The sequence below is a fragment of the Bacillus sp. FSL W8-0183 genome, from assembly GCF_038006825.1.
GTDB lineage: Bacteria > Bacillota > Bacilli > Bacillales > Bacillaceae > Bacillus > Bacillus altitudinis.
The window spans coordinates 2,415,152-2,528,202 of the sequence record NZ_JBBOVY010000001.1 but is presented as its reverse complement, the minus strand read 5'-3'; the positions used below and the strand labels follow the sequence as shown (position 1 = coordinate 2,528,202).

Below are 113,051 nucleotides of genomic sequence, written 5' to 3'. Positions count from 1 at the left end.
AATACGAGACGACGTGAGTGCCATTAATCCTTTCCTAAGCAAACCCATTGCCCATAAAAAAATGAAAATAAGTGCACAAAAATAAATGATCGCCATCATAGAAAAGTCCTCCTCTTACCAATGAATATATGGACTTGTCTACCTGCTCATGACGAAAATATATTTCCAAATCACTTAGTTGACCTCAACCTAGGCTTATATTATAATGTCTAGGTACATGTTTTGCATATGTATATCTTTTTTTAATGCAGTCGATTGGTGTATTCGGAGGGAGGGAAAGAGAATGTCAAAAACGGTCGTTAGAAAAAACGAATCGCTTGAAGATGCTCTTCGTCGCTTTAAACGCAGTGTATCCAAAACTGGAACATTGCAAGAAGCAAGAAAGCGTGAATTTTATGAAAAGCCTAGCGTAAAGCGTAAGAAAAAGTCTGAAGCTGCTAGAAAACGTAAATTCTAAAGAGGGTGGATTTTATGAGTCTTCTTGAGCAATTAAATTCTGATATGAAGCTTTTTATGAAAAACCGAGAGAAAGACAAGCTTATTGTCATTCGTATGGTAAAGGCTTCACTGCAAAATGAAGCAATAAAGCTTAAGAAAGACAGTTTGACCGGAGATGAGGAACTAACCGTCCTTTCCCGCGAGATTAAGCAACGTAAAGACTCCCTCCATGAATTTTCGAAAGCTAATCGCTTAGATTTAGTAGATAAAGTTCAAAAAGAGATTGACATTTTAGACGTTTATTTACCTGAACAGCTTTCTGAAGAAGAACTGCAGGCGGTTGTGAAAGAAACAATCGCCGAAACCGGTGCTTCATCGAAAGCTGATATGGGTAAAGTGATGAGCGCTATTATGCCAAAAGTAAAAGGTAAAGCTGATGGTGCTGTGATTAACAGACTTGTCAGCGAGCAACTGTCTCAATAAAAAAGTATCCTTCTCATGTTAGAAGGGTACTTTTTTTATGCCTCCATAAACCTGTCATATAAAAATGAAACCTATGATACATTTGTAACGTATGTAAAGGAACGGTAAAATGAAAGAAAGAGAGGGGGGATCACCAAATAGATGAAAAAAATCAAAATTTCTATTGCTCTCTTCAGTTGTTTTATAATATGCTTGTTATTAGGGGTTCAATTGACCGCGAAATCAGCAGATCAGAAAGTTCATGTTATCCCAATTGAAGATACTGTAGAAAAAGGACTTTCTAAATTCATTGAACGATCATTTGAGCAGGCAAAGTCGGAACGGGCGAAGCACATCATTCTCGACATCAATACACCAGGTGGTGCAGTCGATGCGGCGCTTGAAATAGCCGATACCATTCGTGCATCCGACATCCCAGTGACAGCGTTTGTGAATCATAGAGCGCTTTCAGCCGGGGCATTCATTGCCCTAAATGCCGATCAAATTTATATGACCCCAAACGGAAAGATGGGGGCTGCTGCGATCATTGACGGTGAAGGCAACGCTGCCGATCAAAAATCTGAATCTCTATGGCTTGCTGAAATGAGTGACGCTGCTGAAAAGCAGGGGCGTGATCCAAAATATGCTCTTGCGATGGCAGATGTAGATATAGACGCAAAAGAAGCTGGTGCACCAAAAGGAGAACTGCTGACCTTTAACACAGATCGGGCGCTTCAGTTCGGTTATGCAGAAGGAGAAGCGAAAAATATGGATGACTTGCTTCAGAAGCTGAACTTAGCAGATGCCTCTGTTCAATACGATGAAGTGAGCTTTGCTGAAAAGGTTGCGCGTTTTCTCACGCATCCGATCGTCATTCCTATCCTTTTATCCATTGCGAGCTTAGGATTAATTGTTGAATTATATTCTCCCGGCTTTGGGGTTCCAGGCACCATGGGAGTCACAGCGCTTCTTCTATTCTTTTATGGTCATCTCGTGGCAGGTTTTGCAGGATATGAGACATTGTTCCTGTTTTTGGCAGGGATTGTGTTGATCATTCTGGAATTATTTTTGCCGGGGGGAATCGTGGGTGTCATTGGACTAATCTGTGTCGTTGTCAGCTTATTTTTAGCAGCTGGAAGCTTTACAGAAATGGCGATTTCCATCTTGATTGCCACTGCTGTTTCAATCATAGCAGTTATTTTATTGACAAAGGTGTTGGGGAAACGTATGAAATTTTTTAAAAAGTTCATTTTAACCGATTCAACCAATAAAGAAAGTGGTTATGTCTCAAATGAAACAAGAGATGATCTTGTAGGACAAATCGCAGTGACAGCAACAGCACTTCGTCCATCTGGTACGATTGTATTCGGAGACGAGCGCATTGATGTTGTGTCAGAAGGTGCTTTTATCGATAAGGATGAACAAGTAAAAATTGTGAAAGCGGAAGGCTCACGCATTGTCGTGAGGAAAGTATAGATATACTGATTTTATAGGAGGAATAAAATGGATCCATCTACTTTACTATTATTTGTGATTATCGCAGCAGGTTTGATCGTTCTATCGATCTTCTTCACCTTTGTACCGGTGATGCTGTGGATTTCTGCCCTAGCGGCTGGCGTAAGAGTGAGCATTTTTACACTTGTAGGAATGAGGCTTCGCCGAGTGATTCCAAACCGAGTGGTCAACCCGCTCATCAAAGCGCATAAAGCAGGTCTTGATGCGACGATTAACCAATTAGAAAGCCACTATCTTGCAGGTGGTAACGTAGACCGCGTGATCAACGCACTGATCGCAGCTCAGCGTGCGAATATCGAATTGAACTTTGCTCGCTGTGCGGCAATCGACCTAGCAGGCCGTGACGTACTTGAAGCTGTCCAAATGAGTGTAAACCCTAAAGTCATTGAAACACCATTTATCTCAGGTGTTGCGATGGACGGGATTGAAGTAAAAGCAAAAGCACGTATTACAGTTCGTGCAAACATTGACAGACTTGTCGGTGGTGCAGGGGAAGAAACGATCATTGCTCGTGTAGGTGAAGGGATTGTTTCGACAATCGGTTCATCAGATAATCATAAAAAGGTTCTTGAAAATCCTGATATGATTTCTCAAACGGTTCTTGGTAAAGGATTAGATTCAGGTACAGCATTTGAAATTCTCTCGATTGATATCGCAGATGTTGATATCGGTAAGAACATCGGGGCAATCCTGCAGACAGACCAAGCAGAAGCCGACAAAAACATTGCACAGGCGAAAGCAGAAGAACGCCGGGCAATGGCTGTTGCACAAGAACAAGAAATGCGTGCGAGAGTTGAAGAAATGCGCGCGAAAGTAGTAGAAGCAGAGGCTGAAGTACCACTTGCAATGGCCGAAGCACTACGTGAAGGTAATATTGGAGTTATGGACTACATGAACATTAAGAATATCGATGCTGATACGGATATGAGAGATTCATTTGGCAAAATGACAAAAGGTCCATCTGATAATGAAAACAAATAAGCATCCTCTCACGCTTTAAGGAGGGAGCCCATTGGACATTCTATTTGAAAATCCGTTACTAATAGCGATTATCATCGGTATTATCTCTGCAATCTTTGGGAAAATCGGTAAACAAGAGGAGAACGAACAAAAGAACCAGCAAAACAAACCGGCTCCTCAGCGTAAACCAGTGCCGCAAAAGCAAACAAAACAAACAAGTCCAGATCCGGTCGTAACGGACCAGCTTGACGATTTTGGCGATGTACATGATCATGGCGGGATGAAAAAACAAGGTTCACAATCCTTACAGGATCGTTATACCGCTACACTTGCCGAAATGGAAGAAAGAAAAAGCGAGCTGAATAAAGAGTTTCAATCGCTTGAAAGAGAACTTACAAGGCCAAAAGCAGCATCTGCTGGAATGAAGCCGAAAATGATTGAGAAACTCAACCAAGATACGGTCGTTCAAGGGATGATCCTTGGTGAAGTATTTGGAGAGCCTCGTGCGAAAAAGCCGCATCGAACGATGAAACGACCATATAAAAGATAAAGAAGTAAGCCCCCTCATCCTTAAGGGGGCTTTTTTGTTGTGTAATGGAGACTTTTCTTAGTCAAAATGATGAAACGGCTGTTTTACGGGATTCATTAGCATGATATGAACCGCTGAGGAATAGGATGATATAGAGGCTTTCTCATCAGTCTCACCATCTTTCAGTTTGATCTCATACACATGAGGTGGGAAGGGGTTCTTATTGAATGGGAAAAAGAAAAAATCGACTTAAAGCATGGCTGACAAGAACACTTGAAATCCCTCCGGACGTGATGATGGATCTTCCCCGTATTACGATGGTTGGCAGACTCCATATTTACATAGAGAACCATAAAGGGCTTTTACTTTTCAGTGATCAAGAGGTAAGGCTGATGCTCAAGCAAGGACAGTGCATTATTTCAGGAAAAGACTTTGTGATTAAAACGATTTTGCCAGAAGAGATCTTATTAGAGGGGAAAATCGATGAGGTCCGTTATATTGATTCCTAACTGACGGAGGGGAGAAACGTGAAGAACAAATGGTTTGCCTATTTTATTGGCAGAGTGGAAGTGGAGATAAGAGGAAGCGGTATTGAGCGGCTAATCAATGAGTGCACGAGACAGGGGATCACAATTTTTCAAGTGAGCCGCCGTCAAGACAGCGTGCGCTTATTTATTCGCCTCTCAGATGTACATGCCTTTAGAAAAGTGCGCAGACATCATGAGGTGAAATGTTCATTTCATCAAAAGAAAGGGTTCCCGTTTCTTCTTCTATGGTCGAGAAGAAATATTGGATTCACCCTCGGGATGGCTTTTTTCCTAGTGACGATATTGGCTCTTTCAAATATGGTGTGGAAAATTGAGATTAAAGGTGCGAATCCAGAAACAGAACACCAAATGAGAAAGCATTTGGACGAAATAGGGGTACAAAAAGGGCGTTTTCAGTTTCTTATGGGGACACCTGAAAAAATACAAAAGTCATTGACGACCAATATTCAGAGCATTACATGGGTCGGAGTTGAACTGAACGGAACGACGTTTCAAATGAAAGTGGTCGAAAAAAATGAACCTGAAAAGGAGAAATATACGAGTCCTCAGCACATCGTTGCCAAGAAAAAGGCGGTCATCACGAGAATGTATGTAGAAAAGGGGGAACCGCTTGCCCAGGTCGATGAACATGTGAAAAAAGGGCAGATGCTCGTCTCAGGTTTAATTGGGAGTGAAGATCAGAAAAAAACGGTCGGAGCCAAAGCGAAAATTTATGGTGAAACATGGTACCGATCTGAAGTTTCTGTCCCTCTCCGAACATCTTTTGATGTCTTTACGGGTAAAATGAAGACAAAGCACAAGCTATCCTTGTTTGGAGGCTCCATCCCATTTTGGGGATTTTCCTTTAAAAAAGATGATTTTCAGCAGCCGAAAACAGAAAAAGAAGTTCACCCGCTTCATTTTTTGAATATGCAGCTACCGTTCTCCTATGAAAAGGAAATCACACGAGAAAGTGAAAAAATAAATCGAGAATACACAAATAAAGAAGCGGTTCAAGCAGGGATTAAAATGGGTAAAAAAGAATTAGAAGAAAAGCTAGGTCAAACAGGTGAGGTGAAAAGTGAAAAAGTTTTGCACGAGACAACAGGGAATGGTAAAGTTAAGTTAATCATCCTTTACCAAGTAATAGAAGATATTGTTCAACCAACACCTATTGTTCAGGGAGACTAGAGAATGACAGAACATTTACTTGAGATTCAACAAAAATTGGATAGCCCAAACGAAGCCATTGCTTTATTTGGCAATCAAGATGCTTATCTGAAACTGATGGAAAACGAGCTGAATGTCTCCATTATCACACGTGGAGAGAAAGTGTATGTTTCTGGTCAGGAAGCATCAAGAGATACTGTGAGCCGTTTGATTACATCTCTCTTACATCTCATTCGTAAAGGAATTGAGATTTCTGAACGGGATGTCGTCTATGCCATTAAAATGGCGCAAAAAGACAAGCTCAATTATTTTGAAAATATGTATGAAGATGAAATTACGAAAAATGCCAAAGGAAAGTCGATCAGAGTCAAAACGATCGGCCAGCGTGAATATGCTGCGGCAATGAAAAAAGATGATCTGGTCTTTGGGATTGGACCTGCTGGTACAGGTAAAACGTATTTGGCAGTGGTCAACGCCGTACATGCCCTCAAAAATGGACATGTCAAACGGATTATCCTGACAAGGCCAGCTGTTGAAGCAGGGGAAAGTCTTGGCTTTTTGCCAGGAGATTTAAAAGAAAAAGTCGATCCTTATTTAAGACCGCTATATGATGCTCTGCACGATGTGCTTGGCAGTGATCATACGGAACGTTTAATTGAGCGCGGAGTGATTGAAATTGCCCCTCTTGCCTATATGAGAGGGCGGACGCTTGATGATGCATTTGTGATTTTAGATGAAGCGCAGAATACAACGCCAGCTCAAATGAAAATGTTTTTGACGAGACTAGGCTTTGGTTCTAAAATGGTCATTACAGGAGATATTACACAAATTGACCTGCCTAAAGGTATGCAGTCAGGTCTTGCGGCTGCAAAGGACATGCTTGCTGAGATCAAGGGTATCTCATTCATTGAATTAGATCAGACAGATGTGGTCAGACACCCGCTTGTGGCGAAGATCATTGGAGCATACGAAAAGCAAAAATGAACTGAGTGACCCGATCGCCTTAATCGGGTCATTTTGTTTCGATCGTGGTTTAAAGTAAAAAAGGAGGTACTTTCCTTGAGAAAGAATCAGAAAGGCAGTAAGCGAAAAAGACTGCTGTCTAAAAAAGAACCTCAAAAAATGGAGCGCTCACGCTATTTAAACGTACTGCTATACGCTGGTTTAGCGGCCATCATGTTTGTGGTGCTCTTCTTCCATGTAAAGCCTGAATCGCTCGACCTAGATTTGTTTTCAGTGAGCGAACAGACCATCTATTCTCCGTCTACCGTTGATGACCAAGAAGCAACAGAAGAAAAGAAACAAGAAGCAACGGATCAAGTGGAAGACCAATATACACTCAAAAAAGCGTATTCTGATAATCGTGTTGACCTCATTTCATCCCTCTTTGAAGCCATTAAAGAAGAGAAGAAAGCAGCAGCTGATGACAAAGAGAACCCGCCAACAGATCAAGAGATGGTGAAGCGTGTAAAAGAGAAACTCACAACTGATATGCAGGAAGCTGTTTCGGATCAATCGATTAAAGCACTGCTCCAAGCAAGTGACGAAAACCTTTCTTTTACAAAGGATTCCATCATCACAGTGGTCAATTCTCTCATGGGTAAAGAAATCACAGCTTCTAAGCTGCAAGATGAAAAGAAACAAGTGAAAGCAGAGCTTGAAAACAATTCGATTCCGTCAAAATATTTAAATGCAGCGAAAGAAATTGGTGAATTTGCGATTATTCCAAACTATGTATTTGACCCGGTCGCAACAGAGAAGAAAAGACAAGAAGCAGCTGATAATATCCAGCCGGTTCAAATCAAGCAAGGGCAAATTTTAGTAGAAGAAGGCGAGCTCATTGACCGTGAAGTGTATCGTAAATTAGAACTGACGGGTCTTTTAAACAGTTCCAATTTGTTTAAGCCTGTAAGCGGTCTTATCATCTTAATCGGTCTCTTCTTAGCGGCGATTGTCCACTCACTGGAATCGAGGAAAAAGTCGCTCGTCCATAAGAATAAATCGTTACTGCTGTACTCGCTCATTTTCACCATTATTTTAATCATCATGGAAGTATTCAGTCTCTTCCAGGAAACGAAGTATACGACCATAGGCTATGTCGTGCCTGTTGCACTTGGTACGATGCTGATTAAGCTGCTGATCAATGAGCGGCTGGCAATCTTCTCCGGCCTTGTATTTGCCCTTTGCGGCAGTATGATGTTTAATCAAGGAGTAACAGGTGTCTTTAACTATGTCATCTGTGCTTATTATCTAATAAGCGGGATGGCAGGAATTTTATTTTTGAGAAAACACAATGCAAGATCGAAAATTTTGCAGGCGGGGCTTTGGGTAGCTTTGGTGAATGTACTTGTCGTGCTGTCCATTACGCTGATTCAAAATTCTTCTCCATCAGGGCTTGAAATAGGTGTGAACCTCATCATGGCGATTGTGTCAGGGTTTGCATCGGCTATTCTGGTTATTGGGTTAATGCCAGTCTTTGAGAGCATGTTTGGCATTCTTTCGACCATGAAGCTTATTGAATTATCGAACCCGAATCATCCGCTGCTGAAAAAGATCTTAACAGAGACGCCAGGTACATATCATCATAGTGTCATGGTGGCGAATTTAGCGGATGCTGCATGTGAAGCAGTCGGTGCAAATGGATTGTTAGCAAGGGTTGGGGCTTATTATCATGACATTGGGAAAACGAAAAGGCCACAATACTTTATTGAAAACCAAATGAACATTGATAATCCGCACGACAAGCTTTCTCCTCAGCTGAGCAAGAATATTATTATTGCCCATACGACAGATGGTGCTGAAATGCTGAGAGAAAAGAAGTTTCCAGAGGAACTTGTGGACATTGCAGAACAGCATCACGGAAAGTCCCTGCTGAAGTTCTTTTACTATAAGGCAAAAGAACGGGATGATCAGGTGACAGAAGAAGAATTTCGTTATCCTGGTCCAAAACCGCAATCGAAAGAAGCGGCCATTATTTCTGTAGCTGACAGCGTGGAAGCGGCGGTTCGTTCGATGCATAATCCAAACCCTGAGCGGATTGAAAAGCTTGTCAAAGGCATTATTTCAGATAAGATGCAGGATGGACAATTTAGTGAATGTGATCTGACATTTAAAGAATTAAATATTATTAGCCAAACAATTTGTACAACATTAAAGGGGATTTTCCATTCTCGGATTGAATATCCAGATGCCCCGAAGCAGAAGGTGAAGTAAATGACATTGTTAATCGATTTAATAGATGAAACAGGACAAGTATCGAAAGAGCAGCTTGAAGAAGTGGAAAAACTTCTTCAATTTGCTGCGGATGCTCTTGAAGTAAAAGATCAAGCAGAAGTATCAGTATCGATCGTTTCAAATGAAGAAATTCATCAAATTAATAAAGAATACCGAGGAAAAGATGCACCAACAGATGTAATTTCATTTGCCCTTGAGGAAGAAGGCGAAGGGGAAATTGAAATCATTGGAGCTGATGACATTCCGCCTGTACTTGGTGACATTATCATTAGTGTTGATCGTACGAAAGAGCAAGCAGAGGAATATGGACATTCCTTTATGAGAGAGCTAGGATTTTTAACGATTCATGGTTTTCTTCATTTGCTTGGTTATGATCATATGACAGAAGAAGATGAAAAAGAAATGTTCGCCAAACAGACAAAAATCTTGGATGATTATGGCCTTTCGAGATCATCGTAAGAAGCGAACGCCGCTTGTCCGTTTTTTTCGGAGTTTTTATTATGCATTTAGAGGAATATGGCGAACTTTCTTGAATGAACGGAATTTTCGGTTTCACACAGTCGCAGCCATCATCGTGGTGATTTGCGGCTTTTGGTTTCACATTCATCCGGTTGAATGGATGATCATTCTGCTTTTATGCGGCGGGATGTTTGCGTTAGAACTTGTGAATACAGCGATTGAACATACAGTAGATCTTTTCACAGAAGAGAAGCATCCTCTTGCTGAGAGAGCGAAGGACGCGGCAGCAGGCGCTGTTTGCGTTTACGCCGCCATTTCGGTTATGATTGGGTTGATGATCTTCTTACCGAAGATCATGCAATAGAACAATATTACTATTTATTAACATTTTTAGAAATGGGCGTGAAAATGTCACGTGAATTATGTAAAATATAAATGTGACAGTGGTACCATTTCTTCTGAAAGTGGGAACTAGAATGAACAAACAAGAGTTGATTTCAGAAGCAGTCAAAGCAAGAGATTTTGCATATGTACCCTATTCTAAATTCAAAGTCGGTGCAGCATTATTATCGCATGACGGAAAAGTGTATGGCGGCTGCAATATTGAAAATGCAGCATATGGTATGTGTAATTGTGCGGAAAGAACAGCACTTTTTAAAGCTTACTCAGAGGGCATCACATCTTTTCAAATGCTTGCAGTAGTGGCTGATACAGATCGACCTGTTTCACCATGCGGCGCATGCAGACAGGTCATTTCAGAGCTATGTGCACCTGATATGCCAGTGATTCTAACGAACTTAAAAGGACATATATACGAAACGACAGTAAACGAACTATTGCCAGGCGCATTTTCACCGGAGGATTTAAATGACTAACGAAAGCTTCAAATCAGGATTTGTATCAATTATTGGAAGACCAAATGTAGGGAAATCGACCTTTCTTAATCGTGTGATTGGACAAAAGATTGCGATTATGAGTGATAAGCCCCAAACGACTCGAAACAAAGTGCAAGGTGTTCTGACAACGAACACGTCACAAACGATTTTTATCGATACACCAGGAATTCATAAACCGAAGCACAAACTTGGCGATTTTATGATGAGGGTGGCTCAAAATACACTCAAGGAAGTCGACCTGATCTTGTTTATGATCAACGCACAGGAAGGCTATGGAAAAGGTGATGAATTCATCATTGAACGACTAAAGCAAACATCGACACCGGTGTTCCTTGTCGTCAATAAAATTGACCAAATTCATCCGGATGAATTGTTCCTTTTAATTGATGAATACCGCACACGTTACCCATTTAAGGAAATTGTGCCAATTTCAGCACTTGAAGGCAACAACATTGATACGCTTCTTCAGCAAATTGAAGGTTATCTTCCAGAAGGCCCTCAATTTTATCCGGCAGATCAAGTAACAGATCACCCAGAGCGATTTATTATTTCTGAATTAATTCGTGAAAAAGTGCTGCATTTAACGAGAGAAGAGATCCCTCACAGTATTGCGGTTGCGATTGAATCGATCAAGCCAGATGAAAACGGCAAGATTCATGTTGCAGCGACCATCGTCGTAGAACGTGATTCACAAAAAGGGATTGTGATTGGTAAGCGCGGCAGCTTATTAAAAGAAGTGGGACAAAAAGCGCGCAGAGACATTGAAGCACTTTTAGGCTCAAAGGTGTATTTAGAGCTTTGGGTAAAAGTGCAGAAGGACTGGCGTAATAAATCCACACATCTTCGTGATTTCGGATTTAGAGAAGACGAATATTAAAAACCGATACAGTTGTTAGTAGATCTGACAATGGTGCGGTTCGATTAGTAAAAATTGTTTATCATGAAATGGAGGTAGCCTGGTCAAGATAAAGTTAATATGTTGGATGTAGCGTTGCTGCTTCTAATAAAGAAAGGTGGGGTTTTTATGTTGAATTTTACATGGAACGTATTTTCACAAACAGGAAGCGTTGACACGTATCTGCTTTTCAAAGAGTTAGAAAAGGAGAACCTGGAAAGACCCGATGTACTTGAAGAAGAAATAGCACGACTTGATTTTCCAATCTTATAATTCTTGACCCCCTCCAACGCTCGGAGTGTAGACAAATGCTCATTAAAAGTGAAGGAATCGTCCTTAGAACAACAGATTATGGCGAAACAAACAAAATTGTCACGCTGCTCACTAGAGAACATGGGAAAATTGGTGTGATGGCAAGGGGCGCTAAGAAATCGAACAGCCGCCTGTCAGCCATAAGCCAGCCGTTTTTATACGGAACCTTCCTGATCCAATCATCAACAGGACTTGGAACGCTCCAGCAAGGTGAAATGATGGAAAGCATGCGAACCATTCGGGAAGATTTATTTCTGACCGCATATGCCGCATATATGACAGAATTACTTGATAAAGGAACAGAAGAAAAGAAGCCAAACCCTTACTTGTTTGAACTTCTTCTTCAATCTTTACGCCATCTCAATGAAGGCACAGATGCTGATATTATTTTATTTATCGTAGAGGTTAAAATGCTGTCAGTGATGGGGTTGAAGCCTGAACTGGACCAATGTGTACACTGCGGTCAAAAAGAAGGGCAGTTCCACTTCTCAATTAGAGATAACGGATTCATCTGTAAGCAATGCTTTTCTAAAGATCCATATAAACTGCCCTTATCCCCAGCAGCAGCAAGACTGCTCCGTTTGTTTCATTATTTTGATTTATCAAGGCTTGGTCAGGTTGACGTGAAACCACAAACGAAACAAGAAATTCGTCAAGTGCTCGATCATTATTATGAAGAGTATTCAGGTCTTTATTTAAAATCAAAAAAATTCATGAATCAAATGGAACCCATGAAAAAGCTAATGGACGGTGAAAACAAAAGTTGACATCTCTCGTGACTTTTTGTAAGATCATCTAAGATCAAATATGTTGCATTGACAGAAAGAAGTACTTACGTATCAGCCATAAAAGCGACCTTAGGGCGGTGTGAGCTAAGGATGGACACGTAACGAAAGGCATTCTTGAGCAACGTAAAACAAAGCGGCTGGGTGCTACGACACCAGCAAATAGGGTGGAACCGCGGGAAAAACTCTCGTCCCTATGTTTGCAAGGAACCTTGTGAGCATAGAGACGGGAGTTTTTGTGTTTTGCAAAAAGGTTCTAGGCCCCACCGCCATACATAGCGGATGGTGTAAAAAAGATGGAGGTGCGATCATTGAATATTCAAGACATGATTTTGACACTGCAAAAGCATTGGTCAAATGAAGGCTGCGTATTAATGCAGGCATATGACACAGAAAAAGGTGCTGGAACGATGAGTCCATACACGTTCCTCAGAAGCATTGGGCCAGAGCCATGGAAGGTAGCCTATGTAGAACCTTCAAGACGCCCGGCTGACGGCAGATATGGAGAAAACCCAAACAGATTGTATCAACATCATCAATTTCAAGTGATCATTAAGCCATCACCTGACAATATTCAAGAACTGTATCTAGAATCATTGAAGGCGCTTGGCATTGACCCGCTGAAACATGATATTCGTTTTGTTGAAGACAACTGGGAAAACCCATCTCTTGGCTGCGCAGGACTTGGCTGGGAAGTTTGGCTTGATGGAATGGAAATTACGCAATTTACGTATTTCCAGCAAGTCGGCGGTTTAGAATGTAAGCCAGTTTCTGTTGAAATCACATACGGAATTGAGCGTCTTGCTTCTTACATCCAGGACAAAGAAAATGTATTTGACCTTGAATGGACAGATGGCTTTACTGTAAGAGATTTATTCTTAATGGCTGAATACGAGCATTCTGTGTATACGTTTGAAACATCTAATACGGATATGCTGTTCGATTTATTTACAACATATGAAAAAGAAGCACATAGCCAAATGGACAAAGGGCTTGTTCACCCGGCATATGATTATGTACTCAAATGTTCTCACACATTTAACCTGCTTGATGCCAAAGGCGCGATTTCTGTGACTGAGCGAACAGGTTATATCGGAAGAGTACGTCAGTTAGCGAGAAAAGTAGCCAAAACATATTACGAAGAACGAGAAAAACTAGGATTCCCTATGCTAAAAGAGGAGGCGGCCTCTCATGAATAAACAAGATGTATTACTTGAAATCGGCTTAGAAGAGATGCCGGCTCGTTTCATGCCAGAAAGCACAAAGCAGCTAGGTGACAAAGTAAAAGCTTGGTTCGTAGCGCAAAATATTTCATTCGAAGACGTTGCTTTATTTAATTCACCAAGACGTCTAGCTGTACTCGTCAAAGGTGTTGCAGAAAAACAAGAGGACATCAAAGAAGAAGCAAAAGGACCGGCTAAAAAGATTGCTCAAGATGCTGAAGGCAATTGGACAAAAGCTGCCGAAGGTTTTGCCCGCGGACAAGGCGCTTCAACTGATGATCTGTATTTCAAAGACATCAAAGGTGTGGATTATGTCCATGTCCAAAAGTTTCAAGAAGGAAAACAAGTCAAAGACCTTCTTCCAGCATTGGGGGACATTGCCGCTTCATTGAGTTTTCCAAAGAACATGAGATGGGGAAGCGAGGATTTACGCTATATCCGTCCAATTAAATGGATTGTTTGTTTATTTGGTCAAGAGATCATTCCTGTCGAAATTGCAGGAGTGAAAAGCGGACGGGAGACTAGAGGACATCGTTTCCTAGGGACGACAGCCAGCATTAACACACCAGCTTCTTATGAGCAAACATTAAGAGATCAATTTGTCATTGTAGATTCAGATAAAAGAAAACAATTAATTACTGAGCAATTACATGCCCTTTCTTCCGAAAAAGGCTGGGTCATTCCAGTTGATCCTGAGCTTCTAGAAGAAGTGAACGATCTCGTTGAATATCCAACCGTTCTATTTGGTTCTTTTGAAGAAGAATTTCTTGCGCTGCCAGAAGAAGTGCTTGTCACGACAATGAAAGAGCATCAGCGTTATTTCCCAGTGAAAAATGAACAAGGGGAATTACTGCCGCACTTTATTACGGTCAGAAACGGGAACAGTGAGGCACTTGAAAATGTGGCAAGAGGGAACGAAAAGGTCCTTCGTGCACGTTTATCAGATGCGGCATTTTTCTATAAAGAAGACGAAAAACTCGTCATTGAAGACAACATTCAAAAGCTTGATAAAGTCGTATTCCATGAGAAACTTGGCACGATTGGCGACAAGCTGAAAAGAGTAACAGACATTGCCGTCCGCCTTGCTAGTCATGTGGGTGCAGATGAAGAAACGTCTAAACGCGCTGCAAGAGCAGCCAGTATTTCTAAATTTGACCTTGTGACTCAGATGGTCTATGAATTCCCAGAACTGCAAGGAATCATGGGTGAAAAATATGCTAGAGCACTTGGCGAACATGAAGAAGTGGCAAAGAGTATCAACGAGCACTATATGCCGCGTTTTGCCGGTGACGATGCGCCGTCAACACTTATTGGGGCGATTGTTGCAGTGGCGGATAAGTTAGATTCTATTTGTTCATTCTTCTCAATTGATGTCATTCCAACGGGCTCTCAAGATCCTTATGGATTAAGAAGACAAGCGAGCGGTATCGTTCAAATCCTGCTCGACCGCCAATGGAATCTTTCATTTAAAGAGCTTTTAGCACTAGCTCAAGTAGATGAAAAACATGAAGCTGCTCTCATTGAATTTTTAACACACCGTTTGAAATATGTCCTCCAAGCAGAACATATCCGTCATGACGTGGTGGAAGCAGTCCTTGATGTTGAAAATATTGAACCATATGCGGTTGTGAAAAAAGCGGCTGTTCTTGAAGAGAGCGTGAAACAGGAGAGTTTCAAAGAAACGGCTGAGGCACTAGGCCGCGTCATTTCAATCAGTAAAAAAGGGGAAGACGCACAGATTCAGCCTGAACTGTTTGAAAATGAACACGAACAAAAGCTATTTGAAGCGTATCAGCAAGCGGAAAAAGCCGTCAAAGAGTATATGGCAAAAGGTCAGTACCAATCAGCACTTGAAGCGCTAGATACATTAAAAGCACCAATTGTTCATTATTTCGACCATACCATGGTTCATGCCGATGATGAAAAACTGAAACAAAATCGTTTGGCACAAATGGTCAAACTTGCAAAAGTCATTCAATCATTTGCGAATATGAACAATTTAATTGTAAAATAAATACCTAAGAACGGTTGCCTTTTTCGAAGGGCAATCGTTTTTTACTCATTTAATTCACGGTTTTTGAGTGGATTTTTGTTTCATTCGGACGAAGATGCGCTATAATATGATGAGTTATGAAATTGATATACATAAAGTAAGGATTCGCTCTCTCTATTTAAAGGTGGTGAGTACAATCGAGTTAAATAAACGGCAAGAGCAGATTTTACAGATTGTCAAAGAGAATGGTCCGATCACTGGAGAGCATATCGCCGATCGGCTGAACTTAACAAGGGCTACCCTCAGACCGGATTTAGCCATTTTAACGATGTCTGGCTTTTTAGAAGCAAGACCAAGGGTCGGCTACTTTTTTACAGGCAAAACAGGCACGCAGCTTCTGGCAGATAAGCTGAAAAAACTTCAAGTGAAAGATTTTCAGTCCATTCCGGTCGTGATACACGAGAATGTTTCGGTTTATGATGCGATTTGTACGATGTTTTTAGAGGATGTGGGCACATTATTCGTTGTGGACGATCACTCTATTTTAACAGGCGTGTTATCAAGAAAAGACCTCCTTCGAGCAAGTATTGGGAAACAAGAGCTTCCATCTATACCTGTCCATATTATTATGACAAGAATGCCGAACATTACCGTTTGCCGCAAAGAAGATTTTATTATGGATGTGGCCAAGCACTTGATTGAAAAGCAAATAGATGCACTTCCTGTTATAAAAGATACGGATAAAGGCTTTGAAGTGGTCGGCAGAATTACGAAAACAAACATGACGAAAATACTTGTTAGCTTATCAGAGAACGAAATTATCTAATTACAGAAGACTGCGAGGGGATGTTATGAGTAATCGCGTAATTTTTGTTGTATCAGATTCAGTAGGAGAAACGGCAGAGCTCGTGGTCAAAGCGGCACTTAGCCAATTTGATGGCGGCTCATCCGACCATTCAAATATTAGAAGAATCCCATATGTAGAGGATGTCGGTACGATTAAAGAAGTGATTTCATTGGCGAAAGCAGATAATGGGATCGTTTGCTTTACTCTTGTTGTGCCAGAAATGCGCCAATTCTTAATAGAAGAAGCAGAAGCGAATGGCGTCGTGTACTATGACATTATCGGTCCACTTATTGATAAAATGGAGACGGCATATGGAAATGAAGCGAAACATGAGCCAGGTCGTGTACGTCAATTAGATGAGGACTATTTTAAAAAGGTAGAAGCCATTGAGTTCGCTGTGAAATATGATGATGGCCGGGACCCAAGAGGTATTCTAAAGGCTGATATTGTGCTGATTGGTGTATCGCGTACGTCTAAGACACCACTTTCTCAATACTTAGCACATAAACGCTTGAAGGTAGCAAACGTTCCGATTGTTCCTGAAGTTGATCCGCCAGAGGAGTTATTCTCAGTTGATCCAAAAAAATGCATCGGCCTGAAAATTAGTCCAGATAAACTAAATCATATCCGTAAAGAACGTTTAAAATCACTCGGTTTAAATGACCGTGCCATTTATGCGAATATCGAGCGGATTAAAGAGGAACTAGAATATTTTGAAAAAGTGGTTGACCGCATTAACTGTCAAGTTGTTGATGTATCGAATAAAGCAGTTGAGGAGACAGCAAATGTCATTCATCAAATGCTGACCAAAAGAGGTTCCGAATAAACTCAGGATGCTCCTCCTGGGTTTTTCCTATGGTGGGAAACGGGTAAACAAAAACAATGGCATATTTGCTGCATTTGTATTATAATAAAAAATTGTGATAAAATGATTGATTTTAGGTTTAAGTTAAGTCAAGAACGAATAAACTAATATTGGCAGAAGTCAAGTGATTCTGAACATAACTTTTCGACAAAATGAGTTTTACTGTTGATTGCTTTATGGGGGAAAAGTATGGTCTTTTTGCTTCTCTAAAGCAGGAATAAGGTGGAGGGATGGAGAATTAGTCACCTGAATGAACGTAAAAAAGAAAGGACGATTTATGTCGATGCAGATGCTTGTCCTGTAAAAGACGAAATCCTTTCTGTCGCATCTCAATTTCAAGTACCTGTGACTTTCATTGCTTCATATGAGCATTTTCAAACCAAACGGTCACCACTTGAAGATTGGCGGTTTGTTGATACACATAAGGAAGCAGCAGATTTAGTCATTGCGAACTTAGCTGTCAAGCACGATATTGTTGTCACCCAGGATATTGGTCTGGCCTCCTTACTGCTTCCAAGACAAGTCATTGTTCTGTCTGAAAGAGGACGAATGTACACAAACGAAACAATTGATTTTGATTTGGAACGCAGGCATGTTTCCAGTAAACAGCGAAGAAAAGGTGTATACGGAAAAGGTCCCAAAAAGCTTTTAGAAGAGGATAAAAAGCGATTTATTGCCCAACTACAAAAAATCCTGTCGAATCATGAAGGATTTTTGAATTAAAAGGCGAATAATGTACGACGGAGTGTTATTAGGATGAGCAAACGTATACCAGATGAACTTTTGGAGCAAATCCAAAAAAACGCAGACATTGTCGAAGTGATTGGAGAATACGTACAGCTTAGAAAACAAGGTCGGAATTACTTCGGTCTTTGTCCATTCCATGGTGAAAATACTCCTTCATTCTCTGTTTCAGCAGATAAGCAAATCTTCCATTGTTTTGGCTGTGGTGCAGGAGGCAATGTATTTTCGTTCCTCAGACAAATGGAAGGCTACTCATTTATTGAAGCCGTTTCACATGTTGCTGATAAGTACCATATTGATTTGCCGGATCATGTAGCGAATGCGCAGATCAGTTCCTCACAGCAAGAGGATACAGCAGATCATAAAATGATTGAGGCGCATGAGCTTCTTAAGAAATTTTACCACCATTTGCTGGTAAATACAAAGGAAGGTCAAAACGCACTCGATTATTTAAGGTCTAGGGGCTTTACGGATGAAACAATTGCCAAGTTTGAGATCGGGTATGCTCTCGACTCGTGGGATTTCGTGACCAAGTTTTTAGAAAAACGAGGGTTTGATCCTGCGATGATGGAGAAGGCTGGTCTTTTGATTCAACGAGAAAACGGCACAGGTTTTTTTGACCGCTTTAGAGATCGTGTCATGTTTCCAATTCATGATCATCACGGGACGGTCGTCGCTTTTTCTGGAAGATCACTTGGTGATCAGCAGCCAAAGTATATGAATAGTCCTGAAACGCCACTTTTTCATAAAAGTAAGCTGCTTTATCACTTTCATGACGCGCGTATGCATATTAGAAAACGCGAACGTGCAGTCCTTTTCGAAGGATTTGCTGACGTCATCTCGGCTGTCACAAGTGGTGTTGGCGAAAGTGTTGCAACAATGGGTACGTCTTTAACAGAAGAGCACGTAAAGCTTCTTAGGCGGAACGTTGAAGAGATCATTTTATGTTATGACTCTGACACGGCCGGGTATGAAGCGACCATGAAAGCATCAGATTTGCTTGGAAAAAGAGGATGTAAAGTTCGCGTTGCCATGATACCAGATGGACTTGATCCAGATGATTACATTCGTAAATATGGCGGCGAGAAATTTAGGAATGACATCATAGATGCAAGTGTGACATTAATGACATTTAAGATGAACTTTTTCCGAAGAGGAAAGAATTTGTCTGACGAAGGAGACCGCCTGACTTACATGAAGCAGGTTCTCCGAGAAATTAGCCGATTAAACGGTTCCTTGGAACAAGAGATTTACATGAAGCAGCTGGCTGGGGAGTTCTCCATTTCACTTGACTCATTAAAGGAGCAATTGGAGCTTTTTGAAAAGCAACAGCGACAAGAGGCAAAGAGCTCGCAAGAAGAAAATGGACTTGAAAAGCGGCGTGCACATCTGTCAACACAGGTAAGACGAAAACGTCTAAGGCCGGCATATGAAAACGCAGAGCGAATGCTCCTTGCACATATGTTGAAAAATGATGACGTGATCCGAAAAGTGCTTGATAGGATAGGGTTTGAATTTAATATAGATTCGCACAGAGCGCTGGCAACATACATTTATGCATTGTATGAAGAAGGCAAGGAGCCGACCCCGCAGCATCTGATGAACCGTATAGAAGATGATGTGATTAATCAGCTCCTGACGGATATATTCATGATTCAAGTTGGAGACGAACTAAGTGAAGCTGAATTAAGTGATTATGTAAAAAAAGTGTTGAATCATCGGAATTTGTCAATGATAAAGGAAAAAGAACTAGAACGTGCAGAGGCGGAGAGGCAAAAAGATTTCTTCAAAGCGGCAACACTTGCAAAAGAAATTATTCAGTTGAACCGTTCGCTGAAGTAATACGTCTACTATTTATGACAAGACTTACGGCTGGCAATGAATCCTTTAATGGGAGGAGCATAAGACCGCAAGCATCTTGCCTTCATCATTATTTATTTTATTCCTATTTGCTCATTCTGTTTGATAGAGAGAGAAAGGCAGAGCAGAAGCAAATCGCAAGTTACTTTAGAATTCGTTGCAAGCTTTGGAAGGAGGGATCCATAATGGCTGATAAACAAGCCCACGAAACTGAAACTGAATTAACCTTTGAACAGGTGAGAGATAAGCTCACTGAAACGGGTAAAAAACGGGGCGTTTTAACATACGAAGAAATTGCAGAGCGTATGTCTAGCTTTGAAATTGAATCAGACCAGATGGATGAATACTATGAATACTTAGGCGAACAGGGTGTAGAACTCATCAGTGAAAATGAAGAGACTGAAGACCCAAATGTTCAGCAGCTGGCTAAGGCAGAAGAGGAATTTGACCTGAATGATTTAAGCGTACCACCAGGTGTCAAAATTAATGATCCTGTTCGTATGTACTTAAAAGAGATCGGGCGCGTCAATTTGCTATCTGCTAAAGAAGAGATTACGTATGCTCAAAAGATTGAAGAAGGCGATGAGGAATCAAAAAGAAGATTAGCGGAAGCGAACCTTCGTCTCGTTGTCAGCATTGCGAAACGTTATGTTGGTCGTGGTATGCTGTTCCTTGACTTGATTCAAGAAGGAAACATGGGGCTCATGAAGGCGGTTGAGAAGTTTGATTACCGCAAAGGATACAAATTCTCAACATATGCGACTTGGTGGATTAGACAGGCGATCACACGTGCGATTGCCGATCAGGCGAGAACAATCCGGATCCCGGTTCATATGGTGGAAACCATTAATAAATTAATCCGTGTTCAAAGACAGCTTCTACAAGATCTAGGTAGAGAACCAACGCCAGAAGAAATTGCGGAAGACATGGATTTAACACCAGAGAAAGTAAGAGAAATTCTTAAAATTGCGCAAGAGCCAGTATCTTTAGAAACACCTATTGGTGAGGAAGATGACTCGCATCTTGGTGATTTTATCGAAGACCAAGAGGCGACTTCTCCATCAGACCATGCTGCCTATGAGCTCCTAAAAGAGCAGCTTGAAGATGTATTAGATACGCTAACGGACCGTGAAGAAAATGTGCTAAGACTGCGTTTCGGACTAGATGACGGAAGAACACGCACATTAGAAGAGGTAGGAAAGGTGTTTGGCGTAACAAGAGAGCGTATTCGCCAAATTGAAGCGAAAGCTCTTCGTAAATTAAGACACCCGAGCAGAAGTAAACGATTAAAAGACTTCTTAGAATAGAAACCGGACGGATCTTGAGAGAGATCCGTTCTTTCTTCATCAAAAATGAAAACGCTTTTTTGATCTGATTATATTTTACTGAATAACAAATGAATTTGCAACGTTCTTAGAGAAAAGATGTATAAAAAATACATCTAAATGTGCTGAAGGCTTCTTTTCTCATTTTGAATCATTTTTGTCTAATCTGTGAACTTGACCAAAGTTTTGTATCATAATTCGTTTACTTTTTGTAAAATTAAAGTAGAATTAGAATTGTTTGCATAGTCTCAAAGGGGTTTTTCACAAAGGGGAGGATGAAAGAAATGAAACGGAATCCACTTATACCATTCTTATTGATTGCCATTTTAGGTATTGGACTCACTTTTTTCTTATCAATGAAGGGGCTGAAAGATGAAGACAAAATTGCCTCTGGGGGCAAAGAGCAAAAGCAAGAAGAGACCGCAAATGCGACGCCGGAAGAATTGTATAAGCAGAACTGTATTAGCTGTCATGGGGAAAACTACGAAGGTGGCGCTGGTCCTGCATTAAAAGGTGTTGGCGACAAGCTTGAAGTAGCAGACATCAAGAAGAAAATTCAAGAAGGCGGAAATGGGATGCCGGGCGGGCTAATTCCGAATGAAAAGCTCGATGAAATGTCAGAATGGGTATCCAAAATTAAATAATAAAGCGCAAAAAGCTCTTTTTCATCAGAAGAGCTTTTTTCATTTGAAAACGACTTTTAAAAAGTCCATAATTTATATAAGATAGACAAGTATGAACATTAAAGAAAAGTAGTGATATGGATGAATGAAATGAATTTGTCAAAACGATTAAAAAGAGTCGCAGACTTTTTACCAAAAGAGGCGGTCTTTGCTGATATCGGCTCAGATCATGCCTATTTGCCATGTTATGCGATATTATATCATAAAGCATTGAAAGCCATTGCTGGTGAAATTACTGATGGACCGCTTCAATCTGCGAAGCAGCAAGTACATAGGCTTGAATTAGATGAGCAGATTTCAGTCAGAAAAGGCAATGGCCTTGAAGTGATTGAAAAAGGCGAGGTGAATGCTGTCACAATTGCAGGAATGGGCGGAGCACTCATTGCAAGCATTCTAAATGAAGGTAAACACAAGCTCACAGGGCAGGAGCGGCTTATTCTTCAGCCTAATATTCATGCCCACCATATTCGTTTATGGCTCTATCAAGAGGGGTATGAACTGTTGGATGAAGTGATTTTAGAAGAAGATGGAAAAATATACGAAATCATCATTGCCGAAACTGGCGACAAAGATAAAGCCTATGAAGGCATGTCGATTGAAACAGGCATGCTCGTTGGTCCGTTTCTTGCCAAAGAGCAAAATGATGTCTTCCGGCGCAAATGGATGAATGAGCTTCAGCACATGGAGCATATAGAAGGCCAGATTCAACAAGCAGCGCCGACGGAAGAGAACAAAGAACGTCTGAAAGAGCTGAATGCGAAAATAAAAATTCTAAAGGAGGTTTTGACTGTTGGCTAAAACAGTGAACGGGCATGAAATCATCCAATTATTTGAGCAATTTTCACCAAAGGCATATGCGGTGGAAGGTGATAAAATCGGGCTCCAGATTGGAACGCTGAATAAAAAAGTGACCAATGTCATGATCACCTTAGATGTATTAGAAAATGTGGTAGATGAGGCAATTGAGCGGAAGGTGGATCTCATTATTGCCCACCATCCGCCAATTTTCCGTCCATTAAAACATGTGGCGACAGATCAGCCGGCAGGACGGATCATTGAGAAATGCATCAAACATGATATTGCGGTGTATGTAGCACATACAAACCTGGATGTGGCTGATGGAGGAGTCAATGACTTGCTTGCAGACGCTTTAGAGCTCGGGGAAACAAAAGTGCTAGTTCCAACATACGAAGATCCAATTAAGCAGCTAGCCTTGTATGTTCCAGTGGAATTTGAAGAGGCCATCAGGACGGCTTTAGGAAATGCGGGAGCTGGCCATATTGGCAACTACAGTCATTGCGCTTTTTCAAATGAAGGGACAGGCAGTTTTCTGCCATCAGAAGAAGCTGTGCCATTTATTGGTGAGACGGGTAAATTGGAATTTGTGAAAGAAGTACGAATCGAAACCATTTTCCCAGCAAGTATTGAAAAACAAGTGATTCGTGAAATGATCAAAGCACACCCTTATGAAGAAGTGGCTTACAGTGTACACACGACAGATCTTCCTCCTATTCAAAAAGGCCTTGGTCGTATTGGTGAATTAAAAGAACCTATGACACTTAAAGACTTCACTCAATTTGTGAAAACGAAGTTAGATGTGAATGGAGCGCGTTTTGTAGGAGATCAGGAAGCGGTCGTGAAAAAAGTAGCTGTGCTTGGAGGAGACGGAAATAAATATATCCATCAAGCGAAAAGAATGGGTGCAGATGTGTACGTGACTGGTGACCTTTATTTCCATGTCGCTCACGATGCCATGATGCTCGGACTGAATGTAGTGGACCCAGGTCATTACGCAGAAAAGATCATGAAAGAGGGCGTGAAGACAAAGCTAGAATCGCTATGTACAGATAAAAAATATGATGTGCAATTCTTTGTATCAGAATCAAACACAAACCCGTTTCAATTTGTGTAAGCAAAAACGTCAGAGCATAGCAGCTCTGACGTTTTTTTATTTCTTTGTTTTCACACGAGGTAATATCTTAGAAAGAGGAACCGTCCGTTCAATTTTCCATGTCGATTCATCATCAGGTTCGTAGTTTTCTAAGAAACGAATGACTTCTTTTGTAATAGGTGTTGGTGTGGAAGCACCTGCAGTAACGGCAACGGTTTTTACCCCTTGGAGCCATTCAAGCTTTAACTCACTGAGATCACCAATTCGGTAAGCCTGCGTTCCTGCAATCTCCATTGACACTTGCGCCAGACGATTTGAGTTATTGCTTTTTGGATCGCCGACCACAATGGTCAGATCGGCTTGGCCTGCTTGCTGTGACACAGCTTCCTGACGTACCTGTGTCGCAAGGCAGATTTCTTGATGGTACTCGACGTGAGGATATTTTTCTTTAATGAGCTCCATCAGATCATGAACATCCCACTGAGACATTGTCGTCTGATTGGTGATGAGCAGTTTATCTGACGTTAAATCGAGCGCTTTAATATCAGCTTCTGTTTCGACAAGGTGGACTTTGTCAGGTGCAACACCGACGGCTCCTTCTGGCTCAGGGTGACCCTTTTTCCCGATATAAATAATGTCATATCCATCAGCTGTTTTTTCTGAAATGAGTTCATGTGTTTTCGTGACATCTGGACAGGTCGCATCAATGGCGACAAGGCCTTTTTCTTCTGCAATTTGACGGACTTCAGGAGATACGCCGTGAGCGGTGAAAATCACTGTGCCACTTTCAACCTGTTTTAAAATATCCAGACGGTTTGGTCCGTCCAGTGTGTAAATTCCATCTTCTTCGAAGGCATCTGTGACATGTTTGTTGTGCACAATCATACCTAATATATAAATTGGGCGTGGCAAGTTTTTATCAAGTGCGGCATTTTTAGCAATGACCATTGCATCTACAACGCCATAGCAATAGCCACGCGGCGAAATTTTAATTACATTCATTTATTCGTCCTCCTGTAGGGAAGTGCTGCTAGAGAAGAACAATATAAAAAGCCGTGAAAAACGGCTTTTGATCATTCTCTTCCTTCATTATAGCCAAAGTAAGCGCATATATCAAAGATTGTTATACATGGGAAACACTTTGCCTTTAAAAGATCACTAGACATATAGTTTCGGAATGGAACTACCCGATCTTTTTTTCGATTTTGCTTCAGGAGCAGCTGATGTGTGTACAGTGGTTTTTTTGACAAGGATGTCCTCTGGTTCTTCTTCTTTTCCTTCTTCTATTTCATCATCAACTGATTCGTGCGGAACGTCTGTTTCTGCAGTGATTTCTTTTGGTTCTTCGTCTGCATCATTCGTATTTGTTTCATCGTCATCCGCACTGCCAAGCTGGCTATAGAGTTTAATCATGGCAGGCAAATTTCTGACTAAAGGACCGTATTGCTGAATCATAGGCGTGAATTGCTGCGCCATTCCGAGTACTTTTTGAACATTTCCTAACATGCTTGAAAGGTTCGCAGGGTTTGCGAAGCTCTGGATTCCTTGTAATCCCGCACCACCTCCAGCTCCAGATATCCCTGCTCCTCCAGCTCCAGGAAGAAATTTTGCCAGCATGCCCTTAATTCCGGCTCCGCCGCCTAGTGCACGGCTTTCGCCTCCAGGAATGCCACCACCCATCCCGCGTAGACCGCCGCCTTGTACAGACGGAGAGCGAGGCATCATTTGTTGAAATTGGTTGCCTTGCCCTTGAAAAGGCTGTTCGATCGGAGCCTGCTGTCTCCGTTGAAAAATTCCGGGCTGTCCGCCATTTCCAAGGTGCCGGCGTGAGGGGCGATGCGGCTGAAAATCGCCCATAGGCCTTTGCCCTAACATACTTGTACCTCCCTTACTGCATTCTCTTTCTCTTCATAGGTTATGCAGGGAAGTATCATTTGGTTTCCTGTGAGAAAAGCGGACATGGTTTTTTTGCGGAAAATCAGCTATAATGAGGAGATGAGCAAAAAGGCATTGCCTTAAGGAGTGAAAACATGAAAGAAACGAAATTTACGACATATGAATTAAAGTCTTTTATTATAGATGCTATTCATGAACTGGGCTTTTATGAGCCGACTGATATTCAAAAAAGAATCATACCTGCGGTTTTAAAAGGTGAAAGCGTGATTGGACAGTCTCAAACAGGGACAGGGAAAACCCATGCGTATTTATTGCCGCTTATTCATTCAATTGATCCAAGCAAAGAGCAAGTACAAGTGGTCATTACTGCACCAACACGAGAATTAGCGAATCAAATTTTTAAAGAAGCACAAACGATCTTAAAAAATACGCCTCCAGAAGAAGAAATCAAGGCAAAGCTTTACATTGGCGGAACGGACAAGCAGAAATCCATTCAAAAGCTAAAGAATCAGCCGCACTTAGTGGTCGGCACTCCTGGACGTATTGCTGATCTTATTCATGAGCAAGCGCTGAATGTGTACAAAGCAACATCTCTTGTCATTGATGAAGCCGACCTGATGCTGGATATGGGCTTTTTAGAAGATGTGGATCGTATTGGTTCACAAATGCCAGAACAGTTGCAAATGCTCGTGTTCTCAGCAACTATTCCAGAAAAATTAAAACCTTTCCTCAAAAAATATATGGATAATCCGAAATATGCACATGTTGAACCGAAACGCATTACGGCTGAAAACATTCAGCATATTTTAGTTCCATCTAAACAGCGTGATAAATTAAAATTACTTCATGAAATGGTGACGAATGTACAGCCTTATTTAGGGATCATCTTTGCCAATACGAAATCAACTGTTGATGAAATTGCCTCATTCCTACAGGAAAAAGGAATGAAAATTGGGGTACTTCATGGTGGTTTAACGCCTCGTGAACGTAAAAAAGTGATGAAACAAATTGAAGATTTGGAGTTCACCTATATTGTGGCATCTGATCTTGCTGCCCGCGGGATTGATATTAAGGGCGTCAGCCACGTGATTAACTATGAGCTCCCATCCGATCTTGATTTTTATGTTCACCGTGTGGGAAGAACGGCTCGCGCTGGTTCATCTGGCATTGCGATGACCATTTATGATCTTGCTGATGAGGATGCACTCGTTCAAATTGAAAAAATGGGTGTTGTGTTTGAAAACAAAACGATTGTTCATGGCGAATGGCGAGATGCAGATGATCGTTTGAAGCGTCAAAGACGTAAAAAAGCACCAAATGAAATTGAAGAAAAAGCAAAACGTCTTGTCAGAAAACCGAAAGCCGTCAAACCTGGATATAAAAAGAAAATGACACGTGAGATGGATAAGATCAAAAGACAAGAACGTAGAAAGTCAAAGCGTAACGGAAAGTAGGGGGACACATTGTTGAAGATTGGATCACATGTATCCATGAGCGGAAAACATATGCTACTTGCAGCGAGTGAGGAAGCTGCCTCTTATGGTTCAAATACTTTTATGATTTATACAGGTGCACCGCAAAATACGCGCCGTAAAAAAATTGAAGATCTCAATATTGAAGCTGGACAAGCGCATATGAAAGAGCATGGTATGACAGATATCGTCGTTCATGCACCGTATATTATCAATATTGGGAACACAGTGAATCCAGCGACATTTGAGCTTGGAGTGGACTTCCTTCGCTCTGAGATAGAGCGTACAGAAGCGCTAGGTGCAAGACAAATTGTTCTTCATCCAGGTGCGCATGTCGGAGCAGGTGCAGATGCTGGAATTCAAAAAATCATTGAAGGTCTCAATGAAGTCATTGTGAAGGGGCAGGAGGTTCAAATTGCGCTGGAAACAATGGCAGGAAAAGGATCAGAGTGCGGAAGAAGCTTTGAAGAGCTTGCCCAAATTATTGACGGTGTGACACATAACGAAGCACTTTCTGTTTGCTTTGATACGTGTCACACGCACGATGCAGGTTATCCCATTGTGAGTGATTTTGATGGAGTTTTAGAAGAATTTGATCGAATTGTCGGGATCGACCGAATCAAAGTTCTTCATATTAATGATAGTAAAAATGTACAAGGCGCAAGAAAAGACCGACATGAAAATATCGGTTTTGGAGAAATTGGTTTTGATGCCCTGAGCTATATCGTTCATCATCCACAGCTTCAAGATGTGCCGAAGATTCTAGAAACGCCTTATGTAGGTGAAGATAAAAAGAACAAGAAACCACCTTATAAATTCGAAATTGCGATGCTGAAAGAAAAGCAATTTGATGAAGGTTTACTAGATAAGATTACGGGTCAATAAAAAGTGCATGCAATGTGATGAGGTGCCGCTAAATGCGGCCCTTTTTTGCCTAATTTGTGAATTGATTAAACAGATCATTGACGGTCTGTGCTGTCTGTTTAGACGTAATCGCTTCCACTTGCTTAAGCAGCCGGTTGCGCTCTGCATCGTTAAAAATATTGACGTTTTTCCCATTCATAAGTTTGGCGACCTCTGCAGCCTGATTGGATGTTAAGCTGACCCCATACTGTTTTGCATACCTTAACAAGTCATTTGCTGTGATCTGATTCAGACGCTGCAACACAATTTTTTGAATTAAAATCAATTCCATTCCTCCCCTCTGTATCAATGTATGGGCGAAAACGGAAAATGTGCAAAAAATTTTATTTTACTCTGTGAAATGATAAAATAGTAAAGTGAATAAAATGTTCATTGAAAACTAAACATGTGTAGAAGGGAGAACGTATGGCAAATAGTAAACAGCATAAAAAGGAATCAGTGCCTCATTTTATTTTGAGAATTTTTCTGATTCTAGTAGGAGCTGCATGTGCAGCAGTCAGCATTGAATTATTTTTAGTGCCAAACAATATTATTGATGGAGGCATCATCGGTATTTCGCTTATTTTGGATTATCTTTTTACGGATAACCCATTCATTAATTTTGCGACGATTGTTGTCATTTTAAATATTCCATTTATGATATCAGGATACAAACATATTGGGAAAACCTTCTTGATTTCCACTGTGATTGGGATTGTCAGCTTGGCCGTGATTGAATCTTCACTCCATCATGTAGAAGCATTTACGACGCAGCCGATTTTAGCTACTGTATTTGGAGGGCTGTTACTCGGGTTTGGCGTTGGGCTTGTGATACGGAATGGAGGCTCAATGGACGGAACGGAAATCTTAGGAATTCTTCTCACGAAAAAAATTCCTTTCTCCGTCGGTGAGTTTGTCATGATCGTCAATGTGTTCATTTTTATTTGGGCGGGCTTTGTCTTCGGACCGGAGCAAGCTATGTATTCTGTCATGACATATTATTTGGCAATGAAAACAATTGATGCTGTTATTCAAGGGCTTGATGAAACAAAAGCGGTCATTATCGTTTCGGATTATTATGATGAAATTTCAGATGCGATCCTTCATCGTCTCGGCAGGGGAACCACCAAGCTTAGAGGAAAAGGCGGTTATACCGATGAAGAAAAAGATGTCATTTACGCCGTCGTGACAAGACTTGAAATTACGAAGCTGAAATCTATCGTGTTTGAAATTGATGGTCAAGCCTTTATTACGATTATGGATACGCATGAAACAAAAGGCGGTAAATTCAAAACAGCCATTCATTAGCTTTTATTTTACTTTTTTATCTTTCTTTTATATAATGAAATGTATGTATGGACAAAGAAAATGGCTTTTGCCATTTTCTTTTTGTTGTATAAATCGTAATCATTCTTTTTATATTGGATTAAAGGTGGAAGATTTATGGCAAAGCCAATTATTGAAATGAAGGACATTTCGTATTCATATGGACAGCGAAATGTCATTGATCACATTCATTTAACAGTAGAGGAAGGAAACTTTCTAGCACTTGTTGGACCGAATGGATCTGGTAAAACAACCTTATTAAAATGCCTGCTTGGCTTGATTAAACCCCAGCAGGGAGAATTAAAGCTGTTTGGCACACCTGCTCAAAAATTTAAAGACTGGGATCAAATTGGATTTGTTTCTCAAAAGGCGAATAGCTTTAATACAGGGTTTCCTGCTTCTGTATACGAGGTCGTGGCAAGTGGTTTAACGGCGAAGATTGGTTTATTCAAACGCATGAGTAAGCAGGATAAGCTTCAAGTAGATGAGGCGATCCGCTCAGTTGGTATACAAGACTTAAAACATCAAAACATTGGTGAGCTTTCAGGCGGTCAGCAGCAGCGTACATTTATTGCCCGTGCACTCGTCAGTCAGCCGAAGCTGCTTATTTTAGATGAACCGACTGTGGGTGTAGACCAAAGAACAGTAGAGGGCTTTTATCAGCTGTTAGAAACATTGAACAAAGAAAAAGGAATGTCTTTAATTCTCGTTACACATGATGTAGGAACCGTTTCTGACAAAGTCACGCATGTGGCTTGTTTAAATCAGACACTTCATTTTCATGGAGATGCGGAAACGTTTGATTCGATGGATGATCAGGCGCTTTCTCAGTTTTACGGGCATGACATTCAAGTGATTCATCACGATCATCACCATCATGGGGGACATGAATAATGCTATTTCCATTTTTTCATTATGAATTTTTACAAAATGCGTTTATCGCAGGTATGCTGATCGGCTTTATTGCGCCCTTACTTGGTGTATTTATTGTCGTGAGAAGGCTCTCTCTCATCGCAGATGCACTTAGTCATGTGTCACTTGCTGGGATAGCGGCGAGTTTATTCCTTGATAAAAAGTTTGGACTTTTGACAGGGGTTAGCCCGCTTTACTTAGGAATGGCTTTTTCTGTGGCTGGCTCATTGTTTATCGAACGTCTGCGCTCTGTGTATAAACATTATCAGGAGCTGGCGATTCCCATTATTTTATCAGGTGGTATTGGGATCTCTGTTATTTTCATTTCACTTGCAAATGGTTTTAATACAGATTTGTTCAGTTATTTGTTCGGAAGTGTCAGTGCGGTTTCAAGGCTTGATCTTTGGATTATTGTTGGGATCTCACTTGTCGTTGTATTAGTGGTTGTGCTCTTATATAAAGAATTGTTTTTGCTTTCTTTTGATGAAGAACATGCAAAGGCTTCTGGTATTTCAGCTAAGTGGATTCATTTTATTTTTATTTTAGTCGTTGCACTTGTCATCGCAGCATCGATGCGTATTGTCGGTACACTCCTAGTGTCCGCACTCATGACACTGCCTGTTGCGGCAAGTATTCGGATTGCCAAAGGGTTTAAACAGGCGATTTTCCTTTCCATCTTATTTGGGGAATTGTCTGTCATGGTCGGCTTGATTTTAAGTTATTATCTTGATTTAGCGCCGGGTGGAACCATTGTGATGCTGTCTATCTTGATTTTAATCGGATGTATTAGTATTGGGAAATTCAGAAGGGGGAATCATCATGAACGTACAAGAAGCGCTTGATTTATTAAAGGAAAAAGGCTATAAATATACAAGCAAACGTGAAGATATGCTTCAATTGTTTTCTGATTCTGATAAATACTTGACCGCTAAAAATGTATTAACAGCATTAAGTGAAGATTACCCAGGGCTTAGTTTTGATACGATTTATCGAAACCTGTCTTTATATGAAGATCTTGGGATATTAGAGACAACGGAATTATCAGGGGAGAAACTGTTCCGTTTTAAATGTTCGTTTTCCCACCATCATCATCACTTTATTTGTTTGACGTGTGGTAAAACAAAGGAAATCGACGCTTGCCCTATGGACAAGCTTGATGCTGATCTAGAGGATTATCACATTAGCGGACATAAATTTGAAATTTACGGAACGTGTCCTTCTTGCGAACCGAAAGAAGTTCATTCATGAAAGAAGCCAGCCGATGGGCTGGCTTTTTGTTTTGTCATATTGAAAACGTTTTACAAAGGGTAGCTGTTTCATTAAAATGAGAACAACAGATCATCTATTGAAACATATTTGAGTCTTTTGAAATAGGGGAGTGGTCAAAGGTGGCACATTATGTTGTTTTCGATGTAGGCGGAACAAAAACAAAGCATGGGGTCATGGATCGAAATGGTGAGCTGATCACGAGCGGCGACTACGAAACAAACTGCCGACAGCTTGAGCCGTTTTTAGAGGACATGGAGAACGTGGTGAAAGAGTATCAAAGGACTTGGGATATCAAAGGGATTGCGATGAGTCTTCCGGGTTTTGTTGACAGTCAAACGGGTTATACGGAATTTGCAGGAGCGATTATTGCTTTAAATGGCCAAAATGTCAAAACGCTTTTGGAAGAAAAAACATCACTTCGTGTAGAAGTAGAAAATGATGCGAACTGTGCAGCTCTGGCTGAAAAATTTAGTGGTCATGCGAAAGAGTGTGACAGCTTTATATGTATGACGCTTGGGACTGGTGTCGGCGGCGGTATTTTTGCTGGTGGCGAGCTTGTTCGCGGTGCCTCTTTTCGCGGCGGTGAATTTGGTATGATGCTGACAGAAACAGAAAATGGTCAGTTTACCACACTCAACAGCAGTGCTTCGACAGCTGGATTGATACGAAGCTACAAAGAGCAGCAGGGCATTCCACAAAGTCAGCAAATCGACGGTCAAGAAATCTTTGAAAAAGCCAAGCAAGATCCGGCCATTGAGAAGATGATCGATCAGTGGTACAAACGAATCGCAATTGGTATTTACAATGTGGCAACAGTTCTCAATCCAGAGAAAATCCTCATTGGCGGGGGCGTGAGTGCAAGGCCCGATTTGATTCCAAACATTGAGAAACATTTACATACTTTGCATGCATGGAAAAACATACAGGTGACACTGGAAACGTGCTATTACTTCAATCAGGCAGGCATGATGGGTGCACTTTATCATTTTTTAATAAAAGAAGGACATCATCGTACAATCAAAAAGTCGATACATTAAACGGATCGGCTTCAGCGTGTAGACAAACCGTCGCATTCTTTATCAGACCTGCGTGCTGGTGCTCACGAATGTCAAATTCGCTCCGCGCCAGTACTCGTCCTTCCTAGGGCTGCAAAGGTTTTCTATCACGCTGAAACGAAGACAAAGGGCTAAAATAAATTTCATTTTAGCCCTTTGTCAACAATCTGAAGCCGATACATTAAAAACGTATCGGCTTTTGATCTGTTTTAGTAAGCAGTTTGCAGACGCTTTTCATACTGTTTGATCCATTGGGATGCTTCTTGCCAGTTATTAACGCGAATGATCCGTTCATCAATTGGCATTTGATTATACGGTGAGTTAAACAGAATCACTGGAATGTCAGCTTCTTTTGCAATCATTGTGGCATTGCCATGGTGATCTTCAAAAAACACATCGATCTTATGTTTTTGAACAGCTTCCACCTTATGATGTCCGCCAACAAGCTCGATATCGTCATAATGGACATGATTCTCCTCAAACCATTTGTAGGTGATGTCTGAGTGATGCTGCCTTCTGGCTGTGATATAAATCAATTGATGATGATGTTTCATTTGATTGAGGATTTCTTTTGCACCCTCGGCAGGCTTTGCCTGTTTATAAATAAGAGGCTCATACTCATTCATCCAGCCCCAAAATTCTTCATTTGAAATCTTTAAAAGCTTCGTCAAATCATATTCCGTCATATCATCTAGTGTGATGTCACATTGAAACGACTCATTTAAGTAGGGGACAAAGGTGTCCTGCGCCGTGACTGTGCCATCGATATCAATTCCTAAACGTAACATGCCCACACTCCTCATATTTATCCTCTTAAAGTGTAACATAATCAATTCACAATTCCAGCAAGTTTTAGCAAACATGAAACAGACATTTTTGCTCATACTAAAAAAGCTCCTTTCTATTAACCAAAAGGGGGAATTGATCATGGAAAGAGACGAAGATTTCAGAAGAAATGATCGTGAAATCGACACACACTTTAGTAATGATGATGGCTATTTAGAGGAAACAGCTGCTGAAATAGCAGAGCCATATCAAGCATCAAGAGATCGTGAAGACAGAAGAGAACGTGACCATGTAGGTGACGATTCAGGCAGTAAGGGGATAGGCTATACAGCACTCGCGATTGCGATTATCTCATTATTTGTCTTGCCGGTGCTATTAGGCGTAGCGGCAATCGTCGTTGGTTATATTGCAAGAAGAAAAGGAGCACATGCGCTTGGCGCGTGGTCAATCGGGATCGGAATCGTTTCCGTCATCCTCGGCATCTTTATCACCCCGTTCTTTTAACAGGACAGGAACAGAAAAACGCCTGACAGTGATGTCAGGCGTTCTTTGTTATGCGTTGGCTTGTTTTGCTTTTTCAGCTTCCATTTTTGCATAATGTTCTTCAGCGATTTTATCGATTTCTTTTTTCAGTTCTTCGACCATTGTTTCTTCTGGCACTTTCCGAACGATTTCACCTTTGCGGAATAAGAGGCCTTCACCTCTAGCGCCAGCGATGCCGATATCAGCTTCACGCGCTTCACCCGGACCGTTTACAGCACATCCGAGAACAGCTACTTTGATCGGTGCTTTAATTTTAGAAATATATTCTTCGACTTCATTTGCAATGCTAATGAGGTCAATTTCAATTCGTCCACAAGTTGGACATGAGATGAGTGTTGCTGCATTAGATGCAAGGCCAAATGATTTTAATAATTCACGTGCCACTTTGACCTCTTCGACCGGGTCAGCACTTAATGAAATACGGAGTGTGTTACCAATCCCCATATTCAAGATTGCGCCAAGACCAGCTGCACTTTTGACCGTACCAGCAAATAACGTACCTGATTCTGTAATCCCAAGATGAAGAGGATAATCAAAGGCTTTTGCTGCTTTTTCGTATGCCTCAATCGCAAGGTTTACATCAGATGCTTTCATACTCACAATGATGTCATGAAAGTCTAGGTCTTCTAAAATTTTAATGTGATGCAGTGCACTTTCAACCATACCATCTGCGGTTGGATAGCCGTATTTATCAAGAATCTTTTTCTCGAGCGAACCGGCGTTTACCCCAATACGAATTGGAATGCCTTTTTCTTTTGCCGCTTTCACAACAGCTTCGACTTTTTCTCTTCTTCCGATGTTTCCTGGGTTGATACGAATTTTGTCTGCACCTGCTTCAATCGCTTTCAGTGCAAGCTTGTAGTCAAAATGAATGTCGACAACAAGGGGAATGTTGATTTGTTTTTTAATGTCCGCAATCGCATTTGCTGCACGCTCATCTGGGCATGCGACACGCACGATTTGACAGCCAGCTTCTTCTAAACGTTTAATTTCGGCTACTGTCGCTTCGACATCATGTGTTTTGGTTGTCGCCATACTTTGAATGACGACTTCATTGTTTCCACCTATAGTTAAAGGTCCCACTTTGACGGGACGCGTTTTTGTACGATGTGTGACTTCACTCACTTGTCAATCGCTCCTTAGTGTACATGCAATTCGTTTGCAGTGTACGACGTGTTTTACATCTCATATTGTAACAGTCTCTTCGTATGAATGACAAGGAATTAACGTTTTATCTCTTATAGACTGGAAACTTGTATGTGCTGCCTGCCCGAATTTCGTTCGCTTTGACGCCTTGATTCAGTGCTTCAAAGTCTTCGATCACTTCATCTAATGGCTTACTTGTATGTACGATAGAGACGACGGTTTGACCTTGTTTAACAGTGACAGTTTTATATGCCTGTTTTTCAGCTGTTTGAAAGGCGCTGGCGGGAACAGCAGGGCCATCCTGAACGGGGATCGTTCCATTTTTTAAATCAAAAAAGATAATAAAGAGGACAAACAAACTGACTAGTAAAAAAATAATTCGCCGCATTTTACTCACCGCTTTTAAGAGTTTACTTCAGATTATGCATGTCCCTGAGTTGATAGAACAAAAAAGAGTGAAAAAGCTAGGAAGGGTGGTTCTAGTGAGTTCTAGTATGACTTGTAAGTGAAAAAAGTTTGGAAAAAGCAATCCTAAGCCCTTTCTTTATTATGATAAAATCAAAACAGGGGGAGAGTATATGAAGAAAATCAGTCAGCATATATATGTGAGAACACTAACAGAAAGTGATGCAGAAGCACTATTAACACTTGAACGAGGAAACCGCACTTATTTTCAGCAATTTACTCCTTTGGTTCAGGATGATTTTTTTACTGTACCTCGTCAAAAGGAACGGATTAACCGCAGTATGCAAAGGCGTGCAAAAGATGAAGCCTATATGCACGGTATTTTCTTAAATGAAACAGATGCATTAATTGGAACGATCTCACTCAATTCTGTTGAAAGAGGACCGATTCAAGGGGCTTTGCTTGGATATGTACTTGATGAAAAGCAAGGCGGGAAGGGGTATATGACAGAGGCAATTCGTTTGATTATCGATTATGCCTTTTATGAACTGTACCTTCACCGTATTGAGGCTGGCGTAAAACCATCTAACATTGATTCCATTCGTGTGCTTGAGAAGACAGGGTTTGAAAAAGAGGGACTTCATCGTAAAAAAGTAAAGATCAATGATAAGTGGGAGGATCACTATTTGTTTGCGATCATCCATCCAGATGAGTCATAGGGTCAAAACAAATAAAAAAGCTCCCCAAAATGAGGGAGCTTATTTTTTTGCAGGTATTTCTTTAACGACAAGATATAAGAAAATAAAGTTAATCACCCAATTTAATAAAAATGAGTTCGCAACCGGCGTGTTTAATGCACTCATGATGGCGAAAAAGACGGTTGTTAATGTGAGTGAATAGGCAGAGAGCTTCCAAAGCATTTGAAAGGACAGCTCTTTTTGCTGCATTCGTTTAATAAATGTGCCAAGCATGGCTAGGAATGTTGCGCTGATGAACATGAGAGCAGCAGTAGATAGGTACAGCAGGACACAAATGACAGGGATAATGATCGCTTGATTCTGGTTTGTGACGCTGGCAAGTTCATCTTTTGTGAGTGTTCCGCCAAGCAGCTGGTATGGAATATCTGTCATTTGTCCGTCAATGGCAATCACTGCTTTTTCTTTTAATAACGCAATGGCTGTTTGTTTTGATTCAAGCTCACTTGATTTTATTTTTTCATTGGGATCAAAGATAATCGTGATGCCGTTTTCTTCTTTTTCGATCGGCGTGCTTTGATCCGCTTGAAGCGTTCCTTTTTCAATGGAAAAGTCGGGTAAATCTTTTTTAATCACATGTTGAAATCCTGACATCGCATTTGAAATCTCTTGGCTCATATGATAGCCCTGGGGGACAGCTGCGATGATCGAAAGGATAAAGATGAATAAAATGGCCTTTCCAATCCCAGTAAAACGAGCTCTGGCAATATCTTTTGGTGAATAAATTCCTTTTAACAATAAACTAAATACGTTCAACCGATTCACTTCCTACATTCTTTTCTATTTCTCACATTGTATCAATGTCTATCCATCCAGTACAAGTACGGCCTTCATTACTGGTTAAGATAGAAGGAATGAGGCATAATGTATACAGCATATAAAAAGGAGGCGGCAGCGGATTGGACGTGCTGTATTGGATTTTGATCGGCTGTGCATTTATCATTGCGTTTGTGGGACTTGTCTATCCAATCATTCCTAGTGTGGTTTTCATGGTTCTTGGGTTTATTTTATATGGGCTCTTTTTTAGCTTTGAGAAATTGACGCTCACCTTTTGGCTCATTCAAGCCATGTTTACAGCTGTGTTATTTGCTGCGGATTATGTCTCCAATCTGATTGGGGTGAAACGCTTTGGCGGCAGCCGGGCGGCCATTTGGGGAAGTACCATTGGGCTTTTAGCCGGTCCTTTTGTGATTCCGATTGCTGGAATTATCATTGGTCCATTTATCGGCAGTGTCATCGCAGAGCTGCTCGTTCATCAAAAAGATCTGAAGACAAGTGTGAAAGTTGGGCTTGGCTCATTAATTGGTTTTGTGTCAGGTGTATTTGCAAAAGGGTTGATTCAAGCACTGATGCTGGGAATCTTTTTATTTTATGTGCTTCGCTAAATGGAAAATCGGTGTTTAACACTCTTTCTGAAGGGTTAAATACAAAATAAACACTGAAATGTTTCAGATCATGAGCAATAACGTTGAAACAAGCCGTTTCTTTTGATACTCTTTGATTAGGGTGAATTGCTTGCTTACTAAGGAAGCATTTCAGTACATACATTTCTAAGGAGGAATTTAACCATGGCTTTTAAACTTCCAGAATTACCATATGCTTACGATGCATTAGAACCACATATCGACAAGGAAACAATGACGATTCACCACACAAAACACCACAACACTTATGTAACAAACTTAAACAAAGCAATCGAAGGTGTATCAGCTCTTGAAGATCAATCAATTGAAGAGCTAGTGGCTAACTTGAACTCTGTGCCTGAAAACATTCGTACAGCTGTACGTAACAATGGCGGAGGACATGCAAACCACTCATTATTCTGGACGCTTCTTTCACCAAACGGTGGCGGCGCACCAACTGGTGAACTTGCAGATGCGATCGAAAAAGAATTAGGCGGATTTGAAAAATTCAAATCTGATTTCGCTGCAGCAGCTGCAGGACGCTTTGGTTCTGGTTGGGCATGGCTTGTTGTGAACAATGGCAAACTTGAAATCACAAGCACACCAAACCAAGATTCTCCTTTAACTGAAGGAAAAACACCAATCCTAGGACTAGACGTTTGGGAGCATGCTTACTACCTAAACTACCAAAACCGTCGTCCTGATTACATTTCAGCATTCTGGAATGTTGTGAACTGGGATGAAGTGGCTCGCCTTTACAGCGAAGCTAAATAAATGATTTGATTTGAAAAGACCTGCTTCTCTCTGAGAGCGGGTCTTTTTATATTTTCCCTCCTTTTTTTACATATCTGCCTTTTGATGAGACAGACTATTGTGTAGAAAAGGAGAATGAATGATATGAGCAGATTAAAGAAAATGTTCGGGGACATGGATGTCACAAGAGATTTATTGCTCCTCCTCACGATTGGCGGATTATACGCACTTGCGATTGCGCTTTCGAATACGTTTGTGAACGTGTATTTATGGAAACAGTCTGGGCGATTTACAGACCTTGCGATTTATAACTTGGCGATAGTTGTCCTTCAGCCCATTACCTTTTTATTTGCTGGTCGGCTCGCTAAAAAAATAGATCGTGCATTTGTCCTTCGTTTCGGTGTCATCTTCTTAGCCGCTTTTTACTTAATTGTTCTCATGGCAGGAGAGCAAGCGGCAGCTCGGCTCGTGTTATTAGGCAGTGTGCTTGGAATCGGCTATGGTTTTTACTGGCTTGCCTTTAACGTGCTCACTTTTGAGATCACTGAACCTGAAACAAGGGATTTCTTTAATGGATTTTTAGGAGTGCTTACCTCTACAGCCGGTATGATTGGGCCGCTCATTGCAGGAATTGTGATTTCTCAATTAACGGATGATACAGGCTATACAGTGATTTTTACTTTATCGCTTTTTTTGTTTTCACTAGCGGTGGTGATGAGTTTTTTCCTCAAGAGGAGACAATCAAAAGGAAAATTTATCATTAAGCAAATTTGGAAAGAGCGCCATGCGGACGAGAATTGGCGTAAGATCACAACTGCTCACTTTTTTCAGGGGCTCCGTGAAGGCGTGTTTGTCTTTTTAATCAGTGTCTTTGTGTTTATTGCAACAAACAGTGAGCTTGCTTTAGGCACATTTGGTCTAGTCAATTCAGGTGTTGCCTTTTTTGCCTATTTCTTTGCTACCCGTTTGATTAAGAAAAAATGGCGCAAAAAAGCGATTATGTTTGGCGGGCTTATTTTATACGGCGCTTTATTTTTAATCGTCTTTCACTTGTCCTATGTATCACTGCTTATGTACGCTGTAGCCATTGCGATCGGCTACCCGCTTCTGCTTGTTCCGTATGTCTCTTTAACTTACGATGTCATCGGTCATGCCAGATATGCAAGAAAAGCCCGAATTGAATATATTGTCGTTAGAGAACTATTTTTAAATGCAGGGCGTATTTGTTCGATTGTCTTTTTTCTTTTATCTGTCACCTTACTGGGCGATCGGCTTGGGATTCCTGCTTCACTTGTCGTACTTGGAGCGGGGCACACCCTTATTTATTATTTTGTAAAGGACATTCATTTAAAAGAGAAAACAGCTGATATAGAAGAGGCTGACGGTCAAAAGCCTGTTTCTCAAACGAACCTTATGAAGGGAGAAAGGTAAAATTTCTTACCAATGGAACATCAAATTTCTAGATAAATGATAGAAAAACCGCTAAAATGATGATGGCACCTTTTATACACAAAAAGGGGTGCCATTTCTTTCTTGATAGAAAAGGTGATGTGATGAGAAACAAGAAAAACAAAAAAGACGCGAAGGAAGGGCGCAAAACACTTCCGATCCGGCTGAATTTATTATTTTTAGCTGCGTTCATTATTTTTACCGGTGTTGTGGTCAGACTCGGTTTTGTGCAGATTGTGAATGGAGAAGATTATAAAAAGCAGGCAGAGAAACAAGAAGACGTGAATGTCAGCTCATCTGCTCCGCGCGGAAAAATTTATGATCGAAACTATAACACGATTGTCAGCAATAAAGCGCTAAATGCCATTACATATACGAGAACCTCGACGACTTCACAAGAAGAGCGGCTCAAAGTGGCAACAAAATTAGCGGATATGATTCACGTAAGTACGAAGAAAATCACAGATCGTGATAAAAAAGATTTCTGGATCTTAACCCATCCGAATGAAGCGAAAAAGCTTGTTCAAAAAGAAGCCGATTTAAAGGGTGACGATAAGGTCTCTGATGATAAACTATACGAGCTCCAGCTGAAACGCATCACAGACAAGGAATTAAATCAACTGACGAAAAAAGATTTGCAAGTGCTTGCGATTAAAAGACAAATGGATGCAGGCTATGCACTTACGCCTCAATTCATTAAAAATGAAGATGTAAAACCAAGTGAAATTGCTTACGTCTCTGAGCATTTGGACGAGCTGCCAGGTGTAGATGTCACAACAGACTGGTCACGCAGCTATCCTTATAAAGGACTGCTCCGCAGTATGCTCGGCAGTGTGTCTTCAAGTGATGAAGGTCTTCCGTCGTCACTGCTTGAACATTATCTATCACTCGGCTACAGCCGAAATGATCGTGTAGGAAAAAGCTATCTTGAATATCAATATGAAGATGTCCTGCAAGGTCAAAAAGAAAAAGAACAAAGTACAACGGATAAAGAAGGCAATGTCACAAGCTCTAAAGTGTTAACAGAAGGAAAGAGCGGGAAAGACCTTGTGCTGACGATTGATATTCAGCTGCAAAAAGCGGTAGAAAAAATCATCGAAAAGAACTTGAAAAGTGCGAAGCAAAGAGGCGGCACAGAACTTCTTGATCGTGCGTTTGTTGTCATGATGGACCCGAGAAATGGGGAAGTGCTCTCGATTGCGGGTAAACAGATTACCAATAAGAATGGGACATACAAATTTGATGACTATGCACTAGGAACGATGACATCATCATATGCGATGGGATCAGCAGTAAAAGGGGCAACTGTGCTGACAGGTTATAAAACAGGCGTCCTTCACATTGGAAGCACCCAATACGATGAACCGCTCTATATCGCTCAGTCACCGCCGAAAAAATCCTATCAAAATATGGGACTCATTAATGATTTAACCGCACTAGAACGTTCATCAAACGTGTATATGTTTAAAACAGCGATTGCAATTGGGAAAGGGGAATATCGTAAGAATCAGCCGCTCCCAATTGATACAAAGGCGTTTGATACGTTCCGTTACAATTTTAGTAAATTTGGTCTTGGAGTGGAGACAGGTATTGACCTGCCAAACGAAGCAACTGGCTATCGTGGAACGTCTACACAATCCGGTCTTTTACTTGACTATGCGATTGGACAATATGATACGTTTACACCGCTGCAAATGGCGCAATACGTTTCAACGATTGCCAATGGCGGCTATCGTTTACGTCCTCAGCTCGTAAAAGAAGTGAGAGAGCCAGATCCGCAAAGAGGCATTGGGGCTGTAACGGAGTCCGTCAAGCCGGATGTACTGAATAAGCTCGATATGACAAGTGATGAGATCAAACGCGTACAGCAAGGATTCAAGCTTGTGATGCAGAACCCAAGAGGGACAGCATATTCGAATTTTGGCAACAAAAAATACAATCCAGCTGGCAAAACAGGGACCGCTCAATCATTCTATGACGGCCCGATTAAAAGTAAACGCGGCACACCAACGTATAACACAACACTTGTTGCGTATGCGCCTGCTGATAATCCAGAAGTAGCGATTTCAGTTGTCGTGCCTTGGGTGTATCAAGATTACAACCAGCGCTATCCGATTACAAATGATATTGGTGAACAAGTATTAGACAAGTACTTTGAACTGAAATCAAAACAGGAAAGCAATGATACACAAGCGAAGAACAAAAACAAAATTGAAAATGAAGCAGAAACAAATAACTAGACCTTTTCTAGGTAAAAACGCTCACTTTTTGTGGGCGTTTTTTTATATTTTCTTCAAACTTTTCGATATAAATTGACAAAAATCATAAAAAACCCCGCAATTTCTCTACAAATCTTCGACATTTACAAAACCTTAACATTCCATTTAAACGAAATTAATAAAGAACCTTTAATGTATTACTCGTAGGACAAATTATTCAGGGGGTATTCTTGAAATGAAAAAGAACAAATTATGGCTGCTTACTTTCCTTACTATCGCATTGTTAGCATTCGTCACAGCATGCGGAAACAGCAGCTCAAGCGGAGATTCAAAAGACAGTAAAGGAAATGCTTCAAACAAAGATGAGGCATCAGGTTCCATTACCATCTCAGGATCATCTGCGATGCAGCCTTTAGTTCTTGCGGCAGCAGAAAAATTCATGGATAAACATCCAAAAGCCGATATTCAAGTACAAGCCGGCGGTTCAGGAACAGGACTTTCTCAAGTATCAGAAGGATCTGTACAAATTGGGAACTCAGATGTATTCGCAGAAGAGAAAGACGGAATCGACGCAAAAGCTTTAAAAGACCACAAAGTAGCAGTTGTTGGAATGGCGGCAGCTGTTAACCCTGAAGTTGGTGTCAAAGACATCACAAAGGACGAATTGAAAAAAATCTTCACTGGTAAAATCAAAAACTGGAAAGAGCTTGGCGGGAAAGACCAAAAAATCACACTTGTGAACAGACCAGACTCATCAGGAACTCGTGCAACATTTGTGAAATATGCACTTGACGGCGCGACACCTGCAGAAGGAATCACAGAGGATTCTTCAAACACAGTGAAAAAGTTGATTGCAGAAACACCAGGTGCGATTGGGTACCTAGCATTCTCTTATTTAACAGATGACAAAATTACACCGCTTAGCATTGATGGTGTGAAACCAGAAGAAAGCAATGTAGAAAGCGGTAAATATACAATTTGGGCATACGAGCACTCTTATACAAAAGGTGAGCCAGAAGGTTTAGCAAAACAATTTTTAGATTACTTGATGAGTGACGAAGTACAAAAAGAAATCGTTAAAGACCAAGGCTACATCTCAGTCTCTAATATGAAAGTAGAAAGAGACGCAACAGGCAAACAAACAGAGAAGTAAAGGGTCTTGAATTGATGATGAAGGAAAAGTGGAGCTTTTCACTTTTCCTTTTATGACATTCATAGGAGTGTAGAAAAAGATGAAACAGATAGAACATACAGAAGCGAGCGATCGACTGATCAGCTCGAAAAAAAATAGGCAAATGGATGAAGTAAGAGGAAGTATTTTGGTGAAATTTTGCGCATTCTTAATGATTGCTGTATCAATTGCCATCACAATCTTCCTTGGCATTAAGGGTTTACAATCTTTCATCGTAAATGGTGTAAGCCCAATTGAGTTCTTAACCAGTATCAATTGGAACCCTACAGCGGAAAATCCGCAATACGGCGCATTTCCATTTATCTTTGGATCAATCGCTGTCACGCTTCTATCAGCACTCATAGCAGCACCGCTAGGCATCGCAGGAGCGATCTTCATGACAGAAATTGCACCTGCATGGGGACGGAAAATTCTCCAGCCAGTGATTGAACTGCTTGTAGGGATTCCATCCGTTGTTTACGGATTCATAGGTCTTACAGTATTGGTGCCGTTTATTGGACACTTTAAGTCAAGCGGTTCAGGGCACAGTGTTTTAGCAGGAACGATTGTCCTTTCTATTATGATTCTGCCAACTGTTACATCCATTGCAACTGACGCAATGGCTTCACTTCCAAAAAGTTTACGTGAGGGATCGTATGCATTAGGCGCAACAAGATGGCAAACGATCAGACGTGTTCTTGTACCTGCAGCGCTTCCGACATTAATGACAGCAGTCGTGCTTGGAATGGCAAGAGCATTTGGAGAAGCCCTTGCCGTTCAGATGGTTATTGGAAACACGCGTAATCTACCAGAAAGTATTATGGACACAGCTGGTACATTAACAACCATTATTACGTTAAACATGGGACATACAACGTATGGAAGTGTTGAAAACAATACACTTTGGTCAATGGGACTTGTCCTTCTAGTTGTATCATTTATGTTCATACTCATTATCAGATACTTGTCATCTAGGAGGAAGATTTAATGAATAGCAAAATGACCGATCGTTTTGCCACAATCGTTTTTGGATTATGTGCCGCCATTATTACGGCGATACTTGTTGGCTTGTTTTCTTATATCATCTTCAACGGTGCCAAAGAATTAAATTTTGACTTTTTGACTACACGCTCAAGTGCGATTGGTTCTGGCGGCGGTATTAGGGATCAGCTGTTTAACTCGTTTTACATTCTATTTATTACGATGCTGTTTACCGTGCCTCTTGGCGTGGGTGGCGGGGTCTACATGGCAGAATATGCACCTCAAAACAAAGTGACTGATTTTATTCGTACATGTATTGAAGTGTTATCCTCTCTGCCATCGATCGTCATCGGTATGTTTGGTTTGCTGATGTTTGTTAATTTAACAGGATGGGGCTATACGATTATCGGAGGAGCCCTTGCGCTGACTGTCTTTAATCTGCCAGTGATGGTCAGGGTGACAGAAGATGCCCTTCGATCTGTACCGAAGGATCAAAAGGAAGCATCGCTTGCGCTCGGTGTGACAAAGTGGCATACAGTGAAGACGGTTCTGATCCCAGGAGCGATTCCATCCATTATTACCGGAGCGATTTTAGCATCGGGAAGAGTTTTCGGTGAGGCGGCTGCTCTTCTTTTCACAGCAGGTCTTTCAACACCGCGTCTTGATTTTACAAACTGGAGTCCTTTCTCCGATACGTCACCACTCAATATTTTTAGACCGGCAGAAACATTAGCCGTTCATATATGGAACGTCAATACACAGGGAATTATTCCAGATGCAGAGGCCATTGCAAATGGTGCATCAGCCGTACTTGTGCTCTCTGTATTAGTATTCAACTTAGCAGCTAGATGGCTTGGTTCATTTATTCATAAGAAGCTTACGTCAAAATAAATAGTGAGAGGTGTGAAGGGGAAATGGTTCAAATGCTAGCAGAAAAAAAAGAGATTGCAGCAAAAAAGGCTCCACTTCAAGCGGAACAGATTCTACAGGTGCAGGATTTAAGTATTTATTATGGTGAAAAAAGAGCAGTCAATCAAATTTCATTTGAAATTGAAAAAAATGCAATTACGGCATTAATCGGCCCATCAGGGTGCGGAAAATCGACTTTTTTACGCAGCATTAACCGCATGAACGACCTAATTCCAGGTGCACGAAGTGAAGGGGCGATCATGTACGAAGGGTTAAATATTTTGGATGACCGTATTAATGTGGTGAATTTAAGAAGAGAAATTGGGATGGTCTTCCAAAAGCCAAATCCATTTCCTAAATCCATCTACAACAACATTACACATGCGCTAAAATATGCGGGTGAAAAAAGGAAATCAGTGCTTGATGATGCGGTAGAAGAAAGTTTAACAAAGGCAGCGCTATGGGATGAGGTCAAAGATCGCTTGCACCGCTCTGCCTTATCATTATCAGGAGGCCAGCAGCAGCGCCTCTGTATTGCACGTACCCTTGCGATGAAACCTAGCGTGCTTTTATTAGATGAACCGGCTTCTGCCTTAGACCCGATCTCAAATGCAAAAATTGAAGAACTATTATCGGAATTAAAACATGATTATTCGATTGTCATTGTCACACACAATATGCAGCAAGCGTTACGTGTATCTGATCATACAGCCTTTTTCCTGAACGGTGATCTAGTGGAATACGATGCGACTGAACGTATCTTTACACGTCCTGCGCAGCAAAAAACAGAAGACTATATTAATGGTCGATTCGGATAAGGCGGGTGGATTTTGATGAATGCAGTAGCAACTGAAACAGCCAAAAAAGAAGTGTTTCGTGTGAATGATATGAACCTTTGGTACGGACAGCATCACGCACTGAAGCATATTGATTTAGACATTAAAGAGCATGAGGTCACAGCGATTATCGGTCCGTCCGGCTGCGGAAAGTCAACATTTATAAAGACCTTAAATCTCATGGTCAAAACAGTGCCAGGTGTGAAAATCACCGGGGATATGATGTATAACGGTGACAATATTTTAAAAGGTCGTGTCGATCTAGTGGAACTGCGTAAAAACGTCGGGATGGTCTTTCAAAAAGGAAACCCATTCCCTCAATCTATCTTTGATAATGTCGTCTACGGGCCAAGAATTCACGGGGTGAAGAGCAAGCAGCAATTGAAAGAAATCGCTGAAAAAGCGCTTCGTGATGTTGCCCTTTGGGATGAAGTGAAAGATCGATTAAGTGCGCCTGCATTAGGTCTTTCCGGCGGTCAGCAGCAGCGTCTTTGTATCGCAAGAGCCATTGCCACAAGCCCGGATATTCTATTAATGGATGAACCAACATCTGCGCTTGATCCTGTTTCAACATTAAAGATTGAAGAATTAATCATGAAACTGAAAGAGAAATATACGATTGCCATTGTGACGCATAATATGCAGCAAGCGGCAAGGGTATCAGACCGAACAGCGTTCTTTTTGATGGGCGAGCTTGTTGAGGTCAATGATACGAATGTGATGTTCTCAGAGCCAAATGATCAAAGAACAAATGATTATATATCAGGACGATTTGGATAATCAAAAACCCCCTGGAGGTCAATGCCGCCAGGGGGTTTTTTGATGTTATTTTGTTAAGGCTTTGACAATTTGTTTAAATGTCATACCTGTTTTTAAATTGAATTTGCCGGCACGAATTTCTTTATGGTAGCCTGCGTCTATCACATAATCATTAAAATCTTTAGACGAGTTGATGATTCCGTCCTTTTCAAGCATGTCTGAAACATCACTTGTGCTCATACCGTTTTTAATCACGAATTTAACCGTTTTGCCTTTTGGCTTGTCCGTTGTTTGTTTATCGTTCTGAGAATCGCCGTCTTCATTTGCTTTCAACGCTTTTTCTTTATAATCAAGAAGTTGTTGATATGTTTCACGGCTGACGGAGACTTCTTTTTTAGAGTCTAAGTAATTTTTCACGTCAGTGTCTGTCACTTTCGCTGCGAGGGTTTCTTTTGTTGTAGAATCAGCCGCCGCTTCATCTTTTCCAGTAAGGAAAAAAACGATCGCCAGAACACCAGTTGCAAGGATCATACCTGCTGCAAACGTTTGGATGCTTTTTTTCGTCATACAAGCACCCTCTCGTTGTCTTTAATGATCATGTTCACATCTTCTACAGATACATGCTCAGCGCGCGCAATCGCCTCAGGAGACATGCCATTTTGATGCTTTGAAATGATTTGTCTTGCAATAGATGGATCAATTTCTGAATGCTTGCGGACAACGATGTTTGTTTCAAGCAATTCTTCTTCAAGAACCTTCATTTTCTTTTTCAGTTTATAGATTTCTTGCATTGCAGATAGTTGAAGTGTTTCAAGTTCCTGTTCGACTTCTTTAATCGGCTCTCTTTGAAAATATGAGAATGCGATCAGTACAATACTGACAACAAGCAATCCGATAATTGCAATTTCCATGTTTCATCACCTTTTATTCATATTTTAATGCTGAAAGCCAAAAAAGGCTCTCATGATTGTTTCAGACAGTTTTCGACCCTTCTTTTTTATACCATAAAAAAGCTAGTTTCAAAAGGAATTGCTGAAAAAATCACCTTTTTTTCATCATTTTTCTTTTTATAGGGAAACCAAGTATGAAAACCTTGCCCGCTGTTAAAATAAAAGAAGACGGATCAGATGAAAAAAAGCTGTGGAACAAAGAGGGGGTTCTCATGTATACAGTACGACAAAGAACGTGTTTTTATAGGGGAGAAGGCGATTTTTCATCACATGACCAGACAATATGGATCAGGATGCAGGTGGAATGCATTGAAAAATGAAATTGGTGAAAAAACATTCTAGCATTCCTTAGCTAGAAGTGGTATTATAGTTAGGTCTGAATGTGAATTGATTTTAGTTTGGAGGGAAAAACATGCGCGTAAATATTACTCTAGCTTGCACTGAATGCGGTGAGCGTAACTATATTACTAAAAAGAATAAGCGAAACAATCCAGATCGCGTTGAATTCAAAAAGTATTGCTCACGTGATAAAAAACAAACTTTACATCGTGAAACAAAGTAAGCAGCAGGGAATTTTCCTGCTGTTTTTTTATGATGGGAGATGAACCTGTATGAAAAAGGAGCTCCGCCTTCAAACATTGGCCATGCTTGATCAGATAAGCGCTGGAGAGTTCAATCGCCACGCTTCTCTACTTCATGAACACGTGCTGCAGCTGTCAGAATGGAAACAGGCGAAAACGATTGCTTTGACTATGTCTAGGGGAAAAGAAATACCGACAATGCCTCTGATTGAAAAAGCGTGGGAAGAAGGAAAAACAGTTTGTATTCCCACCTGTTTTCCGAAAACAAAAGAGATGGTGTTTTATGAATATACACCTGAAACAAAGATGACATCCAGCTACTTTGGACTATTGGAGCCAGACCCTCTTGAGTCTACAGCTGTTCATAAAGAAGCCATTGATTTGATCATTGTCCCTGGGGTGTGCTTCGATCAACGTGGTTACCGGATTGGGTTTGGTGGGGGCTATTATGATCGCTACTTAGCGGACTACCACGGCGTAACCATTGCCCTTTGTTTGTCTTTACAGCAGACGAGGCATATTCCGGCTGAAGCGCACGACATACCGGTATCTATGATTGTCAGTGAAAAAGGTACGTTATATCAAAAGTGAAAGCCCGCTCATTGTCCAAAAACGGGCTTTTTGTGTTGAGCTCGTTTCATTAGCTCAGGGCATTTTAGCTAGTAGGAGTCATATATTGAAAAAATTTCGAGGAAAGAAAAGATACTTCCGTAATTTGTGGGAGGAAGTGAATACTTTTGACTTACAACTTGATCATGATTCATGGGTTTATTTTTGGCATACGCACCTTGATTTTTTTGTAGTCGGAAAAATAAGAAGAGAGCATATCAAAGCGTTCAAAGATTTAATCGCCCTTCATCAATTTGACGTTTCTTATGATTAATCTGAGTGTGAAGAGGTCTATTATATTCAACAAAGAACAAGGGATTAGAGTGTGAAAGTAGATCGCATGGTAAGAGATAAAAATGTTGGTTTATGCATAAACAAATCCTATTTAAGCCACGATACGAACATAGGAGGGAATATGATGAATAAAATGATTTGGAGCATTGTGTTCACACTGTTTGCATTCGTTCTTGTGCAAAATCGTTATCGGCTCATGAATTTGATCTTAGGTCAAAACCAAGTGCGTCACTTTTTTATTAAATGGCTGATGAAAATCCCATATTTTCGGACGAAATTTATTCGCCAAGCATTCTAATCCCGCAAAAGCCGGGATTTTTTTGTTGAGAAATGCGTATAAGAGTAATTCTTGCTATAATAATGTAAAAAATGGAGCGCGAATGAATGAATGTCATAGATAGTCTATTTTGGCGAGTGATTGATGAACTCAGACAAAAAGGATACGAGATGATTCAAAGTCCGTACCCAGAAGATGAAATCTTTTTTGAAGCACCACGAAACTCAGGATATGATCTCATCCGTCTCTATAGAAGAGATGTGAATTTTAGACAGGAGATCGTTCGAGATATGGAAGAGCAGGCCTTTCGGATGAATCAGTTGAGAGAAGCCATGCGTAAACGTTCTCTTCATCTCCTGCAGCTACAATTTACAGCTGATCATCCAGTAGATGATTGGGAAGACATAAACGGTCAACCGCAAAAACAGCAAAAGGTGACGGTGACACCTGTTTTACTGAATGAAGAAACCCTTCAAAACGATGGACACGAGCTGCAAAAATGGCTGAATACATCACTTTCGATTGATGTAGAAGAGGCGAAGGCAGATACAGCCGAAGATGTGATGCAGCTTAAAATGAACGTGCTTCAGGCATTTCAAGATCAGGAAAAGCAGCGTGAACGAGAACGGGCTGTTTTTCAAAATGGCAGACCGATTTTTACCTACTTGTTAATCGCAGTTCAAGTGGTGATGTTTCTTTTACTCGAATTATCTGGTGGAAGTACCAATACAGCCACTTTAACAGCATTTGGTGCGAAGAATAATGTGCTGATACTAGAGGGTGAATGGTGGCGTTTTGTGACACCTATGTTTTTACACATTGGTTTGACGCATTTACTCTTTAATACATTTGCTCTTTGGTCCGTTGGAGCGGCTGTTGAGAGAATTTATGGTTCAGGAAGATTTTTGCTGATTTATTTAATTTCCGGCATCTTTGGCTCCATAGCGAGCTTTGTGTTTAATACAGCCATCGCAGCAGGAGCATCAGGTGCGATCTTTGGCTGTTTAGGCGCATTGCTATATTTAGCGATCTCTAACCGGAAGCTCTTCTTTCGTACGATGGGGACAAATATTATCGTGATTATCCTCATCAATTTAGGGATAGGTTTCACTGTATCAGGGATTGATAATGCAGGGCATCTTGGGGGGCTCGCTGGGGGATTTTTAGCCGCTTTAGCGGTCCGTCTTCCTAAACAGTTTCAGCCTGTCAAAATGCTTCTTGCTAGTTTTCTTCTCCTCCTTATTGGCGGCTTTGGATTGTATACAGGGTTTCATTCAGACGATCAAAAAGAAGCGGCGGCAACTAGCGAGGCAGCGAGTTTATTTGATGAAAAGAACTATAGCGAAGCAAGTCAGCGTCTAGAGGAATATGTAAAGCAAAAGGATGCCTCAGCTGAAGCACTTCATATATATGCGCTTTCCGAAGCGCAGCTTGGACATCTTGACGAGGCCATTGAGTATTTGCAAAAGTCGCTTGAAAAAGATCCAAATGAGCCGAATAAATTGTATCACTTATCGTTGTTGTATGTAGAAAAAGGCGAGACAGCGGAAGCAGACGACTTCATCGAAAAAGCATTAAAACAAGATCCGCAAAATGACCAATTTTTAAAGTTGAAACAATATATTGAAAACACTCAAACACGTTGAATGACTTGACTGAAAGCGTATTTATGAATACGCTTATCCTATCTGTTGATTTAGAGAAATGGTGAAAATAATGAAAACGTTATATGATGTACAGCAGCTGCTCATGAGATTTGGAAATTACGTGTATTTCGGAGATCGTGAAGTGGAATTAGAATTTATGGCAGATGAATTGAAGGAAATGTACACATCGGGCATCATCGATCGAACTGAATGGTCAAACGCAATGACCATCCTTCAAATGGAACTAGCCAAATTAAATCGAAAAACAATGTGAAGGTGGAGGACATATGACAGGGGATTGGTTTGTAGGAGTTGATCTTGGCGGTACGACAATTAAGCTTGCGTTTATTAATCTTTATGGTGAAATTCAGCATAAGTGGGAGATTCCTACGGATAAATCTGGGCAGACAATTACAGTCGACATTGCCAAGTCAATTGACCATAAACTAGTTGAGATCAGCATGCCGAAATCAGCCCTAATTGGGATCGGTATGGGGGCACCTGGACCAGTGGATAAAGTATCCGGAATTGTCTATAAAACAACGAATCTGGGCTGGACAAACTATCCCTTGAAAGACCATTTAGAGGCAGAGACAGGACTTCCATCTGTCATCGAAAATGATGCGAACATTGCTGCACTCGGTGAAATGTGGAAGGGTGCAGGTGATGGCGCCAAAAACATCCTGATGGTTACACTGGGCACAGGGGTTGGCGGCGGTATTATTGTCAATGGAGAAGTGGTTCAAGGCGAAACAGGTGCTGGTGGAGAAATTGGCCATATTTGTGCCGTTCCATTTCAAGGAGCACCATGTAACTGCGGGAGAACAGGCTGTATTGAAACCATTGCGTCTGCCACAGGTATCGTCCGAATCGCAAAGGATACATTACAAACAAAGAGCCATACATCATCACTTGGCTCACTTACTTCGCTGTCTGCAAAGGATGTATTTGAGGCAGCGGAAAACGGAGACGAACTTGGGATGCATGTCGTAGATGAAGTAACAACCCATCTTGGTCTTGTCCTTGCGAATCTAGCCAGTGCCTTAAACCCAACAAAAATCGTCATTGGCGGCGGTGTATCTAAAGCGGGCGAGCTTCTTCGCAGTAAAGTAGAGCGTGTCGTCAAACATCATGCCTTCCCGCCATGTGCTGAGGATGTTGAAGTGGTGATTGCCTCACTAGGAAACGATGCAGGCGTGATCGGCGGTGCATGGATGGCAAAAAACAAGTGGCTGTCTTGAACAAAAATGTCATAATGATGTCATTTTTATTAAAATCAGCGATAGATAGGCATGAAATTGAATGTTTAGCATATTCATAAGTTTGTCATGGGGAAAAAGACATTGATTTTCCATCATAGACAGGATAAGATATACTTTAGTTATTTTTGAAGAAGCACCAATAATTGGGGATGTCCCTAACCTGAGTGCATTTTTAGCATAAGGAGGTTACAATGCGAAAGAAAAGATTAAAGGCGATTTCATTTTTACTGATTGCGACTTTGTTAATGTGGGTGAAAACCTATGTTATCTATAAATCTAGTTTTAATATCAAAATTGAAAATTTCATGCAGGAATTTATCCTGTTTATTAATCCGCTTAGCTTTCTCTTGTTTATCTTCGGTATCGGTTTATTCTTTAAAGAAAAAAATCGCAATCGATATATCATCGTGACGAGTTTTGTTCTGACATTTATTTTATTAGCTAACATTGTATTTTATCGATTCTACAGTGATTTTCTAACCATCCCCGTCCTATTTCAAACAAACAATATGGGTGACCTCGGGTCAAGTATTACCTCTTTAATTGAACCAGTTGATTTTCTGATGTTTGTTGATATCATCATTTTAATTTGGCTCTATAAAAAACAGCCTTCCTTTAGAACAGATGTAACGATTTCACGTAAGGGACGTGCAGCTTATTATTTATTTGTGGCAGCCACTTTCTTTTTTAACCTTGGTTTGGCTGAAACAGAAAGACCAGAGCTGTTAACTCGTTCATTTGACCGTGAGATGCTAGTGAAAAACATCAGCTTATATAACTTCCATATTTATGATGGGGTTCTGCAATCGAAGCAATCCGCTCAGCGAGCACTTGCCGACAGCAATAGCTTAACTGAAATTGAAAACTATGTAAGCGCAAATCAAACAGACCGTAATGAAAAGACGTTTGGTCAAGCAAAAGGACGAAATGTCATTTTAGTATCGCTTGAGTCTACTCAGAGCTTTGTGATCAATGAAAAATTGAATGGGAAAGAGATCACGCCGTTCTTAAACAAATTGATCAAGAAAAGCTACAATTTCAGTAATTTCTATCATCAAACGGGTCAAGGGAAAACATCGGACTCCGAGTTTATTGTTGATAATTCACTCTATCCGCTTGGAAGAGGAGCTGTATTTTTCACAAATCCAAGCAACGAGTTCAAAGCCGCACCTGAGTTGTTAAAAGAGGAAGGCTATCATTCTTCTGTTATTCATGCGAATAACAAAAGTTTCTGGAACCGTGACCTGATCTATGACAGCTTTGGCTACGACAAATTTTTTGATATTAAATCATTCGATGTAAATGAAGAAAATTCAGTTGGCTGGGGGCTGAAAGATGGTCCATTTTTTGAGCAGTCAGTAGATTTAATGAAAACGATCCCGCAGCCGTTCTATACGAGATTGATTACATTAACGAACCATTTTCCATTTGACTTAGATGAAGAAGATAAGCTCATTGATGAATATGACTCAAAGAGCAAAACGTTGAACAAATACTTCCCTACAGTGCGTTATCAAGATGAGGCACTAAAGCTTTTCTTTAAAAAAATGAAGGAAGCAGGGTTATACGATAATTCCATTTTTGTGTTATATGGGGATCACTACGGGATTTCTGAAAACCATAACGAAGCAATGGGACAATTCTTAAACAAAGACATTACACCTTTTGAAGAAGTTCAGCTTCAAAAAGTACCATTTGTTGTACACATTCCTGGTATCACGGATAAACATCCAAAAGAGATTGATACAGTTGGCGGGCAAGTAGATATCCGTCCAACAGTCATGAACCTTCTAGGAATCGATACAAGCAAGCAAATTCAATTTGGTCATGACCTATTATCAAAAGATACAAATGACTTCACAGTGCTTCGAGATGGAAGTTTTATTACGAAGGACAGTGTTTTTACAGCTGGTGTGTGCTACAACAAAAAAACGGGTGAGCCGAGAGAAGATGAGTCTGTTTGTCAGTCTTATGAAGAAAAGGCAAAACAAGAGCTTCAATTCTCTGATCAAATTATCTATGGAGATCTCCTTAGATTTTATGACCGAAACAACTCGGACCATTCACCATCTAAAAAAGAAGATGACACTGAGCTAAAAAAGGCGTCTTAATTTAAAAGAAAACCTCTGCTATTTACATGCAGAGGTTTTCTTTTTTTACTTACTGGTTCATATAGTGTAAGAGGAGGGATGTAAATGAAAAAGTCGTTTGGCACAATTGAATGGCATCTGGATGAGGCAAGGAAGGAGGATGTGGCAAAGCAGCTTGGTATAGGGAAAGAAGCTTTCCGTTTGTCCAATCAGTCAAATACGGAGCACCTCCTTTTACCGGGGTATAGACTTCCAGAAGGGACCCATTCATTTCAATCGGTAGGTGAGGTGCAAAGCTTCATTGCGCCTTACCGGCTCCAGCAATCAGATGATTGGATCAGCGGCACATTTGAATATGATAGCGCTCACTTAGAACGAGAGCTTCAATATTTGAAAGCTGTTTTTCCTTTTCTTCAGATGAGTGTGATTGGTCAATCAGTGCTTGATACGCCCATTTATGAAATCCGTACGGAGCCTGTACAACATTTACATTCCATACATGTTAATGCCTCTTTTCATGCAAATGAATGGATCACGACCTCTGTTTTATTAAAATGGCTTAAATCACTTTGTTTAGCGGCCTCGGACCCAGTGCAAGCAAGACATCATGAAGCGGTTCGTATATTGCAGACCACTGCTTTGTCTATTGTCCCGATGGTAAATCCAGACGGTGTTGATTTGGTTCGCAATGGTCCAGAATCTTTAGGGTTGTGCCGTGAGGAGTTCGCACCGCTAAATGGTGGATTTTCCGATTATCGAGAATGGAAGGCGAATATTCGAGGAATTGATTTAAACAATCAATTTCCTGCTTATTGGGAAATCGAATATTATCGTAATAAGCCGAAGGCACCGTCTTATAGGGATTTCCCAGGGCATCAGCCGTTAACAGAACCAGAAGCGAAAGCAATGGCACATCTCGCCTTACGAAAACGCTTTGACCGGTTAATTGCCCTTCATACACAAGGAGAAGAGATATACTGGGGTTTTCTTGGCCACGAACCGGCCATTTCAAAAGAGACGGTCGAACGGTTAGAACGGGTGAGCGGTTACAAAGCGATTCAATATCTTGATAGCTATGCAGGTTATCGAGATTGGTTTATTTATCAATGTAAAAGTGAGGGCTATACGGTGGAACTTGGGCGAGGAAAGAACCCACTTTCTATGAGTCAATTTGATTCGATCTATGAAAAAACAAAGCGGTTATTGTGGGAAGCATGTAAGTATTAAAAGCACCTAATCGGTGCTTTCAGCGTGTAGACAAACCCTCGCATTCTTTGTCAGTCCTGCGTGCCGGTGCTCACGAATGTGAAATTCACTCCGCGCCACCTAGGGTTGCAAAGGTTTTCTATCACGCTGAAAAGAAGACAAAGGGCTAAAATCAAGTTCATTTTCGCCCTTTGTCAACAATCTTTTAATACGTTCAAACCAATCAATTTCTTATGGTCAATAAAAACCGTGCTGATGTGATTGACGAGAGCATTCCTGTAAGCTATTGTGAAAGAGTGGATGTAAAAAAAAGGATATGAATTAGGGAGATGTCGATGATTGAATGCTCAAAGCCTGTGGAAACGGAATTTTACTTATCTATTTGTTTCTAAAATGTGTAAAATTACTGCTGATAGTTTATCTTTTAACACCATTTTGTGGCTTTTAGTGCTAGGGGGAAAAGGAGCAATTGGAACAGCATTTTTTATTGCCGTTAGTTTTGTCCCTCAAGCCATTATTGGGCCGTTTATTACCCCAATGATGAAGCCGCATCAATTGAAATTTTGGATGTGCTTTGCTGATTTAACTCGGGCGGCGATTATACTTGTGATTGTGGTGAGTTACTTTTATGATTTTTCTCCTTTGGCACTCATCATTGGCGGTATGCTGCTGCATTCAGCGACTGGTGGTTCCTATGAACCAGCTTCGGTGTCCATTATTCCAAAGCTTGTGCATGAAGATGTGATACAAAAGGCGAATGCAACCATTCAATCAGCCAGTCATGTGGTCAGGCTTGTGACTGTGACGATTTGTGGTGTCATGATTGCATTTGTAGGGGTAGGATATACAATGCTTGTCATTATTCCTCTTTACCTCATGTCCGCTTTGCTGGTTTTGCTGATTACATATAAAACGGAAGCGATCATGGATAAAGGAAAAAAAGGATTGTCATACGGAAAACGATTAATAAGAGGATTTTCACTTGTGAAAAGTCATCATATTTTGTTTCCATTAGCCATTTTTTGTGTCTGCTCCAATTTTGCTGCGGCACCGTGGGAGGCATTGTCGGTTATTTATTTAACAGAAGATTTACATAGTGGACCAGTAGTATATTCATTCATCAAAGTGACCACGGCATTGGGTGCATTTTTGATGGGATTCGTTTTAACAAAGGTGAAAGTGAATCGATACGGTCTGTTGTTTATCGGGGCAGGGATCGTTGATGGAATTGCATTTTTCATTACAGGGATGAATGCCTTATTACCACTTGTGTTTATATCTGCATTTGCCTTAGGTGCAGCCATCAGTGCAGTCAATGTACCTGAACATACAATGATTCAATTGTCAGTAAAAGCGGAGGATCAGCCACAAGTGTATGCGATTATTAACATGATCTCTTATTTAATGATACCGTTAGGCGCTCTCATTGGTGGTTATATGGCGACGTTATTCGGTTCAGGTTATGTCATTGCAGCAGGAGGACTGATAGAGGCTATTTCAGGTATATGCTTGCTCCTTTTCACAAATATTGGGAAGGTAGAGAGAGCAGATTTGACGATAGAACGGGACAAACCAAGCTTACACGCCACATGATGATGGCATTTTTGAATCGCGATGGGTTACAATGAGAACGAGAAAGAAATAGGATGTCATTGAAAGGAGCAAGAACCATGGCGATAGCAGATGTCACCATCATTCCAATAGGCACTGAGACACCAAGCGTGAGTGCATATGTAGCAGACGTACAAAGATTGTTAGAGGGCTTTCAACAAGAAGGGAAAATCAAATATCAGCTCACACCAATGAATACATTAATTGAAGGGGAGCTATCCGTTTTATTTGAGGTCATTCAGCGTATTCATGAAGCTCCATTTGAAAAGGGTTTACACCGAGTAGCAACCAATATCCGCATAGATGACAGAAGAGATCAAACGACCACCCTTTCAAGCAAATTAGAAAGCGTGAATAAACATTTGAATCAATAGAAAAAGCCTGCTTATTGCAGGCTTTTAATGTGCAGTTGGATAACCGCTATAGATGATGGTCATGACGGTAAACCATCCAAAAACCAAAAACGTGGCGCCAGCGAAAGCAATGGCCAGTACGTTCACTTTTTTGAGTGAGCGATAGATGCCGAGAGCGGCTAAAATCGTGACTAGACCAAAAATAATGACGAGCATCATATGAAAGTCCCCCTTTGTCATCAATCCCCTTGATTTCCTTTCTTTTCATTTTAACCGTTTTCATAAAGCTTGTCGAGTACATTCAAGTTGACGATTGTTTGAATTTTTATTGAATAGCCTTCATAATAAAAAAGAATGAAAAAAGTAGTAGGTGATGAAAATGAATTGGAGAAGAATGCCGCTAGGCTATGTGCAAGCGAACGCATATATTTGGAAAAATGAACAGGGAGAATGTTTAATTTTTGATCCAGGCGGCGAAGCGCAAAAGCTAATTTCTTATGTGAAAGAAAAACAGCTGAAACCACTTGCTGTCTTATTGACACATGCCCATTTTGATCATATTGGTGCAGCAGATGAGGTGCGTCAAGAATGGGGAATTCCGCTTTATGTCCATGAAAAGGAAAAAGAATGGCTGACAAATGCTCAGCTAAACGGTTCAGCTCGACTAATTGGTAACGGAATTACGGTCAAAGAAGCTGAACAATTGATTACGTCAGAAGGACCTCTTCAAATTGGATCGTTTACATTAGAAATGTTCCACACACCAGGTCATTCACCTGGCAGTGTGTCTTACTATTCAGCGGAAGAGGGATTTGTGATTTCTGGTGATACTTTATTCCAAGGCGGTATCGGGAGAACTGATTTAACGGGCGGTAATCAAGACGTGCTGCTTCAATCGATACATGACAAATTGTTGTCATTGCCAGAATCAACTCTTGTGTTAAGTGGACATGGCGAGGAAACAACTGTGCTTACAGAACAGGAGCAAAATCCGTTTATCAATGGGTTTTCTTTATAATAGCACGCACGAAAAAAGCATCTCTTTCAAAGGAGATGCTTTTTTCTATTAATGTCCGGTACCGGGAACCATGATGAAAATCGAATAATATGTAAATCCGGCAAAGAAAATCGTCAAGTACGCTCCGAAAATGTAAATATACATTCTTTCGGATAAATTCAAGTAGGATAAAAATACAAAAAGAACGGTTTGACCGAAGAACAGCAAGGATGCATCTTTCATATGTCCTAAATAGAACATGACAGCAAAAATACCCGTCCAAAACCCAAGAACGCGGAACATGCGATTCATTTCTTTCCCTCCCCTTAAAAAACCCCTTTGATTCATATTATAGCTGATGATCACTTGTTATGTAAACATTTACATTTTTGACAACGTGTGAACATTCATTATTTCGTTAGAAAAAATTTTTTTGAAAAAGTGATGAAAAAGTGTTTATGCCTAAATGCATGAGGGTACTTAGTCCATAAGAGAAAAGGTTAACGACCTAAGGAGGAAGACTAATGAGTGACATTACTTTTTATTCATACCCAAGCTGCACGTCTTGCCGCAAAACAAAGCATTGGTTAAAGGCGAATCAAATTGATTTTAAAGAGCGTCACCTTTTCAGAGAAACGCCAACACTAGACGAATTGAAAAAAATCCTTTCCTTAACAACAGAAGGAATGGATGAAATTTTAGCTACTCGAAGCCAAGCTTTTAAAAGCTTAAATTTAAATATTAATGATCTAAAAGTAAATGAGGTACTTCAGCTTCTCATTGAAAAACCAAAGCTGCTCCGGAGACCTATTATCATTGATGGAAATAAATTAGTGGTCGGCTATAATCCAGGGGAACTCATGAAAATTTCAAAAAAGAAAGCGATTCATCAATCGGTTTCCTAATCAAAAACGAAGATCAGCTGAATGATGTTTCAGCCGTCTTCGTTTTTGTGCTGAACTGGGCTAGCTGGGTTCGAACCAACGATCACGGAGTCAAAGTCCATTGCCTTACCACTTGGCTATAGCCCAATATGAAACGTGTAATGCTATTGTTCACCATCTGCGGTCATTTATACATAAAAAGTTGGTTGTCACTAGTTGTAAGTGAAAAAGGAGCGAACGACAGAAATGAAAAATGAAAAATCTGAGCAATTATATGAATTTATTCTTAAAGAAGCCCCTGTCATGACCGAAGAATGGCTGAAAACAAGAACAGAAGAAGGCTCATTATATTCCAAACATGCTTCAGAGGAGACAGAAAAGAAGCTGAAAGAACAAAACACAGCATTTATCCAAACGATTGCAGCAACGTTAGTCACGCTATCAGATAAAGTAGAAGACCATCTAAAAAAGTGGTCAGTTGATATTGCCCGCGATCGAGCTGTTCATGAAGTACCTTTATATGAAATCATCGGACAATTTAAGGTGTTCCGCCACATTTTTTGTTCCAGAATTGAGACCTTTACACAACATACGGAGCTTGAAGTGACACTCAAAGATGTGTGCGATTGGAATCAGCATTTTCACGCCACATTTGATGACATGATTGCACGTTTATCAGAAGAGTATGACCGCGTGACAATCAATCAGCTTAATGCACAAAGAGAAATGATTCAAGAGCTTAGTGCGCCTGTTATTCCAGTTTCAAAAGAGATCGGTATTTTGCCGCTGATTGGTGAAATTGATACGTACAGGGCGAAAATCATTTTGGAATCAGTACTAGAACAGGCATCTAGACTGCGTCTAACCCATTTATTTATTGATATATCTGGCGTTCCCGTTGTTGATACGATGGTTGCTTATCAGCTGTTTAAAGTGGTTGATAGTGCGAAGTTGCTAGGAATTGAGACGATTATATCAGGCATTCGCCCAGAAATCGCTCAAACTGTAGTGAAACTCGGTATTGATTTCTCAAAAGTAAATACTGAACACAGCCTTGCAAAAGCTTTAGAAAAAAGAGGATTTCGTATCTTTGAAGAGCAGCAGCAAGAAGCAACGTGAACCAAAAAATGTTACTAGTAAAAGTAAAAATCCGTTGACAAGGAGAAACAATATAATGAGCATATGAATGAGATGACCAATTCGCATACAGATTTGGTCTCTTTTTTTATCCATAAATCAGACACGAAAGGATATTCTTTATCTTCAAATCAGTAATCTATTAAGGAGGATTAAATTTGGAGACACCTCCTTGTAACAGATCATCCATAATGAAAGAACCAAATGAAATGATCATAAAAAGAGGTGCCAATAGCACTTCTTTTTTATTTTCTCCTCTGAACGGAACCCGTTGTTGTAAAAGTCAAATTTTTTGATATGTCCTTCTGTTATTTATAGATGAAATACACCTCAAATTGAACATTTTCACACCTTTTCAGTCATGAAAACCATGAAATACGCTTTTGTCAGGCACGTTACGCCATCATACAATATGGTCACTGAAAGGAGTGAACCACTTGTATGGTATTGAATATTTGGGGCAAGAGCTGCTAGAAGAGGCGTGCCGCATGAGAGCATCTGATGTGCATATTGTTCCGAGAGAAAAGGAAGCTTCAGTCTCTTTTCGTGTAGACGCTGACCTCATTCAGCAGCGCATCATTGACAAAAAGAGCGGAGAGCGGCTCATTGCTCATTTCAAATTTTTATCTTCTATGGATATTGGTGAAAGAAGGAGACCACAAAATGGATCATTGGCTGTGATGCTAAGACGCGGTCAAGTGTTTGTTCGGCTCTCTACACTACCAACTGTCAATGATGAAAGTCTAGTGATTCGGATTTTACCGCAGGATCATGTGCCGAAAACAAAGTATTTGTCACTGTTCCCGAAAGCTTCAACGAGATTATTATCGTTTCTGAATCATTCGCATGGGCTCATTTTATTTACAGGACCAACAAATTCAGGGAAAACGACAACACTTTATTCATTGATTCAGTTTGCCAAAAAACATTTTAATCGGAATATTATTACCCTTGAAGATCCTGTGGAAACAAGAAATGAAGAAGTGCTGCAGGTTCAAGTAAATGAAAAAGCTGGTATCACGTATGCGGCAGGTTTACGCGCTATTTTAAGACATGATCCAGATATGATTGTGCTTGGAGAAATAAGAGATGCGGAAACAGCCAGAACAGCTATTAGAGCAGCTTTGACAGGTCATTTAGTCATGAGCACATTGCACGCAAAGAATGCAAAGGGAGCTCTTTATCGAATGCTCGAATTTGGTGTGACGATGAATGAACTCGAACAAACAATGGTTGCCATTGCTGCTCAGCGGTTAATCGAACTCGCATGTCCATTTTGCGGCGAAACGTGTGAGCTTTATTGCAAACTAAATCGGCCAGTCAGACGAACAAATGTATTTGAATTGCTTTACGGAAAGGAGCTTGGTGAGTGTATCAAAGAGGCAAAAGGAGAATACGCTCATTCGTCATACGAAACACTGCAAAGATTAATTCGGAAAGGAGTGGCACTCGGCTATTTATCAAAAAGCACATATCATCGCTGGGTTTATGAAGAAGCGAACCTCTAAACCCTGGTCTAAAAAAGAACAAGCTGAATTCTTATCGAAACTGGCTCAATTGATTCAAGCTGGATATACATTGGTTGAGGCATTAACGATGGTGAATATTCAGTTATCAAAAAAACAGCAACAGCGATTAACGCCAGGCATTCAGTGGCTGCTTGAAGGGGAGCCTTTTTACGTTGTACTTGAGCGACTTCATTTTCAGCGGGAAGCCGTCGCTATTCTTTGTTTTTCAGAGAAACATGGCAGCCTAGCGCGAGCTCTTGAACAAAGCGCCCGTTTTCTAGAGAAAAAAATCATGCAGGTTGACACATTCAAGCGTATGTTACGATATCCGATTTTTCTTATGTTTACGGTTTTTGTTGTGCTCATCATTGTTCAGCAAATGATCGTCCCTCAATTTTCTTTATTATATTCATCTATGAATACAAGCATGACATGGCTGATTCAAGGGATGTTTGGCCTCTTCCAATTCCTACACGCTTTGTTGCTTATGATCGGTTGTATATGTATCTGTCTTTTTGGATATTATGAGCTCTTTTTTAAGAAAAAATCGACCCTTGAGAAACTGAAAGTCATCAGCAGGCTGCCGGTGGTATTTAAAGGGGTGCAGCTGATGCATACGTATCTTTTTTCCCTTCAGCTAAGCGGACTTCTTCAAGCTGGGTTATCGATTTACGAAAGTTTGCAAGCTTTTAAACAGCAGACCTATTTACCCTTCCTTCAAGAAATGTCTGAACAAATGATAGGGGAGTTAAGAAAAGGTGAGAGTATGGAACATCAAATAAGCCGGTCTCCTTTTTTCGAAAGGCATTTTGCGGCTGTCATTAAGCATGGGGAAGCAAGTGGGATGCTAGCAAGAGAGATGTACACATATAGTCAATTTCTTTTAGAGAATGCAGAATTGAAAATTGAAAAATGGGTTTCATGGCTGCAGCCTGTCATCTATGGCTTAACAGCATTTCTTATACTCATTGTGTATTTATCTATTCTTTTACCAATGTATCAACTAATGGAACAAGTGTGAAAAGGAGGACTAAGGCATGAATGATAAAGGATTTACACTGTTAGAAATGTTAATTGTCATGCTTGTGATCTCCATTCTTTTATTGATCACCATTCCAAATATCACTCGGCATCATCAAAGCATTCAAGCAAAGGGCTGTGAAGGGCTGAAATCAATGGTGAGTACACAGGTAATGGCATATGAATTAGAGCATGACGGCAAGACGCCATCTTTAGCTGAATTAGAAAAAGAAGGCTATGTCAAAAAAGGATTAACTTGTCCAAATGGAAAGGCAATTTTCATTCAAAACGGGGATGTGAAAAATGAATAAATCGCTTTTCCAGGAGAAAGGATTTACACTCATTGAGCAGCTCTTGATCGTCATGATTTTCTCTATCTTATTATCGATAATAGGTGGAAAAGTGCCCAATATATTAGAAAGTGCTGAAGCAAAAAAGCAAGTGAACTTGCTAAAACAAGATCTTACATTGGCATCTTATACTGCATTTATTAAAAAAACACGAGTAACTGTTGAGTTTCACCCGCCCAATGTATCTTATCAAGTCATCGAACAGAATAGTGAGCAGATCATTGCTTCTAATCCACACAAAAAAGGCACCATCAAGCAATCCACATTTCAAAAAGGCCTTCACTTTAATAAAAACGGACATCCAAATAGCGGCGGTTCTCTCATTGTTCAATTTGGCAGTCAAATATATAAACTCACGATTTACTTAGGGAGCGGGCGGATTCATGTTCAGCAACAATAAAGGATTTAGTACGTTTGAGATGCTCTTTTCTTGCCACCTCTTTCTATTTGCTGCTCTTGTGCTCGTGCCATCCTTTGAAAAACTGACAATTGGGAAAGAAGAATTAAGGGCTAAACTGGAAGCTTATCAAATCTTACATGAGTATATGAATACAGCTTTTATAGAAGGTCAAAATGAATCAAGTACAAAGAAACGAGGCGAGATCACATATGAATTCATTTGGGGTCAGGAGAAGGGATGTGTTTCATACAAAGTACAAAAAAAGAAGACGATTTGCTTTCGACATTTGGAGCGATGAACAAGGCTTTACACTCGCTCAAGCAATATGGCAATTGCAGCTATTTTTGCTGCTTTCTTTTGGCTGCATGCTGCTTTTATCAATTGCTGAAAAAGCTCATCCGTTTGCAGAAATCAACAAATTTTCGCAAATGGAGTGGAAACAAACGGTCCTGCAATTAGAGGAGGATCTAAATTGTGCTGTCGCTGTAAGAGCGGTGAAAAATGGAACAGCACTGGAGTATATTTCAAATCAAGGGCGAGTGGTGACGATTGAGCCTTATCAAGAGATGCTTCGTAAACGAACGGATCAGGCAGGTCATCTCCCTTTATTACAAAAGGTGAAACAATTCCATGTAAGAACAAAAGAGCAAACCATCACTCTCCAAGTCACAGATGTATTTGGTCAAGTATATGAAGCTGTTTTTTTCACTTACAAAGGAGTGATTCCTAAAACGTGAAAAGAGAAGATGGGTTTATTTATCCACACGTATTTGCTGTCATTCTTTTATTTTTATTGATTCTAGGATCGATGACCATTGGGTTTCAAAAAGAGTTGAAAAGTGCAGAGCTCGCGATTTCTTTTTATCAAAAACAGCAGTTATTTCGTTTAGGTCTAAGTGAAGCTGCAAACAAATTAAATCGTATTTGTGATCAGCCATTGAGCCCAATTGTCACAGAAGAAGGTCGAGTGACGTTGAAGCGAATTGGGTGCGATGACAGAAAAAAGCTAGTCCGCCTCTTGGTTAACATCGAGACAAAGGGTGGTGTAACTGACGAGCGGGAACTAGAGATGAATAAGGAGACAGGAGAAATCAATCAATGGATCAGCACTTATTAGCGAGTGTATAAAACGATACTCTTCTTGGTAACACTTTAAGGAAGAAGAGGTGAGTGTTCGATGAAGACAAATGATTATGTAAAATATATGACGCAGGAAATCATTAAATATATGAATACACCACGTGACGAACGGAAAGAACATAAACAGGAAAAAATGGAGACAAAACCACCATTTTCTCAGCGTTTATTCGGTGTTCTGCCTTTTGGCTTCTCAATGATGCTAAAAAAACGTCAACGTCATCGACGAAAGTAAAAAGCCGCCAGCAGGCGGTTTTTTTCATGCCATTTTAGCTGTATTCTTCCACAACAATGACTTTATTGACCTTGTTCGAGTAAGGGTTATAGGAAATGGTGACATATACCCCAAATTCTTTGGCCTGATCTTTCAACGTAATATGATATTGCTTCACGGATTCTTTCTCCCGGTGCCGATCCCACACTTTTTGTTTGAATAAAACATGTGCTAACGGATACCGTTTTTTTGCTTCTTTGACTGCCCTTGTTTCCCATTGATCTGCGGCAGCAATGATTCCTTTTGCCTCCGCTAGATGGGCGCTTTGGATCAAAGGGCTTAACAGTAAACTGAGCATGATCATGATTCTTCCATATTTCAACTAACATCACCTCACCAATTATTATCCTGACCAAATCCTGCACTTTTATGTAAATTTTTAAGAAGTACAAATGTCACAGAAAAAAATATTGAATATGGCGAAAGAATGAGAAAATGGAAGAATTTTCTCGGTAATGTTCTTGTTTAAGAACAAAATGGACTAATTTGACGTTTTGGATTTTATAGGTAATTCCTTATACTGAGTGTAATCGTTCTTTTTAAAGAACAATTGTTCAAGGAGTTGAAAGATTCAATGAAACAGCCGCTCTTTGTACTATTTTGTGCTATTTGTTTGATTTTCACTTCTTTTTTTATTACGTCTACTAACGCTTCTTTTAACGATGTCGAGCATTCGAATTTTGTCATGAAAACATGTGAAAATTTCGAAGAGACAGATCAGCATTGCCAGCCAAAGAAATGGGATAGAAGTCATTTGAAACTGATCGATCAAACGATCATTGAGGGGACAGTCTGTGCGCCTCAAAAGCTGAGCATGTCACTAAAAAATATTGGACAACCCATCGCGCACTCTGAATGGAAGTGGGAACTACATAAAGTAGAGAGTGTTCAGATGCCATTACAAGATGGCCATGTTATTGAAAAAGGTGCTATACAGTCCCTCTCATCAGAAGAAATGACGACTGTCACGGCAGTTAAAGCAAAAACAAATGGAATCTATGTGTTTAAAATCTATTATCCTAAAGGGTTTGGTGGTTCTGAAAAGCCATTCTTTACGTCTCAACATATGCAGCTCTCGAATTGTCAAGAAAAGGCGTCCTAAATAGGGTTTGCCTGCTGAATGAAACATGATATGTAAAGGGGAGAAAGGTATGAAAAAGTGGATGAAAATGTCTGGGAGTATTCTTTACGCGCTGGTCTTCACGATGATGATTGTGTGTATTATTGTCGTGTTGTCATCAAGGACAACAGGCGGAGATCCTCAGATTTTTGGTTATGAGTTCAAGCAAGTATTATCTGGATCAATGGAACCGGAATTTTCGACTGGTTCATTGATTGTTGTGAAACATGTCACCTCACCTGAAACACTCAAAAAAGGGGATATTATTACGTTTCAAACGAAGCAAGACCAATCCTTTGTGACTCACCGCATTGTTGGGGTGAAAGGAAAAGGAGTAAATAAAGCCTTTGAGACAAAAGGAGACCACAATATGTATCAAGACGGCACGCTCGTCAAAGCGAATCAAGTGACTGCGCAGTATACGGGCGTGAACATTCCTTATGCAGGAAAGCTTCTTTCGTATGCAGGAACTTCTGCTGGGACCGCTCTTTTGCTCATTATTCCAGGGGTGATGCTGCTTGTTTATTCAACCATTCATTTTGTTGGTGCTGCCAAACATCGAAGACATACGGCTGAGTTACACATGTCAGAGGAACAAGCATAAATTTTCGTTTGTAACCTAAATCAGGTTTCAATAAAACAATTTATTAGGGGGTTCAATCATGGCAATGAAAAAATCAATTCGTTTAGGTGTTTTATCGGGAGCGTTAGGTCTTGCTTTAATTGGCGGGGGAACGTGGGCTGCATTTAATGATGTTGAGACGGCAAACGCGGTCTACTCTACAGGAGAGCTGAATCTATCTGCAAAAGAGAATTCCGGCGCCATCAACCTTGCGAACATAAAACCCGGTGACCGTATAAAGAAGGAATTTAATTTTGAAAATAAAGGGTCTCTTGCAATTAATCAAGTGCTGATGAGTCTTGATTATAGCCAGTTTCAAGATGGAACATCAGCGAAAAATGGCGGGAAGAATACAGCTGAAGAATTCCTCAGCCAATTTCAGGTGAGTGTTCTAACGGTTGGAGCCGAAGGTGGGAATGGATACCCGAAAAATATTATTTTAGACCATGCAAACCTGCTTGACCTGCATCTATTAACGTCAAAGCAGGATCAGACCGCATTTGAAAAGCTTCGTCATGCCGTCGATGAGAAGTTTTTACATGAAAGTGGTAAAATTAATGTTGCCACCGTTGATGGATCAACAGCTCCAGAGTATGACGGCATTCCAAAGAATCCGTTTGATTACGATAAAATGGAAATGATCATTGAATTTGTCAATGACCAGACGAAGGATAAAGCGGGTAACTATATCCAAAATAAATACCAAGGCGATGCGATTCAAGTTGATCTTTCCTTCGAAGCGACTCAGTGGAATGGTTTAACGATCAATCCAAAAAAGCATACGGATGAAAAAGGCTACGTGAAAGAAAACGAAAAAGCACACAGCGAAGATAAAAAATAAAGTCAGTCTTTAGACTGATAACAAGATCTGCATAGCAATTGGAGGAGTATGCGCTAAAATATGCGCATTACTCCTCTTCTTGCTTTTTTTTCCAGATTTGATAATCTAAAAATTCACGAAATTGCTTTTTCGAAACCCCTGATGTCATTGCATCTCGAACTAGTTTTTCCCATTCACTATCTAATTGACCATCGTATTCGGTTTCATCATTTTCGTTTAACAGTGTATGAACCGAGACGTCCAGAACAGCGGAGACTTTTTCAAGAAATTGAATGGAGGGGTTTGTTTGCAAGTTTCTTTCTATTGAACTTAAATAAGACTTCGCTACCCCAGCCTTTTCGGCCAGTTCTGATAGTGAGTAGCCTTTTTCATTGCGGTATTGTTTAATACGCTGGCCAATCAATGTCATCACCTTCCTTTCGATATTATAGCACATTCAGAAAGGTTTGATAGAATGACTTCTTGCCATAGGGGGAGACTCAGAGGACTTTTCGCGTGATTTGAGAAAATGACGGACTTCTTCTACTGTTAGTCCTGCTTTGCGCGCTTCGCGTAATAATTGAACCCATTCACTGTCTAATAACTTCGTTTTCTTTTCCATACAAATACCCTCCTAAAATACTGAATCGTGTATTTCAGGCACTTAACGCATGAAATGGAAAAACACAGGTGATAAGACCTCATAGATTGCTTGCGTCATGTTTCCGCCCAATACAAACAGACAAACGTTGCTTTTGATTGATCGAAAATTTGATATCACATGAAAGGGAGGGAGACTCGCTAAGTCAGCCTCCTCTTTTTTGCTGTAAGTAAAAAAGTCCGCCATTTTCAATCGTAAGACTGATTTTTGGTTCGTATAAAGTTTTAAGTGCTTGTCTTTCTATTTCATATTCTACAGATGTGTCTGAAGTCCCTTCATAAAATTGGTTTAAAAGTTCCGAGTCTTCTTTCCACTTTTGAACAGCTCTTACCGCCCAATCATCCGGCTCTTCATTGGCATAACGTTCCATCAGGCTGTAAAGCCGTTTGACGCCGCTCTCTGGCTTAATCATCGTACTCATTGTGAAGCAATAATCAGGAATTTGAGACGATAGCTCACGCGCTTCCAGCTTCTCTTGAAATTGTTCGATGACTTCTCCGCGTATTAGATGAAGTCCAAGAGACAGCAGTTTGTCTTTTTTGCGGTCTGCCAGATAGGATATTTTGACATTGAGACCAAGCCACGGCTCCAGTGCGATCTGGCTGTTTGTGAGCGGTCTGACTTTTTCGTACAGCCGAATAAAACGGCCTTGCTGTTTCACAACCTCGAATATTTGGAATAAACGAGGGGAGCCGAAGTGGACAAATTCTCCTTCGACCGAGTCATCAGCTTTTTTTTGATCGGTGATTAAAGTCAATTGCCGCGGCTCAGGTACGCCTCCCGTTTTTTCGAGCCAATGCCAATAAAAAGGACGGTTCATGATCAATTTATCCATTTCGATTGTCAGCTGTACGGTCATGTGTCCTGCACTTTCTTCAAGTATGTCGCATTGATTTGCCTGAAAGAAACGGAGAAGAAATGTGTGAATCTCGCGCTGCTCCATTGGTCAACTCTCCTTTATGAACCTTGCTGTCTTTCTTCTAAAAGCGGTGTTTGTGCTTCTGTTAAATAGGAAGCAAATTGGGTTAATTTCTTTTTCATGTCTACGTCAGACTCGTGCTGGAAGAGAATTTGATGCAATTCTGTTTCAGCATCTTGGATATCAATTCGGGTTAAAATATCATCTAGATCGCCAATGACGTTTTCAAACAGCTGAATTTTTTCATATAAAAGTTTTAAAATATGTTCTTCAACTGTCCCGCTAGTTGCCATATTGTAAATGTGGACATCCCGCTCTTGACCGAGCCTGTGAATACGTCCAATTCTTTGTTCCAAGCGCATTGGGTTCCACGGAAGGTCGTAGTTGATGATTTGGTTGCAAAACTGAAGGTTGATCCCTTCGCCGCCTGCTTCTGTCGCAATGAGCACTTGCGCCCGCTCTCTAAATAAATCTTTCATCCAGTCTTTTTTACTCCGTTTAAACCCGCCTCGAAAAGGAACCGAACTGATGCCGTTTTGCTGGAGAAACCATTGTAAATAAATTTGTGTCGCACGGTATTCAGTGAAGATAATGACTTTTTCATTTAATTGTTGAATGAGTTTAACGACTTCAAGTGCTTTAGAATTTTGTTCTACCTGGTTGATTTTCTCCATGATGTGCATCATCGCAGAAGCACCTAGAATGTGTTTTTCCTCTTCTTGCATTTTTTTAATGGTCATATAGACGGCCTCACGACTCGAACAGCATTCTCGTTCTAAGGTCATAATTGAAAACATGTGCTTCGTATAGGAAGGGTTTTCTTTTAACTTACAAATTTCATCATATAGTGCTTGTTCTGTCGGGGAGAAATCAATAGAAATCGTCTTTACATGCCGCTTTGACCATTCGATGCCAGTGTCTTGTCTTCTGTTCCGAATCATGACTTTATTGACTAACTGTTTTAGCCGGTCATGGTCCTCAAGTTGAAGGTCTTTTTTGGCAAAGAGGTCTTTAAACTGTGTTTCATTACCTAAATGGCCTGGCTTCAACAGAGAAACGAGATTAAAAATTTCTCCTATTCGATTTTGGATAGGTGTGGCTGTGAGCAGTAAGCAGAACTTTTTATTCAAATTTCTCACAAACTCATAGTTTTTCGTTTTATTGTTTTTCAGTTTGTGTGCTTCATCAATAACGACCATATCGTAGGAGATGGATAAGATCGTATCTCGATGTGGCTGTCTTTTGGCTGTATCAATTGAGGAAACCACAACATCGCACTGCTCCCACACATAGCTCTTCTTTTGTTCGACAGCATCTATGTAAAATTTCGACCGCAGTTCTTGTACCCATTGGGACACAAGGGAGGCGGGTACGAGAATGAGAATCTTTTTGGCAAGTCCGCGAATCATGTATTCTTTGATAATCAGTCCTGCTTCAACGGTTTTTCCAAGACCCACTTCATCTGCTAAAATGGCTTTCCCATTCATCTCTTCTACGACTCTTCTAGCGACTTCGAGCTGGTGTTTTAAAGGAGTAAATGCAGGCAGGTGCGCAGGTGCTTGCAGTCCTTCAAATGAATCAATGGCTGTCACTTTTTGTACTTGTGCTGCTAAACGGTACATATCCCAATTCGCCCAGGGACCGTCTGCTGTAAGCCGCTTTTGAAATTCACTTGCCCATTTTTGATCAAATATCGTTTGAATATTCAATGTGACCGCCTGCCTTTCTGGTAGAGTGATGATAAAATCGTTCTGTTTTTAAACGCTTCATTTTTTCATAGCGATTTAAAAGATGTTATATATCAATAAAAGCGAACGATAATGAATGATTATTTTAAAAATGTTAATGATTTTTCTGTTGCTCTTCATCCATTTCTAATGGTAGGATGTTGGTAAGTGATCTAGAGAATAAGTCACCCATTTTGATAGTATGTCCAATAAAGGTGAAGAATATGAGCGGATGATGGTATGGGGAGAGACCTAGCGGTTATTTTGCACTGACAGGCGCCGAAGGAGCAAGCTGAATTGGTTCAGTGAATCTCTCAGGCAAAAGTACTCTTACCGGACGCAACTCTGGAGAGTGTTTGCGCAGCGATTTTTAGCAAACCACCAAAGGGGAAAACGCACAATGATGTTGTGCTGTAAACTTTCAGGTGCAAGGACAGAGACTTCTTTTTGATAAAAGGGAGCGCTCTGTCCTTTTTTGCTGTGATTTTTTTCTGAAAATTCAGCTTGTGATGCACTGTAAGAAAAAAGGGGGAAACGATTGATGTTGAAACGAACACCGCTTTTTCATGCGTATGAAACGTTTGGCGCAAAAACCATTGACTTCGGGGGCTGGGAATTACCTGTCCAATTTTCTTCCATTAAAGAAGAACATGAAGCTGTTCGAACAAAAGCAGGGCTGTTTGACGTGTCTCACATGGGTGAGGTGGAAGTCACAGGTCAGGGAGCCCTTCCTTTTTTACAAAGGTTATTAACCAATGATCTGTCAAAGCTGACAGACGGTAAGGCACTATATACAGCCATGTGTTATGAAGATGGCGGAACGGTGGATGATCTGCTTGTCTACCAAAAAGAAAAGAACAACTATTTGCTTGTGATCAATGCTTCAAATATTGAAAAAGATGTGGATTGGCTGCTGAAACATCAAGGTGAGGAAGACGTTTTCATTAAAAATGTCTCTGATCAAACCGCCTTGTTAGCCCTTCAAGGACCTCTTGCTGCTGACATCATCAAAGATGTTGCGGATGAAGAGGTAACATCACTGAAGCCATTTACGTTTTTATCAAAAGCAATAATTGCGCAAAAAGAGGTGCTTGTATCAAGAACTGGCTATACAGGAGAAGATGGCTTTGAAATCTACTGCCAGTCAGAAGATGCTGTTCACCTTTGGACCGCTTTATTAGAAGCCGGACAGCCGAAAGGACTGATCCCATGTGGACTCGGTGCACGTGACACCTTAAGATTTGAAGCAAGACTCCCGCTTTATGGCCAAGAGCTCACGAAGGATATTTCTCCTTTAGAAGGCGGCATTGGTTTTGCTGTAAAAACGGATAAAGAAGCAGATTTTATCGGAAAAGATGCACTTAAAAAACAAAAAGAAGAAGGACCGAAGCGAAAGCTTGTCGGGATTGAAATGATAGATAAGGGGATTCCGCGGACAGACTATCCGGTCTTCTCAGGAGATAAGCAGATTGGTGTAGTCACAACCGGTACACAATCTCCAACATTAAAGAAAAATATTGGGCTTGCCTTGATTGAAACATCAGAGGCGCAGCTTGGGACAGAAGTGGAAGTGCAAGTTCGTAAAAAACGTCTAAAAGCCAAAATCGTCGCCACACCATTTTATAAAAGAGCCAAATAACGAGGAGGAATAGAGGATGAAGCACAGGTATTTGCCGCAAACAGAGCAAGATCAAAAAGAAATGCTGGATGTCATCGGTGTTCAGTCAATTGATGAGCTTTTCTCAGATATCCCAGAGAAAGTCAGATTCAAAGGTGCGTACAACATCAAAGAAGCCGCATCTGAAACAGAGCTAGTGCGGGAATTGTCTCGTCTTGCTGCAAAAAATAAAGATACAGTGGCTTATGCCTCGTTTTTAGGTGCTGGTGTGTATGATCATTACCAGCCTGTGATTGTCGACCATGTGATTTCACGTTCTGAATTTTATACAGCGTACACACCTTATCAGCCTGAAATTTCTCAAGGTGAATTGCAAGCAATCTTTGAATTTCAAACAATGATTGCTGAGCTGACTGGCATGGATATTGCCAACTCCTCGATGTATGATGGCGGAACGGCATTAGCTGAAGCGGCGATGCTGGCAGCAGGACATACAAAAAAGAAAAAGATTGTGGTCTCTGAAACGGTTCATCCTGAATCAAGAGCGGTGCTGAAAACATATGCGAAAGGACAGCATATTGAAGTCGTCGAGGTACCTGCGCGAAAAGGTCAGACCGATCTAGCCGCATTAGAAGAAGCCGTCTGTGACGAAACAGCAGCGGTCCTTGTACAATACCCAAACTTCTTCGGTGTTGTTGAACCATTAAAGGACATTGAACCGATTGCGCATAAAGGGAAAAGTTTATTCATCGTCTCAAGTAACCCGCTTGCACTTGGTTTACTGACACCACCAGGAAAGCTTGGGGCAGATATTGTCGTTGGTGATGCGCAGCCATTTGGCATTCCAGCTGCATTTGGCGGCCCTCATTGTGGATATTTCGCTGTGACGAAAAAATTAATGCGGAAAGTGCCGGGGCGTTTAGTCGGGCAAACAGAAGACGAGAACGGGGTGCGAGGATTTGTGCTGACCCTTCAAGCGCGCGAGCAGCATATCCGAAGAGACAAAGCGACTTCAAATATTTGTTCAAACCAAGCATTAAATGCGTTAGCCGCTTCTGTTGCGATGACGGCGCTTGGGAAAACAGGTATCAAAGACATTGCCTATCAAAACGTACAAAAGGCCCATTATGCCAAGACGCAGGCAGAAAAACATGGGTTACAGGCTGAAATAGAGGGTGCTCATTTTAATGAATTTGTGTTGAAACTGAATGAACCTGTGAAAGAAGCGAATGAGCGATTGCTTGAAAAAGGAATCATCGGTGGATATGACTTGGGACGGGATTATCCAGAGCTTCAGCAGCATATGCTCGTCGCTGTGACAGAACTAAGAACAAAAGAAGAAATTGATACGTTCATCAAGGAATTGGGGGATCGTCATGAATAAACAAGATCAGCCGCTTATTTTTGAATTATCCAAAGAAGGAAGAATTGGTTACAGCCTGCCTGATTTAGACGTACCTGAGGAGAAGCTCCCAGATTTATTTGATGAAGCGTATATCCGCCATGAAGATGCGGAGCTGCCAGAGGTTTCTGAACTGGATATTATGCGTCACTACACAGCATTATCTAGGCGTAATCACGGGGTCGATTCTGGCTTTTATCCTCTAGGCTCTTGTACGATGAAATATAATCCAAAGATTAACGAAAAGGTGGCACGTCTTGCAGGCTTCTCGCATGTGCATCCACTTCAAGAGGCAGACACTGTGCAAGGTGCATTAGAGTTACTTTATGATTTAGGTGACCATTTAGAAGAAATTACAGGAATGGACGCCGTGACATTACAGCCTGCGGCAGGAGCACATGGCGAATGGACGGGGCTCATGATGATTCGTGCATACCATGAAGCAAGAGGAGATCTTAAACGAACAAAAGTCATCGTACCTGATTCTGCTCATGGAACAAATCCCGCATCTGCAACAGTAGCAGGATTTGAAACGATTACGGTGGCATCTAATGAACATGGGCTTGTCGATTTAGACGACCTGCGCCGTGTTGTCAATGAAGAAACAGCGGCTCTCATGCTCACAAATCCAAATACACTCGGCCTTTTTGAAGAAAATATTTTAGAAATGGCTGAAATCGTCCACGGAGCAGGCGGGAAGCTTTATTATGATGGAGCGAACTTAAATGCTGTATTAAGCAGAGCAAGACCGGGGGATATGGGATTTGATGTGGTTCACTTAAATCTTCATAAAACCTTTACAGGTCCACACGGAGGAGGAGGCCCTGGTTCAGGTCCAGTTGGCGTGAAAAAGGATTTGATTCCATATTTGCCAAAGCCAGTGCTTGTGAAGAAAGAAGGTCGTTATTTCTTTGATTACGATCGTCCAGAATCCATCGGCCGTGTGAAACCGTTCTATGGGAACTTTGGTATCAATGTCAGAGCGTATGCGTATATCCGCTCTATGGGACCAGACGGCTTAAAGGCTGTAACGGATCATGCGGTGTTGAATGCAAACTATATGATGCGCCGCTTATGTGCTCATTATGATTTGCCATTTGACCGCCACTGTAAGCATGAATTTGTCCTTTCAGGTAAACGTCAAAAGAAACTAGGTGTGCGGACACTGGATATTGCCAAACGATTACTTGATTTTGGCTATCATCCGCCAACGATTTACTTCCCGCTAAATGTAGAGGAATGTATCATGATTGAACCAACTGAAACAGAATCAAAAGAAACCCTTGATGCATTTATTGAAGCGATGATTCAAATTGCAAAAGAAGCGGAAGAGAACCCAGAAATCGTACAGGAAGCACCACATACAACCGTTGTGAAACGAATGGATGAAACAAAGGCTGCACGGAATCCAGTGCTGGTTTTTGAAAGAAAATAAAAAGACTCATGGGGGCAATAGCTCCCAGAGTCTTTTTTGTTAGTTCTTTGTTTTAATGCGGCCGCCCCATTTTTTAAAGCCGCCCTTTAAATTATAAATCTCACGACAGCCATTTTTACGTAACGTTTGAGCAGCTTTTCCGCTTCTCAAATTATTTTGGCAATAGAGATAAACAGGCTTGTCAGGGCGTATTTCATTTTTGCGCTGCTTTAATTGTGAAAGGGGAATGTTTCTTGCGCCTAAAATATGTCCACCTTCAAACTCATTTGGTTCTCTCACATCAATGAGTTGGGCTTTGCGGTAACCTTTGATAAATTCTGCTTCCGTCAGCGTTTTCATTATGCGCTGCTGATAAATGTAACTGCCGATGGAATAAAGAACGAAAAGTCCACAAAGTGAGAGGACGATATAGTTGAATATTGGCAATACGACTCGACTCCTTCTTGAGCATCAGCACAGTCACCTGTCTGATGGTACGTTTTAGACAAATACTATTATAGTAAAGCAAAAGAAACTTGTCATCATAAATGGTAAGAATTATTTTCAATTCCTTCCCTATTTGATAGACTGATGAAGAGAGAAAATCGGTGGTCACCACCATTATCTAACATTGACTACGTAAAAGAGAAGGGATTTTATATGCAAAAAGAGAAATGGTGTTTCATTGATACAGGAAACCAAGACCCTGCCTTTAACATGGCCATGGACGAAGCCTTGCTTTATTGGCATAGCGAGAAGCTGATCCCGCCTGTGATCCGTTTTTATGGTTGGAATCCAGCGACATTATCTGTTGGATATTTTCAACATGTTGAAAAAGAAATCAACATGGAAGCGGTTGAGCGCTATGGTCTTGGATTTGTTCGCAGGCCTACAGGAGGTCGCGGTGTTCTTCATGATCAGGAATTGACCTACAGTGTGATCGTGTCAGAAGAGCACCCAGAGATGCCAGCGACGGTGACAGAGGCATACCGCGTCATTTCAGAAGGGATTTTAGAGGGCTTTAAAGAACTGGGACTCGATGCGTATTTTGCCATTCCTCGTACAGAAAAAGAAAAAGAAAGCTTAAAAAATCCAAGATCGTCTGTATGTTTTGATGCGCCTTCATGGTACGAGCTTGTTGTAGAAGGCAGAAAAGTAGCAGGCAGTGCGCAAACAAGACAAAAAGGTGTGATCCTCCAGCATGGCTCGATCTTAATTGATCTTGATGAGGACAAATTGTTTGATTTATTTCTGTATCCAAACGACCGGGTGAGAGAGCGGATGCAGCGCAGCTTTAAAAACAAAGCGGTGGCGATCAATGAAATTTCAGATCGAACATGTACGATAGACGATGCGCGTGTTGCATTTAAACGAGGGTTTGAAAAAGGATTAAATATCGAGCTTGTGCCTTATGAGCTGACAGATGAAGAGTTGGCATTTGTTCATCACCTCGCCAAAACGAAATACGCCACAGATGATTGGAATTACAAGCGTTAAGACGAAGGACTCTTCTTGTTTTTTAATGGGCGATGGTGTAGAATTGTTATGATTATTAAGTAAAGGTGCATTTTGGAGGGGTTTTATGACTACACCTAGTATGGAAGATTATATTGAACAAATTTATATGCTGATAGAAGAAAAAGGATATGCAAGAGTATCTGATATTGCAGAAGCCCTCGCTGTCCATCCCTCCTCTGTAACAAAAATGGTTCAGAAGCTAGATAAAGATGAATACCTCATTTATGAGAAATATCGTGGTCTAATTTTAACCCCGAAAGGCAAAAAAATTGGAAAACGTCTCGTATACAGACATGAACTGCTAGAGCAATTTTTAAGAATCATTGGTGTAGATGAAGAGAAAATTTATGATGATGTAGAAGGTATTGAGCATCATCTCAGCTGGAACAGCATTGACCGCATCGGCGACCTCGTCCAATTCTTTGAAGAAAACGATGAGCGATCCGTTCAGCTGAAAGCGATTCAAAAGAAAAACGAACAAACAAATCAAGAATCTTAAGAAAAAGGACACCTGGCGAAGGGTGTCCTTTTAAATTGTTGACAAAGGGGTAAAATGTACTTTATTTTAGCTCTTTGTCTTCTTTTCAGCGTGAAAGAAAACCTTTGCAGTCTAGGAAGGACGAGTACTGGCGCGGAGCGAATTTGACATTCGTGAGCACCGGAGCGCAAGACTGACACCGAATGCGAGGGTTTGTCTACACGCTGAAAGGACACCTGGCGAAGGGTGTCCTTTTTGAATATAGTTCTAATGAAAGGCAAATGCTCCTACACTATTAATAGTGTGACAGAAAAGGGGGCTCCTTGATGAAGATAGATGGTGTGTTCTCAGGTGGAGGCATTAAGGGTGCAGCACTTGCAGGCGCCTATGAAGCGCTTGAAGCAAGAGGATTTCAATTTGTCCGTCTCGCTGGAACAAGTGCGGGAGCAATCATTGCTTCACTCATCGCAGCGGGTTTTTCGAGTCAGGAGATTCGGGAGCTGTTAGACGAAATGGATGAGCATCAATTGCTTGACCGAAGGTGTCAATTCATCCCGTTTAAAATGCTCAGGTGGGTGTCTATTTATTGGCGTCTTGGCCTTTACAAAGGTGACCGTCTAGAAAAATGGCTGACAGACGTGTTAAAACGAAAAGGCGTCACCGTATTCGGTGATCTGAAAAAAGATACGCTCAAAATCGTCGCTTCTGATTTAACAAATGGCAAAATCCTTGTCCTTCCAGATGACCTTCCTTCCTATGGGTTAAATCCAGAACGGTTTTCTGTCGCCAGAGCCATTCGGATGAGCTGCAGTTTGCCTTATTTTTTCGAACCTGTGAAACTAAGGTCTTCAAAAGGAATTTGTACCATCGTGGATGGCGGCGTGCTCAGCAACTTTCCGATTTGGCTTTTTGCTGAAGAGAAAAAAAGGCCGTTTGTCGGTGTCACATTAACGCCAAACGAAAAAGAACGCCCTCAACATTCCATCCGCAATGCGTTTGAACTGTTTGGCGCTCTATTTGAAACGATGCGTGGTGCTCATGACGAAAGACATATTGCCACAAAACACGAACGTCATATTATTTTTATCCCTGTAGAACACGTCATTGCCACTGATTTTCATCTCATGACAGAAAAGAAAAAGGCGCTCGTCGATCTAGGCAGACAGAAGGCCGAGCAATTTTTAAAGAGCTGGACATTTTAAAATAAGGCGCGATTTTTCTTTTTGTTTTTCTTGCCTTCAATGACTGTCAAATGTGTTTGGCTTTTCTTTTTGAGAAGGACGGGCTTAGACTTGTGGTCAGTCGGCACGCTTCGCAAATGAGTGACCCGGTTTTTCATCTGGCTTTTCGTTTTTGGTTTAGGCTGCTGGTAGCGACGTTTTGATTGTTTGACTGCTTTACGATAAAGATTTCCTTCTGTTCCAGTTCTTCGATTCATCAGCCATCTAAATAAGAAAAATAGAACCGCTCCAATGATCACAACTGATAGCAGCATCGTAAAGAGTCTGCCTGGATTCGTTGTGAGTAAATACACAAATCCCAAAACACCTAAAGCGAAAATAATGGTAAAAGCAGGATGTACTCGGCGATTCATAACTGTCCACCTCCGAAAGAATTTACCGGATTTATAAACTAGATCACTTGATGAGCAGAATCTGATGCTTGTTTCGCAGATGCTTCCTCTAAACGAAGAAGTTCATTAAAACTTGCAATGGCTACCTCGACTTGATCATCAGAGGGTTCTTTTGTTGTGAGCAATTGCAGCCAAAGGCCAGGATAGCCAAGCACTTTAAGCACTGGCACGTCACGGAGTTTGTTTGTGAGCTGAAGCACTTCAAATGAAATGCCCAGAACAACCGGAATAAGCGCCAAGCGATTCAGAACTCTCACCCATAAAGGATCTGTCGGTACGAGTAAATAGACGAACATGCCGACAATGACAGTGAATAAAATAAAGCTGCTGCCGCATCGATAATGCAGGCGAGATTGGCTTTGGACATTTTCCACTGTGATGTCAAGATTCTGTTCATAGCAGTTTATGACTTTATGTTCTGCCCCATGATATTGAAATACCCTTTTAATTAAAGGGGTCATGGAAATAAAGTAAATATAGCCTAATAACAGGATCAATTTAAAGAATGTTTCCACTGCAATTTGTGCGAAGTTTCCAGAAAACACCGGACGCACAAGTTCGGCTAAAAAGACAGGCACTAAAGTAAAGACAAATTTACTAAAAAGAAGAGAGAGAACTCCGATCACAGCAATGCCAAAGATCATTGATAATTTCGAGCTTTTTTGTTCCTTTTCAAGAGAATGATCTTCAGAAGGATCTAAGTCATAGCGCTCGCTGGAGAAGTTTAAGTGCTTACTGCCGTTTGCGCTTGCTTCAACAAGTGCAGCAACACCCCTGACAAAAGGGATTTTCTTAAGAAAGGCGGTTCGTTTATTGGAGGTCCGGGGAAGCTTTAAAAACTCAATCGACTCATCCTTACGCCGAATCGCTGTCACATAGTTCTTTTTACCTCCGAACATGACACCTTCCACAACTGCCTGCCCTCCATATGCTGGAGGTTTTGTTTGATTGGACATATTTCATCAACCTGCCTGTTTCCTGTAATTTACATGCATTTCCTTATACCTTTATTGTACAGGAAAAGAGGGGAAATCACTAGCTCACAGGTCGATTATCTACTAGAATTCTATCTACCTCTTTTTAGCCAGTATACCCTGTTATAAAAATTTTACACTCTCGCACGGAAATCCTTTTTTTTCATGACATTTTGGACATACTACTTGCTGGAGGTGTTCATATGAAACGTGATGAAAAGAAAAACCAAGAAGAAAAAAATCAATCAGTACAAACGTCTTCAATGGTGGCAAGGGCAGCAGCCACAGGTTTTGTCGGCGGAGTTTTTTGGGGCTTTATCGGATTTCTGACCCATATGTTTCATTTTTCAGAGGTGAGTCCAAATATGCTGTTGCAGCCATTTGTGCTTGGTGAATGGAAAAAAGGCGGACTTGGTACATTTATGAGTATTGTACTTTTAGGGATTTTATCTATTGGAGCAGCCTTTATTTATTATGGACTGCTCAAACGGATCAAAGGTTTTTGGATGGGACTGATTTATGGAGGGATTTTGTGGCTGCTTGTTTTTTATGTATTTAATCCTATATTCCCCGATGTGAAGCAAGTGCAAGATTTGCAGCAAAGCACCATTGTGACGACATTTTGCCTATATATTTTATATGGCATGTTTGTCGGATACAGTATTTCATTTGAATACAATGAATTAACGAGTCAGAAGCTTGCAAGGGCACTCGGGAAAAAGACAGAATAAAGTGTAAATCCACCTTTCATATGATAAAATTATTTTTGGAAACGAAAGGTTTCTAAGGAAAAAGAAACAGACATCGATATAGAGTGAATTAGGGTGAAGGAGTGGTCATATGCCTCATTTTCTAGTGCTGAATGGGCCCAACTTAAATAGGCTCGGCAAGAGAGAGCCAGGAGTTTATGGAAGTAAAACATTAACAGATTTAGAAACGGATTTGTTTCAGTTTGCAGAAAGAGCAAATATTCAATTGACGTTCTTTCAATCGAATCACGAAGGAGATTTGGTTGATGCGCTTCATGAAGCAGAAGATCAGTACGATGGCGTCGTGTTTAACCCGGGTGCTTTTACCCACTATAGCTATGCACTGAGAGATGCCATTGCAAGTATTACGTTACCTGTCATCGAAGTACATATCACAAATGTTCATAAGAGAGAGGAATTCCGCCATCATTCGGTTCTTGCTCCAGTATGCCAAGGTCAAATCGTTGGACTTGGTTTAGAAGGATATAAATTGGCGATTCGTTATTTAGTCAGTGAAGGGGGAGCAGTATCATGAAACTTGAAAAACTAAGAAAACTTTTAGCCGAATTAGACATAGATGGTTTAGTGATTACAAGCAGCTTTAATTTGCATTATATGACGAGTTTTACTGGATCAGCCGGTCTTGCCATCGTTTCAAAGGATCGAGCCGCCTTTATTACGGATTTCCGTTACACGGAGCAAGCCAAGGATCAAGTAAAGGGCTATGACATCATTGAACATAAAGGAAACATTGTGGAAACTGCTGTCCAAACGGCAAACGAATTTGGGGTGAAACGTCTTGGTTTTGAACAAAACCATATGACATTTGCCACCTACCAGCAGTACTCGGGGAAAGCAAGCGGTATCGAGCTTGTTCCAGTCTCGGAATCAGTTGAAAAGTTGCGCTTGATTAAGTCTAATGAAGAGATTAAGATATTAGAGGAAGCTGCGAAGATTGCAGATCATGCCTTTGATCATATTCTCACGTACATCAAGCCGGGCCTGACAGAAATTGCGGTCATGAACGAGCTTGAATTTTTCATGAGAAAAGAAGGGGCAGAAGGATCTTCATTCGATATGATTGTTGCCTCTGGCGTTCGTTCAAGCCTGCCACACGGGAGAGCGAGCGAAAAGGTGATTGAATCTGGCGACTTGGTGACACTGGATTTCGGTGCCTATTATAAAGGCTATTGTTCAGACATGACAAGAACCATTGCTGTAGGAACACCAAGCGACAAATTAAAGGAAATTTATCATATCGTATTAGAAGCAGAAAACGCTGGTGTGGATAAAATCAAGCCAGGCTTAACAGGAAAAGAAGCTGATCGCATCACACGAGACATCATTGAAAAGTATGGCTACGGTCAATACTTCGGGCATTCGACTGGACATGGGCTTGGTATGGAAGTACATGAAGCACCTGGCCTTTCCTCACGCTCAGATGTCGTGTTAGAAGAGGGAATGGTTGTGACAGTTGAACCAGGCATTTACTTGCCGGATGTCGGCGGCGTGAGAATTGAGGATGATATCGTCCTGACAGCTGACGGCAATAAACGATTGACCCACTCACCGAAAGAACTTATCATATTATGATGGTGAAATGTAGGAGGATGACAAAATGATTTCAGTAAACGATTTTCGTACAGGCCTGACAATTGAAGTGGACGGCGGTATTTGGCGTGTAGTGGATTTCCAACACGTAAAACCAGGAAAAGGCGCAGCGTTTGTCCGTTCGAAACTGCGTAACCTGCGTACAGGTGCGATTCAAGAGAAAACATTCCGTGCAGGTGAAAAAGTAGCGAAAGCTCAAATTGAAACAAAAACAATGCAGTATTTATATGCAAATGGCGATCAGCATGTATTCATGGATACAAGCTCATACGAACAACTTGAACTAAGCGAAGCGCAAATCAAAGATGAGCTGAAATATTTGCTTGAAAATATGTCTGTTCAAATCGTCATGTACGGTGATGAAACACTTGGAGTAGAACTTCCAAACACTGTAGAACTAGAAGTAGTAGAAACAGAGCCTGGTATTAAAGGTGATACGACATCAGGTGGATCAAAACCTGCAAAAACAGAAACTGGTTTAATCGTGAACGTTCCTTTCTTTGTGAACCAAGGTGATAAACTAGTGATCAATACATCTGACGGTTCATACGTTTCAAGAGCGTAATGAACGGAGAGAGACTGTAAACCTCGTGTTTACAGTCTCAGCGTGTAGGCAAACCCTCGCATTCTTTGTCAGTCCTGCGTGCTGGTGCTCACGAATGTCAAATTCGCTCCGCGCCAGTACTCGTTCTTCCTAGACTGCAAAGGTTTTCTATCACGCTGAAAAGAAGACAAAGGGATAAAATCAAGTTCATTTTATCCCTTTGTCAACTATCTGAGACTGTAAACTTCGTGTTTACAGTCTTTTTTTATTTGAAAAATAGGACGCCTCGTTATGACACCCCTTACTCTATTCTCTCATCCATCTCTCTTCCTTTTGAAAAACAAGACTACTTCTAGCTAGTGAAGCATATAGTGTAAAAAAAGCTGGAGGTTCTATATGAAACAATTTCTCCCGGGTATACACCCATCAGTCGCTGCCATGGCAGGGATGAGGTTTTTATCTGCCGCGATTGAACTGACGGCCGCCATCCTCATTTTAGTGACAAATGATGTGCGTAAAGCGGTTGTCATCAATAGTATATTAGCGATCATCGGGCCGCTCATTTTTATTATTACGATGACGATTGGAATCTACCAAATTGCAGGGCAGTTATCCTATGCGAAGCTTGTGTTTATTTTCATTGGTGTCGTATTTATTCTTGTTGGAATTTATAAGTGAAATGGCTTGGCATAATTAACGGCATGCATCATACATTTTAGAGAAGAAAAAAAGGAGGGGAATTCGTTGCGGAGTTTGTTGGATATTCTCCCGCACTCAATTGGACAAGAACTCAGCATGTTAAAAGAAGCAGAGTGGGCGCAAATAGAAGAAATCCGCATTCGCACCGATCGCCCAATTGAGCTGATGCAAGGAGGAAAACCCCGCTTTCTTTCCTATTATACAACAGGTGAAGATGCGGCTCAGCTATTAGGCAGGCTCAGTAATTACAGTATGTACACACTGGAGGAAGAGTTAAAACAGGGCTATATCACCATATCTGGCGGACATCGGGTTGGGCTTGCTGGAAAGGTCATCGTCGAAAATGGATTCGTCAAAGGCTTAAGAGATATTTCTTCATTTAATATTCGTATCGCAAAAGAGAAGATCGGAATTGCTCTGCCGTTTCTCCCTTATTTATATGAAAAACATTGGTGTAACACACTGATTATAGGTCCGCCGCAAACCGGGAAAACGACATTGCTGCGTGATCTAGCCCGTCTTGTCAGTACAGGAACAACAGCCATTTCTCCTAGAAAAACAGGGATTGTAGATGAACGCTCTGAAATCGCAGGTTGTATAAGAGGAGTGCCGCAGCATTCTTTTGGGCACCGGATTGATGTACTTGATGCGTGCCCAAAGGCTGAAGGGTTAATGATGATGATCAGATCCATGAGCCCAGAAGTCATCATTGTCGATGAAATCGGAAAAAGTGAAGATGTACAGGCACTGTTAGAAGCAATCCATGCTGGAGTCACCATTATCGTCTCAGCTCATGGGTATTCTCTTGAAGACTTATCTAAACGGCCATCATTTGAACCGTTATGGCAGCTTCGTGTGTTTGATCGATATGTGGAATTAAATAGAGAAAAAGGGCCTGGCACGATCGGACGGATATTTGACCAAGAGGGACAAGAGCTGAAGCGGAGGCGGGGAGTGGACGTATGTTAAAGCTTATTGGTGCTATTTTCATTGTTGCGGCTACGACATGGGGGGGATTCGAGTTTGCGAAGCGGTACAGTGATCGGCCAAAGCAAATCCGCCAGCTCCGGTTTGCACTCCAATCTCTTGAAGCTGAAATTATATATGGTCAAACACCTTTAGCTAGAGCTGCTGACCAAATTGCGTCCCAAGTAGGACCGCCTGTGAATCGGCTATTTGAACAATTTGCAGAAAAACTCAACGTCGGAACCTTTTCTGCGAGGCATGCATGGAATGAAAGTCTAGAGGATGTATGGAAAAAAACCGTATTAAAAAAAGGCGAATATGAGGCGCTGAAGCACTTTGGAGAAACCCTTGGTCAGCATGATGTGACGGCTCAGCAAAAATATATCAAGCTAGCTTTAGGTCATTTGGAATCAGAGGAAAAAGAAGCTGAAGTTGCCCAAGCGAAAAATGAAAAAATGGTGAGAAGTCTTGGTTTTCTAAGTGGGTTACTACTGATTCTGTTATTGATGTGAGAGGAAGGGAGTCGAGAGCATGGGCGTTGATGTAAACGTCATTTTCCAAATTGCGGGAGTGGGTATCGTCGTGGCTTTTCTTCATACGATTTTAGATCAAATGGGGAAAAAAGAGTACGCACAGTGGGTGACACTGCTTGGATTTATCTACATTTTATTTATGGTTGCTACCATTGTGGATGATTTGTTTAAGAAGATTAAAGCCGTATTTCTATTTCAAGGATAGGGGAGGGCTTACAAATCGAAATTATTCAAATTGTTGGACTTGGTTTAATCGCTACTTTTCTAGCATTAATCGTCAAAGAACAAAAGCCAACCTTCGCCTTTATGCTTGTTGTGTTTACTGGGTGTGTCATTTTCCTTTATTTAATCGATCAAATCTATGCCATTATCTCCATGATTGAAAAAATTGCAGCAAGTGCAGGCGTCAATATGAAATACGTGGAAACCATTTTGAAAATCATTGGCATTGCCTATATTGCAGAATTTGGTGCCCAGCTCACAAAGGATGCTGGACAAGGCGCCATCGCTTCAAAAATAGAGCTTGGCGGCAAGATTCTTATTTTGGTCATGGCGGTACCGATTTTAACGGTCATCATTGAGACGATCCTAGGTATGATCCCGTCCATGACTTGATGGAAAAGAGGTGATGATGATGAAACGGGTGACAGCTGTGCTGGGGTTTATGATGTTCTTTTGGATGATCGTTCCGTATGCAGGTGCAGAAGAAAGTGTGCCTTTATCAAGTGAAGAACCGGTCGCAGAAGAAGTTGCGGGTGGACAGGCTGATGCCTTGGAGCTTCATTCTATCAGTGACTTTTGGGAAACGATATTGGACGAGTATGGCGGCTTTCTGCCTGAAAGCCAAAAAGGTACAGTGAAGGAAATGATCGATGGCGATAAAGAGCTGTCTCCCCAAACGTGGCTGAAGGCTTTTGTTCATTATCTGTTTCATGAGCTGATTGCCAATGGAAAGCTCTTAGGCACACTTATATTACTCACCATCTTTTGTTCGCTTTTGCAGCTTTTGCAAAATGCGTTTGAGCAAAGCACTGTTAGTAAAGTTGCATACGCTCTTGTTTATATGGTGCTTATCATTATTGCATTAAACAGTTTTCATGTTGCGATCTCTTATGCAACAGAAGCCATTCAAACGATGACTAGTTTTATTCTTGCTCTTATTCCTCTTTTATTAGCACTTATTGCCTCATCAGGCGGGCTTGTCTCAGCCGGATTCTTTCATCCTGTGATTTTGTTTTTAATGAACACGAGCGGTGTTTTTATTCAATATGTCGTTCTTCCGCTCATCTTTTTATCAGCGATCTTGAGCATAGTCAGTACATTGACCGAACAATACAAAGTGACCCAGCTTGCCCAGCTGTTAAGAAATGTCGCCATTGGCGGGCTCGCTGTTTTTTTAACTGTATTCCTCGGCGTCATTTCTGTACAGGGGGCATCTGCTGCTATCACTGATGGAATCGCTCTTCGCACAGCCAAGTTTATTACCGGAAATTTCATCCCTGTCCTTGGCAGAATGTTTACTGATGCGACAGATACCGTTATCAGCGCCTCTGTGCTGCTGAAAAATACGGTTGGCCTTGTAGGCGTCGCCATTTTGATTTCAATTGCGGCTTTCCCAGCGATTAAAGTGCTGTCGCTCGCTCTCATTTATAAACTGGCCGCTGCGATTCTTCAGCCTTTAGGGGGCGGGCCGATTATTAGCTGCCTTGATGTCATTTCGAAAAGTGTTCTTTATATATTTGCTGCATTAGCTGTTGTATCGCTTATGTTCTTTTTAAGCATTACCGTTATCATCACAGCTGGCAACCTCACCATGATGATGAAGTAAGGAGGGGACACCATTTGAGTTTTCTCACAGAATGGATCACAAGTATTATCCTATTTATTTTATTTGCGATTGTGATTGATCTTTTGCTTCCCAATTCAAGCATGCAGAAGTATGCAAAAATGGTCGTCAGCTTATTGTTAATTGTCGTGATGCTCAATCCGATCTTTGCGTTATTCCGGGCAGATCCGGACCAAATTTTCTCAGAAATCATGAAAGGGAAGGACCAAGCGCAATCAGAAGAAATAAAAAATCAGATGAATTTAGAAAAAAAAGAAATACAAGCTTCACAGCGTGCATATATTTTAAAGCAAATGGCTGTCCAACTAGAAAAAAGCGCAAAGGAGCCACTGGAGAAGGAGAGCTATGAAATGAAACACGTAGAAGTGTTGGCAGATGAGGAGCACCTTGATCAGAATATGGAGGCAAATCAATTTCGCATCAAAGCAGTCCTTGTCCCGCTCACAGGTGATGCTGTAGAAACGGTGGCAAAGGTCGACATTGATCTCTCCAGGCAAAAGGAGGAAAGCGCCGAGACGTCAGCAAAAGAGATGGCGAGGGTGAAAGAGACGCTTGCAGATGTTTGGAATACACGGCCTGAACACATTGCGCTCAACATTGAGGGAGGTGACGCAGCAGATCATGAATAACAAGGACTGGAGACAAAAACTGAAATCAATGTTCCAAGCACCTGAAAAAGGTGAAGGGAAACCAAAATTAACGAAGCACCATTACTTACTGCTTGTCTTCATCATCGGCGTGTCATTCATGTTAGTCAGTCAAATTTTGTCACCGCCATCAAGCAAACAAGAGGCCGCTGTTCCTGCGTCTAAAAAAACATCCTCAGAAGAGCAGGCGGTGTTCAAACCATCCTCTTCAGGTAAGTCAAACAACTCGATAGAGGATGTTGAACAAGAATACGAAAATCAGCTGAAAGAGATTTTAGAAACGATCATTGGTGTTGAGGATGTATCCATCGTGGTAAATGTAGACGCAACTTCTTTAAAAGTGTTTGAAAAAAACAAATCCAATAAAAGCACTACGACCGAGGAAACAGACAAAGAAGGCGGCGTGCGAAGTGTCACGGATCAAACAAAAGAAGAAGAGGTTGTCATTATTAAAAATGGCAATGAAGAAACACCTGTTGTTGTCCAAACGAAAAAGCCAGACATTCGAGGTGTCCTCGTTGTTGCTCAAGGAGTAGACAACGTTCAAATAAAGAAAACCATCATTGAAGCGGTTACACGAGTGCTTGATGTACCGAGCCATAGAGTGGCTGTTGCCCCTAAAAAAATCAAGGAGGATTCGGAATGATGTTAAAAAAACAAACGGTTTGGCTATTAACGATGCTAAGTTTAGTTGTCGTATTAAGTGTGTACTATATCATGTCCCCACAAGGTGAGAATGCTGTGACAGTAGAAGATACAAAATCAAAAGGAATGGAAGAGAAAAAGGCTGAGCCAGAAAAAGGGACTGATAAAGGAACCGAAAAGAATGCAGAAGAGAAATCAACTGACAAAGAAACCAATGCGAAACAAGAAGATGTTGAAACAAGTGGAGAAGAAGGAAAGGCTGTTTCAGAGCAGACCGACGATGAACTTTTCACAACCTACAGACTTGAACTGGAAGATAAGCGCAGCAAGCAGCGTGAAGAGTATAACGAAATCGTGTCTAGCGATGATGCAACAGCGCAAGAAAAAAGTGAAGCTTATGATCAAATGACAGCGCTTAGTGAGGCCGAAGGAACAGAGCGTCAGCTGGAGACATTAATCAAAACAAAAGGGTATAAAGATGCGCTCGTCAGTGCAGAAGGAGATAAAGTGAACATCACGGTTCGTTCTGATAAAAAATCAAAGTCCCAAGCAGCAGATATTATTGATTTGGTCACAAAAGAAATGAGAGGGCTTGATAACGTAGCCGTCACTTTTGAGCCATCGAATCAATAAAAATGCACAAGCGCCCTTTTCTGAAAAGGGCGTTTTTTCATGCGGGTTGACGCCCTTTTTCAGGTGCTTGCGCGAGGTGTCTCATCACATTAATAGTTGAATTCAACGAAATCCTCCTGTAAGATGGTTATAGTATGTACTTTTAGTACTAGCCTATAAAAAAAGATAAATCCATACATAGGGGTGCAAATCCATGTTAAAAATTGAAGAGATTCATGAACTGATTAAATTAATTGACGAATCAACAATTGATGAATTTACGTACGAAAATGAAGGCGCAAAAATCAAGTTAAAGAAAAATAAAGAAGTCGTTCAGCAAGTTGCGGCACAAGCACCAGTGGCTCCTGTCCAAGCAGCTCCAGCTCAACAAGCTCCTAAAGCACAAGCTCCAGCTCAGACCGAAGCCCCTGCACAAGAGGAAACTGCGTCTGAAAACCTGCATAAAATCACATCCCCAATGGTTGGCACATTTTACGCTTCTTCTTCACCAGAAGCAGATCCATATGTGACAACAGGTTCTAAAGTGAAGGAAAACTCAGTTGTATGTATCGTTGAAGCGATGAAACTGTTTAATGAAATCGAAGCAGAAGTAAAAGGCGAAATCGTCGAAGTATTAGCTGAAAACGGTCAGCTTGTAGAATTCGGACAACCCCTCTTTCTAGTGAAAGCAGAGTAAGGAGTACGATCATGATTAAAAAGCTATTAATTGCAAACAGAGGAGAAATCGCAGTTAGAATCATCCGTGCTTGTAAAGAGCTTGGAATTGAAACAGTTGCGGTATTTTCTGAAGCGGATCGTGATGCGCTGCATGTTCAAATGGCTGATGAAGCATATTGCATCGGACCGACTGCTTCAAAAGATAGTTATTTAAATGTGACAAATATTGTCAGTGTGGCAAAACTAACAGGTACAGATGCCATCCATCCAGGATATGGTTTCCTTGCTGAAAATGCAGACTTTGCAGAGCTTTGCGAGGAATGTAATGTCATCTTTGTTGGACCAACTGCGTCAGCAATTTCCAAAATGGGAACGAAAGATGTGGCAAGAGAAACAATGAAGCAAGCTGGAGTTCCAATTGTCCCTGGTTCTCAAGGAATTGTAAAAGATCTTGATGATGCTGTTTCAACAGCAGCTAGTATTGGGTATCCTGTCATTATTAAAGCAACTGCAGGCGGCGGTGGTAAAGGTATCCGTGTGGCTCGCACAGAAGAAGAGCTCATTAACGGTGTCACCATCACGCAGCAGGAAGCAGCACAAAACTTCGGGAACCCAGGTGTCTATTTGGAGAAATTCATTGAAGACTTTAGACACGTTGAAATTCAAGTCCTTGCTGATCAGCATGGGAATACCATTCACTTAGGTGAACGTGATTGTTCTATCCAAAGAAGAATGCAAAAGCTTCTGGAAGAAACGCCATCACCTGCACTAAATGCAGATATTCGTGAGCAAATGGGTGAAGCTGCCGTAAAAGCAGCCGAAGCTGTTGAATACACAGGTGCCGGAACGGTTGAATTCATTTACGATTATAATGAAGAGAAGTTTTACTTCATGGAAATGAATACACGTATCCAAGTAGAGCATCCTGTAACGGAAATGGTCACTGGTGTTGATTTGATCAAAGAACAGATCAAAGTAGCTTCAGGTGAAAAGCTTTCCCTTACGCAAGAGGATGTCGTATACGAAGGCTGGGCGATTGAATGTCGTATTAACGCAGAGAACCCTGAGAAAAATTTCATGCCTTCTGCTGGTGAAATTAAAATGTACCTTCCGCCAGGCGGTTTAGGAGTACGTATTGATTCTGCCGCTTACCCTGGTTATGTGATTCCGCCATATTACGATAGTATGATTGCGAAAGTGATCACATATGGTAAAACGAGAGAAGAAGCAATTGCAAGAATGAAACGTGCGCTTCAAGAATTCGTCATTGAAGGAGTCTACACAACGATTCCATTCCACCTCAGATTACTAGAGCACGAAACATTTGTGAGCGGTAATTTTAATACGAAGTTTTTAGAAACGTATCAAATTATGAAATAATAACAGCTTTCGGAGGTGAATGATCGTGTCAGAAAACAATTTGCTTGAAATGAACCTTGATGAAGATCAATTGGGAAAAGTGCAAATTGCGCCAGAAGTGATTGAAGTCATTGCTGGGATCGCTGCATCAGAGGTCGAAGGAATTGCGGAAATGCGCGGCAACTTCGCTGCTGATGTGGCAGAACGCTTTGGGAAGAAAAATCACCGTAAAGGTGTGAAAGTAGATGTCTCTGATGAAGGCATCACAATTGATGTGTATTGTGTGGTTGAATTTGGCCTATCCATTCCAAAGGTATCCACTGCTGTTCAAGAAAATATCCGTCAAACCCTTTTAAACATGACGGCCTTAACGATTAATGAAATCAACATTCATGTCGTTGGCATTCAATTTGATACAAAAACAGCTGAAGCTGAAGTTGATCAAGAAATGTAAAAAGGGTTGAAGTGAAACCAAGGAGGCATTGCCTCTTTGGTTTTTTAAAGCCCATTTTTGGGAAAATTCCGCATGATGATTACGTCACGCATGGAGTGATTCGTTTTTCGTCACAGCTCGCATGGATCTTGGTGCGACTACGGTCAAAATATGTTATGATCTCTGTATGGCTTAACGACAAGCGGATAAAGTGGTTAAAGGAGTAAATAATGAAAAGAAGAACTGCAAGAGAAAAGGCGCTACAAACATTATTTCAAATTGATGTCAGCAATATTGATCCGAAAGAGGCCATTACACATGCGCTGGATGAACAAGAATCAGATCCTTTTTTCGAGGAACTGGTTTTCGGTGTGCTCGAACAAAAGGACAAGCTCGATGACATGATTTCACAGCATCTTGTGAATTGGAAACTTGATCGTATTGCGAACGTAGACAGAGCCATTTTAAGGCTGTCTGTGTACGAAATGGTATATCAAGAAGATATCCCGGTGAGTGTTTCAATGAATGAAGCCATTGAACTGGCTAAATTGTTCGGTGACGATAAGGCGCCGAAATTTGTAAATGGTGTACTTTCAAACATTAAAAACGACCTAAAGCAGCAATAGGAGGATTCGACATGACAGCAACAATCATCGATGGAAAAGAAACAGCAAAAGAAAAGCGTGAACAATTAGCAAAAGAAGTAGAAGAGCTAAAACAAAAAGGAGTCACACCTGGTCTTGCCGTTATTCTAATCGGTGATGATCCGGCTTCACTTTCTTACGTACGCGGGAAGAAAAAAGCAGCAGAAGCCATGGGCATGCATTTCCAGCTTGATCATTTAGATGCTTCTTTAACAGAAGAGGAATTGCTAAAGATGATTGATCAGTACAATGCGAATGATCAATTCCACGGAATTCTTGTTCAGCTTCCACTGCCAAAACATATTTCTGAAAAAGCCGTCATTGAACGAATTTCACCAGAGAAAGACGTAGATGGTTTTCATCCGCTGAATATCGGGAAAATGCTACTTGGGGAAGACACATTCCTCCCTTGCACACCAGCAGGTATTGTTGAATTATTGAACAAAACAGGTGTGGATCTCTCTGGCAAAGAAGTGGTCGTTGTAGGACGAAGCAATATCGTCGGCAAACCAGTTGGACAATTGCTACTAAACGAAAATGCAACCGTCACCTACTGTCATTCAAGAACGGCGAACATTTCAGAACATACGTTAAAAGCGGACATTTTAGTTGTTGCCGTCGGTCGAGCAAACTTTATTAAAGCTGACCAAATTAAAGAAGGCGCTATTGTCATCGATGTAGGAGTCAATCGTCTAGAAACAGGGAAACTTGTAGGGGACGTTGACTTTGAAGCAGCAAAAGAAAAAGCTTCTTACATCACACCAGTCCCTGGAGGAGTGGGTCCAATGACAATTACGATGCTTGCACACAATACGGTTAAATCAGCAAAACGTACATTATCATAAGCTTGATCCATTCATCCACCTGCGTGCTGCCGGTGGATGAATGTGCGTTTTTGAAGAGGAGGAATACGTCATGAGTGAAAAAGCCTTTGTGACGGTCACAGCCCTTACAAAATACATAAAAAGAAAATTTGATGTTGACCCTCATTTAGAAGATATTTGGATCAAAGGTGAGTTATCAAATGTGAAGATTCATTCAAGAGGTCATGTTTATTTCACCTTAAAGGACGAAAATGCACGTATGCAAGCTGTCATGTTCCAGCGCTCCGCGTCCAAGCTGCCTTTTTCACCAAAGAGCGGAATGAAAGTGTTCGTACGTGGCGGAATTCAAGTCTACGAACCGAGCGGAAGCTATCAATTATATGCAAAAGAAATGCAGCCTGATGGTGTTGGTGCTCTTCATCTTGCCTATGAAGAGCTGAAGAAGAAACTAGCAAGTGAAGGCTTATTTGATGAGCGCTATAAAAAAACAATTCCTGAATATCCAGAGGTTGTTGGTGTCATTACATCCCCAACAGGAGCAGCTGTTCGAGATGTCATTACCACGATCAATCGGCGCTATCAGCAGGCCAAGATCATTGTGCTTCCGGCATTAGTCCAAGGAGAAAATGCTCCGCGTTCGATTGTGGAACGGATTAAAGAAGCCAATGAAAAACAGCTTTGTGATGTCTTGATTGTCGGGAGAGGCGGAGGATCGATTGAAGAACTTTGGGCCTTTAATGAAGAAGCAGTCGCAAGAGCGATCTTCGCATCAGACATTCCAATCATTTCTGCAGTTGGGCACGAAACAGACTTTACCATTAGTGATTTCACTGCAGACATGAGAGCACCCACACCAACAGGAGCAGCAGAACTAGCTGTTCCAAGCACCGCTGATTTAATTGAACGAATCAAATCAATCGACATTCGGTTAACAAGAGCAGTAAAAAATCGAACGTCACAAGCAAAAGACCGTCTTGTGGCACTTCAATCCTCTTATGCTTTCCGATTTCCAAAACGATTACAAGAGCAAAAAGAGCAGCAATTCGATATGGTATTTGATCGTTTTCAAAAACAGCTGACAAGACAAATGGAACAAAAACGCAGTCAACTTGACCGCCAAACATATAGACTGAAGCCGCTTCATCCAAAAGAGCAGCTGCTTCAGGCGAAAAAACGTCACGCCAATGAAACAGAACAGCTCGTTCGGAGCATGAATGTGCAAATGAAAACAATTCATTCGCAGTTCCAATCGGTTCTTGGTAAACTAAATGCATTAAATCCGCTTCAAGTCATGGAAAGAGGCTATAGTTTAGCTTATAAAGAAGATGAGCTCATTAAAAGTGTGAATCAAGTAGAAACGAAGGATCAACTGACGATTACAATGAAGGATGGACGTCTGATTTGTGAGGTTATTGAGAAGGAGGGCAATCATCATGACAGAATCAAATAAACAAAAAGAAGAACAAATGACATTTGAAGAGGCCATGAAAGGACTTGAAGAGATTGTGGGAAAGCTCGAAGAAGGCGATGTACCGCTAGAACAAGCTATCCACTATTTCCAAGAGGGTATGACGCTCTCAAAACTTTGCCATGAAAAATTACAGCATGTTGAAAAGCAAATGGATTTCATTTTAAAAGAGGACGGTGAACTGGCTCCTTTTTCTGTGAAGGAGGCAGATGCTGGTGACAAGTAACTTAAACGAATTTTTAACAACACGAAAACAAGCAATTGAAGACTATTTATTTACATATGTGCAGGAATTGTCTATTCCAGAAGACCTGAAATCTTCTATGCTTTATTCTCTGAAAGCTGGCGGAAAAAGACTGCGTCCTGTGCTTGTTCTTGCTCTTTTAAATGCGTATGGGAAAAAGGAAGAAGACGGTATACCAGTAGGTTGTGCAGTGGAAATGATTCATACGTATTCCTTGATACACGATGATCTTCCTTGTATGGATGATGATGATCTGCGCCGAGGAAAGCCGACCAACCATAAAGTATACGGCGAGGCAACAGCCGTTCTTGCAGGTGATGCGCTGCTCACTGAAAGCTTCCGTCTGATTACATCGCAATTATCTGACGATGTACCTGCCGATCAAAAGCTTCGAATCATCGATGAACTTGTTACATCAGCAGGTGCACTCGGAATGGTTGGCGGACAATTTGATGATATGGAAGCAGAACAGAAACAAATCCCTCTTTCTGAATTAGAATCGATTCATGCCCGCAAAACAGGAAAGCTACTCACCTTTAGTGTGGTTGCTGGTGCGATACTGGCAGGTGCATCTGATGATGAGATCGAAAAGCTGAGAGAATTCAGCTATCATATTGGCATTGCTTTTCAAATCCGTGATGATATTTTAGATCTTGAAGGCAGCGAAGAGAAAATAGGAAAGCGGATCGGCTCCGATACAGCAAATGAAAAGTCGACATATCCTTCTTTATTAACGCTTTCAGGAGCAAAAGAAAAGCTGGATGAACATATCACTCGTGCGAAAGAAATTGTCTCAAATCTTGAGTTGGAGCAAAACTTGCTGCATGATTTATGCGATCTGATTGCCTCACGAGATCACTAAAAACAGCCTAAATTTGAGGGTCCTCGAGCAATTGTGGTAAACTGTAAACAGTTTATCATGATGAGACAACTCTTATTCCTGAATTGGTTTTCATAGGAATAAGGCATTATATATGTAGATAGAAATTTTGTTGAAAGCGAGTTGATCCTGATTGGATCTTTTATCAATAAAAAATCCAACGTTTCTAAAAGGAATGTCAAATGCAGAATTAGAGGAGCTGAGTGCGGACATTCGCACGTTTTTAATTGAGTCGTTAGCGAACTCTGGTGGGCACATTGGTCCAAACCTTGGTGTCGTTGAACTTACTGTTGCACTTCACAAAGTATTTGACAGCCCGAAAGACAAATTTCTTTGGGATGTTGGACATCAGTCTTACGTTCACAAGCTGTTAACTGGAAGAGGCGCCGAGTTTGATACACTTCGTCAATATAAAGGGCTCTGCGGTTTCCCTAAACGAAATGAAAGTGAACATGATGTTTGGGAGACTGGACACAGTTCAACCTCATTATCTGGTGCAATGGGAATGGCAGCAGCGCGTGACATTAAAGGAACAGATGAATACATTCTCCCGATTATCGGCGATGGTGCACTAACCGGCGGTATGGCGTTAGAAGCACTGAACCATATCGGGGATGAAAAAAAAGACATGATTGTGATCTTAAACGACAATGAAATGAGTATTGCGCCAAACGTTGGTGCGATCCATACAATGCTTGGCAGACTACGTACAGCTGGTAAATACCAATGGGTAAAGGACGAGCTTGAATACTTATTCAAGCGTATCCCAGCAGTAGGCGGGAAGCTTGCTGCAACAGCAGAACGTATCAAGGACAGTCTGAAATATTTGCTTGTCTCTGGTATGTTCTTTGAGGAAATGGGCTTTACTTACTTAGGACCAGTAGACGGACATTCCTATGAAGATTTGTTTGAGAATCTTGAATACGCAAAGAAAACAAAAGGCCCGGTTCTCCTTCATGTCATCACGAAAAAAGGAAAAGGCTATAAGCCGGCCGAATCTGATAAGATCGGCACATGGCACGGAACAGGACCATACAAAATCGACACAGGTGACTTTGTAAAACCGACAGCAGCTGCACCGTCATGGAGTGGTCTCGTCAGTGAAACCGTCAGAAAGCTGGCACGGGAAGATGAGCGGATTGTCGCAATTACACCTGCAATGCCCGTTGGCTCAAAGCTTGAAGGATTTGCAAAAGAATTCCCTGAGCGAATGTTTGATGTTGGAATTGCAGAGCAGCACGCTGCAACAATGGCAGCTGGACTTGCTACACAGGACATGAAGCCATTTTTAGCGATTTATTCAACGTTCCTTCAAAGAGCCTATGATCAAGTGCTGCATGATATTTGCCGTCAAAATCTCAATGTGTTCATTGGAATTGACCGTGCAGGTCTTGTCGGTGCAGATGGAGAAACACATCAAGGTGTGTTTGACATTGCTTTCATGCGTCATATGCCGAATATGGTTCTCATGATGCCAAAGGATGAAAATGAAGGACAGCATATGGTCAACACAGCCATTCAATATGATGATGGTCCAATCGCCATGCGCTTCCCGCGTGGAAATGGACTAGGCGTCAAAATGGATGAACAGCTGAAAACCATCCCAATTGGTTCTTGGGAAGTTCTTCGTCCCGGGAAAGATGCTGTCATTTTAACATTCGGTACAACCATTAAAATGGCGCTGCAGGCAGCAGAAGAACTGCAAAAAGAAGGGAAATCAATCCGTGTTGTCAATGCACGTTTCATTAAGCCTCTTGATGAAGGCATGTTAAATGAGATACTGTCTGAAGGTTTGCCAATTTTAACAATAGAAGAAGCGGTGCTTCAGGGTGGATTTGGCAGCAGCGTATTAGAATATATTCACGACAAAAAAGCGTCTCATATAAAAGTAGAACGTATGGGCATTCCAGATGAATTTATTGAGCATGGAAGTGTCGATGCGCTACTTGAGGAAATTGGACTGACGAAAATACAGGTTGCTGAAACGTTACGTGACCTGCTTCCCGCAGCACCAAGAAAAGGAATTGGATCATGACATCAAAGAAAGAACGACTTGACGTTTTATTAGTCGAACAAGGACTAATGGAAACGAGAGAGAAAGCAAAACGTGCCATTATGGCAGGGATCGTTTACTCAAATGAAAACCGTTTGGATAAGCCAGGAGAAAAAATCGCTCGTGATACCCCGCTGACTGTGAAGGGGAATCCGCTGAAATATGTCAGCCGAGGTGGGCTAAAGCTCGAAAAGGCACTTCAGGAATTTGATTTAACCGTTGAAGGAAAGCTTTTAATTGATATCGGCTCATCAACAGGGGGATTTACAGATTGCGCACTCCAAAATGGAGCAGTCAAATCCTATGCTGTGGATGTTGGTTACAATCAGCTTGCGTGGAAATTACGACAGGATGATCGGGTGATCGTCATGGAACGCACCAACTTCCGCCATTCTGTTCCGGCAGATTTCACCGAAGGATTACCAGAGGTTGCATCTATTGATGTATCATTTATCTCGCTCAAACTCATTCTTCCCGCATTAAAGCATATTCTTATCCCAGACGGCGACTGTATTGCGCTAGTGAAGCCGCAGTTTGAAGCGGGCAGAGAGCTTGTTGGAAAAAAAGGCATTGTGCGAGAACCTTCTGTACACCTTGGTGTGCTAGAAGAAATGAATCAATTTGCTGCAAAAGAAGGCTATGATGTAAAGGATGTTTCGTTTTCACCGATTACAGGCGGAGATGGAAATATCGAATTTCTCCTCCATTTGGTCCTGCATCCCGATCAAGAAGAGAATACGGCACTTCCAGTATCTGAACTTGAAAAAGTCGTCAAAGAAGCCCATGCCGTATTGAAAGAAAAGAAAAACAGTCCTGAGCCGGCTGACACATGAATTATTGAAACAAAAGGAATAATAGCTCGCTATTATTCCTTTTTACATGGTCAAAAGATCAGAATTGACCGTTTCTCACGTAATGCTTGTTTTTTGAAGTGTGCATCATATAACATAGAACGTAAAGACAAACTGAGATTCTAACGCCTAGGGGGGTCAAAATGAACAAAGGTCAAAGACATATTAAGATTAGAGAAATTATCGCAAGCCAAGAAATCGAAACACAAGACGAATTAGTCGATATTTTGAAAGCGGATGGATATAACATCACACAGGCGACCGTATCAAGAGATATCAAAGAACTGCATTTAGTCAAAGTGCCAACAAATAATGGAACATATAAATACAGCCTTCCTGCAGATCAGCGGTTTAACCCGCTATCGAAATTAAAGCGTTCCTTAATGGACGCATTTATTAAAATGGATGCTGCCAGTCATTTAATCGTTCTAAAAACAATGCCTGGGAACGCTCAAGCCATCGGTGCTTTAATGGATAATTTAGATTGGGAAGAAATTATGGGAACCATTTGTGGGGATGATACCATCTTAATCATTTGCCGCACGCCAGACGATACGGATACCGTTTCGTCCAAAATTTTAGAGCTTCTATAAAGAGATCAGGTTTACAAAAAGAGGTGTCAAATGAGTGTTAGCAGAACTAACCATTAAAAACTTTGCAATCATTGAGGAGTTAACGGTTTCGTTTGAAAAAGGACTCACAGTTCTAACAGGGGAAACAGGTGCCGGAAAATCAATCATGATTGACGCTGTCTCACTTCTCGTAGGGGGAAGAGGATCATCCGAATTTGTCCGTTATGGCGAAAAAAAAGCAGAGCTGGAAGGTCTTTTTCTTGTACCAGCAGATCATCCTGTATTTGCCCTTTGCGAGGAGCAAGGAATTGATGCATCTGATGAAATGATGATTCTTCGCCGTGATATCAATCAAAGCGGGAAAAGCATTTGCCGCATTAATGGTAAGCTTGTCACCATCTCGCTTTTAAGAGAAGTTGGCCGGCTTTTGCTTGATATACATGGACAGCACGATAATCAGCTGTTAATGGAGGATGAAAATCATTTGCATTTGCTTGATCAATTTGGAGCAGAAGAAATTGCACCTGCTCTCTCGCAGTATCAAGAAGCGTATGATCAATATATGAAGACGGCGCAAAAACTCAAACAGCTGTCTGAAAATGAACAAGAAATGGTTCACCGGTTAGACTTATTGCAATTTCAGCTGGAAGAGATTGAAGCGGCACAATTAGAGCCTGGGGAAGATGAGAAGCTTCAAGAGGAACGTCATCAAATCAGCAATTTTGAAAAAATCTTTTCCTCGCTTCAAAACGCATATAATGCTCTGCGTAATGAGCAGGGAGGACTTGATTGGGTTGGAATGGCTTCAAGCGAGCTTGAGCAAGTTTCTGAGATCAACGACGATCTGAAAAAGCTCTCTGAGCAAGTGTCAAACTCCTATTATTTATTAGAAGATTCTACTTTTCAAATGCGCAGCATGCTTGATCAATTAGAATTTGACCCAGCCCGTCTTGATTTTATTGAGTCTAGGCTAAATGAGATGAAGCAGCTGAAGCGAAAGTACGGCACAACCATTGAGGAAATTTTAGAATATGCGGCTAAGATTGAAGAGGAGATAGACCAAATCCAAAATCGAGACAGCCATTTGCAGACACTTAAAAACAAACTTGATGCGATAAGCCGGGATGCATTGCTTGAAGCGCTTAACGTGTCAGAGCTCCGTAAAAAATGGGCGAAAAAACTGGCGAAGCACATTCAAGCTGAATTGAAGGATTTATATATGGAGAAGTCTTCTTTTGATACCGCTTTTACGATTCGATATGCACCTTTTGGCAGTACGGACTGCCCGCTTTTAGATGGAAAACCCGTACAGCTCGGGAAAAATGGCATAGATCAAGCGCAATTTGTCATTTCTACAAATCCGGGTGAACCGATGAAATCTTTGTCAAAAGTAGCATCTGGAGGAGAAATTTCACGTGTCATGCTGGCAGTGAAAAGTATTTTCTCAGCGAAACAAGAAGTGACGTCCATTATATTTGATGAAGTGGATACGGGCGTTAGCGGCAGAGTCGCACAGGCCATTGCTGAAAAAATTTATAAAGTGGCAGCATGCTCACAAGTACTCTGTATTACCCATCTGCCGCAAGTCGCAGCAATGGCTGATACACATCTTTTTATTTCTAAACGCGCTAAAGCTGGTAGAACAATGACGAACGTCAAACCACTTAGTGATGATGAAAAAGTGAGTGAAATTGGCCGAATGATTGCTGGTGTAGAAGTCACTGAGCTCACAAAACAGCATGCAAAAGAATTACTGCACCAAGCAAATGATGTCAAAACGACAGGGTAGCTGAAACAACAGCTGCCTTTTTTATATTGTCTCATATTCGCCGTATATACGCATGAAATCGTCTTTTTCTTTTATCAATTTATCCAATCATTTTCTAAAGGTGTCGGTTATAAATCCTCGCTAAGAAGGCAAAAGTAAAGATGTAGCCAAAACATTAATGTTCTGGTGTGGGTAAGGAGCGAGGAGAGTGAAAAATGAATGCCCGAAAAGATGAGAAAAGCCATTGGTGTGATTCTCCTTGTTTCTTTAATAAGTACAGGGTTTATGAGCATAGTGAAGGAATATATCAGCATTCCAACAACTGTCGCAGTATTTGAACACGAGAAGCATTCGATTGATACATCCATTGAAGCGTCAGCCAATGCTTCTTCACCAGCCTTTAGTCTTTCAGAGAAAAAGAATCAACTTGAAGTAACGGGACAAAAGGCGGGAAAAGCCGAAATTGTTTATGATTTTAAAGGATTTCCTATTAAGAAAACAAAAGTCGATGTTCTTCCCGAATTAAAAGTCATTCCTGGAGGACAATCCATTGGCGTCAAACTCCATTCTGTCGGAGTACTCGTTGTCGGTTTTCATCAAATCACAACAGCAGACGGCAAAAAATCACCAGGTGAAGCTGCAGGCATTCAATCAGGGGATATGATCATTGAGATCAATGGTCATAAAATGGAGAAGATGAATGACCTCACCCCATTTATTCAGAAAGCAGGAAAAACGGGGGAAACCCTTCATTTACTCATAAAAAGAGACCATAAAACCTTTCAAACGACATTAACACCCGCGAAAGATGCAAGTGAAGGTACTTATCGAATCGGCCTTTATATTCGTGATTCCGCAGCAGGAATCGGGACGATGACCTTCTTTGAACCATCTTCTAAAAAATATGGCGCCCTTGGGCATGTGATTTCTGACATGGATACAAAAAAACCAATCGTGGTTGACAATGGTGAAATTGTCAGATCAACTGTCACATCCATTGAAAAAGGGACAGGAGGCAACCCTGGAGAAAAATTGGCCAGGTTTTCTTCCGAAAGAAAAACGATAGGTGATATTTCGCGTAACAGTCCATTCGGTATATTTGGTACGTTAACCGAAAAACTTGAAAATCATGTAGCAGACAAACCACTTCCAGTCGCATTATCAAATGAAGTAAAAGAAGGTCCAGCCGAAATATTAACGGTTGTGGACCATGATAAAGTAGAGAAATTTGATATTAAAATCGTCAGCACAACACCGCAAAAATTCCCGGCAACAAAAGGAATGGTGCTTAAAGTAACAGATGAACGCTTATTAAGCAAAACGGGCGGAATCGTTCAAGGAATGAGCGGAAGTCCGATCATCCAAAATGGCAAAGTCATTGGAGCGGTCACTCATGTGTTCGTCAATGACCCGACAAGCGGATACGGCGTACACATTGAATGGATGCTGTCAGAAGCAGGAATTGATCTTTATCAAAAAAACAAAAAAGCAAGCTGATGAAAACTGCCGCGAATCTTCCGGCAGTTTTTTTCTACCCTTTCTTTCTCTTCCATCATGTTATAAAATAAGGAAAAAGAGATTTTTCGACAAAATAAAAAACAGTGTGTTGTCAAATTGCAATAATCGTCGATTCATTAAGAAAAACGTAGAAAAAGCTAGATAATGCTCTATTATTCGGAAAATTAAACTTTTTTAAAGGGGATAGCATGGTTTTGTCGAATTGAACACTCAGAAGAGAAATGCAAAAGACTAAGGAATCGACATTGGGGAGGAAAGAACGTGGAGAAAATTAAAGTGTGTGTAGCTGATGACAATCGAGAACTTGTTGGCCTTTTGACAGAGTATATTGAGGGACAGGAAGATATGGAAGTACTTGGCGTGGCGTATAATGGTCAGGAATGTCTGACATTATTTAAAGATAAAGAGCCCGACGTTCTCCTCTTAGATATTATCATGCCTCATTTAGACGGTCTTGCTGTACTGGAACGCCTCCGTGAAAACAATGAAATGACCAAACAGCCAAGTGTCATTATGCTGACGGCTTTCGGACAAGAAGACGTAACGAAAAAAGCAGTCGATTTGGGCGCATCCTATTTCATTTTGAAACCATTCGATATGGAAAACCTCGTAGGTCATATTCGTCAAGTCAGTGGAAACGGCACACAAGTCAGCCATCGATCTTCATCTATCCAAAACAGTGTCCTTCGCAGCAAACCTGAACCGAAACGTAAGAACTTAGATGCGAGCATTACGACGATTATTCATGAGATTGGCGTGCCAGCTCATATTAAAGGCTATTTATACTTAAGAGAAGCCATTTCGATGGTGTACAATGATATTGAACTACTCGGCAGTATTACAAAAGTATTGTACCCAGACATTGCAAAGAAATTTAACACGACAGCCAGCAGGGTAGAACGAGCGATTCGTCATGCTATTGAAGTGGCTTGGAGCAGAGGGAATATTGACTCCATTTCGTCACTCTTTGGTTACACAGTCAGCATGTCAAAAGCCAAACCGACCAATTCCGAATTTATTGCCATGGTGGCTGATCGTCTGCGTTTAGAGCATAGAGCAAGCTAAGTCACCTTCCATAAAAAAACGTTTCTTCAATGAGGCGTTTTTTTATTTTTGTAAAATATTGCTAAAAAATGGTTATGTTGATAAAATCATCTTTAATGTTTAAATTGGACAAACGGGTCGCTTTATTTTCAGAATAAAATGAAAAATAAAGCATGAAAAAAATGAATAGGACATAAAATAGTGGTAATCAGCTACGCTAATCAATTGGCTTATAGAAGAAGAAAACGCTCATTCGTAAGAAAAAGGATGAGAGGAAAAGGTCTTATGTAATTAGTAAATAAAGTAAATGAGATCGAAAGTTCTATTTCTATTGACCTGATTGGTTGGCGTTTTAAAGTCACTGGCTTCTTAGAGATTGTGCCATTTGAACTGAATATTCCCATTGTCGAATTTAATAATTTTCACATTCTTTTACTATGCTATAATAATGAAAAGAAGAGGGTGAGGTTATGGGAAAGCTGAAAATCCACTCTGCTGAGGTTGCGAACGAAATTAGCAAGTGGACGAGGGTCATTTCTCAGAATGACCTAGAAAAATCTGCTGTCTATAAAGAGAAAATTCAGAATTTGCTAAAAAATACAGATGAGGATCGAGAAGTTCTTCTTTATTATCAGCTAGTCGACGGCAGACATGAAATGTTACTTGGAAATATTGAAAAAGCCAATCAGATTATGAAAAGTGTCGGAACGCTGGATGAAAAAGCAGATGACATTATTAATTTTTATTTTTACTTTTATAAAGGCCAATATGCTGCCTATGTCAAAAAATATGATGAGGCGATTAGTTTTTATAAGATTGCTGAGCAGCGTCTAAAACGTGTGAATGAAGATCTTGAAGTAGGAACTTTTCATCATAAAGTCGCTTCCATTTATTACGAACTGAAGCAAAATTTCATTTCCATTAATCATATTAAAAAAGCCATTGATACGTTTAAAGCGCATGAGGAATATACCGCACAGGCGATTGACAGCTTAATTTTACATGCGAGCAACTGTATAGATTTACTACAGTTTGATGAAGCTGAGGAAAAGTACCAAGAGGCACTTGAGAAAAGTAAGCGCATTAACAATGAAGTGCTGATTGGGAAATGCTATCACAATTTAGCGGTTCTTTATTACGCAAAACCTGATTATGAAAAAAGTGCGCAATACGCCAAAAAAGGGATGAGCATTCAAATTCATCGCGACAATAGCCATTATTTCATCCAATCTTTATATGTTCTCGCAAATGCCTTAGTTCATTTAGGAGATCATGAGGCGAAAGAATATATTAAAGAGGGGATTCAATATAGTTGTGATATCCAAAATAATGAATATATAGTAAAATTTGAAATTTTGGATTTGATGTGCGAAAATAGTGGAGCAGCAGACGTATTCTCTGAAAAATTAGACTACATAGAAAAAAATAGATTATATGTGGAGCTTGAGGATTTGTCTGAACAAATATCGAAATACTTCAAGGAACGAAATGATTATCAAAATGCCATTCGTTTTCTTGAAAAGAAATTCGATGCACAAATACTTCAAAAGAAAGTGGAGGTTATCTTATGAAAAAGTTGTTGTTAGGTGTAACAATCGTTACAGCAGTCGCAGTTGTTTCTTCCCTTTTTGCTCTTGACGCAGAGACGACAGAGCAAGCCATCAGAGCGATTACGTGATTGAATTTACCTGTCAACCTCTTCTCTCTTATTAGAAGAGGTTTTTTTATGTGCTCAAACTGGCAAAACGAAAAAAGACACGTCATAATATAGGTAATCATTATATTTAGAGGTGGCATATGACGAAAATTTTTGCACATAGAGGCTTTAAAGGAAACTATCCAGAGAACACCATGATTGCCTTTGAGCACGCACTCCATTCTGGAGCGGATGGGATTGAGCTTGATGTTCAGCTCACCAAAGATGGCAGACTAGCTGTCATTCACGATGAAAAGCTGAACCGAACGACCAATATGAAAGGGTTAGTGAAAGACTATACATATGAAGAGTTAAAAAGAGGAGATGCCAGTCATTCTTTCTATGAAGAAACGGGTGCGGTCTCCATTCCTCTTTTAGAAGAAGTATTAGAGCTAGTGACGCAGAGACCATCCTTTATGATCAACATCGAATTAAAAAACTCTATTTATCGATATCCAGGGATTGAAGAAAAAGTAAAAGAGCAAATTGAGCACTTTCAAATAGAGGATCGAGTACTTGTCTCATCATTTCATCACGGCAGCTTAGCTCTTTTTCACAAGCTGATGCCGCACATTGAACTGGCGGTCCTCACGATGGATGTGATTCATCAGCCAGACATGTATTTAAAAACAATCCCGGCTAAGGGCTACCATCCGAATATAAAGGGCGCTGGGGTGACAAAAGAAGTAGTAGCCGCTCTCCATGCGGACCAACAAGTGATTAGACCGTTTACTGTAAACAGTGAGAAGCAAATAAAAAATATGTTGACATTGGGTGTTGATGGAATCTTTACTGATTTTCCTGATCGAGCCGTCAAAATAAGAGAAGAAATGAAATAAAGACCCGCTATCAACAGCGGGTCTTTTTCATGATTACCTTTGCTTAAAACGAGTTGTTACTTTATTTCGTTTACGGTCCCTATATAAAATAAATCCTGCAACAACATAAAGACCTCCTCCTAAAAATAACAACCCTGCAATTCCTTGCAGCCATAAATATGGAAATGGTGCAATGATGATGCCGAAAACAGTGTCACGCAGCAGCTTAATGCCAAGTGCTGCAAAGGCTCCAGGTATTAAAATAATCACTAATGCCAGTATTCTCCCCATCAAATGTCCCCTTAAACGTCATTTACTTCCATTGTCTAATTCAAAAAATATTTTGTCAAGAAAGGAAAACGTGGTAATATAGGTGTTGTGCAATTTTTTGCAACGGAAAAATATGGTGTGCAAAATTTTTCATATAAAGGGGTAACGGGATGCAGAGAGTCTTGATTGTCGGTGCAGGACAAGGTGGATCAGCACTGCTTGAAACATTGCTGAAAACAAATACGGTTCAAATCATTGCGATCGCCGACCTTGATCTCGAGGCACCGGGGATGGATGAAGCGAAAAAGAATGGAATTGAGACGACGACGGATTGGAAAGAATACATAAAAGATGACATTGATATCATCATTGAAACCACAGGCAGTTCTGCTGTACTGAAAGAATTAATTGAACAAAAACCAGAGCATGCTGTGATTGTGCCAAGCTCGATGGCATACGTCATTTCAGAATTAATGGCAGAAAAACAACAGCTTATTCAAATATTGAAGGAACAAACCTATAAACATGACCGCATTTTTAATGCAACGAATGATGGCATGATTTTTATTAATATGGATGAAGAAGTGGTCCTGTTTAATCGATCGGCTGCCAAAATGGTGGGGTGTTCGCAAAAGGATGCGATTGGCCGTCACATTCGAGAAGTGATTCCGAACACAAAACTTCCCGATATATTAAGGTCAAGGGAGCCGGAATTTAACCAAAAGCAATTTTTGAATCAGCAAATTCAAATTGTGACCACTCGTCTGCCGATTATTGATGACGCGGGGAGAATGTTAGGTGCTTTATCGATCTTTAAAGACATAACAGATGCGGTGGAGCTTGCGGAGGAAGTAACGAACCTCAAAGAAGTAAGAACGATGCTTGAGGCTATTATTCAATCATCAGATGAAGCCATATCGGTTGTCGATGAGCAGGGGAAAGGTATTTTGATCAACCGTGCTTATACGAAAATGACCGGTTTAACGGATAAAGAGGTCGTGGGTAAACCAGCAGGAGCTGATATTTCCGAAGGGGAAAGCATGCACTTAAAGGTGCTTGAAACAAGAAGACCTGTTCGAGGCGTCAGAATGAAGGTTGGTCCAAATAAAAAAGATGTCATCGTCAATGTAGCACCTGTTATTGTTGACGGTATTTTAAAAGGCAGTGTCGGGGTCATTCACGATGTATCCGAAATTCAATCATTGACGAATGAATTAAATAAAGCAAGACAGCTCATCCGAACACTTGAAGCAAAGTACACATTTGAAGACATTATTGGAGAAAGTGAACAAATGCTTGTCGCACTTGAGCAGGCAAAGCTGGGTGCAAAAACGCCAGCAACCATTTTACTCCGCGGAGAATCAGGTACTGGGAAAGAGCTGTTTGCGCATGCCATTCACAATGAAAGTGATCGCAAGTACAACCGCTTTGTCCGTGTCAACTGTGCTGCCTTATCAGAAACTCTTTTAGAGTCAGAACTGTTTGGCTATGAGGAAGGAGCGTTTTCTGGTGCAAGGCGTGGCGGGAAAAAAGGGCTGTTTGAAGAAGCCAATCACGGCAGTATCTTTTTAGATGAAATCGGTGAAATGACGCCAAGTACACAAGCGAAATTGCTGCGTGTCATGCAGGAAAAAGAAATTGTTCGGGTAGGCGGAACGAAAGCGATACCGGTTGATGTGCGTGTGATCACAGCGACAAATGTCAATATTGAAAAGGCGATGGCAGAAGGAAAGTTCAGAGAGGATTTATATTATCGAATGAACAGATACCCGATATCGATCCCACCGCTCAGACAGCGTCTCGAAGATATTGAATCATTAAGTAAACGCCTCATCCAGAAGATCAATTTAGACTATGGGCGAAACGTCAGCGGCTTAACAGATCGTGCACTTAATAGACTTCGATCATACAGCTGGCCAGGCAACGTGAGAGAGCTTGAAAATGTGCTTGGACGAGCGATGATCTTTTTGAATCCGCAAGAAGAATGGATCGATGAAGCGCATATCGCCTTCATGGAGTCAGACGAGCATGAGGAAAAAGAGCAGCAGGAACTGGCTGTTAGTCAATTTGAGGGGGAGACGCTCTCAGATGCTGTAGAAGCATTTGAAGCGCAGCTGATCAAACAAACCCTTGAAAAACATCAATTCAATCGCACAAAAACAGCGAAAACGTTAGGGATCAGCATTCGAAATCTTTACTATAAAATGGATAAGTATCAGCTTGCAAAAGATAGCATGCAGTAACATGCACGTAAACTGCAAAAAATTGCATGATTTCTTTGCGAAAAGGCTAATTTTTCACACATTTCAAGCTGGCACGGAACTTGCATATAAAAAGAGGAACCGAGCACAAGGAAAGGTGGGCAAGTATGAAGCTTGACGATCTGATTATCAAAGCCTCGCAGCTGCAGAATAAAACAGCGGCTGTGGCTCATGCAGAAGACGAAGAAGTGCTTCATGCCATCAAAATGGCAATCGAACGAAAAGTCGCTCGCTTCCTGCTGGTTGGAAACAAACGCAACCTAAAGGAGCTAGTCAAACAGCATGAGATTAATGAAGACTGGATAGATATTATTCATTCAGATTCACCCGAAGAATCTGCCAAAATTGCCGTTCAGGCAGTAAGTGAAAATCATGCAGATATTCTCATGAAGGGTCATGTCCCGACAGCCGTACTGTTAAAAGCTGTACTAAATAAAGAATATGGACTTCGGACAGCGAGTGTCCTTTCACATGTTGCTGCCTTCGAAGTACCGGGCTTTGACCGTTTTATCTATGTGACGGACTCTGCGATGAACATTGCGCCTGATTTAAATATGCTGAAAGAAATTACGGTGAATTCCGTTCAAGTCGCACAAGCTGTCGGAAATGATATGCCCAAAGTGGCGGTATTATCAGCGGTAGAAGTCGTAAACCCAGCGATGGATTCGACGCTCACAGCTGCAAGCCTTGCGCAAATGAATCGAAGAGGTCAAATTTCTGGCTGTCTGATTGATGGGCCGCTTGCTTTAGATAATGCCATTTCTCAAACGGCAGCTTCTCATAAAAATATTACGAGTGATGTGGCTGGTCATGCAGATATTTTGCTTGTGCCAACCATTGAAGCAGGCAACATTCTTTATAAATCTCTCATCTACTTTGCTCATGCAAAAGTGGGAGCTGTGGTGGCAGGAGCGAAAGCACCGATTGCTTTAACAAGCCGGTCTGATTCAGCTGAAAGCAAGCTCTATTCAATTGCACTTGCCATCTGTACATCTAATTAAGCGAAAGTATTAGGAGGAATAGAAAATGGAACTTTTTAAATATATGGAACGATACGATTATGAACAGCTTGTATTTTGTCAGGATGAACAGTCTGGTTTAAAAGCCATCATTGCCATTCATGATACAACACTTGGGCCGGCACTCGGCGGAACAAGAATGTGGACATATGAAAATGAAGAAGCAGCTATCGAAGATGCCTTGCGTCTTGCAAGAGGTATGACCTATAAAAATGCGGCGGCAGGGCTTAACCTTGGCGGCGGTAAAACGGTCATCATTGGTGATCCGAGAAAAGACAAGAATGAAGAAATGTTCCGTGCTTTTGGCCGTTACATTCAAGGATTAAATGGCCGTTATATCACCGCTGAAGATGTCGGTACAACGGTAGAAGATATGGATCTTATCCATGAAGAAACAGACTTTGTCACAGGCATCTCTCCTGCATTTGGTTCTTCAGGAAATCCATCTCCAGTGACTGCTTACGGTGTATATAAAGGGATGAAAGCAGCTGCAAAAGCAGCATTCGGTACAGATTCATTAGAAGGAAAAACAATTGCCGTTCAAGGTGTTGGAAACGTGGCTTACAACCTATGTAAACACCTGCATGAAGAAGGCGCACAGCTTATCGTCACTGATATCAACAAAGACTCAGTTCAGCGAGCTGTAGAAGACTTCGGTGCAAAAGCGGTAGACCCTGATGATATTTATGATCAAGAATGTGATATTTACGCACCATGTGCACTCGGTGCAACCATTAACGATGTGACAATTCCTAAATTAAAGGCAAAAGTCATCGCAGGTGCAGCGAATAACCAGCTGAGAGAAACACATCATGGAGATCTTATTCATGAAATGGGCATTGTGTATGCACCGGATTATGTCATCAATGCAGGCGGTGTGATTAACGTTGCAGATGAGCTTTATGGCTATAATGCAGATCGTGCAATGAAAAAAGTAGAAGGCATTTACCAAAACATTGAGCGAGTGATTGAAATCTCTAACCGTGATGCCATTCCAACTTATAAAGCGGCAGACCGATTGGCTGAAGAGCGAATTGAAAGAATGCGCAAATCAAGAAGCCAATTCCTGCAAAATGGTCAACATATTTTAAGTCGTCGCTAAATGGATGAATGAGTTGAAACGGAGGTTTTGTTTTTGCTGACAAAAGAATGGCGTATTCTCACTATTAATCCTGGCTCTACTTCAACAAAAATCGGTGTGTTTCATAATGAACGATCTATTTTTGAAACGACATTAAGACATACAGATGAGGAAATCAAGCAGTTTCCTCATATCATTGATCAATTTTCATTCCGCAAAGAAACCATTTTGAAAACACTGCATGAACAGGGGATGAACATCTCAAAGTTTGATGCAGTTTGCGCACGCGGTGGTCTTCTTCGTCCGATTGAAGGTGGCACATATGAAGTAAATGAGCAAATGGTTGAAGATCTAAAAGAAGGGTATGCTGGCCAGCACGCCTCTAATCTAGGCGGAATTATTGCCCGAGAAATTGCACTTGGCCTTAACATCCCAGCTTTTATTGTTGATCCCGTAGTCGTAGATGAACTGCAGCCGATTGCTCGTATTTCAGGACTGCCAACAATTGAGCGGAAAAGCATTTTTCATGCGTTAAATCAAAAAGCAGTCGCAAGAAAAACGGCTGCTTCGTTTGGAAAGCGTTACGAAGATTTAAACATGATCATTACCCATATGGGCGGTGGAATTACGATTGGTGTACATCAAAAAGGAAAAGTCATTGATGTGAATAACGGTCTTCATGGCGAGGGTCCTTTCAGCCCAGAGCGGGCAGGTACTCTTCCAACAGGTGACCTTGTTAATTTATGCTTTTCTGGTGAATATTCGCAAGAGGAAATGCTCAAACGTATTATTGGCGAAGGCGGTCTTGCGGGCTATCTTGGTACGACAGATGCAGTAAAAGTAGAGCGCATGATTGAAGCAGGCGATGAGCGTGCGGCGCTTATTTATGAAGCGATGTGCTATCAAATTGCCAAAGAAATCGGTGCGGCTAGTGCGGTTTTAAAAGGAGCTGTTGACGTCATTGTGTTAACAGGTGGCCTTGCGTACAGCAAACAAATTACGTCAAGCATTAGAGGATACATTGACTGGATTTCAGATGTTGTTGTGTACCCAGGTGAAAATGAATTGCAATCCTTAGCAGAAGGGGCGCTTCGCATTTTAAAAGAAGAAGAATCACCAAAAGAATACCCAAATGATCAAAAGGCGGAGAAAGGAGTGACAAGTCATGGCAACTGAATATGACCTCGTCATTCTTGGTGGAGGCACAGGCGGCTATGTAGCGGCCATTCGTGCCTCTCAACTTGGATTGAAAACAGCAGTCGTAGAAAAATCAAAGCTCGGTGGAACATGTCTTCATAAAGGCTGTATCCCATCTAAAGCGCTTCTTAGAAGTGCAGAAGTCTATCAAACGGTCAAACGTGCCGCTGATTTTGGCGTTGAAGCAAGCGGAATTGCCTTACAATTTGCCAACGTACAAAAAAGAAAAACAGAGATTGTCGACAAATTAGCAGGCGGCGTCAAACACTTAATGAAACAAGGGAAAATTGATGTATACGAAGGAATAGGCCGTATCCTAGGCCCTTCGATCTTTTCGCCAATGCCAGGCACCATCTCGGTAGAAATGGCGAATGGCGATGAAAATGAAATGCTGATTCCAAAGCAGGTCATCATTGCGACTGGGTCAAGACCGCGCGTCCTGCCTGGGCTTGAAGCGGATGGAACACACATCCTTACATCAGACGAAGCACTTGAACTGCAAGAACTTCCTCAGTCCATGCTGATTGTCGGCGGAGGCGTGATTGGGATCGAATGGGCTTCCATGCTTAACGATTTTGGCGTAAAAGTCACAGTGATCGAATTTGCAGATCGCATTTTGCCAACAGAGGATCAAGATATTTCTAAAGAAATGGAAAAGCTTTTAACGAAAAAGGGCATCACCTTAGTGACAAATGCGAAGGTTCTGCCAGATACTGCCGAAAAGCACGAGAATCTCGTCAAGATCCAAGTCGAACAAGGTGGAGACACTCAGTCGTTTGAAGCAGAGAAACTGCTTCTTTCAGTTGGCCGAGTGCCAAACGTGGAAGGCATAGGACTTGAAAACACAGACATCCAGACAGAAAAGCAAGGCATTGTCGTGAATGAGCATTATCAAACGAAAGAGTCGCATATTTACGCAATAGGTGATGTCATTGGCGGTCTTCAGCTGGCACATGTCGCATCACATGAAGGCATGATTGCAGTGGAACATATGGCTGGTCAAGATCCAAAGCCACTTGATGAAACGCTCGTGTCTAAATGTGTTTACTCTCACCCAGAAACCGCTAGTGTTGGACTGACTGAACAGGCGGCAAAAGAGCAAGGCTACGAAGTCAAGATTGGGAAGTTTCCCTTCATGGCCATCGGAAAAGCGCTTGTATTTGGAGAGTCTGATGGATTTGTCAAAATCATTGCTGACCAAAAGACAGATGATATCTTAGGGATTCATATGATTGGTCCTCATGTAACAGATATGATATCTGAAGCTGGATTAGCCAAAGTACTAGATGCAACTCCGTGGGAAGTGGGACAGACGATCCACCCGCACCCAACCTTGTCAGAAGCAATTGGCGAGGCAGCACTGGCTGTTGACGGAAAGGCGATCCATTTTTAATCAAGGAGGGAAACATGATGAGTAACATGCGTCATCAGGAATTAGGATTATCAGATGAACAAGCGATTGACATAT

General features: G+C 41.1%; 130 protein-coding genes, 1 tRNA gene and 2 riboswitches (2 of these 133 running past the window's edge). Of the genes, 109 read left to right on the top strand and 22 right to left on the bottom strand.

Translation table 11 applies throughout. The annotated features are described in order from the left end of the window. Positions 1–99, bottom strand: partial view of a Na/Pi symporter gene (locus tag NSQ64_RS13465; RefSeq protein ID WP_326241880.1) — the 5' portion only. The gene continues 831 nt to the left of window position 1, outside the view; 99 of the gene's 930 nt are visible here — the first part of the coding sequence; its start codon is at positions 97–99; its stop codon lies off the left edge, out of view. 184 nt (positions 100–283) lie between these two features. Between NSQ64_RS13465 and rpsU the strand changes: the two genes are divergently transcribed. From rpsU to NSQ64_RS13340, 25 genes are all read left to right on the top strand, one after another. Further along, positions 284–457 carry a 30S ribosomal protein S21 gene (gene rpsU / locus NSQ64_RS13460; RefSeq protein WP_003152957.1) on the top strand — a complete coding sequence of 58 codons (174 nt, stop codon included), beginning with the start codon at positions 284–286 and terminating at the stop codon, positions 455–457. Between the two features lie 14 nt (positions 458–471). After that, a complete protein-coding gene (locus tag NSQ64_RS13455) occupies positions 472–921 on the top strand; it encodes a GatB/YqeY domain-containing protein (RefSeq protein ID WP_007501319.1) in 450 nt (149 codons plus the stop codon). 141 nt (positions 922–1,062) lie between these two features. Further along, on the top strand, positions 1,063–2,376 hold the full coding sequence (locus tag NSQ64_RS13450) for an NfeD family protein (RefSeq protein WP_341016907.1): 1,314 nt from the start codon (positions 1,063–1,065) through the stop codon (positions 2,374–2,376). Between the two features lie 27 nt (positions 2,377–2,403). Further along, positions 2,404–3,396, top strand: coding sequence for a flotillin-like protein FloA (floA, locus tag NSQ64_RS13445; RefSeq protein ID WP_008356247.1), 993 nt, complete (start codon positions 2,404–2,406; stop codon positions 3,394–3,396). A 31-nt stretch (positions 3,397–3,427) separates the two neighbouring features. Then, positions 3,428–3,925: a hypothetical protein gene (locus tag NSQ64_RS13440; RefSeq protein WP_058336633.1), complete on the top strand. Its 498-nt coding sequence runs from the start codon at positions 3,428–3,430 to the stop codon at positions 3,923–3,925. A 206-nt stretch (positions 3,926–4,131) separates the two neighbouring features. Further along, positions 4,132–4,413: a sporulation protein YqfC gene (yqfC, locus tag NSQ64_RS13435; protein WP_012010618.1), complete on the top strand. Its 282-nt coding sequence runs from the start codon at positions 4,132–4,134 to the stop codon at positions 4,411–4,413. An 18-nt stretch (positions 4,414–4,431) separates the two neighbouring features. Then, positions 4,432–5,622, top strand: a complete 1,191-nt coding sequence (gene yqfD / locus NSQ64_RS13430; protein ID WP_041506935.1) for a sporulation protein YqfD — start codon at positions 4,432–4,434, stop codon at positions 5,620–5,622. A 3-nt stretch (positions 5,623–5,625) separates the two neighbouring features. Then, positions 5,626–6,585: a PhoH family protein gene (locus tag NSQ64_RS13425; protein ID WP_008342419.1), complete on the top strand. Its 960-nt coding sequence runs from the start codon at positions 5,626–5,628 to the stop codon at positions 6,583–6,585. A gap of 114 nt (positions 6,586–6,699) precedes the next feature. Beyond that, a complete protein-coding gene (locus tag NSQ64_RS13420) occupies positions 6,700–8,814 on the top strand; it encodes an HD family phosphohydrolase (RefSeq protein ID WP_411231252.1) in 2,115 nt (704 codons plus the stop codon). Then, positions 8,815–9,294, top strand: coding sequence for an rRNA maturation RNase YbeY (ybeY, locus tag NSQ64_RS13415; protein WP_007501310.1), 480 nt, complete (start codon positions 8,815–8,817; stop codon positions 9,292–9,294). After that, positions 9,272–9,658, top strand: a complete 387-nt coding sequence (locus tag NSQ64_RS13410; RefSeq protein WP_024718818.1) for a diacylglycerol kinase family protein — start codon at positions 9,272–9,274, stop codon at positions 9,656–9,658. Before ybeY ends, NSQ64_RS13410 begins: the two co-directional genes overlap by 23 nt. Before the next feature lie 112 nt (positions 9,659–9,770). Continuing rightward, the gene (locus tag NSQ64_RS13405) at positions 9,771–10,169 is read left to right on the top strand and encodes a cytidine deaminase (RefSeq protein ID WP_008342410.1); all 399 of its coding nucleotides are present in this window, start codon (positions 9,771–9,773) and stop codon (positions 10,167–10,169) included. Then, positions 10,162–11,067 carry a GTPase Era gene (gene era / locus NSQ64_RS13400; protein ID WP_007501305.1) on the top strand — a complete coding sequence of 302 codons (906 nt, stop codon included), beginning with the start codon at positions 10,162–10,164 and terminating at the stop codon, positions 11,065–11,067. Before NSQ64_RS13405 ends, era begins: the two co-directional genes overlap by 8 nt. A 147-nt stretch (positions 11,068–11,214) precedes the next feature. Beyond that, positions 11,215–11,358: a YqzL family protein gene (locus tag NSQ64_RS13395; RefSeq protein WP_008342408.1), complete on the top strand. Its 144-nt coding sequence runs from the start codon at positions 11,215–11,217 to the stop codon at positions 11,356–11,358. A gap of 35 nt (positions 11,359–11,393) precedes the next feature. Next, positions 11,394–12,164, top strand: a complete 771-nt coding sequence (recO, locus tag NSQ64_RS13390) for a DNA repair protein RecO (RefSeq protein WP_341016902.1) — start codon at positions 11,394–11,396, stop codon at positions 12,162–12,164. A 329-nt stretch (positions 12,165–12,493) separates the two neighbouring features. Next, positions 12,494–13,381 (top strand): glycine--tRNA ligase subunit alpha, encoded by an 888-nt coding sequence (glyQ, locus tag NSQ64_RS13385; protein ID WP_003217487.1) that lies wholly within the window; start codon positions 12,494–12,496, stop codon positions 13,379–13,381. Continuing rightward, on the top strand, positions 13,374–15,419 hold the full coding sequence (glyS, locus tag NSQ64_RS13380) for a glycine--tRNA ligase subunit beta (protein WP_341016899.1): 2,046 nt from the start codon (positions 13,374–13,376) through the stop codon (positions 15,417–15,419). The genes glyQ and glyS overlap by 8 nt, the downstream gene beginning before the upstream one ends. A gap of 166 nt (positions 15,420–15,585) precedes the next feature. After that, complete coding sequence (locus NSQ64_RS13375; protein WP_024423017.1) at positions 15,586–16,224, top strand: helix-turn-helix transcriptional regulator; 639 nt, start codon at positions 15,586–15,588, stop codon at positions 16,222–16,224. Between the two features lie 25 nt (positions 16,225–16,249). Beyond that, positions 16,250–17,071 (top strand): pyruvate, water dikinase regulatory protein, encoded by an 822-nt coding sequence (locus tag NSQ64_RS13370; protein WP_008342399.1) that lies wholly within the window; start codon positions 16,250–16,252, stop codon positions 17,069–17,071. 261 nt (positions 17,072–17,332) lie between these two features. Further along, positions 17,333–17,833, top strand: coding sequence for a YaiI/YqxD family protein (locus NSQ64_RS13365; protein ID WP_008342395.1), 501 nt, complete (start codon positions 17,333–17,335; stop codon positions 17,831–17,833). A 33-nt stretch (positions 17,834–17,866) separates the two neighbouring features. Continuing rightward, complete coding sequence (gene dnaG, locus NSQ64_RS13360; RefSeq protein WP_008342393.1) at positions 17,867–19,696, top strand: DNA primase; 1,830 nt, start codon at positions 17,867–17,869, stop codon at positions 19,694–19,696. A 203-nt stretch (positions 19,697–19,899) separates the two neighbouring features. Continuing rightward, positions 19,900–21,021 carry an RNA polymerase sigma factor RpoD gene (rpoD, locus tag NSQ64_RS13355; RefSeq protein WP_008342392.1) on the top strand — a complete coding sequence of 374 codons (1,122 nt, stop codon included), beginning with the start codon at positions 19,900–19,902 and terminating at the stop codon, positions 21,019–21,021. Positions 21,022–21,323: 302 nt separating this feature from the next. Then, the gene (cccA, locus tag NSQ64_RS13350; protein ID WP_008342390.1) at positions 21,324–21,683 is read left to right on the top strand and encodes a cytochrome c550; all 360 of its coding nucleotides are present in this window, start codon (positions 21,324–21,326) and stop codon (positions 21,681–21,683) included. A gap of 120 nt (positions 21,684–21,803) precedes the next feature. Beyond that, entirely contained in the window at positions 21,804–22,520 is a 717-nt protein-coding gene (locus NSQ64_RS13345; protein ID WP_341016896.1) for a tRNA (adenine(22)-N(1))-methyltransferase, read from the top strand. After that, entirely contained in the window at positions 22,513–23,634 is a 1,122-nt protein-coding gene (locus NSQ64_RS13340; RefSeq protein ID WP_017367619.1) for a Nif3-like dinuclear metal center hexameric protein, read from the top strand. The genes NSQ64_RS13345 and NSQ64_RS13340 overlap by 8 nt, the downstream gene beginning before the upstream one ends. Positions 23,635–23,670: 36 nt before the next feature. Here NSQ64_RS13340 and NSQ64_RS13335 read toward each other — a convergent pair whose 3' ends face one another. Then, positions 23,671–24,615, bottom strand: a complete 945-nt coding sequence (locus NSQ64_RS13335; RefSeq protein ID WP_007501283.1) for a 4-hydroxy-3-methylbut-2-enyl diphosphate reductase — start codon at positions 24,613–24,615, stop codon at positions 23,671–23,673. Positions 24,616–24,771: 156 nt separating this feature from the next. Continuing rightward, complete coding sequence (gene vrrA, locus NSQ64_RS13330; RefSeq protein ID WP_341016893.1) at positions 24,772–25,488, bottom strand: VrrA/YqfQ family protein; 717 nt, start codon at positions 25,486–25,488, stop codon at positions 24,772–24,774. Positions 25,489–25,643: 155 nt separating this feature from the next. Between vrrA and NSQ64_RS13325 the strand changes: the two genes are divergently transcribed. Then, complete coding sequence (locus tag NSQ64_RS13325) at positions 25,644–26,963, top strand: DEAD/DEAH box helicase (protein WP_024718822.1); 1,320 nt, start codon at positions 25,644–25,646, stop codon at positions 26,961–26,963. A 9-nt stretch (positions 26,964–26,972) separates the two neighbouring features. Beyond that, the gene (locus NSQ64_RS13320; protein ID WP_017358005.1) at positions 26,973–27,866 is read left to right on the top strand and encodes a deoxyribonuclease IV; all 894 of its coding nucleotides are present in this window, start codon (positions 26,973–26,975) and stop codon (positions 27,864–27,866) included. 49 nt (positions 27,867–27,915) lie between these two features. On the opposite strand, the gene NSQ64_RS13315 is transcribed toward NSQ64_RS13320, so the two are convergent. Next, positions 27,916–28,170, bottom strand: coding sequence for a DUF2624 domain-containing protein (locus NSQ64_RS13315; protein WP_008342377.1), 255 nt, complete (start codon positions 28,168–28,170; stop codon positions 27,916–27,918). Between the two features lie 140 nt (positions 28,171–28,310). Between NSQ64_RS13315 and NSQ64_RS13310 the strand changes: the two genes are divergently transcribed. The 5 genes from NSQ64_RS13310 (at position 28,311) to NSQ64_RS13290 (ending at position 32,428) form a co-directional block, all read left to right on the top strand. Then, entirely contained in the window at positions 28,311–29,192 is an 882-nt protein-coding gene (locus tag NSQ64_RS13310) for a YitT family protein (protein ID WP_007501276.1), read from the top strand. Positions 29,193–29,327: 135 nt separating this feature from the next. Then, the gene (locus NSQ64_RS13305) at positions 29,328–30,104 is read left to right on the top strand and encodes a metal ABC transporter ATP-binding protein (protein WP_008342368.1); all 777 of its coding nucleotides are present in this window, start codon (positions 29,328–29,330) and stop codon (positions 30,102–30,104) included. After that, entirely contained in the window at positions 30,104–30,964 is an 861-nt protein-coding gene (locus NSQ64_RS13300) for a metal ABC transporter permease (RefSeq protein ID WP_007501274.1), read from the top strand. Before NSQ64_RS13305 ends, NSQ64_RS13300 begins: the two co-directional genes overlap by 1 nt. Continuing rightward, a complete protein-coding gene (locus NSQ64_RS13295; RefSeq protein ID WP_003217433.1) occupies positions 30,942–31,370 on the top strand; it encodes a Fur family transcriptional regulator in 429 nt (142 codons plus the stop codon). The genes NSQ64_RS13300 and NSQ64_RS13295 overlap by 23 nt, the downstream gene beginning before the upstream one ends. Before the next feature lie 140 nt (positions 31,371–31,510). Continuing rightward, on the top strand, positions 31,511–32,428 hold the full coding sequence (locus tag NSQ64_RS13290; RefSeq protein WP_178896845.1) for an ROK family protein: 918 nt from the start codon (positions 31,511–31,513) through the stop codon (positions 32,426–32,428). 227 nt (positions 32,429–32,655) lie between these two features. On the opposite strand, the gene NSQ64_RS13285 is transcribed toward NSQ64_RS13290, so the two are convergent. Continuing rightward, complete coding sequence (locus tag NSQ64_RS13285) at positions 32,656–33,234, bottom strand: 5' nucleotidase, NT5C type (RefSeq protein ID WP_008342361.1); 579 nt, start codon at positions 33,232–33,234, stop codon at positions 32,656–32,658. 139 nt (positions 33,235–33,373) lie between these two features. On the opposite strand from NSQ64_RS13285, the gene NSQ64_RS13280 reads away from it, so the two are divergent. Continuing rightward, positions 33,374–33,736, top strand: coding sequence for a DUF308 domain-containing protein (locus NSQ64_RS13280; protein ID WP_008342359.1), 363 nt, complete (start codon positions 33,374–33,376; stop codon positions 33,734–33,736). A 48-nt stretch (positions 33,737–33,784) separates the two neighbouring features. On the opposite strand, the gene ispG is transcribed toward NSQ64_RS13280, so the two are convergent. Beyond that, a complete protein-coding gene (gene ispG / locus NSQ64_RS13275; RefSeq protein ID WP_008342357.1) occupies positions 33,785–34,900 on the bottom strand; it encodes a flavodoxin-dependent (E)-4-hydroxy-3-methylbut-2-enyl-diphosphate synthase in 1,116 nt (371 codons plus the stop codon). Positions 34,901–35,006: 106 nt separating this feature from the next. Then, on the bottom strand, positions 35,007–35,309 hold the full coding sequence (locus NSQ64_RS13270) for a hypothetical protein (RefSeq protein WP_024718827.1): 303 nt from the start codon (positions 35,307–35,309) through the stop codon (positions 35,007–35,009). A 190-nt stretch (positions 35,310–35,499) separates the two neighbouring features. On the opposite strand from NSQ64_RS13270, the gene NSQ64_RS13265 reads away from it, so the two are divergent. After that, positions 35,500–36,045 carry a GNAT family N-acetyltransferase gene (locus NSQ64_RS13265; RefSeq protein WP_341016888.1) on the top strand — a complete coding sequence of 182 codons (546 nt, stop codon included), beginning with the start codon at positions 35,500–35,502 and terminating at the stop codon, positions 36,043–36,045. Positions 36,046–36,084: 39 nt separating this feature from the next. Here NSQ64_RS13265 and NSQ64_RS13260 read toward each other — a convergent pair whose 3' ends face one another. Beyond that, positions 36,085–36,837: a DUF1189 domain-containing protein gene (locus NSQ64_RS13260; protein WP_008342352.1), complete on the bottom strand. Its 753-nt coding sequence runs from the start codon at positions 36,835–36,837 to the stop codon at positions 36,085–36,087. Positions 36,838–36,980: 143 nt separating this feature from the next. Here NSQ64_RS13260 and NSQ64_RS13255 point away from each other — a divergent pair, with 143 nt between their 5' ends. From NSQ64_RS13255 to pstB (NSQ64_RS13215), 9 genes are all read left to right on the top strand, one after another. Next, positions 36,981–37,466: a DUF456 domain-containing protein gene (locus NSQ64_RS13255; protein ID WP_007501265.1), complete on the top strand. Its 486-nt coding sequence runs from the start codon at positions 36,981–36,983 to the stop codon at positions 37,464–37,466. 183 nt (positions 37,467–37,649) lie between these two features. Further along, positions 37,650–38,258: a superoxide dismutase SodA gene (gene sodA / locus NSQ64_RS13250; protein WP_007501264.1), complete on the top strand. Its 609-nt coding sequence runs from the start codon at positions 37,650–37,652 to the stop codon at positions 38,256–38,258. Positions 38,259–38,381: 123 nt separating this feature from the next. Next, positions 38,382–39,668 (top strand): MFS transporter, encoded by a 1,287-nt coding sequence (locus NSQ64_RS13245; protein ID WP_008342348.1) that lies wholly within the window; start codon positions 38,382–38,384, stop codon positions 39,666–39,668. A 122-nt stretch (positions 39,669–39,790) separates the two neighbouring features. Further along, positions 39,791–41,926: a peptidoglycan D,D-transpeptidase FtsI family protein gene (locus NSQ64_RS13240; RefSeq protein WP_017358000.1), complete on the top strand. Its 2,136-nt coding sequence runs from the start codon at positions 39,791–39,793 to the stop codon at positions 41,924–41,926. Between the two features lie 214 nt (positions 41,927–42,140). After that, complete coding sequence (locus NSQ64_RS13235; protein ID WP_268430306.1) at positions 42,141–43,058, top strand: phosphate ABC transporter substrate-binding protein; 918 nt, start codon at positions 42,141–42,143, stop codon at positions 43,056–43,058. A gap of 79 nt (positions 43,059–43,137) precedes the next feature. After that, entirely contained in the window at positions 43,138–44,064 is a 927-nt protein-coding gene (gene pstC / locus NSQ64_RS13230; protein ID WP_017357999.1) for a phosphate ABC transporter permease subunit PstC, read from the top strand. Then, positions 44,064–44,948, top strand: coding sequence for a phosphate ABC transporter permease PstA (gene pstA, locus NSQ64_RS13225; protein WP_007501259.1), 885 nt, complete (start codon positions 44,064–44,066; stop codon positions 44,946–44,948). Before pstC ends, pstA begins: the two co-directional genes overlap by 1 nt. A gap of 23 nt (positions 44,949–44,971) precedes the next feature. Beyond that, positions 44,972–45,784, top strand: a complete 813-nt coding sequence (gene pstB, locus NSQ64_RS13220; protein ID WP_007501258.1) for a phosphate ABC transporter ATP-binding protein PstB — start codon at positions 44,972–44,974, stop codon at positions 45,782–45,784. Between the two features lie 15 nt (positions 45,785–45,799). After that, complete coding sequence (gene pstB / locus NSQ64_RS13215; RefSeq protein WP_017367606.1) at positions 45,800–46,582, top strand: phosphate ABC transporter ATP-binding protein PstB; 783 nt, start codon at positions 45,800–45,802, stop codon at positions 46,580–46,582. A 45-nt stretch (positions 46,583–46,627) separates the two neighbouring features. Here the strand turns inward: pstB (NSQ64_RS13215) and NSQ64_RS13210 are convergent, their stop codons facing one another. After that, positions 46,628–47,128, bottom strand: coding sequence for an endolytic transglycosylase MltG (locus NSQ64_RS13210; RefSeq protein WP_008342335.1), 501 nt, complete (start codon positions 47,126–47,128; stop codon positions 46,628–46,630). After that, positions 47,125–47,472, bottom strand: a complete 348-nt coding sequence (locus NSQ64_RS13205; protein WP_003217285.1) for a hypothetical protein — start codon at positions 47,470–47,472, stop codon at positions 47,125–47,127. The genes NSQ64_RS13210 and NSQ64_RS13205 overlap by 4 nt, the downstream gene beginning before the upstream one ends. 451 nt (positions 47,473–47,923) lie before the next feature. Here NSQ64_RS13205 and rpmG point away from each other — a divergent pair, with 451 nt between their 5' ends. The 11 genes from rpmG (at position 47,924) to NSQ64_RS13150 (ending at position 57,461) form a co-directional block, all read left to right on the top strand. Then, on the top strand, positions 47,924–48,073 hold the full coding sequence (rpmG, locus tag NSQ64_RS13200) for a 50S ribosomal protein L33 (protein ID WP_008360061.1): 150 nt from the start codon (positions 47,924–47,926) through the stop codon (positions 48,071–48,073). Between the two features lie 49 nt (positions 48,074–48,122). Next, positions 48,123–48,683, top strand: a complete 561-nt coding sequence (locus NSQ64_RS13195; protein WP_100325306.1) for a 5-formyltetrahydrofolate cyclo-ligase — start codon at positions 48,123–48,125, stop codon at positions 48,681–48,683. An 85-nt stretch (positions 48,684–48,768) separates the two neighbouring features. After that, positions 48,769–48,975: a hypothetical protein gene (locus NSQ64_RS13190; protein WP_060781192.1), complete on the top strand. Its 207-nt coding sequence runs from the start codon at positions 48,769–48,771 to the stop codon at positions 48,973–48,975. 144 nt (positions 48,976–49,119) lie between these two features. Then, positions 49,120–49,293 carry a hypothetical protein gene (locus NSQ64_RS13185; RefSeq protein WP_017367602.1) on the top strand — a complete coding sequence of 58 codons (174 nt, stop codon included), beginning with the start codon at positions 49,120–49,122 and terminating at the stop codon, positions 49,291–49,293. An 86-nt stretch (positions 49,294–49,379) separates the two neighbouring features. After that, entirely contained in the window at positions 49,380–50,918 is a 1,539-nt protein-coding gene (locus NSQ64_RS13180) for a rhomboid family intramembrane serine protease (RefSeq protein ID WP_335350347.1), read from the top strand. 70 nt (positions 50,919–50,988) lie between these two features. Then, positions 50,989–51,192: a YqgQ family protein gene (locus tag NSQ64_RS13175; protein ID WP_008342322.1), complete on the top strand. Its 204-nt coding sequence runs from the start codon at positions 50,989–50,991 to the stop codon at positions 51,190–51,192. Between the two features lie 13 nt (positions 51,193–51,205). Further along, on the top strand, positions 51,206–52,159 hold the full coding sequence (locus NSQ64_RS13170; protein WP_008342319.1) for an ROK family glucokinase: 954 nt from the start codon (positions 51,206–51,208) through the stop codon (positions 52,157–52,159). Between the two features lie 212 nt (positions 52,160–52,371). Further along, a complete protein-coding gene (locus NSQ64_RS13165; protein ID WP_268430308.1) occupies positions 52,372–54,291 on the top strand; it encodes an LTA synthase family protein in 1,920 nt (639 codons plus the stop codon). Positions 54,292–54,375: 84 nt separating this feature from the next. Beyond that, positions 54,376–55,497, top strand: coding sequence for a M14 family metallopeptidase (locus NSQ64_RS13160; RefSeq protein WP_056705261.1), 1,122 nt, complete (start codon positions 54,376–54,378; stop codon positions 55,495–55,497). 318 nt (positions 55,498–55,815) lie between these two features. Beyond that, a complete protein-coding gene (locus NSQ64_RS13155) occupies positions 55,816–57,069 on the top strand; it encodes an MFS transporter (RefSeq protein ID WP_025207623.1) in 1,254 nt (417 codons plus the stop codon). A gap of 77 nt (positions 57,070–57,146) precedes the next feature. Beyond that, positions 57,147–57,461, top strand: a complete 315-nt coding sequence (locus tag NSQ64_RS13150) for an MTH1187 family thiamine-binding protein (protein ID WP_017367597.1) — start codon at positions 57,147–57,149, stop codon at positions 57,459–57,461. A 24-nt stretch (positions 57,462–57,485) separates the two neighbouring features. Here the strand turns inward: NSQ64_RS13150 and NSQ64_RS13145 are convergent, their stop codons facing one another. Beyond that, positions 57,486–57,659 (bottom strand): DUF2759 domain-containing protein, encoded by a 174-nt coding sequence (locus NSQ64_RS13145; protein ID WP_003217333.1) that lies wholly within the window; start codon positions 57,657–57,659, stop codon positions 57,486–57,488. A 160-nt stretch (positions 57,660–57,819) separates the two neighbouring features. Between NSQ64_RS13145 and NSQ64_RS13140 the strand changes: the two genes are divergently transcribed. After that, positions 57,820–58,458, top strand: a complete 639-nt coding sequence (locus tag NSQ64_RS13140; RefSeq protein ID WP_017357989.1) for an MBL fold metallo-hydrolase — start codon at positions 57,820–57,822, stop codon at positions 58,456–58,458. A gap of 48 nt (positions 58,459–58,506) precedes the next feature. Here the strand turns inward: NSQ64_RS13140 and NSQ64_RS13135 are convergent, their stop codons facing one another. Further along, a complete protein-coding gene (locus NSQ64_RS13135; RefSeq protein WP_003217440.1) occupies positions 58,507–58,749 on the bottom strand; it encodes a DUF2626 domain-containing protein in 243 nt (80 codons plus the stop codon). Positions 58,750–58,961: 212 nt separating this feature from the next. On the opposite strand from NSQ64_RS13135, the gene NSQ64_RS13130 reads away from it, so the two are divergent. Then, positions 58,962–59,342 carry a Spx/MgsR family RNA polymerase-binding regulatory protein gene (locus NSQ64_RS13130; protein ID WP_007501232.1) on the top strand — a complete coding sequence of 127 codons (381 nt, stop codon included), beginning with the start codon at positions 58,962–58,964 and terminating at the stop codon, positions 59,340–59,342. 55 nt (positions 59,343–59,397) lie between these two features. Here NSQ64_RS13130 and NSQ64_RS13125 read toward each other — a convergent pair. Next, positions 59,398–59,468, bottom strand: a tRNA-Gln gene (locus tag NSQ64_RS13125). A 99-nt stretch (positions 59,469–59,567) separates the two neighbouring features. Here NSQ64_RS13125 and NSQ64_RS13120 point away from each other — a divergent pair. The 9 genes from NSQ64_RS13120 to NSQ64_RS13080 all read left to right on the top strand — a co-directional run bounded on the left by NSQ64_RS13120 (position 59,568) and on the right by NSQ64_RS13080 (position 65,108). Then, a complete protein-coding gene (locus tag NSQ64_RS13120; RefSeq protein ID WP_041506953.1) occupies positions 59,568–60,440 on the top strand; it encodes an STAS domain-containing protein in 873 nt (290 codons plus the stop codon). 455 nt (positions 60,441–60,895) lie between these two features. Next, positions 60,896–61,966, top strand: a complete 1,071-nt coding sequence (gene comGA / locus NSQ64_RS13115; RefSeq protein ID WP_035390817.1) for a competence type IV pilus ATPase ComGA — start codon at positions 60,896–60,898, stop codon at positions 61,964–61,966. After that, complete coding sequence (gene comGB, locus NSQ64_RS13110; protein WP_058336649.1) at positions 61,947–62,987, top strand: competence type IV pilus assembly protein ComGB; 1,041 nt, start codon at positions 61,947–61,949, stop codon at positions 62,985–62,987. Before comGA ends, comGB begins: the two co-directional genes overlap by 20 nt. A 16-nt stretch (positions 62,988–63,003) precedes the next feature. Next, on the top strand, positions 63,004–63,297 hold the full coding sequence (gene comGC, locus NSQ64_RS13105; protein ID WP_008342186.1) for a competence type IV pilus major pilin ComGC: 294 nt from the start codon (positions 63,004–63,006) through the stop codon (positions 63,295–63,297). Continuing rightward, a complete protein-coding gene (comGD, locus tag NSQ64_RS13100; RefSeq protein ID WP_268382950.1) occupies positions 63,290–63,736 on the top strand; it encodes a competence type IV pilus minor pilin ComGD in 447 nt (148 codons plus the stop codon). The genes comGC and comGD overlap by 8 nt, the downstream gene beginning before the upstream one ends. Beyond that, positions 63,720–64,034 (top strand): competence type IV pilus minor pilin ComGE, encoded by a 315-nt coding sequence (comGE, locus tag NSQ64_RS13095; RefSeq protein ID WP_039166034.1) that lies wholly within the window; start codon positions 63,720–63,722, stop codon positions 64,032–64,034. Before comGD ends, comGE begins: the two co-directional genes overlap by 17 nt. Next, the gene (comGF, locus tag NSQ64_RS13090; protein WP_268382948.1) at positions 63,976–64,473 is read left to right on the top strand and encodes a competence type IV pilus minor pilin ComGF; all 498 of its coding nucleotides are present in this window, start codon (positions 63,976–63,978) and stop codon (positions 64,471–64,473) included. Before comGE ends, comGF begins: the two co-directional genes overlap by 59 nt. Further along, positions 64,470–64,853: a competence type IV pilus minor pilin ComGG gene (locus tag NSQ64_RS13085; RefSeq protein WP_251211210.1), complete on the top strand. Its 384-nt coding sequence runs from the start codon at positions 64,470–64,472 to the stop codon at positions 64,851–64,853. The genes comGF and NSQ64_RS13085 overlap by 4 nt, the downstream gene beginning before the upstream one ends. Positions 64,854–64,913: 60 nt before the next feature. Continuing rightward, the gene (locus NSQ64_RS13080; protein WP_024718846.1) at positions 64,914–65,108 is read left to right on the top strand and encodes a YqzE family protein; all 195 of its coding nucleotides are present in this window, start codon (positions 64,914–64,916) and stop codon (positions 65,106–65,108) included. Between the two features lie 34 nt (positions 65,109–65,142). On the opposite strand, the gene NSQ64_RS13075 is transcribed toward NSQ64_RS13080, so the two are convergent. Next, positions 65,143–65,469 (bottom strand): DUF3889 domain-containing protein, encoded by a 327-nt coding sequence (locus NSQ64_RS13075; protein WP_025207617.1) that lies wholly within the window; start codon positions 65,467–65,469, stop codon positions 65,143–65,145. A gap of 252 nt (positions 65,470–65,721) precedes the next feature. On the opposite strand from NSQ64_RS13075, the gene tapA reads away from it, so the two are divergent. Genes tapA through tasA form a run of 3 tightly spaced genes read left to right on the top strand, consistent with a single transcriptional unit; the run spans position 65,722 to position 67,730 of the window. After that, a complete protein-coding gene (gene tapA / locus NSQ64_RS13070) occupies positions 65,722–66,249 on the top strand; it encodes an amyloid fiber anchoring/assembly protein TapA (RefSeq protein WP_146271109.1) in 528 nt (175 codons plus the stop codon). Between the two features lie 49 nt (positions 66,250–66,298). Continuing rightward, positions 66,299–66,871, top strand: a complete 573-nt coding sequence (gene sipW, locus NSQ64_RS13065; protein WP_017357979.1) for a signal peptidase I SipW — start codon at positions 66,299–66,301, stop codon at positions 66,869–66,871. Between the two features lie 58 nt (positions 66,872–66,929). Next, positions 66,930–67,730, top strand: coding sequence for a biofilm matrix protein TasA (tasA, locus tag NSQ64_RS13060; RefSeq protein WP_008342195.1), 801 nt, complete (start codon positions 66,930–66,932; stop codon positions 67,728–67,730). Positions 67,731–67,797: 67 nt separating this feature from the next. On the opposite strand, the gene sinR is transcribed toward tasA, so the two are convergent. The 4 genes from sinR to NSQ64_RS13040 form a co-directional block, all read right to left on the bottom strand. Then, complete coding sequence (sinR, locus tag NSQ64_RS13055; protein WP_017357978.1) at positions 67,798–68,133, bottom strand: transcriptional regulator SinR; 336 nt, start codon at positions 68,131–68,133, stop codon at positions 67,798–67,800. A gap of 33 nt (positions 68,134–68,166) precedes the next feature. Further along, complete coding sequence (locus NSQ64_RS13050) at positions 68,167–68,331, bottom strand: anti-repressor SinI family protein (protein ID WP_008342197.1); 165 nt, start codon at positions 68,329–68,331, stop codon at positions 68,167–68,169. Positions 68,332–68,515: 184 nt separating this feature from the next. After that, positions 68,516–69,313 (bottom strand): YqhG family protein, encoded by a 798-nt coding sequence (locus NSQ64_RS13045; RefSeq protein WP_017367588.1) that lies wholly within the window; start codon positions 69,311–69,313, stop codon positions 68,516–68,518. A gap of 14 nt (positions 69,314–69,327) precedes the next feature. Then, positions 69,328–70,998, bottom strand: a complete 1,671-nt coding sequence (locus NSQ64_RS13040; protein ID WP_341016862.1) for a DEAD/DEAH box helicase — start codon at positions 70,996–70,998, stop codon at positions 69,328–69,330. Positions 70,999–71,248: 250 nt separating this feature from the next. Further along, positions 71,249–71,356, top strand: a riboswitch (glycine riboswitch). A gap of 3 nt (positions 71,357–71,359) precedes the next feature. Continuing rightward, positions 71,360–71,455, top strand: a riboswitch (glycine riboswitch). Positions 71,456–71,557: 102 nt separating this feature from the next. Here NSQ64_RS13040 and gcvT point away from each other — a divergent pair. The 3 genes from gcvT to gcvPB are packed head-to-tail and all read left to right on the top strand — an operon-like array spanning position 71,558 to position 75,471. Then, positions 71,558–72,655, top strand: coding sequence for a glycine cleavage system aminomethyltransferase GcvT (gcvT, locus tag NSQ64_RS13035; RefSeq protein WP_072367814.1), 1,098 nt, complete (start codon positions 71,558–71,560; stop codon positions 72,653–72,655). A 16-nt stretch (positions 72,656–72,671) separates the two neighbouring features. Next, complete coding sequence (gcvPA, locus tag NSQ64_RS13030; protein ID WP_079920618.1) at positions 72,672–74,018, top strand: aminomethyl-transferring glycine dehydrogenase subunit GcvPA; 1,347 nt, start codon at positions 72,672–72,674, stop codon at positions 74,016–74,018. After that, complete coding sequence (gcvPB, locus tag NSQ64_RS13025; RefSeq protein WP_039166001.1) at positions 74,011–75,471, top strand: aminomethyl-transferring glycine dehydrogenase subunit GcvPB; 1,461 nt, start codon at positions 74,011–74,013, stop codon at positions 75,469–75,471. The genes gcvPA and gcvPB overlap by 8 nt, the downstream gene beginning before the upstream one ends. A 39-nt stretch (positions 75,472–75,510) precedes the next feature. Here the strand turns inward: gcvPB and NSQ64_RS13020 are convergent, their stop codons facing one another. After that, entirely contained in the window at positions 75,511–75,891 is a 381-nt protein-coding gene (locus NSQ64_RS13020) for a rhodanese-like domain-containing protein (RefSeq protein ID WP_024718853.1), read from the bottom strand. 219 nt (positions 75,892–76,110) lie between these two features. Between NSQ64_RS13020 and NSQ64_RS13015 the strand changes: the two genes are divergently transcribed. The 3 genes from NSQ64_RS13015 (at position 76,111) to NSQ64_RS13005 (ending at position 78,648) form a co-directional block, all read left to right on the top strand. Continuing rightward, on the top strand, positions 76,111–76,947 hold the full coding sequence (locus tag NSQ64_RS13015; protein WP_017357972.1) for a lipoate--protein ligase family protein: 837 nt from the start codon (positions 76,111–76,113) through the stop codon (positions 76,945–76,947). Positions 76,948–77,032: 85 nt separating this feature from the next. Further along, positions 77,033–77,467: a transcriptional regulator MntR gene (gene mntR, locus NSQ64_RS13010; protein ID WP_003215946.1), complete on the top strand. Its 435-nt coding sequence runs from the start codon at positions 77,033–77,035 to the stop codon at positions 77,465–77,467. A 305-nt stretch (positions 77,468–77,772) separates the two neighbouring features. Continuing rightward, positions 77,773–78,648, top strand: a complete 876-nt coding sequence (locus NSQ64_RS13005) for a patatin-like phospholipase family protein (RefSeq protein ID WP_341016858.1) — start codon at positions 77,773–77,775, stop codon at positions 78,646–78,648. Here NSQ64_RS13005 and NSQ64_RS13000 read toward each other — a convergent pair. Together NSQ64_RS13000 and NSQ64_RS12995 are read right to left on the bottom strand one after the other, a co-directional pair. After that, a complete protein-coding gene (locus NSQ64_RS13000) occupies positions 78,645–79,040 on the bottom strand; it encodes an SA1362 family protein (protein ID WP_024422959.1) in 396 nt (131 codons plus the stop codon). The genes NSQ64_RS13005 and NSQ64_RS13000 overlap by 4 nt on opposite strands. Positions 79,041–79,078: 38 nt before the next feature. Beyond that, complete coding sequence (locus NSQ64_RS12995) at positions 79,079–80,035, bottom strand: DUF1385 domain-containing protein (protein WP_039165998.1); 957 nt, start codon at positions 80,033–80,035, stop codon at positions 79,079–79,081. A 221-nt stretch (positions 80,036–80,256) separates the two neighbouring features. On the opposite strand from NSQ64_RS12995, the gene NSQ64_RS12990 reads away from it, so the two are divergent. The 29 genes from NSQ64_RS12990 (at position 80,257) to NSQ64_RS12850 (ending at position 105,776) form a co-directional block, all read left to right on the top strand. Then, a complete protein-coding gene (locus NSQ64_RS12990) occupies positions 80,257–80,784 on the top strand; it encodes a YqhR family membrane protein (protein WP_017367582.1) in 528 nt (175 codons plus the stop codon). 109 nt (positions 80,785–80,893) lie between these two features. After that, complete coding sequence (gene aroQ, locus NSQ64_RS12985; protein ID WP_007501195.1) at positions 80,894–81,337, top strand: type II 3-dehydroquinate dehydratase; 444 nt, start codon at positions 80,894–80,896, stop codon at positions 81,335–81,337. Beyond that, complete coding sequence (locus NSQ64_RS12980) at positions 81,334–82,395, top strand: M24 family metallopeptidase (protein WP_007501193.1); 1,062 nt, start codon at positions 81,334–81,336, stop codon at positions 82,393–82,395. Before aroQ ends, NSQ64_RS12980 begins: the two co-directional genes overlap by 4 nt. 25 nt (positions 82,396–82,420) lie before the next feature. Then, complete coding sequence (gene efp, locus NSQ64_RS12975) at positions 82,421–82,978, top strand: elongation factor P (protein WP_007501192.1); 558 nt, start codon at positions 82,421–82,423, stop codon at positions 82,976–82,978. A 375-nt stretch (positions 82,979–83,353) separates the two neighbouring features. Beyond that, the gene (locus tag NSQ64_RS12970) at positions 83,354–83,635 is read left to right on the top strand and encodes a YqhV family protein (RefSeq protein WP_017367580.1); all 282 of its coding nucleotides are present in this window, start codon (positions 83,354–83,356) and stop codon (positions 83,633–83,635) included. 66 nt (positions 83,636–83,701) lie between these two features. Next, positions 83,702–84,625: a stage III sporulation protein AA gene (spoIIIAA, locus tag NSQ64_RS12965; protein WP_024718857.1), complete on the top strand. Its 924-nt coding sequence runs from the start codon at positions 83,702–83,704 to the stop codon at positions 84,623–84,625. Beyond that, positions 84,619–85,134, top strand: coding sequence for a stage III sporulation protein SpoIIIAB (gene spoIIIAB, locus NSQ64_RS12960; protein ID WP_327878430.1), 516 nt, complete (start codon positions 84,619–84,621; stop codon positions 85,132–85,134). Before spoIIIAA ends, spoIIIAB begins: the two co-directional genes overlap by 7 nt. Positions 85,135–85,153: 19 nt before the next feature. After that, positions 85,154–85,360, top strand: a complete 207-nt coding sequence (gene spoIIIAC, locus NSQ64_RS12955; protein WP_003153142.1) for a stage III sporulation protein AC — start codon at positions 85,154–85,156, stop codon at positions 85,358–85,360. Next, the gene (gene spoIIIAD / locus NSQ64_RS12950; RefSeq protein ID WP_087978339.1) at positions 85,357–85,770 is read left to right on the top strand and encodes a stage III sporulation protein AD; all 414 of its coding nucleotides are present in this window, start codon (positions 85,357–85,359) and stop codon (positions 85,768–85,770) included. The genes spoIIIAC and spoIIIAD overlap by 4 nt, the downstream gene beginning before the upstream one ends. A gap of 19 nt (positions 85,771–85,789) precedes the next feature. Continuing rightward, positions 85,790–86,983, top strand: coding sequence for a stage III sporulation protein AE (spoIIIAE, locus tag NSQ64_RS12945; RefSeq protein ID WP_017357967.1), 1,194 nt, complete (start codon positions 85,790–85,792; stop codon positions 86,981–86,983). A 14-nt stretch (positions 86,984–86,997) separates the two neighbouring features. Further along, complete coding sequence (spoIIIAF, locus tag NSQ64_RS12940) at positions 86,998–87,630, top strand: stage III sporulation protein AF (protein ID WP_160757531.1); 633 nt, start codon at positions 86,998–87,000, stop codon at positions 87,628–87,630. Between the two features lie 28 nt (positions 87,631–87,658). Beyond that, positions 87,659–88,294, top strand: a complete 636-nt coding sequence (gene spoIIIAG, locus NSQ64_RS12935) for a stage III sporulation protein AG (RefSeq protein WP_370529232.1) — start codon at positions 87,659–87,661, stop codon at positions 88,292–88,294. Beyond that, positions 88,294–88,926, top strand: a complete 633-nt coding sequence (locus NSQ64_RS12930) for a SpoIIIAH-like family protein (RefSeq protein WP_024718861.1) — start codon at positions 88,294–88,296, stop codon at positions 88,924–88,926. The genes spoIIIAG and NSQ64_RS12930 overlap by 1 nt, the downstream gene beginning before the upstream one ends. Positions 88,927–89,119: 193 nt before the next feature. After that, a complete protein-coding gene (accB, locus tag NSQ64_RS12925) occupies positions 89,120–89,602 on the top strand; it encodes an acetyl-CoA carboxylase biotin carboxyl carrier protein (protein WP_041506969.1) in 483 nt (160 codons plus the stop codon). A gap of 11 nt (positions 89,603–89,613) precedes the next feature. Beyond that, a complete protein-coding gene (gene accC / locus NSQ64_RS12920; protein ID WP_024718863.1) occupies positions 89,614–90,963 on the top strand; it encodes an acetyl-CoA carboxylase biotin carboxylase subunit in 1,350 nt (449 codons plus the stop codon). Positions 90,964–90,988: 25 nt separating this feature from the next. After that, the gene (locus NSQ64_RS12915; RefSeq protein ID WP_017357965.1) at positions 90,989–91,396 is read left to right on the top strand and encodes an Asp23/Gls24 family envelope stress response protein; all 408 of its coding nucleotides are present in this window, start codon (positions 90,989–90,991) and stop codon (positions 91,394–91,396) included. Positions 91,397–91,605: 209 nt separating this feature from the next. Next, positions 91,606–92,001: a transcription antitermination factor NusB gene (gene nusB, locus NSQ64_RS12910; RefSeq protein ID WP_012010530.1), complete on the top strand. Its 396-nt coding sequence runs from the start codon at positions 91,606–91,608 to the stop codon at positions 91,999–92,001. A gap of 11 nt (positions 92,002–92,012) precedes the next feature. After that, positions 92,013–92,864 carry a bifunctional methylenetetrahydrofolate dehydrogenase/methenyltetrahydrofolate cyclohydrolase FolD gene (gene folD / locus NSQ64_RS12905; protein ID WP_007501171.1) on the top strand — a complete coding sequence of 284 codons (852 nt, stop codon included), beginning with the start codon at positions 92,013–92,015 and terminating at the stop codon, positions 92,862–92,864. A 70-nt stretch (positions 92,865–92,934) separates the two neighbouring features. Further along, positions 92,935–94,293: an exodeoxyribonuclease VII large subunit gene (gene xseA / locus NSQ64_RS12900; RefSeq protein WP_024718864.1), complete on the top strand. Its 1,359-nt coding sequence runs from the start codon at positions 92,935–92,937 to the stop codon at positions 94,291–94,293. After that, the gene (locus NSQ64_RS12895; RefSeq protein WP_003215880.1) at positions 94,277–94,537 is read left to right on the top strand and encodes an exodeoxyribonuclease VII small subunit; all 261 of its coding nucleotides are present in this window, start codon (positions 94,277–94,279) and stop codon (positions 94,535–94,537) included. Before xseA ends, NSQ64_RS12895 begins: the two co-directional genes overlap by 17 nt. Then, positions 94,521–95,417 (top strand): polyprenyl synthetase family protein, encoded by an 897-nt coding sequence (locus tag NSQ64_RS12890; protein ID WP_412676380.1) that lies wholly within the window; start codon positions 94,521–94,523, stop codon positions 95,415–95,417. Before NSQ64_RS12895 ends, NSQ64_RS12890 begins: the two co-directional genes overlap by 17 nt. Before the next feature lie 151 nt (positions 95,418–95,568). After that, positions 95,569–97,470, top strand: a complete 1,902-nt coding sequence (gene dxs, locus NSQ64_RS12885; protein WP_341016848.1) for a 1-deoxy-D-xylulose-5-phosphate synthase — start codon at positions 95,569–95,571, stop codon at positions 97,468–97,470. Further along, on the top strand, positions 97,467–98,321 hold the full coding sequence (locus NSQ64_RS12880) for a TlyA family RNA methyltransferase (protein ID WP_341016845.1): 855 nt from the start codon (positions 97,467–97,469) through the stop codon (positions 98,319–98,321). Before dxs ends, NSQ64_RS12880 begins: the two co-directional genes overlap by 4 nt. A 161-nt stretch (positions 98,322–98,482) precedes the next feature. Next, the gene (gene ahrC / locus NSQ64_RS12875) at positions 98,483–98,932 is read left to right on the top strand and encodes a transcriptional regulator AhrC/ArgR (RefSeq protein ID WP_007501163.1); all 450 of its coding nucleotides are present in this window, start codon (positions 98,483–98,485) and stop codon (positions 98,930–98,932) included. Between the two features lie 34 nt (positions 98,933–98,966). After that, positions 98,967–100,700 carry a DNA repair protein RecN gene (recN, locus tag NSQ64_RS12870; protein WP_341016839.1) on the top strand — a complete coding sequence of 578 codons (1,734 nt, stop codon included), beginning with the start codon at positions 98,967–98,969 and terminating at the stop codon, positions 100,698–100,700. A 198-nt stretch (positions 100,701–100,898) separates the two neighbouring features. After that, a complete protein-coding gene (spoIVB, locus tag NSQ64_RS12865) occupies positions 100,899–102,176 on the top strand; it encodes a SpoIVB peptidase (protein WP_025207604.1) in 1,278 nt (425 codons plus the stop codon). A gap of 282 nt (positions 102,177–102,458) precedes the next feature. Beyond that, positions 102,459–103,262, top strand: a complete 804-nt coding sequence (gene spo0A, locus NSQ64_RS12860; protein WP_008342226.1) for a sporulation transcription factor Spo0A — start codon at positions 102,459–102,461, stop codon at positions 103,260–103,262. A 449-nt stretch (positions 103,263–103,711) separates the two neighbouring features. Then, positions 103,712–104,812 carry a Rap family tetratricopeptide repeat protein gene (locus tag NSQ64_RS12855; RefSeq protein WP_019743381.1) on the top strand — a complete coding sequence of 367 codons (1,101 nt, stop codon included), beginning with the start codon at positions 103,712–103,714 and terminating at the stop codon, positions 104,810–104,812. A 226-nt stretch (positions 104,813–105,038) separates the two neighbouring features. Continuing rightward, a complete protein-coding gene (locus NSQ64_RS12850; RefSeq protein ID WP_125590456.1) occupies positions 105,039–105,776 on the top strand; it encodes a glycerophosphodiester phosphodiesterase in 738 nt (245 codons plus the stop codon). A 33-nt stretch (positions 105,777–105,809) separates the two neighbouring features. On the opposite strand, the gene NSQ64_RS12845 is transcribed toward NSQ64_RS12850, so the two are convergent. Then, complete coding sequence (locus NSQ64_RS12845; protein ID WP_017357960.1) at positions 105,810–106,046, bottom strand: DUF2627 domain-containing protein; 237 nt, start codon at positions 106,044–106,046, stop codon at positions 105,810–105,812. A 149-nt stretch (positions 106,047–106,195) separates the two neighbouring features. Between NSQ64_RS12845 and NSQ64_RS12840 the strand changes: the two genes are divergently transcribed. The 6 genes from NSQ64_RS12840 to NSQ64_RS12815 all read left to right on the top strand — a co-directional run. Beyond that, positions 106,196–108,268 (top strand): sigma-54 interaction domain-containing protein, encoded by a 2,073-nt coding sequence (locus NSQ64_RS12840; protein WP_041506974.1) that lies wholly within the window; start codon positions 106,196–106,198, stop codon positions 108,266–108,268. 125 nt (positions 108,269–108,393) lie between these two features. Further along, on the top strand, positions 108,394–109,287 hold the full coding sequence (gene yqiS, locus NSQ64_RS12835) for a phosphate butyryltransferase (protein WP_008342231.1): 894 nt from the start codon (positions 108,394–108,396) through the stop codon (positions 109,285–109,287). A 25-nt stretch (positions 109,288–109,312) separates the two neighbouring features. Continuing rightward, positions 109,313–110,407, top strand: a complete 1,095-nt coding sequence (bcd, locus tag NSQ64_RS12830) for a branched-chain amino acid dehydrogenase (protein WP_007501155.1) — start codon at positions 109,313–109,315, stop codon at positions 110,405–110,407. A 33-nt stretch (positions 110,408–110,440) separates the two neighbouring features. Then, positions 110,441–111,562, top strand: coding sequence for a butyrate kinase (gene buk, locus NSQ64_RS12825; RefSeq protein ID WP_017357958.1), 1,122 nt, complete (start codon positions 110,441–110,443; stop codon positions 111,560–111,562). Further along, positions 111,552–112,976: a dihydrolipoyl dehydrogenase gene (lpdA, locus tag NSQ64_RS12820; RefSeq protein ID WP_113767104.1), complete on the top strand. Its 1,425-nt coding sequence runs from the start codon at positions 111,552–111,554 to the stop codon at positions 112,974–112,976. The genes buk and lpdA overlap by 11 nt, the downstream gene beginning before the upstream one ends. Before the next feature lie 17 nt (positions 112,977–112,993). Beyond that, positions 112,994–113,051, top strand: partial view of a thiamine pyrophosphate-dependent dehydrogenase E1 component subunit alpha gene (locus NSQ64_RS12815; protein ID WP_039165916.1) — the 5' portion only. It continues 935 nt past the right edge of the window; only the first 58 of its 993 coding nucleotides appear in the window; it begins with the start codon at positions 112,994–112,996; its stop codon lies off the right edge, out of view.

What these genes read in the sequence shown, in the direction of transcription:
- cccA (WP_008342390.1), top strand. Translation starts at nt 21,324, where the DNA reads ATGAAACGGAATCCACTTATACCATTCTTATTGATTGCCATTTTAGGT.
- rpoD (WP_008342392.1), top strand. Translation starts at nt 19,900, where the DNA reads ATGGCTGATAAACAAGCCCACGAAACTGAAACTGAATTAACCTTTGAA.
- efp (WP_007501192.1), top strand. Translation starts at nt 82,421, where the DNA reads ATGATTTCAGTAAACGATTTTCGTACAGGCCTGACAATTGAAGTGGAC.
- NSQ64_RS13335 (WP_007501283.1), bottom strand. Translation starts at nt 24,615, where the DNA reads ATGAATGTAATTAAAATTTCGCCGCGTGGCTATTGCTATGGCGTTGTA.
- gcvPA (WP_079920618.1), top strand. Translation starts at nt 72,672, where the DNA reads ATGAAGCACAGGTATTTGCCGCAAACAGAGCAAGATCAAAAAGAAATG.
- yqfC (WP_012010618.1), top strand. Translation starts at nt 4,132, where the DNA reads ATGGGAAAAAGAAAAAATCGACTTAAAGCATGGCTGACAAGAACACTT.
- pstA (WP_007501259.1), top strand. Translation starts at nt 44,064, where the DNA reads ATGAATAGCAAAATGACCGATCGTTTTGCCACAATCGTTTTTGGATTA.
- glyS (WP_341016899.1), top strand. Translation starts at nt 13,374, where the DNA reads ATGAATAAACAAGATGTATTACTTGAAATCGGCTTAGAAGAGATGCCG.
- NSQ64_RS13300 (WP_007501274.1), top strand. Translation starts at nt 30,104, where the DNA reads ATGCTATTTCCATTTTTTCATTATGAATTTTTACAAAATGCGTTTATC.
- NSQ64_RS13175 (WP_008342322.1), top strand. Translation starts at nt 50,989, where the DNA reads ATGAAAACGTTATATGATGTACAGCAGCTGCTCATGAGATTTGGAAAT.
- yqiS (WP_008342231.1), top strand. Translation starts at nt 108,394, where the DNA reads ATGAAGCTTGACGATCTGATTATCAAAGCCTCGCAGCTGCAGAATAAA.
- NSQ64_RS13150 (WP_017367597.1), top strand. Translation starts at nt 57,147, where the DNA reads ATGGCGATAGCAGATGTCACCATCATTCCAATAGGCACTGAGACACCA.
- NSQ64_RS13325 (WP_024718822.1), top strand. Translation starts at nt 25,644, where the DNA reads ATGAAAGAAACGAAATTTACGACATATGAATTAAAGTCTTTTATTATA.
- vrrA (WP_341016893.1), bottom strand. Translation starts at nt 25,488, where the DNA reads ATGTTAGGGCAAAGGCCTATGGGCGATTTTCAGCCGCATCGCCCCTCA.
- NSQ64_RS13140 (WP_017357989.1), top strand. Translation starts at nt 57,820, where the DNA reads ATGAATTGGAGAAGAATGCCGCTAGGCTATGTGCAAGCGAACGCATAT.
- tapA (WP_146271109.1), top strand. Translation starts at nt 65,722, where the DNA reads ATGAAACAGCCGCTCTTTGTACTATTTTGTGCTATTTGTTTGATTTTC.
- NSQ64_RS12930 (WP_024718861.1), top strand. Translation starts at nt 88,294, where the DNA reads ATGTTAAAAAAACAAACGGTTTGGCTATTAACGATGCTAAGTTTAGTT.
- recO (WP_341016902.1), top strand. Translation starts at nt 11,394, where the DNA reads ATGCTCATTAAAAGTGAAGGAATCGTCCTTAGAACAACAGATTATGGC.
- NSQ64_RS12880 (WP_341016845.1), top strand. Translation starts at nt 97,467, where the DNA reads ATGACATCAAAGAAAGAACGACTTGACGTTTTATTAGTCGAACAAGGA.
- spoIIIAE (WP_017357967.1), top strand. Translation starts at nt 85,790, where the DNA reads ATGAAACGGGTGACAGCTGTGCTGGGGTTTATGATGTTCTTTTGGATG.
- comGE (WP_039166034.1), top strand. Translation starts at nt 63,720, where the DNA reads ATGTTCAGCAACAATAAAGGATTTAGTACGTTTGAGATGCTCTTTTCT.
- NSQ64_RS13245 (WP_008342348.1), top strand. Translation starts at nt 38,382, where the DNA reads ATGAGCAGATTAAAGAAAATGTTCGGGGACATGGATGTCACAAGAGAT.
- pstB (WP_017367606.1), top strand. Translation starts at nt 45,800, where the DNA reads ATGAATGCAGTAGCAACTGAAACAGCCAAAAAAGAAGTGTTTCGTGTG.
- NSQ64_RS12970 (WP_017367580.1), top strand. Translation starts at nt 83,354, where the DNA reads ATGAAACAATTTCTCCCGGGTATACACCCATCAGTCGCTGCCATGGCA.
- NSQ64_RS13310 (WP_007501276.1), top strand. Translation starts at nt 28,311, where the DNA reads ATGGCAAATAGTAAACAGCATAAAAAGGAATCAGTGCCTCATTTTATT.
- NSQ64_RS13425 (WP_008342419.1), top strand. Translation starts at nt 5,626, where the DNA reads ATGACAGAACATTTACTTGAGATTCAACAAAAATTGGATAGCCCAAAC.
- NSQ64_RS12855 (WP_019743381.1), top strand. Translation starts at nt 103,712, where the DNA reads ATGGGAAAGCTGAAAATCCACTCTGCTGAGGTTGCGAACGAAATTAGC.
- bcd (WP_007501155.1), top strand. Translation starts at nt 109,313, where the DNA reads ATGGAACTTTTTAAATATATGGAACGATACGATTATGAACAGCTTGTA.
- gcvT (WP_072367814.1), top strand. Translation starts at nt 71,558, where the DNA reads ATGTTGAAACGAACACCGCTTTTTCATGCGTATGAAACGTTTGGCGCA.
- NSQ64_RS13270 (WP_024718827.1), bottom strand. Translation starts at nt 35,309, where the DNA reads ATGCGGCGAATTATTTTTTTACTAGTCAGTTTGTTTGTCCTCTTTATT.
- NSQ64_RS13285 (WP_008342361.1), bottom strand. Translation starts at nt 33,234, where the DNA reads ATGTTACGTTTAGGAATTGATATCGATGGCACAGTCACGGCGCAGGAC.
- NSQ64_RS13265 (WP_341016888.1), top strand. Translation starts at nt 35,500, where the DNA reads ATGAAGAAAATCAGTCAGCATATATATGTGAGAACACTAACAGAAAGT.
- NSQ64_RS13305 (WP_008342368.1), top strand. Translation starts at nt 29,328, where the DNA reads ATGGCAAAGCCAATTATTGAAATGAAGGACATTTCGTATTCATATGGA.
- NSQ64_RS12895 (WP_003215880.1), top strand. Translation starts at nt 94,277, where the DNA reads ATGACAGAATCAAATAAACAAAAAGAAGAACAAATGACATTTGAAGAG.
- NSQ64_RS13280 (WP_008342359.1), top strand. Translation starts at nt 33,374, where the DNA reads ATGGAAAGAGACGAAGATTTCAGAAGAAATGATCGTGAAATCGACACA.
- pstC (WP_017357999.1), top strand. Translation starts at nt 43,138, where the DNA reads ATGAAACAGATAGAACATACAGAAGCGAGCGATCGACTGATCAGCTCG.
- NSQ64_RS12840 (WP_041506974.1), top strand. Translation starts at nt 106,196, where the DNA reads ATGCAGAGAGTCTTGATTGTCGGTGCAGGACAAGGTGGATCAGCACTG.
- NSQ64_RS13295 (WP_003217433.1), top strand. Translation starts at nt 30,942, where the DNA reads ATGAACGTACAAGAAGCGCTTGATTTATTAAAGGAAAAAGGCTATAAA.
- NSQ64_RS13370 (WP_008342399.1), top strand. Translation starts at nt 16,250, where the DNA reads ATGAGTAATCGCGTAATTTTTGTTGTATCAGATTCAGTAGGAGAAACG.
- sipW (WP_017357979.1), top strand. Translation starts at nt 66,299, where the DNA reads ATGAAAAAGTGGATGAAAATGTCTGGGAGTATTCTTTACGCGCTGGTC.
- NSQ64_RS13145 (WP_003217333.1), bottom strand. Translation starts at nt 57,659, where the DNA reads ATGATGCTCGTCATTATTTTTGGTCTAGTCACGATTTTAGCCGCTCTC.
- comGB (WP_058336649.1), top strand. Translation starts at nt 61,947, where the DNA reads ATGAAGAAGCGAACCTCTAAACCCTGGTCTAAAAAAGAACAAGCTGAA.
- NSQ64_RS13205 (WP_003217285.1), bottom strand. Translation starts at nt 47,472, where the DNA reads ATGGAAATTGCAATTATCGGATTGCTTGTTGTCAGTATTGTACTGATC.
- spoIIIAG (WP_370529232.1), top strand. Translation starts at nt 87,659, where the DNA reads ATGTTCCAAGCACCTGAAAAAGGTGAAGGGAAACCAAAATTAACGAAG.
- gcvPB (WP_039166001.1), top strand. Translation starts at nt 74,011, where the DNA reads ATGAATAAACAAGATCAGCCGCTTATTTTTGAATTATCCAAAGAAGGA.
- NSQ64_RS13405 (WP_008342410.1), top strand. Translation starts at nt 9,771, where the DNA reads ATGAACAAACAAGAGTTGATTTCAGAAGCAGTCAAAGCAAGAGATTTT.
- lpdA (WP_113767104.1), top strand. Translation starts at nt 111,552, where the DNA reads ATGGCAACTGAATATGACCTCGTCATTCTTGGTGGAGGCACAGGCGGC.
- spoIVB (WP_025207604.1), top strand. Translation starts at nt 100,899, where the DNA reads ATGCCCGAAAAGATGAGAAAAGCCATTGGTGTGATTCTCCTTGTTTCT.
- nusB (WP_012010530.1), top strand. Translation starts at nt 91,606, where the DNA reads ATGAAAAGAAGAACTGCAAGAGAAAAGGCGCTACAAACATTATTTCAA.
- xseA (WP_024718864.1), top strand. Translation starts at nt 92,935, where the DNA reads ATGAGTGAAAAAGCCTTTGTGACGGTCACAGCCCTTACAAAATACATA.
- folD (WP_007501171.1), top strand. Translation starts at nt 92,013, where the DNA reads ATGACAGCAACAATCATCGATGGAAAAGAAACAGCAAAAGAAAAGCGT.
- NSQ64_RS13395 (WP_008342408.1), top strand. Translation starts at nt 11,215, where the DNA reads ATGTTGAATTTTACATGGAACGTATTTTCACAAACAGGAAGCGTTGAC.
- NSQ64_RS12890 (WP_412676380.1), top strand. Translation starts at nt 94,521, where the DNA reads ATGCTGGTGACAAGTAACTTAAACGAATTTTTAACAACACGAAAACAA.
- NSQ64_RS13210 (WP_008342335.1), bottom strand. Translation starts at nt 47,128, where the DNA reads ATGACGAAAAAAAGCATCCAAACGTTTGCAGCAGGTATGATCCTTGCA.
- spoIIIAB (WP_327878430.1), top strand. Translation starts at nt 84,619, where the DNA reads ATGTTAAAGCTTATTGGTGCTATTTTCATTGTTGCGGCTACGACATGG.
- NSQ64_RS13450 (WP_341016907.1), top strand. Translation starts at nt 1,063, where the DNA reads ATGAAAAAAATCAAAATTTCTATTGCTCTCTTCAGTTGTTTTATAATA.
- NSQ64_RS13235 (WP_268430306.1), top strand. Translation starts at nt 42,141, where the DNA reads ATGAAAAAGAACAAATTATGGCTGCTTACTTTCCTTACTATCGCATTG.
- NSQ64_RS13130 (WP_007501232.1), top strand. Translation starts at nt 58,962, where the DNA reads ATGAGTGACATTACTTTTTATTCATACCCAAGCTGCACGTCTTGCCGC.
- NSQ64_RS12980 (WP_007501193.1), top strand. Translation starts at nt 81,334, where the DNA reads ATGAAACTTGAAAAACTAAGAAAACTTTTAGCCGAATTAGACATAGAT.
- NSQ64_RS13455 (WP_007501319.1), top strand. Translation starts at nt 472, where the DNA reads ATGAGTCTTCTTGAGCAATTAAATTCTGATATGAAGCTTTTTATGAAA.
- sodA (WP_007501264.1), top strand. Translation starts at nt 37,650, where the DNA reads ATGGCTTTTAAACTTCCAGAATTACCATATGCTTACGATGCATTAGAA.
- rpmG (WP_008360061.1), top strand. Translation starts at nt 47,924, where the DNA reads ATGCGCGTAAATATTACTCTAGCTTGCACTGAATGCGGTGAGCGTAAC.
- floA (WP_008356247.1), top strand. Translation starts at nt 2,404, where the DNA reads ATGGATCCATCTACTTTACTATTATTTGTGATTATCGCAGCAGGTTTG.
- NSQ64_RS13410 (WP_024718818.1), top strand. Translation starts at nt 9,272, where the DNA reads ATGGCCTTTCGAGATCATCGTAAGAAGCGAACGCCGCTTGTCCGTTTT.
- ybeY (WP_007501310.1), top strand. Translation starts at nt 8,815, where the DNA reads ATGACATTGTTAATCGATTTAATAGATGAAACAGGACAAGTATCGAAA.
- NSQ64_RS13345 (WP_341016896.1), top strand. Translation starts at nt 21,804, where the DNA reads ATGAATGAAATGAATTTGTCAAAACGATTAAAAAGAGTCGCAGACTTT.
- ahrC (WP_007501163.1), top strand. Translation starts at nt 98,483, where the DNA reads ATGAACAAAGGTCAAAGACATATTAAGATTAGAGAAATTATCGCAAGC.
- NSQ64_RS13000 (WP_024422959.1), bottom strand. Translation starts at nt 79,040, where the DNA reads ATGAATCGCCGAGTACATCCTGCTTTTACCATTATTTTCGCTTTAGGT.
- NSQ64_RS12845 (WP_017357960.1), bottom strand. Translation starts at nt 106,046, where the DNA reads ATGGGGAGAATACTGGCATTAGTGATTATTTTAATACCTGGAGCCTTT.
- NSQ64_RS13170 (WP_008342319.1), top strand. Translation starts at nt 51,206, where the DNA reads ATGACAGGGGATTGGTTTGTAGGAGTTGATCTTGGCGGTACGACAATT.
- NSQ64_RS13005 (WP_341016858.1), top strand. Translation starts at nt 77,773, where the DNA reads ATGAAGATAGATGGTGTGTTCTCAGGTGGAGGCATTAAGGGTGCAGCA.
- accB (WP_041506969.1), top strand. Translation starts at nt 89,120, where the DNA reads ATGTTAAAAATTGAAGAGATTCATGAACTGATTAAATTAATTGACGAA.
- NSQ64_RS12850 (WP_125590456.1), top strand. Translation starts at nt 105,039, where the DNA reads ATGACGAAAATTTTTGCACATAGAGGCTTTAAAGGAAACTATCCAGAG.
- NSQ64_RS13180 (WP_335350347.1), top strand. Translation starts at nt 49,380, where the DNA reads ATGAATGTCATAGATAGTCTATTTTGGCGAGTGATTGATGAACTCAGA.
- rpsU (WP_003152957.1), top strand. Translation starts at nt 284, where the DNA reads ATGTCAAAAACGGTCGTTAGAAAAAACGAATCGCTTGAAGATGCTCTT.
- comGC (WP_008342186.1), top strand. Translation starts at nt 63,004, where the DNA reads ATGAATGATAAAGGATTTACACTGTTAGAAATGTTAATTGTCATGCTT.
- aroQ (WP_007501195.1), top strand. Translation starts at nt 80,894, where the DNA reads ATGCCTCATTTTCTAGTGCTGAATGGGCCCAACTTAAATAGGCTCGGC.
- NSQ64_RS12995 (WP_039165998.1), bottom strand. Translation starts at nt 80,035, where the DNA reads ATGTCCAATCAAACAAAACCTCCAGCATATGGAGGGCAGGCAGTTGTG.
- accC (WP_024718863.1), top strand. Translation starts at nt 89,614, where the DNA reads ATGATTAAAAAGCTATTAATTGCAAACAGAGGAGAAATCGCAGTTAGA.
- pstB (WP_007501258.1), top strand. Translation starts at nt 44,972, where the DNA reads ATGGTTCAAATGCTAGCAGAAAAAAAAGAGATTGCAGCAAAAAAGGCT.
- NSQ64_RS13165 (WP_268430308.1), top strand. Translation starts at nt 52,372, where the DNA reads ATGCGAAAGAAAAGATTAAAGGCGATTTCATTTTTACTGATTGCGACT.
- era (WP_007501305.1), top strand. Translation starts at nt 10,162, where the DNA reads ATGACTAACGAAAGCTTCAAATCAGGATTTGTATCAATTATTGGAAGA.
- tasA (WP_008342195.1), top strand. Translation starts at nt 66,930, where the DNA reads ATGGCAATGAAAAAATCAATTCGTTTAGGTGTTTTATCGGGAGCGTTA.
- NSQ64_RS13050 (WP_008342197.1), bottom strand. Translation starts at nt 68,331, where the DNA reads ATGGAAAAGAAAACGAAGTTATTAGACAGTGAATGGGTTCAATTATTA.
- NSQ64_RS13045 (WP_017367588.1), bottom strand. Translation starts at nt 69,313, where the DNA reads ATGGAGCAGCGCGAGATTCACACATTTCTTCTCCGTTTCTTTCAGGCA.
- NSQ64_RS13120 (WP_041506953.1), top strand. Translation starts at nt 59,568, where the DNA reads ATGAAAAATGAAAAATCTGAGCAATTATATGAATTTATTCTTAAAGAA.
- NSQ64_RS13185 (WP_017367602.1), top strand. Translation starts at nt 49,120, where the DNA reads ATGAATAAAATGATTTGGAGCATTGTGTTCACACTGTTTGCATTCGTT.
- NSQ64_RS13195 (WP_100325306.1), top strand. Translation starts at nt 48,123, where the DNA reads ATGAAAAAGGAGCTCCGCCTTCAAACATTGGCCATGCTTGATCAGATA.
- NSQ64_RS12990 (WP_017367582.1), top strand. Translation starts at nt 80,257, where the DNA reads ATGAAACGTGATGAAAAGAAAAACCAAGAAGAAAAAAATCAATCAGTA.
- NSQ64_RS13240 (WP_017358000.1), top strand. Translation starts at nt 39,791, where the DNA reads ATGAGAAACAAGAAAAACAAAAAAGACGCGAAGGAAGGGCGCAAAACA.
- spoIIIAC (WP_003153142.1), top strand. Translation starts at nt 85,154, where the DNA reads ATGGGCGTTGATGTAAACGTCATTTTCCAAATTGCGGGAGTGGGTATC.
- NSQ64_RS13080 (WP_024718846.1), top strand. Translation starts at nt 64,914, where the DNA reads ATGAAGACAAATGATTATGTAAAATATATGACGCAGGAAATCATTAAA.
- NSQ64_RS13160 (WP_056705261.1), top strand. Translation starts at nt 54,376, where the DNA reads ATGAAAAAGTCGTTTGGCACAATTGAATGGCATCTGGATGAGGCAAGG.
- NSQ64_RS13015 (WP_017357972.1), top strand. Translation starts at nt 76,111, where the DNA reads ATGCAAAAAGAGAAATGGTGTTTCATTGATACAGGAAACCAAGACCCT.
- NSQ64_RS13135 (WP_003217440.1), bottom strand. Translation starts at nt 58,749, where the DNA reads ATGAATCGCATGTTCCGCGTTCTTGGGTTTTGGACGGGTATTTTTGCT.
- comGD (WP_268382950.1), top strand. Translation starts at nt 63,290, where the DNA reads ATGAATAAATCGCTTTTCCAGGAGAAAGGATTTACACTCATTGAGCAG.
- mntR (WP_003215946.1), top strand. Translation starts at nt 77,033, where the DNA reads ATGACTACACCTAGTATGGAAGATTATATTGAACAAATTTATATGCTG.
- dnaG (WP_008342393.1), top strand. Translation starts at nt 17,867, where the DNA reads ATGAGCAAACGTATACCAGATGAACTTTTGGAGCAAATCCAAAAAAAC.